This window comes from Desulfofarcimen acetoxidans DSM 771, assembly GCF_000024205.1.
Classification (GTDB): domain Bacteria; phylum Bacillota; class Desulfotomaculia; order Desulfotomaculales; family Desulfofarciminaceae; genus Desulfofarcimen; species Desulfofarcimen acetoxidans.
In genome coordinates this window covers 576714-692056 of record NC_013216.1, presented here as the reverse complement: position 1 = coordinate 692056, position 115343 = coordinate 576714, and the positions used below count along the sequence as shown (strand labels likewise).

General features: G+C 44.2%; 106 protein-coding genes, 3 tRNA genes, 2 pseudogenes and 1 riboswitch (2 of these 112 cut by a window edge). Of the genes and pseudogenes, 21 read left to right on the top strand and 90 right to left on the bottom strand.

All coding sequences use genetic code 11. From position 1 onward, the window contains the following. The 5 genes in view from flgK to DTOX_RS21260 are tightly spaced (at most 19 nt apart) and all read left to right on the top strand, a layout consistent with a single transcriptional unit that may run on beyond the window. A protein-coding gene (gene flgK / locus DTOX_RS03285) for a flagellar hook-associated protein FlgK (RefSeq protein ID WP_015756305.1) crosses the window boundary here: on the top strand, positions 1-443 show its 3' end. The gene continues 850 nt to the left of window position 1, outside the view; only the last 443 of its 1293 coding nucleotides appear in the window; its start codon lies off the left edge, out of view; its stop codon occupies positions 441-443. Between the two features lie 12 nt (positions 444-455). After that, on the top strand, positions 456-1373 hold the full coding sequence (locus DTOX_RS03280) for a flagellin N-terminal helical domain-containing protein (protein ID WP_015756304.1): 918 nt from the start codon (positions 456-458) through the stop codon (positions 1371-1373). Between the two features lie 12 nt (positions 1374-1385). Beyond that, positions 1386-1865 carry a flagellar assembly protein FliW gene (gene fliW, locus DTOX_RS03275; RefSeq protein ID WP_015756303.1) on the top strand — a complete coding sequence of 160 codons (480 nt, stop codon included), beginning with the start codon at positions 1386-1388 and terminating at the stop codon, positions 1863-1865. Beyond that, the gene (gene csrA / locus DTOX_RS03270; RefSeq protein ID WP_015756302.1) at positions 1859-2098 is read left to right on the top strand and encodes a carbon storage regulator CsrA; all 240 of its coding nucleotides are present in this window, start codon (positions 1859-1861) and stop codon (positions 2096-2098) included. The genes fliW and csrA overlap by 7 nt, the downstream gene beginning before the upstream one ends. Positions 2099-2117: 19 nt before the next feature. After that, on the top strand, positions 2118-2471 hold the full coding sequence (locus DTOX_RS21260) for a flagellar protein FlaG (protein WP_015756301.1): 354 nt from the start codon (positions 2118-2120) through the stop codon (positions 2469-2471). Positions 2472-2507: 36 nt separating this feature from the next. Here DTOX_RS21260 and fliS read toward each other — a convergent pair whose 3' ends face one another. Further along, positions 2508-2879 carry a flagellar export chaperone FliS gene (gene fliS, locus DTOX_RS03260; RefSeq protein WP_015756300.1) on the bottom strand — a complete coding sequence of 124 codons (372 nt, stop codon included), beginning with the start codon at positions 2877-2879 and terminating at the stop codon, positions 2508-2510. A 203-nt stretch (positions 2880-3082) separates the two neighbouring features. Here fliS and DTOX_RS03255 point away from each other — a divergent pair, with 203 nt between their 5' ends. Then, complete coding sequence (locus DTOX_RS03255; RefSeq protein ID WP_015756299.1) at positions 3083-4597, top strand: flagellar hook-associated protein 2; 1515 nt, start codon at positions 3083-3085, stop codon at positions 4595-4597. Positions 4598-4609: 12 nt separating this feature from the next. Next, complete coding sequence (fliT, locus tag DTOX_RS03250) at positions 4610-4981, top strand: flagellar protein FliT (RefSeq protein WP_015756298.1); 372 nt, start codon at positions 4610-4612, stop codon at positions 4979-4981. Between the two features lie 63 nt (positions 4982-5044). On the opposite strand, the gene DTOX_RS03245 is transcribed toward fliT, so the two are convergent. The 6 genes from DTOX_RS03245 to DTOX_RS22810 all read right to left on the bottom strand — a co-directional run bounded on the left by DTOX_RS03245 (position 5045) and on the right by DTOX_RS22810 (position 10264). Next, the gene (locus DTOX_RS03245) at positions 5045-5335 is read right to left on the bottom strand and encodes a hypothetical protein (RefSeq protein ID WP_015756297.1); all 291 of its coding nucleotides are present in this window, start codon (positions 5333-5335) and stop codon (positions 5045-5047) included. A gap of 2 nt (positions 5336-5337) precedes the next feature. Continuing rightward, entirely contained in the window at positions 5338-6618 is a 1281-nt protein-coding gene (gene fliB, locus DTOX_RS03240) for a flagellin lysine-N-methylase (protein WP_015756296.1), read from the bottom strand. 74 nt (positions 6619-6692) lie between these two features. Next, entirely contained in the window at positions 6693-9182 is a 2490-nt protein-coding gene (locus tag DTOX_RS25225) for a flagellin N-terminal helical domain-containing protein (protein ID WP_015756295.1), read from the bottom strand. A gap of 178 nt (positions 9183-9360) precedes the next feature. After that, the gene (locus DTOX_RS03230; protein ID WP_015756294.1) at positions 9361-9843 is read right to left on the bottom strand and encodes a CheB methylesterase domain-containing protein; all 483 of its coding nucleotides are present in this window, start codon (positions 9841-9843) and stop codon (positions 9361-9363) included. Next, on the bottom strand, positions 9816-10049 hold the full coding sequence (locus tag DTOX_RS25080) for a response regulator (protein WP_015756293.1): 234 nt from the start codon (positions 10047-10049) through the stop codon (positions 9816-9818). The genes DTOX_RS03230 and DTOX_RS25080 overlap by 28 nt, the downstream gene beginning before the upstream one ends. Continuing rightward, a complete protein-coding gene (locus DTOX_RS22810) occupies positions 10049-10264 on the bottom strand; it encodes a hypothetical protein (protein WP_157862837.1) in 216 nt (71 codons plus the stop codon). Before DTOX_RS22810 ends, DTOX_RS25080 begins: the two co-directional genes overlap by 1 nt. Here DTOX_RS22810 and DTOX_RS03220 point away from each other — a divergent pair. Both DTOX_RS03220 and DTOX_RS03215 read left to right on the top strand, forming a co-directional pair. Further along, the gene (locus tag DTOX_RS03220; protein ID WP_015756292.1) at positions 10232-11230 is read left to right on the top strand and encodes an Rpn family recombination-promoting nuclease/putative transposase; all 999 of its coding nucleotides are present in this window, start codon (positions 10232-10234) and stop codon (positions 11228-11230) included. The two genes, DTOX_RS22810 and DTOX_RS03220, sit on opposite strands and share 33 nt — an antisense overlap. Positions 11231-11425: 195 nt before the next feature. Continuing rightward, positions 11426-11644, top strand: a complete 219-nt coding sequence (locus DTOX_RS03215) for a hypothetical protein (protein WP_015756291.1) — start codon at positions 11426-11428, stop codon at positions 11642-11644. A gap of 114 nt (positions 11645-11758) precedes the next feature. Here DTOX_RS03215 and DTOX_RS03210 read toward each other — a convergent pair whose 3' ends face one another. From DTOX_RS03210 to DTOX_RS03185, 6 genes are all read right to left on the bottom strand, one after another. After that, positions 11759-12799, bottom strand: coding sequence for a protein-glutamate methylesterase/protein-glutamine glutaminase (locus DTOX_RS03210; protein ID WP_015756290.1), 1041 nt, complete (start codon positions 12797-12799; stop codon positions 11759-11761). Then, on the bottom strand, positions 12799-14886 hold the full coding sequence (locus tag DTOX_RS03205; RefSeq protein WP_015756289.1) for a chemotaxis protein CheA: 2088 nt from the start codon (positions 14884-14886) through the stop codon (positions 12799-12801). Before DTOX_RS03205 ends, DTOX_RS03210 begins: the two co-directional genes overlap by 1 nt. A gap of 32 nt (positions 14887-14918) precedes the next feature. Next, positions 14919-15746, bottom strand: coding sequence for an OmpA/MotB family protein (locus DTOX_RS03200; protein WP_015756288.1), 828 nt, complete (start codon positions 15744-15746; stop codon positions 14919-14921). Then, entirely contained in the window at positions 15746-16528 is a 783-nt protein-coding gene (locus DTOX_RS03195; RefSeq protein WP_015756287.1) for a flagellar motor protein, read from the bottom strand. Before DTOX_RS03195 ends, DTOX_RS03200 begins: the two co-directional genes overlap by 1 nt. 288 nt (positions 16529-16816) lie before the next feature. After that, entirely contained in the window at positions 16817-18379 is a 1563-nt protein-coding gene (locus DTOX_RS21250) for a methyl-accepting chemotaxis protein (RefSeq protein ID WP_015756286.1), read from the bottom strand. Positions 18380-18654: 275 nt separating this feature from the next. Beyond that, on the bottom strand, positions 18655-19017 hold the full coding sequence (locus DTOX_RS03185) for an HIT family protein (RefSeq protein ID WP_015756285.1): 363 nt from the start codon (positions 19015-19017) through the stop codon (positions 18655-18657). A 103-nt stretch (positions 19018-19120) separates the two neighbouring features. Between DTOX_RS03185 and DTOX_RS03180 the strand changes: the two genes are divergently transcribed. Continuing rightward, complete coding sequence (locus tag DTOX_RS03180; protein WP_015756284.1) at positions 19121-19702, top strand: Uma2 family endonuclease; 582 nt, start codon at positions 19121-19123, stop codon at positions 19700-19702. A gap of 191 nt (positions 19703-19893) precedes the next feature. Here DTOX_RS03180 and DTOX_RS03175 read toward each other — a convergent pair whose 3' ends face one another. The 25 genes from DTOX_RS03175 to DTOX_RS03050 form a co-directional block, all read right to left on the bottom strand. Continuing rightward, a complete protein-coding gene (locus DTOX_RS03175) occupies positions 19894-20202 on the bottom strand; it encodes a type II toxin-antitoxin system RelE/ParE family toxin (RefSeq protein ID WP_015756283.1) in 309 nt (102 codons plus the stop codon). Continuing rightward, positions 20195-20455, bottom strand: a complete 261-nt coding sequence (locus DTOX_RS03170; protein ID WP_015756267.1) for a type II toxin-antitoxin system prevent-host-death family antitoxin — start codon at positions 20453-20455, stop codon at positions 20195-20197. Before DTOX_RS03170 ends, DTOX_RS03175 begins: the two co-directional genes overlap by 8 nt. A 297-nt stretch (positions 20456-20752) precedes the next feature. Next, positions 20753-21193: a zinc ribbon domain-containing protein gene (locus tag DTOX_RS03165; RefSeq protein ID WP_278184587.1), complete on the bottom strand. Its 441-nt coding sequence runs from the start codon at positions 21191-21193 to the stop codon at positions 20753-20755. 486 nt (positions 21194-21679) lie between these two features. Next, positions 21680-21826: a hypothetical protein gene (locus DTOX_RS22805; protein WP_015756281.1), complete on the bottom strand. Its 147-nt coding sequence runs from the start codon at positions 21824-21826 to the stop codon at positions 21680-21682. Beyond that, a complete protein-coding gene (locus DTOX_RS03160) occupies positions 21823-22617 on the bottom strand; it encodes a P-loop NTPase family protein (protein WP_015756280.1) in 795 nt (264 codons plus the stop codon). The genes DTOX_RS22805 and DTOX_RS03160 overlap by 4 nt, the downstream gene beginning before the upstream one ends. Before the next feature lie 77 nt (positions 22618-22694). Further along, entirely contained in the window at positions 22695-23738 is a 1044-nt protein-coding gene (locus DTOX_RS25075; protein WP_015756279.1) for a bifunctional GNAT family N-acetyltransferase/GrpB family protein, read from the bottom strand. Then, positions 23735-23980 (bottom strand): hypothetical protein, encoded by a 246-nt coding sequence (locus tag DTOX_RS25070; protein ID WP_015756278.1) that lies wholly within the window; start codon positions 23978-23980, stop codon positions 23735-23737. The genes DTOX_RS25075 and DTOX_RS25070 overlap by 4 nt, the downstream gene beginning before the upstream one ends. Before the next feature lie 827 nt (positions 23981-24807). Beyond that, positions 24808-25371, bottom strand: a complete 564-nt coding sequence (locus DTOX_RS03135; protein ID WP_015756274.1) for a methyltransferase family protein — start codon at positions 25369-25371, stop codon at positions 24808-24810. 159 nt (positions 25372-25530) lie between these two features. Further along, complete coding sequence (locus tag DTOX_RS03130; RefSeq protein WP_015756273.1) at positions 25531-26175, bottom strand: GNAT family N-acetyltransferase; 645 nt, start codon at positions 26173-26175, stop codon at positions 25531-25533. Positions 26176-26274: 99 nt separating this feature from the next. Next, complete coding sequence (locus DTOX_RS03125; RefSeq protein WP_015756272.1) at positions 26275-27141, bottom strand: hypothetical protein; 867 nt, start codon at positions 27139-27141, stop codon at positions 26275-26277. A gap of 116 nt (positions 27142-27257) precedes the next feature. Continuing rightward, on the bottom strand, positions 27258-27716 hold the full coding sequence (locus tag DTOX_RS03120; RefSeq protein WP_015756271.1) for a hypothetical protein: 459 nt from the start codon (positions 27714-27716) through the stop codon (positions 27258-27260). Then, a complete protein-coding gene (locus DTOX_RS03115; protein ID WP_015756270.1) occupies positions 27703-27918 on the bottom strand; it encodes a helix-turn-helix transcriptional regulator in 216 nt (71 codons plus the stop codon). The genes DTOX_RS03120 and DTOX_RS03115 overlap by 14 nt, the downstream gene beginning before the upstream one ends. 1098 nt (positions 27919-29016) lie before the next feature. Beyond that, a complete protein-coding gene (locus tag DTOX_RS03105; RefSeq protein WP_015756268.1) occupies positions 29017-29325 on the bottom strand; it encodes a type II toxin-antitoxin system RelE/ParE family toxin in 309 nt (102 codons plus the stop codon). Beyond that, positions 29318-29578 carry a type II toxin-antitoxin system prevent-host-death family antitoxin gene (locus tag DTOX_RS03100; protein ID WP_015756267.1) on the bottom strand — a complete coding sequence of 87 codons (261 nt, stop codon included), beginning with the start codon at positions 29576-29578 and terminating at the stop codon, positions 29318-29320. Before DTOX_RS03100 ends, DTOX_RS03105 begins: the two co-directional genes overlap by 8 nt. Positions 29579-29719: 141 nt before the next feature. Next, positions 29720-30199 (bottom strand): S24/S26 family peptidase, encoded by a 480-nt coding sequence (locus tag DTOX_RS03095; protein WP_015756266.1) that lies wholly within the window; start codon positions 30197-30199, stop codon positions 29720-29722. Continuing rightward, a complete protein-coding gene (locus DTOX_RS03090) occupies positions 30192-30455 on the bottom strand; it encodes a PqqD family protein (protein WP_015756265.1) in 264 nt (87 codons plus the stop codon). Before DTOX_RS03090 ends, DTOX_RS03095 begins: the two co-directional genes overlap by 8 nt. Continuing rightward, positions 30452-31171 carry a hypothetical protein gene (locus tag DTOX_RS03085; protein ID WP_015756264.1) on the bottom strand — a complete coding sequence of 240 codons (720 nt, stop codon included), beginning with the start codon at positions 31169-31171 and terminating at the stop codon, positions 30452-30454. The genes DTOX_RS03090 and DTOX_RS03085 overlap by 4 nt, the downstream gene beginning before the upstream one ends. Before the next feature lie 86 nt (positions 31172-31257). Next, the gene (locus DTOX_RS24675; protein WP_015756263.1) at positions 31258-31380 is read right to left on the bottom strand and encodes a hypothetical protein; all 123 of its coding nucleotides are present in this window, start codon (positions 31378-31380) and stop codon (positions 31258-31260) included. Between the two features lie 5 nt (positions 31381-31385). Then, positions 31386-38003, bottom strand: coding sequence for a X2-like carbohydrate binding domain-containing protein (locus DTOX_RS03080; protein WP_015756262.1), 6618 nt, complete (start codon positions 38001-38003; stop codon positions 31386-31388). A gap of 48 nt (positions 38004-38051) precedes the next feature. Beyond that, entirely contained in the window at positions 38052-38309 is a 258-nt protein-coding gene (locus tag DTOX_RS03075; protein ID WP_015756261.1) for a DUF2442 domain-containing protein, read from the bottom strand. A 116-nt stretch (positions 38310-38425) separates the two neighbouring features. After that, the gene (locus DTOX_RS03070; protein ID WP_015756260.1) at positions 38426-40900 is read right to left on the bottom strand and encodes a winged helix-turn-helix domain-containing protein; all 2475 of its coding nucleotides are present in this window, start codon (positions 40898-40900) and stop codon (positions 38426-38428) included. A gap of 270 nt (positions 40901-41170) precedes the next feature. Then, a tRNA-Leu gene (locus tag DTOX_RS03065) sits at positions 41171-41255 on the bottom strand. Between the two features lie 44 nt (positions 41256-41299). Next, positions 41300-41374 (bottom strand) — tRNA-Gln (locus DTOX_RS03060). Positions 41375-41393: 19 nt separating this feature from the next. Beyond that, a tRNA-His gene (locus DTOX_RS03055) sits at positions 41394-41470 on the bottom strand. Between the two features lie 160 nt (positions 41471-41630). Next, positions 41631-42122, bottom strand: coding sequence for an HIT family protein (locus DTOX_RS03050; RefSeq protein WP_015756259.1), 492 nt, complete (start codon positions 42120-42122; stop codon positions 41631-41633). A 217-nt stretch (positions 42123-42339) separates the two neighbouring features. Between DTOX_RS03050 and DTOX_RS03045 the strand changes: the two genes are divergently transcribed. Beyond that, a complete protein-coding gene (locus tag DTOX_RS03045; protein WP_015756258.1) occupies positions 42340-43461 on the top strand; it encodes an outer membrane protein assembly factor BamB family protein in 1122 nt (373 codons plus the stop codon). Between the two features lie 15 nt (positions 43462-43476). Continuing rightward, the gene (locus DTOX_RS03040; protein ID WP_015756257.1) at positions 43477-44868 is read left to right on the top strand and encodes an S-layer homology domain-containing protein; all 1392 of its coding nucleotides are present in this window, start codon (positions 43477-43479) and stop codon (positions 44866-44868) included. Positions 44869-44900: 32 nt separating this feature from the next. On the opposite strand, the gene DTOX_RS03035 is transcribed toward DTOX_RS03040, so the two are convergent. The 11 genes and pseudogenes from DTOX_RS03035 to DTOX_RS02990 all read right to left on the bottom strand — a co-directional run. Then, positions 44901-45296: a response regulator transcription factor gene (locus tag DTOX_RS03035; RefSeq protein ID WP_015756256.1), complete on the bottom strand. Its 396-nt coding sequence runs from the start codon at positions 45294-45296 to the stop codon at positions 44901-44903. A gap of 52 nt (positions 45297-45348) precedes the next feature. Then, positions 45349-47649, bottom strand: coding sequence for a PAS domain-containing hybrid sensor histidine kinase/response regulator (locus DTOX_RS03030; protein ID WP_015756255.1), 2301 nt, complete (start codon positions 47647-47649; stop codon positions 45349-45351). Positions 47650-47724: 75 nt separating this feature from the next. After that, positions 47725-48768, bottom strand: coding sequence for a protein-glutamate methylesterase/protein-glutamine glutaminase (locus tag DTOX_RS03025; RefSeq protein WP_015756254.1), 1044 nt, complete (start codon positions 48766-48768; stop codon positions 47725-47727). 50 nt (positions 48769-48818) lie between these two features. Continuing rightward, a complete protein-coding gene (locus DTOX_RS03020; protein WP_015756253.1) occupies positions 48819-49646 on the bottom strand; it encodes a CheR family methyltransferase in 828 nt (275 codons plus the stop codon). A gap of 98 nt (positions 49647-49744) precedes the next feature. Next, complete coding sequence (locus DTOX_RS03015) at positions 49745-52024, bottom strand: methyl-accepting chemotaxis protein (RefSeq protein WP_015756252.1); 2280 nt, start codon at positions 52022-52024, stop codon at positions 49745-49747. Positions 52025-52065: 41 nt separating this feature from the next. Further along, positions 52066-52566, bottom strand: coding sequence for a chemotaxis protein CheW (locus DTOX_RS03010; RefSeq protein WP_015756251.1), 501 nt, complete (start codon positions 52564-52566; stop codon positions 52066-52068). 4 nt (positions 52567-52570) lie between these two features. After that, positions 52571-54622 (bottom strand): chemotaxis protein CheA, encoded by a 2052-nt coding sequence (locus DTOX_RS03005; protein WP_015756250.1) that lies wholly within the window; start codon positions 54620-54622, stop codon positions 52571-52573. A gap of 308 nt (positions 54623-54930) precedes the next feature. Then, positions 54931-56076 carry a DUF362 domain-containing protein gene (locus DTOX_RS03000; RefSeq protein ID WP_042315330.1) on the bottom strand — a complete coding sequence of 382 codons (1146 nt, stop codon included), beginning with the start codon at positions 56074-56076 and terminating at the stop codon, positions 54931-54933. A 288-nt stretch (positions 56077-56364) separates the two neighbouring features. Beyond that, positions 56365-56553 (bottom strand): 2-hydroxymuconate tautomerase, encoded by a 189-nt coding sequence (locus tag DTOX_RS02995; RefSeq protein ID WP_015756248.1) that lies wholly within the window; start codon positions 56551-56553, stop codon positions 56365-56367. A 123-nt stretch (positions 56554-56676) separates the two neighbouring features. After that, complete coding sequence (locus DTOX_RS25065; protein WP_340140016.1) at positions 56677-57093, bottom strand: secondary thiamine-phosphate synthase enzyme YjbQ; 417 nt, start codon at positions 57091-57093, stop codon at positions 56677-56679. Between the two features lie 72 nt (positions 57094-57165). After that, positions 57166-58431, bottom strand: a pseudogene (locus DTOX_RS02990) (CCA tRNA nucleotidyltransferase); the annotation flags it as partial. Between the two features lie 122 nt (positions 58432-58553). Between DTOX_RS02990 and DTOX_RS02985 the strand changes: the two are divergent. Beyond that, a complete protein-coding gene (locus DTOX_RS02985; RefSeq protein WP_015756246.1) occupies positions 58554-59015 on the top strand; it encodes a CBO0543 family protein in 462 nt (153 codons plus the stop codon). A gap of 120 nt (positions 59016-59135) precedes the next feature. On the opposite strand, the gene glmS is transcribed toward DTOX_RS02985, so the two are convergent. The 3 genes from glmS to cdaA all read right to left on the bottom strand — a co-directional run bounded on the left by glmS (position 59136) and on the right by cdaA (position 63571). Continuing rightward, on the bottom strand, positions 59136-60962 hold the full coding sequence (gene glmS / locus DTOX_RS02980) for a glutamine--fructose-6-phosphate transaminase (isomerizing) (RefSeq protein WP_015756245.1): 1827 nt from the start codon (positions 60960-60962) through the stop codon (positions 59136-59138). A gap of 296 nt (positions 60963-61258) precedes the next feature. Beyond that, complete coding sequence (gene glmM / locus DTOX_RS02975) at positions 61259-62614, bottom strand: phosphoglucosamine mutase (RefSeq protein WP_015756244.1); 1356 nt, start codon at positions 62612-62614, stop codon at positions 61259-61261. A gap of 129 nt (positions 62615-62743) precedes the next feature. Beyond that, positions 62744-63571 (bottom strand): diadenylate cyclase CdaA, encoded by an 828-nt coding sequence (gene cdaA, locus DTOX_RS02970; RefSeq protein WP_015756243.1) that lies wholly within the window; start codon positions 63569-63571, stop codon positions 62744-62746. A gap of 381 nt (positions 63572-63952) precedes the next feature. On the opposite strand from cdaA, the gene DTOX_RS02965 reads away from it, so the two are divergent. Together DTOX_RS02965 and DTOX_RS02960 are read left to right on the top strand one after the other, a co-directional pair. Further along, positions 63953-64288 (top strand): YtrH family sporulation protein, encoded by a 336-nt coding sequence (locus DTOX_RS02965; RefSeq protein WP_422698390.1) that lies wholly within the window; start codon positions 63953-63955, stop codon positions 64286-64288. After that, entirely contained in the window at positions 64275-64790 is a 516-nt protein-coding gene (locus DTOX_RS02960; RefSeq protein WP_015756241.1) for a hypothetical protein, read from the top strand. Before DTOX_RS02965 ends, DTOX_RS02960 begins: the two co-directional genes overlap by 14 nt. A 79-nt stretch (positions 64791-64869) precedes the next feature. On the opposite strand, the gene ablB is transcribed toward DTOX_RS02960, so the two are convergent. From ablB to ilvE, 15 genes and pseudogenes are all read right to left on the bottom strand, one after another. After that, the gene (ablB, locus tag DTOX_RS02955) at positions 64870-65760 is read right to left on the bottom strand and encodes a putative beta-lysine N-acetyltransferase (RefSeq protein WP_015756240.1); all 891 of its coding nucleotides are present in this window, start codon (positions 65758-65760) and stop codon (positions 64870-64872) included. Beyond that, positions 65750-67033 (bottom strand): lysine 2,3-aminomutase, encoded by a 1284-nt coding sequence (gene kamA / locus DTOX_RS02950; RefSeq protein WP_015756239.1) that lies wholly within the window; start codon positions 67031-67033, stop codon positions 65750-65752. Before kamA ends, ablB begins: the two co-directional genes overlap by 11 nt. 75 nt (positions 67034-67108) lie before the next feature. Further along, positions 67109-68407 carry a glutamate 2,3-aminomutase gene (eam, locus tag DTOX_RS02945; RefSeq protein WP_015756238.1) on the bottom strand — a complete coding sequence of 433 codons (1299 nt, stop codon included), beginning with the start codon at positions 68405-68407 and terminating at the stop codon, positions 67109-67111. 158 nt (positions 68408-68565) lie between these two features. Then, positions 68566-68709: riboswitch (cyclic di-AMP (ydaO/yuaA leader) on the bottom strand. 192 nt (positions 68710-68901) lie between these two features. After that, entirely contained in the window at positions 68902-70467 is a 1566-nt protein-coding gene (cimA, locus tag DTOX_RS02940) for a citramalate synthase (RefSeq protein WP_015756237.1), read from the bottom strand. Positions 70468-70524: 57 nt separating this feature from the next. Then, positions 70525-70686 carry a hypothetical protein gene (locus DTOX_RS22795; protein WP_157862833.1) on the bottom strand — a complete coding sequence of 54 codons (162 nt, stop codon included), beginning with the start codon at positions 70684-70686 and terminating at the stop codon, positions 70525-70527. 69 nt (positions 70687-70755) lie between these two features. Further along, the gene (leuB, locus tag DTOX_RS02935; protein WP_042316559.1) at positions 70756-71829 is read right to left on the bottom strand and encodes a 3-isopropylmalate dehydrogenase; all 1074 of its coding nucleotides are present in this window, start codon (positions 71827-71829) and stop codon (positions 70756-70758) included. 33 nt (positions 71830-71862) lie between these two features. Further along, positions 71863-72327 (bottom strand): annotated as a pseudogene (locus DTOX_RS24045) (3-isopropylmalate dehydratase small subunit); the annotation flags it as partial. Next, the gene (gene leuC / locus DTOX_RS02930; protein ID WP_015756235.1) at positions 72328-73590 is read right to left on the bottom strand and encodes a 3-isopropylmalate dehydratase large subunit; all 1263 of its coding nucleotides are present in this window, start codon (positions 73588-73590) and stop codon (positions 72328-72330) included. 7 nt (positions 73591-73597) lie between these two features. Beyond that, positions 73598-75196, bottom strand: a complete 1599-nt coding sequence (locus DTOX_RS02925) for a 2-isopropylmalate synthase (protein WP_015756234.1) — start codon at positions 75194-75196, stop codon at positions 73598-73600. 11 nt (positions 75197-75207) lie between these two features. After that, positions 75208-76881, bottom strand: coding sequence for a biosynthetic-type acetolactate synthase large subunit (gene ilvB / locus DTOX_RS02920; protein WP_015756233.1), 1674 nt, complete (start codon positions 76879-76881; stop codon positions 75208-75210). 100 nt (positions 76882-76981) lie between these two features. Next, positions 76982-77977, bottom strand: coding sequence for a ketol-acid reductoisomerase (gene ilvC / locus DTOX_RS02915; RefSeq protein WP_015756232.1), 996 nt, complete (start codon positions 77975-77977; stop codon positions 76982-76984). Between the two features lie 143 nt (positions 77978-78120). Further along, entirely contained in the window at positions 78121-78621 is a 501-nt protein-coding gene (ilvN, locus tag DTOX_RS02910) for an acetolactate synthase small subunit (protein ID WP_015756230.1), read from the bottom strand. A gap of 33 nt (positions 78622-78654) precedes the next feature. Next, entirely contained in the window at positions 78655-80316 is a 1662-nt protein-coding gene (gene ilvB, locus DTOX_RS02905) for a biosynthetic-type acetolactate synthase large subunit (protein WP_015756229.1), read from the bottom strand. Positions 80317-80356: 40 nt separating this feature from the next. Then, on the bottom strand, positions 80357-82021 hold the full coding sequence (ilvD, locus tag DTOX_RS02900; protein WP_015756228.1) for a dihydroxy-acid dehydratase: 1665 nt from the start codon (positions 82019-82021) through the stop codon (positions 80357-80359). A 90-nt stretch (positions 82022-82111) separates the two neighbouring features. Beyond that, positions 82112-82993, bottom strand: coding sequence for a branched-chain-amino-acid transaminase (gene ilvE / locus DTOX_RS02895; RefSeq protein ID WP_015756227.1), 882 nt, complete (start codon positions 82991-82993; stop codon positions 82112-82114). Positions 82994-84125: 1132 nt separating this feature from the next. On the opposite strand from ilvE, the gene DTOX_RS21245 reads away from it, so the two are divergent. From DTOX_RS21245 to DTOX_RS02870, 5 genes are all read left to right on the top strand, one after another. Then, positions 84126-84917: a copper amine oxidase N-terminal domain-containing protein gene (locus DTOX_RS21245; protein WP_015756226.1), complete on the top strand. Its 792-nt coding sequence runs from the start codon at positions 84126-84128 to the stop codon at positions 84915-84917. A gap of 247 nt (positions 84918-85164) precedes the next feature. Then, positions 85165-85482 (top strand): DUF6922 domain-containing protein, encoded by a 318-nt coding sequence (locus DTOX_RS25220; RefSeq protein ID WP_015756225.1) that lies wholly within the window; start codon positions 85165-85167, stop codon positions 85480-85482. A gap of 116 nt (positions 85483-85598) precedes the next feature. Continuing rightward, positions 85599-87257 carry a spore germination protein gene (locus tag DTOX_RS02880; RefSeq protein WP_015756224.1) on the top strand — a complete coding sequence of 553 codons (1659 nt, stop codon included), beginning with the start codon at positions 85599-85601 and terminating at the stop codon, positions 87255-87257. A 23-nt stretch (positions 87258-87280) separates the two neighbouring features. Next, positions 87281-88504, top strand: coding sequence for a Ger(x)C family spore germination protein (locus tag DTOX_RS02875; protein WP_015756223.1), 1224 nt, complete (start codon positions 87281-87283; stop codon positions 88502-88504). A 36-nt stretch (positions 88505-88540) separates the two neighbouring features. Beyond that, positions 88541-88768 carry a hypothetical protein gene (locus tag DTOX_RS02870; protein ID WP_015756222.1) on the top strand — a complete coding sequence of 76 codons (228 nt, stop codon included), beginning with the start codon at positions 88541-88543 and terminating at the stop codon, positions 88766-88768. Positions 88769-88826: 58 nt separating this feature from the next. On the opposite strand, the gene DTOX_RS02865 is transcribed toward DTOX_RS02870, so the two are convergent. The 8 genes from DTOX_RS02865 to DTOX_RS02830 all read right to left on the bottom strand — a co-directional run bounded on the left by DTOX_RS02865 (position 88827) and on the right by DTOX_RS02830 (position 95994). Beyond that, a complete protein-coding gene (locus tag DTOX_RS02865; protein ID WP_015756221.1) occupies positions 88827-89663 on the bottom strand; it encodes an HAD family hydrolase in 837 nt (278 codons plus the stop codon). Further along, on the bottom strand, positions 89660-90817 hold the full coding sequence (locus DTOX_RS02860; RefSeq protein ID WP_157862831.1) for a cysteine protease StiP family protein: 1158 nt from the start codon (positions 90815-90817) through the stop codon (positions 89660-89662). Before DTOX_RS02860 ends, DTOX_RS02865 begins: the two co-directional genes overlap by 4 nt. A 32-nt stretch (positions 90818-90849) precedes the next feature. Continuing rightward, complete coding sequence (locus DTOX_RS02855; RefSeq protein WP_042315325.1) at positions 90850-92229, bottom strand: phosphoribosyltransferase family protein; 1380 nt, start codon at positions 92227-92229, stop codon at positions 90850-90852. After that, positions 92168-93346 (bottom strand): HpcH/HpaI aldolase/citrate lyase family protein, encoded by a 1179-nt coding sequence (locus tag DTOX_RS02850; protein ID WP_015756218.1) that lies wholly within the window; start codon positions 93344-93346, stop codon positions 92168-92170. The genes DTOX_RS02855 and DTOX_RS02850 overlap by 62 nt, the downstream gene beginning before the upstream one ends. Next, complete coding sequence (locus DTOX_RS02845) at positions 93343-94086, bottom strand: TerC family protein (RefSeq protein WP_015756217.1); 744 nt, start codon at positions 94084-94086, stop codon at positions 93343-93345. The genes DTOX_RS02850 and DTOX_RS02845 overlap by 4 nt, the downstream gene beginning before the upstream one ends. Positions 94087-94180: 94 nt before the next feature. After that, positions 94181-94759: a TerD family protein gene (locus DTOX_RS02840; protein WP_015756216.1), complete on the bottom strand. Its 579-nt coding sequence runs from the start codon at positions 94757-94759 to the stop codon at positions 94181-94183. A 29-nt stretch (positions 94760-94788) separates the two neighbouring features. Continuing rightward, positions 94789-95391 carry a TerD family protein gene (locus DTOX_RS02835; protein WP_015756215.1) on the bottom strand — a complete coding sequence of 201 codons (603 nt, stop codon included), beginning with the start codon at positions 95389-95391 and terminating at the stop codon, positions 94789-94791. A 27-nt stretch (positions 95392-95418) separates the two neighbouring features. Further along, positions 95419-95994, bottom strand: coding sequence for a TerD family protein (locus tag DTOX_RS02830; protein ID WP_015756214.1), 576 nt, complete (start codon positions 95992-95994; stop codon positions 95419-95421). Positions 95995-96502: 508 nt separating this feature from the next. Here DTOX_RS02830 and DTOX_RS02825 point away from each other — a divergent pair. Continuing rightward, positions 96503-97093: a DUF1836 domain-containing protein gene (locus tag DTOX_RS02825; RefSeq protein WP_015756213.1), complete on the top strand. Its 591-nt coding sequence runs from the start codon at positions 96503-96505 to the stop codon at positions 97091-97093. A 462-nt stretch (positions 97094-97555) separates the two neighbouring features. On the opposite strand, the gene DTOX_RS02820 is transcribed toward DTOX_RS02825, so the two are convergent. From DTOX_RS02820 to DTOX_RS02750, 15 genes are all read right to left on the bottom strand, one after another. Beyond that, entirely contained in the window at positions 97556-98392 is an 837-nt protein-coding gene (locus tag DTOX_RS02820) for a hypothetical protein (RefSeq protein ID WP_042316546.1), read from the bottom strand. A 187-nt stretch (positions 98393-98579) separates the two neighbouring features. Beyond that, positions 98580-99950 carry an argininosuccinate lyase gene (gene argH / locus DTOX_RS02815; RefSeq protein WP_015756211.1) on the bottom strand — a complete coding sequence of 457 codons (1371 nt, stop codon included), beginning with the start codon at positions 99948-99950 and terminating at the stop codon, positions 98580-98582. 48 nt (positions 99951-99998) lie between these two features. Further along, positions 99999-101204, bottom strand: coding sequence for an argininosuccinate synthase (locus tag DTOX_RS02810; protein ID WP_015756210.1), 1206 nt, complete (start codon positions 101202-101204; stop codon positions 99999-100001). Positions 101205-101262: 58 nt separating this feature from the next. Then, the gene (argF, locus tag DTOX_RS02805) at positions 101263-102225 is read right to left on the bottom strand and encodes an ornithine carbamoyltransferase (protein WP_015756209.1); all 963 of its coding nucleotides are present in this window, start codon (positions 102223-102225) and stop codon (positions 101263-101265) included. A gap of 27 nt (positions 102226-102252) precedes the next feature. Further along, a complete protein-coding gene (locus tag DTOX_RS02800; protein WP_015756208.1) occupies positions 102253-103455 on the bottom strand; it encodes an acetylornithine transaminase in 1203 nt (400 codons plus the stop codon). 160 nt (positions 103456-103615) lie between these two features. Then, positions 103616-104503, bottom strand: a complete 888-nt coding sequence (gene argB, locus DTOX_RS02795) for an acetylglutamate kinase (RefSeq protein ID WP_015756207.1) — start codon at positions 104501-104503, stop codon at positions 103616-103618. Positions 104504-104531: 28 nt separating this feature from the next. Next, positions 104532-105749, bottom strand: a complete 1218-nt coding sequence (gene argJ / locus DTOX_RS02790; protein WP_015756206.1) for a bifunctional glutamate N-acetyltransferase/amino-acid acetyltransferase ArgJ — start codon at positions 105747-105749, stop codon at positions 104532-104534. 147 nt (positions 105750-105896) lie between these two features. Next, entirely contained in the window at positions 105897-106937 is a 1041-nt protein-coding gene (gene argC, locus DTOX_RS02785; RefSeq protein WP_015756205.1) for an N-acetyl-gamma-glutamyl-phosphate reductase, read from the bottom strand. 418 nt (positions 106938-107355) lie between these two features. Beyond that, complete coding sequence (locus DTOX_RS02780; RefSeq protein WP_015756204.1) at positions 107356-107793, bottom strand: YkvA family protein; 438 nt, start codon at positions 107791-107793, stop codon at positions 107356-107358. Between the two features lie 193 nt (positions 107794-107986). Further along, positions 107987-108727 (bottom strand): ECF transporter S component, encoded by a 741-nt coding sequence (locus DTOX_RS02775; protein WP_052292904.1) that lies wholly within the window; start codon positions 108725-108727, stop codon positions 107987-107989. Continuing rightward, a complete protein-coding gene (locus tag DTOX_RS02770) occupies positions 108699-110453 on the bottom strand; it encodes an ABC transporter ATP-binding protein (protein WP_422698389.1) in 1755 nt (584 codons plus the stop codon). Before DTOX_RS02770 ends, DTOX_RS02775 begins: the two co-directional genes overlap by 29 nt. Next, positions 110417-111346: an energy-coupling factor transporter transmembrane component T family protein gene (locus tag DTOX_RS02765; protein ID WP_015756201.1), complete on the bottom strand. Its 930-nt coding sequence runs from the start codon at positions 111344-111346 to the stop codon at positions 110417-110419. The genes DTOX_RS02770 and DTOX_RS02765 overlap by 37 nt, the downstream gene beginning before the upstream one ends. A gap of 25 nt (positions 111347-111371) precedes the next feature. Beyond that, a complete protein-coding gene (locus DTOX_RS02760) occupies positions 111372-112748 on the bottom strand; it encodes a stalk domain-containing protein (protein WP_015756200.1) in 1377 nt (458 codons plus the stop codon). 39 nt (positions 112749-112787) lie between these two features. After that, positions 112788-113519, bottom strand: coding sequence for a DUF4430 domain-containing protein (locus DTOX_RS02755; protein ID WP_015756199.1), 732 nt, complete (start codon positions 113517-113519; stop codon positions 112788-112790). Between the two features lie 96 nt (positions 113520-113615). Continuing rightward, positions 113616-115343 carry the final stretch of an S-layer homology domain-containing protein gene (locus DTOX_RS02750; protein ID WP_015756198.1) on the bottom strand. The gene runs 1779 nt beyond the window's last position, so only the last 1728 of its 3507 coding nucleotides appear in the window; the start codon falls outside the window, past its right edge; the stop codon is at positions 113616-113618.

Sequence of the window (115343 nt, the reverse complement as noted above, 5' to 3'; positions counted from 1 at the left end):
AAGAAATAAACGGACTATACACTGGGGAAGGTAAATTTTTTAAAGACCTGTCGAATGCTTCAGATAGTAAAACTCTAAACAACAATAAAATTATTGAACTGGATGACAATGCTTCCGTTGATCCCCAGATTGCTTTAGAAGCTGCGCAATTGCGCAACAAGAAGATTGACAGCCTGGGTGAAGATGAAGGCATTACTTTCGAATCATATTACCAGGATTTAATGGTTACCATTGGTGAGGAAAGCAATTCAGCCGGTCAACTGCTGGAAACCTACGAGGCTATCGGGGACCAGTTATTTGCCCAGCGTGAATCTGTATCCGGTGTGTCCATAGAAGAGGAAATGACCAATTTACTGCAGTACCAGTATGGCTACCAGGCCGCTTCTAAAATCATTACCACTATCGATCAAATGCTGGAAACTTTACTTGGCATTATCAGGTAAGGAGGGAATACAATGCGTGTCACCAGTCAGATAGTAAGCCATAACCTGAAAAAAAATATAGAAAGACAAATGAGAGATATTGCTCAAAACCAATTAGATATCTCCTCCGGCAAGAAGCTAAGTACCTTAAGTGAAAACCCCAGTGATTTAGGAAAAGCCATGGCTTTGAAAACCTCCTTAGATAAACAGGAACAATATAAAAGCAATATTGATAATGCAATAGGCTGGATGAATCAAACCGAAACAGCCTTGGCAGATTCGGCGGAACTCGTATTAAGTGCACGGGATTTGGTGTTAGAGGTGGGAAACCTAGGAGTTGGAGAAACAGATATGAAAGCTATGTCTGCTGAGGTAGGTGTTATTATCGAGCAGTTAACGGCAAATACTAATACTGTTTTGGGGCGAAGCTATATTTTTGCCGGTATTCAAACTGACAACAAGTTTGTTGACAACAATCCGGAGAATGGCTATTTAATCGAAGGAACCGACCCGCAGTTGTACTATCATGGTGAAGCAACCGGGAAGATTAGAAAAGAAATAGCAACCGGTATCACCATGCAAGTAAATGTATCGGGAGAAGTGTTTGTTAAGGGTGAGAACAATATATTTAAAAATTTGACAGATTTAAAGAGTGCGCTTGAAAGCGGAGATAAAGATAAGGTTTCAGAATTGCTGGATAAACTGGATCAAAACCATGACAGCCTTGTCCAAGAAAGAACAGCTGTTGGCGGTAAAATTAAACATTTAGAAAACATGCAGGAACAGATGGATAACCAATCATTAAATATGCAAACCCTGTTAGAAAATTTACAGGGTGTTGATACAGCTGAGACTACTATACAACTTGCCGAAAATAAAATGGCCTATGAGGCTTCCCTGGCTATAAGTGCAAAAATATTGCAAACCAATATTCTGGATTATCTGAGGTAGGAGATGAATTAGGTGCAGGTTAAAACTACTAATAGCAGCAACTTAATAGTTGAGCAGGAAAATATCATAGCTTTTCCTACCGGAATTCCCGGTTTTGAAGAACTAAAGCGTTTTATGCTGTTGCCGGAAGAAGATATGGATGCTTTTTACTGGCTGCAATCAGTTGATGAGCCTGCAGTAGCATTTCTGGCAACAAATCCCTTCATTTTCTTTCCCGGTTACAGCTTTGATTTGCCCGATGAAGAAATTAAGAATTTAGATATACAAAACCCCGAGGAAATTTTGGTTGTTAATATTATTTCCATTCCCAGGAACCGGGTAACTGAAACAACCGCTAATCTGGTGGGACCTATAGTAATTAACACCAGGCTTAAGCAGGCTAAACAGGTTATTCTGACAGGCACTTCCTACTCAACCAAACACCTGCTTTTTACCGGGGCAGCAAAAAAAGAAACCAGCGTTGCTCAGGGCAAGGGGGAAACAAAATGTTAATCCTTACCCGTAAAAAAAATGAGAGCATTATGCTAGGTGAAGAAATTAAAATTACAGTATTGGATATTCGCGGTGACAGCATAAAAATCGGTATTGAGGCTCCTAAGGAGTTGACTGTGTTACGCAGTGAACTCTACCAGGCAGTAAGAGAGGAAAATACCAGGGCCGCCCTGGTAAAACAGTCAGTACTTGAGCAACTGAGGAAGCTGCAAGAAATGAACAAAGGCCAATAAAGAAAGAGGGGGTAAGCTTATGAAAGTTGGTGGCGGTGGTTTAGAAGCTTTGGCAACACAGGATCTTACGACTTCTCTCCGAAAAACAGAAAAAAGTGAACCGATCCCGAATGCGGATGATGCTGTTGACAGCAGTCAGGCTCAAGTAAATCCCGATCAGTTGATTAAGGCTGTAGAAAACTTAAATAAAACTTCAGATCTATATAACCAGGGTCTGCAATTTAAGGTACATGAAGAAACTAAACAGCTAGTAGTCCAGATTGTTAACCAGGAATCAGGTGAAGTGATCAAACAAATACCTCCTGAAGAAGTACTGGACATGGAAGCCCGGATCGGTAAAATGGTTGGTTTAATCATTGATAAAAAAGCATAGTAAAGAAGCCTGCACTCCCGCAGGCTCTTTAAATACTTAGCTTGTTTTTTTAAGAACACTCATCCAGGTATCTCTGAGTTCTTCAACCATGGAGACTACTTCCTCCAAAACAGCGGCATTTTTATTTATATTTGCCTCCACCAAACGGCGGTAGATGTAATCGTATAAGCTGCTTAAGTTTTGCGATATTTCATATTGAGGATCTAATGTATGATCAAGGTAACGGATTATCTCCTGTGCCCTGATAACGGCACCATTGGCAGTCCCAATATCCTTTTTTTCCATACCAAGGATAGCTGTTTTAATAAACTTAATAGCCCCGTTATATAACATCAGGGTTAATTGCCCCGGTTTGGCGCTGGTGATAGAGTTTTGCTGGTATTGCTGATAGGGATTAAATACTGCCATATATATTCACTCCTTTTAAAGAATCTCTCTTTGCTAAATTAGCACCTGCTTAATATTATTTATCGTCAATAACTCCGGCAAACTTGAGTTAAAAATATTTTTTATTGCGTTTTTCAGAAATAATTTTCACTGCGGTTTATTATAAAGTTTAACCATTAAATGCCGAGAACATTAATAATCTTAAAATTATAGGAGGTGGTTGAATGTCATCAAGCCTTCGCATAAGCGGTTTAGCCAGCGGAATGGATATCGACAGCATGGTTAAACAACTCATGAAAGCAGAACGCATGCGATTGGATACACTAACTCAGAAGAAGCAAACACTAGAGTGGCAGCAAGAAGACTACCGTACTGTTAATAGCTTACTGCGTTCTCTTCGTGATGCAACCTTTAATATGAAACTGCAAGGTACGTTTTTATCCCGCCAGGCTACCTCAAATAACGAGTCAGTGGTTAAGGTTACCACCGGCACAAGTGCGGTTGACGGTACTTACGAAGTATCAGTCAGTCAACTGGCTAAAGGGGCTTATTTAACCGGCGATAAAATTAACTCCGGCAACACCGCAAACCTTAAATCTCAGCTTAATTTGACTGAGGGCGGAGAAAAGACGCTAGTAATTAACGGGCCTAACGGAACCAAGAAAACTATTACCGTTGATACTGATACAGCCAAAATGGCCGACCTGGTTGCCGAAATTAATTCCGGCCTGGATGACAGCGGTAATACATGGGGTGTGCGTGCCAGCTACGATGCAGTTAATGACCGGCTGTTTCTCATGACCAAAGACACCGGCGCCGATCAGACCATAGCTGTGGAAGAAGGAGAACTGGCCCAGGCTCTAAAGCTTACCAGCGGGAATTTTGCTTACTCTTCCGGGCAAAACGCAAATTATAAGCTTAACGGCGTTGATCTGGAAGCTGCCACTAATACCGTAACTATTAATGGATTAACTTTAGACATAAAGGGTGTCAGTGCAAAAGACAGCGGCGGAGATCCCACCCCAACCACGGTTACTGTCTCCCGTAATACCGATGCAGTTTATAATGCTATTAAAGAGTTTGTGGATAAGTATAATGAGACGATAGAGAAAGTTAATAAAGAGTACTACGAAGATCGATACACTGATTATCGACCTCTTACCGACACAATGAGAGAAAGTCTTTCTGATGATCAGGAAGAGAAATGGGAAGAGAAAGCACGCAGCGGAATGCTGCGATTTGATTCTTTGCTGGGCAGTTCTCTCAGTAAATTTAGAAGCACACTAAATAGTGCCGTTGATAATGTTAGCAGCACAGAGAACTATAACAACTTGACTAAAATCGGCATCACTACCGGTTCATATCAAGATAACGGTAAATTAATTATTAGTGAAAAAAAGCTAAAAGAAGCTATTCAAAAGGATCCCGACGGGGTAATGGATCTTTTCACTAAATCGGGTGATACCTATAAAGAAAAAGGATTGGCCGGTCGTCTCTATGATGATATAACCAATGCCATGGATTCCGTCATCGCTAAGGCGGGCAGTTCTGACAGCCTGGTGGATGACAGTGTGGTAGGCAAGCAAATAAAAGATGTAAGCAATAGGATAACTACTATGGAAGACCACCTGGAAGATATAGAGGACCGTTATTATAAAAAGTTTTCTGTCATGGAAGAGGCCCTTAGTAAATTAAGCCAGCAAAGCGCCTGGATTACCCAGATGCTCGGCGGAAAGTAAAAGGATATTGCAATGATAGAAAAAAAAGCAATCGATCGGCAGGAACCGCTGGCTGAAATAGAAAAGCTGACCGTAAAAATGCTGGAAATAATAGAATCCCCGGAGGAAAACTATGAGGATCTATTAAACCTCTTGGAACAGCGTCAACAGGCAATGAGCCGGTTTGAACAACTGCCTGCCGGTGAGATTAACGAAACCGGTTATGATATTAGCCTGGTTAAAAAGATTTCGGATTTAGACAGTCAGCTAAAAGAAAAAGTAAAAGCAAAGCATCAAAAGCTGCGGGATGCTGTGGCAGAAATACAGCGGCACAAGGCCTCATTGCATTTGTACAGAAAAAAAGCCCCCCTTGCGGAGGGCTTATTTTTAGACAATAAGAAGTAGATGCATCGGTCTATAGCCCGGCTAAATAGATTAAAGAAGATGGCTGAGGTACCCGACCCTTAACTAATTGTATATCTTATGATTAAAATCCCAGTCATCCAGCAGATTGATAAAAGTTGACTGGATGGTTTCCATTAAACCCCGGTAATTCTTATCTTCCATAAAACCAAGCATTTCTTTCATACAGATATTAAGGCTTACCACTTCATGCTCGAATAAATAATGTTTATTCCGGCACAAAAATTGGTCAAATAATACCGTAAAATGCAAAACAGCCCGCATGGCGGCGGAGTGCTCGCCTACCTCTATACAGGTAGTTATCTGGCCGAGCACTCCTTTTATTTTGGTTACCATCGTTATCCGTTTTCCGCCTTATCCAGGGCGATTGGCTGATAATTCAAATTAATCAACGAAATTACATAGGGCAGCCGATGGTAATCGCCCTTTTTAACCAACTGCAGTATACTCTCGTAAAATGATTGGCTGTGGCCTATCGAGCGTTCTATAGCGCTGATTACCTTAACAACCATACCTTCATCCAAATTGCGCTCTTCAGATAAACAAGCACATACACCGAAAAACCGGATGAGTATATAAAAGAATATCATCAAAAAATAGGCATCAATGTACTTATGCGTGTAATACTTCTTGGAGAAGATAAAATTTACGAAATAGTTTTCATAAATATGACGGATGCCGTTTTCATAAGGCAGGTAATGCTTATTGTAGCCATCCAGCAACTTCTGCACCTTATCACCGGTAATAACAGACTTATCCAAAAACCTTAGCTCATTATAGGCTATATTTAACAGGCCGGCCATGTTTTTTTCGGTGATCCGGCTGAGCAATCTCCTGTCCACAGCTTCCTTAATCAGCTTCAACATGTATACGGGCTGGCCGGGCAATGATTGCAGCTGTCTGATAAGGCTTCCGTCCAGATTTACCAAATACCTTCTGATACCGGAAAGATCACCGTCCTTAAGCTTATTTACTATCATACCGCTGAGGGTGAGTCTGGTATCTATATCCATCTCCCGGTATTGCATTATATCTATAAGCAATTCTTCCGCCTCATAATAATTGCCTTTACCTGCCTTTTTCCTTTCCAGCAAGCTCCCTATTTTACCGTACTGCCCGTGCAAATCGGGGAAGTCAAACCCCTCCGGATCCTGGTAAAACTCCACTATATTTTTATTCTTTAGCGTTTTGGCAGCAGCCGGGCAGGCATAGGTAAGAGATATTTCATACCCACGCTCGGTCAGGAAAATATTGCGAGGAAATATTTTGCAGGTGTCGGATAAGGCTTCGATTCCATGTTTCCTCTGTATAGCGCATAACCCTTGTCCGTCCAAAAAGGGGCAGACCGCAGCATCAATTTCTTCCCTTTCCGCACCCTTCTTTTCTACATGCAGGCTCTTGATCCTGTTTTTCAGCCGGACAGACGCTTTGCCGCTCTTGTCTATCTTCAAGCTTTCGGGCAGCATGGCGGACAGTTCCTTATCCCGAGCAGCCAACTGCTCGTATTTCTTTACTGTGTGCTTATCTATAATGATGCTCCAGCGTTTGCAGCACTCGGTACAACACTCGCATTGAAAGTTAAGGACATAATCCGGAACAAGAAAATGTTTGCCCGGCATATTAATCCCTCCTTCCCATATCATATTGAGAAAGAAAGCCAACCGTAAGCGGTTGGCTTTCCAGTTAAGTCAAATTACCTGAGGAGTTGAAGTACTTGCTGGGGCTGCTGGTTGGCTTGAGCCAGCATGGCCTGACCGGCCTGACTCAAAATATTATTCTTAGTGAATTCCATCATCTCTTTAGCCATATTTACGTCACGAATGTTGGATTCAGCTGTAGTCAAGTTCTGAGAAGAAGCATTCAGGTTATTAATAGTGTGATCCAAACGGTTTTGATAAGCACCTATCTGTGAGCGCTGTTTAGATACTGCCGCAATAGCATTATCTATTACCGTTAATGCCGCGGTTGCCGTATCGTGAGTGGATATATCCAGTGCATATTCAATACCGGTATTGTCAGTACCATTAGTAACTTCTTGCATTGATCTATATTTAGCTCCCTTTACATCGGCAGCATTTCCGCCGGCAGTTGATCCGGAGACACCCAGGGCCCGAGCACGCATATCTGTAATATCAATTTGGAAGCCCTGACCAGTACTGGCTCCGATTTGCAGCTTAGTTGTGAATGTACCGCCGACTACTTCGGAACTGGTTTCTGTTTGAGATTTTGTTTCAAAGGACCAGGTAATTGTATCGTTTAAGGTATCAAACTTACTTGGGTCAAATGTTCCAATATTAACTACAACTTCACCTACACCATCATGCGCATTTAATTTGACAGAACTTTGCCCGTTAGCTACATTAACTTCTAAACCTGCAACAGGGTTACCGTTTTTGTCAACACTCCCTGCCTCATATAGTTTTGCTTCATATTTTGTACTGACACTAAATTCTACATAGTCTGCTCCTGCAGTGGTATTAAAATCGGTAAGAGCATAATCAGCAAGGTGTATTGTTACGTCGGCACCATTTACTGTAAATGTAGCACCACCATTTACTACTACAGCAGCATTTGCTGCATCATCAAGTGTTGTCCATGATCCATCTGCATTTAGTTTTTCAAGAGCAGGTGTATTAACTGTTCCAGTACTTATTAATCTATACTTTCCATTCTCAAGGGCTGCATCACCATCTATTGTCAAGGAATCATTATCATCAATACCACCGTCCGTCTTGCTGACAGTTGCGGTTTTACCCTTATTTTCTATTACTATCTTATGTTCCCCATCAGCCAAGCCCCTGGCAGAAACAACACCTTCATCAGATACCTTATCGTTTTGGTAAGTATTGGTAACAGTCACCGCTGCATTATTGCCAATCTGATAGTCATTGCCGCTAACGCCAGCAGTTTTAGCAGTTATCAATAGTTTGTCTGTTCCGGATTTAGTAATAAACACATTATCTATAGCACTGTTATCTACATTGTAATTTAAGGTACCTGTAGCAGCCTTAACAGGAGTAGCGCTTTTTCCTGACAAAGCATCAACAATTCTATCCACAATTTGCTCTGGGTTCCTTGCAACATTTAAGTCAATAGCAAAATCCGCACTTCCCGTATACTTACCGTCCGCACTATCATAGAAGTCTACTTTCTTACCGTTAATTACGATACCGGAACCAACCAAATCTTTGGTAGTTGCATTCGAAAAATCTATTACCGAAGTAGCATTTTTACCGATTGCACCAGTATTACTAATAGCTGAAAATTCCGTTACTACTAGTGTTCCTTTGTCAAGTGAAACCTTACCTGAAGTACCAATACCCTGTAGTTTTCCGTTTTCATCCATAGTAAGTGCTGTAGTCGAGATCGTAAGTTTACCCGTAACATCTGCTGCAGCAGTATAATTACCTTTTAAATTGCTATCTGCAGAGATTATTCTACTAATTTCATCTTTTAAAGCAGCTGCAACATCTTTACCAGTTGTATAGTTAGTACCATCATTAGAGGTCGCAAGTGTAATTGTATCACCAGATGACGAAGCGGTTACTCCCACAGCACCGGTATTCTTAGCAGTAGTATTAACAGTAAGTGTTCTTGTGCCTATTGTGATAGTAAAGGATTTGTCCTTATAGTCACCGGCAGTAGTTGGGGTGACAAACGTAATATCAGCACTCGCTAATTGTTCTGCCGCACCCTCACCGCCACTCATACCAGGTACCGTCAAACCATTCCCTGAAACCTTTACAGCTGCCGTCGGATCAGTTCCGCCACCATTAAGCACCTTTGTGTCGTTAAACTCAGTAGTATTACCAATACGGTTAATTTCAGAGGTCAGCTGGTTCATTTCATTCTGAAGCGCAACACGGTCTTTATCTGTGTTAGTATCGTTAGCTGACTGAGTAGCCAATTCCTTCATACGGTCTAAAATGCTATGAACCTCGGTTAATCCACCCTCAGCTGTTTGTAAGAGGGAAATACCGTCCTGGGCATTCTTACTGGCCTGGTCTAAACCTCTGATTTGAGCGCGCATTTTCTCTGAAATCGACAGACCGGCAGCATCGTCAGATGCACTGTTGATACGCAAACCGGATGACAACCTGGACATATTCTTCTGAGATAAACTACTTGCTGCAGACATCTGGCGATAAGTGTTAAGCGCCGCAATATTGTGGTTAATAATCATACTATGCATTCCTCCCTGAAAAATAATTTTGGCATCCATGCCATTTAAGAAAGCTACCAACTTAGCTTCTTAATCATATTATCGACAGGTTTTTATTTAACTTTAGTGACAGTATAGAATTTTTATCTTTTAGCCAAAATAAAAAGCCTGAACCGTACGGTTCAGGCTTGAGTTATCTTTACAGCATATTCAAAATATCCGCCGGAATTTCCGGCAAGGGACTTACTTTATCCGCCGCACCTAACTTAATAGCTTCCTTGGGCATTCCGAAAACAACACAGGTGCTTTCATCCTGAGCAATAGTTCTGCCTCTAACCTTTTTAATCTCCAGCATACCCTGGGCCCCGTCTCTCCCCATACCGGTCAATAAAACTCCCATTACCCTGTCCCCGTACGTCCTGGCTGCCGATGTCATAACCACATCCACGGAAGGGCGAAAACTGCCCAGCGACACAGGAGCTTTGCCGTGGCTTAGATTTACTGTGACAGATCCCGGCCTGCCCTGAAAAGTAAATTCCATACCGGCAGGGGCCACCAAAACATGACCCGGCCGCACAGCTTCCCCGTGAACGGCATGACTCACTGTAAGCCGGCATTTCCGGCCCAGGCTTTCGGCCAGAGCCTGGCTGAAACCTACCGGAAAACGCTGCACCAGAACCACGGCAGCCGGACTAACCCATCCATTTCAGGCATTTCTACATCCATAGTCACAACATCAGGCTTTAACTGGGGAATACGCTCCAAAGCCTCTTTACCGTTGCGTGCCGTCCCGATAACCTGAAATTCACCCTGCTCTTCCAACAGGCGGCTGATTAAATTACGGATCAGCGCGGAATCATCAACTACCAGAACCTTTATTTTTGTCATTAGACTAAATCCTCACTGCTTAATTCTTTGACCAGTCCACGAACGTCAACAATCAAGGCAAGCTGCCCGTCTCCAAGAATAGCCGCACCGAACAGGATAAATAACAGGAAGATCAATGTTTTTATGATCCAATGACCATCCAGGGCAGTCTGTGATATAATAATTACGAAGGGAGTGATCCCATGACGGAAAATGGTCAAACTGACACAAAACATCCACACCACCCTCATGACAAAGGCTATAAACAGCTACTCACCAACAAAAAGACATTCCTGGAGTTGATCAGAACCTTTGTGCAGGAGGAGTGGGTGAATGAAATAGATGAAGACAGATTGATCCTGGTTGATAAGTCATACGTGTTGGAAGATTTCAGTGAAAAAGAGGCAGACGTGGTATATAGGCTGCGGATGAAGGAAAGGGATGTCATATTCTACATACTTCTGGAACTACAATCCACTGTGGATTTTCTGATGCCCTTCCGCCTGCTGCAATATATGGTGCAGATATGGCGGGAAACTTACAATAACACTCCGAAAGAAGAAAGGGAGCGCAAAGGTTTCCGTTTACCCGCAATAGTACCGGCTGTACTTTACAACGGTAAGAACAGTTGGTCTGCTAAGATGAATTTCCGGGAAATGTTGGCTGACCACGAAAAGTTCGGGAGGCGAGTGCTGGATTTCAGCTATATACTTTTTGACGTTAACGGGTACAGCGATCAAGAACTGTACGAAATGGCGAACTTGATTTCCAGTGTGTTTCTCCTGGATCAGACAATGACCCATAAGGAACTGATCAGTCGTCTGCGGAAATCAATCAGGGTGTTGAGGAAACTGACCCCGGATGAATTCCGGCAATTCATTGTCTGGCTCAAAAATGTCATCAAACCGAAAATGTCGGGCCAACTGCAAAAGGAAATCGACCGAATAATGGAGGAAACCAACCAATCGGAGGTGGAGTTTATGATTATGAACCTTGAGGTAACCCTGGATGAGATGCAGCAGCAGGCGGAGGCCAGAGGAGTAGAAAAAGGCAAAGCGGAAGGCTTAAAGGAAGGTGAACTGCGAAAGGCGATAGATACGGCTAGAGTGGCCTTGAAGAAGGGATTTTCTATTGATGATATTGTAGAAATAACAGGCTTGGACAAGAACATTGTCCAAAAGCTAAAAAATGAGTTAAATTAAAAGTGAGGCCCGGTTAATGGATTCGCTCAGTTCAACAGGTACCCAATGCTCATGTGGATGTCTTAATGTTTGTGTAAATGGCTAGACTTACCAATAAAGCAGTTAGCCACTTATGCAAGACATAAGAAGTAAAACAATTGGGGAATCAACAAAAACCTGTTTAAAGACACATTACAGAAAATATTTGAAGCTGAAATGGAAACACACCTGGGTTATTCTACTGAAGAAGTTTTTGGTCTTTTAAAGGAATGCCTGATTAACCGTCTTGCCATTCAACAGACAAATCGTTCCTGGTTGAGTATTACGCAACCTTCATCTCAATTGGTGGAGATTCTCAATGCATTGAAATGTGAGGTTGTTATTGATAAAAAACGTTTCGAGCCAGTCCTAAAAGCAGCAGAGCGTTGGATGTAGGGACAAAACTCTAAACCCATAAATACCTACATTTAGTAAAATATATCGCCAAACTTGGTTTTTATTGTAAAGATAACTCAAGCCTGAACCGTACGGTTCAGGCTTGAGTTATCTTTACAGCATATTCAGAATATCCGCCGGAATTTCCGGCAAGGGACTTACTTTATCCGCCGCACCTAACTTAATAGCTTCCTTGGGCATTCCGAAAACAACACAGGTGCTTTCATCCTGAGCAATAGTTCTGCCTCTAACCTTTTTAATCTCCAGCATACCCTGGGCCCCGTCTCTCCCCATACCGGTCAATAAAACTCCCATTACCCTGTCCCCGTACGTCCTGGCTGCCGATGTCATAACCACATCCACGGAAGGGCGAAAACTGCCCAGCGACACAGGAGCTTTGCCGTGGCTTAGATTTACTGTGACAGATCCCGGCCTGCCCTGAAAAGTAAATTCCATACCGGCAGGCGCCACCAAAACATGACCCGGCCGCACAGCTTCCCCGTGAACGGCATGACTCACTGTAAGCCGGCATCTCCGGCCCAGGCTTTCAGCCAGGGCCTGGCTGAAACCAACCGGAAAATGCTGTACCAGAACCACGGCAGACGGAAAATCCTTGGGCAGTGCCGGCACCAGGGTCTGCAGCGCGGCCGGCCCGCCGGTAGAAGAACCTATAACCAACAGATCTGTTTTGCCCGAGCGTGATGCCGTCGCCGGCCTGGTCACCCTGGAAACCACCGGCCGCCCGGTCATTCTCTTCATGGCAACCTTAGCCGCTATCTTCAGCTTTACCGCCAAATCAGAAACCATCTTGCCGAGTTCAGAAGATTTGGAAGGCTTTGCGACAAAATCCACCGCACCGTAGGCCAGAGCGTCAATAGTCGCCTTGGCCCCGGCAAAGGTATGGGCGCTCAACATAACTACCGGAACCGGGTTCTGGCGCATCAGACGCCTGAGTGCCGCTAACCCGTCCATTTCAGGCATTTCCACATCCATAGTCACAACATCAGGCTTCAGCTGAGGAATACGCTCCAAAGCCTCTTTGCCGTTGCGTGCCGTCCCGATAACCTGAAATTCACCCTGCTCTTCCAACAGGCGGCTGATTAAATTTCGGATCAGCGCGGAATCATCAACTATCAGAACCTTTATTTTTGCCATTAGACTAAATCCTCACTGCTTAATTCTTTAACCAGTCCACGAACGTCAATAATCAGGGCAAGCTGCCCGTCTCCAAGAATAGCCGCACCGGATAAGCCGCGCACCTGTCCCAGATAACTGCCCAGAGATTTAATAACAATCTCCTGCTCACCCAGCAGCCGGTCAACAGCCACACCTATCCTTCTTGACCCGACACCCAGCACAACCACATAAATCTTATTTTCAGGCGTGTTGCTCGCTTGAAAAAAGACATCAAGACGAAGCAAAGGCAAAATATCTCCCCTGACAATTATAACTTCTGTGTTTCTAATCAACTTAATTTCTTCCTGGCCTAAGCTCAAAGTCTCTACTACATTAGTAAGCGGGAAAGCATAAACCTGACGATCCAGTGCCACCATTAATGTCCTGATAATAGCCAGCGTCAAAGGAAGCTTAATAGTGAATTTGGTTCCTTTACCTGGTGTACTGCTGAGCTCCACCATGCCGTTAATATTCTCGATTTGAGTACGAACCACATCCAAACCTACACCGCGCCCGGATAAATCACTGACAGCATCGGCAGTGGAAAATCCGGCCATAAATGACAGGTTAAGTATATCGCGTTCGCTCATGCGATTTGCGGTATCATAATCTAAAATGTCTTTTTCTATGGATTTCTGACGAATTACATTGGGGTCCATTCCCCGGCCGTCATCTTCCACAGTAATCAGAATCTGGCTTTCTTGATAAGACGCCTTCAGGATCAACTTGCCCTGCACCGGCTTGCCAAGCCTGATACGCTCCTCAGAAGTTTCCAAACCGTGATCCACGGCATTCCTGATCAGGTGGATGAGAGGATCGCCGATTATCTCAATAACATTCCTGTCCAATTCAGTTTCGTGGCCTTCCACGATAAAGTCAACTTCTTTGCCGAGTTTATGGGCAACATCCCGCACCATCCTGGGAAAACGATTGAAAACATGAGCGACCGGAAGCATCCTGGCCTTCATGATCTCTTCCTGCAAATCACCTGTTACCTGCCCCAGGTGATTGGATATCTCGCTAATCACTTCTACCAGGGCGTCCGACCCGTATTTTGTTTCAAAAATCTCAGCAAATTTATCCAATCTGGTGCGATCAATAACCAACTCTCCTACCAGATTCATTAAGTTATCCAGTTTCTGCACATCCACCCGAACAGTTTGAATACCCTTCTTTTCTTTCTCCGCGGAATCTGTCTTACTATTTTCTTCAAGTCTGGCTTTATGTTCTTCCACAACTAATTCCACTTCTTCTTCAGCAGGCAGCACTAATGGCTTAACCTTTACTTCCCTGACCTCCGCAATACTCAAAAGCACATTTCTCAGACTGTCAACATCTTCTCTGGTAATCAAGATAATCTGGAAGTCATTTTCAAATTCGCCTTCCTGGATCTTTTCCACTTCAGGATCGCATTTAATAATATCCCCGATTTTCTGCAACGTTTCAAATATCAGATAAGCCCGTACTGATTTCATTTGAGTGTCGTAATCCAGTTGAACAAACAGCTGATAAGTACGAAAACCCTTTAATTCAGCTTCACGAACCGTGATTTCATCCACATCTTCCAGATGTATTTTATTATAATATTCGTCTTCTTCAAGTTGAAGCGAGTTCGCGTCGCCGTGTTCCTCATTTATTCGCGGCTCGTTTAATTTCTCTGTTTCCTCCATATTAGCTGCATTGCCTGTTCTGATGTCCCTCAATTTAGTTATTATTCCTTCTGTTTCCGCAACCTCAGATACCTCTCCGACCACTTCATCACGCAAAAGCCTTAAGGTATCCAGGGTCTCAAAAAGCAAATCTATTAAGAAATCGGAAACACCCATACGCCCCTGCCGCAATTCATCAAACAGGTTTTCCATCTCGTGAGTGAGATTTGCCATTTTCTCAAATCCCATGACACCTGAGGAACCCTTAATTGTATGAGCCGCACGAAAAATCTCCTGCATTACGACAGGGTTTTCCCCTTCCCGTTCCAGTAGCAAAATGTTTTCGTCAAGTATTTGTATTTTTTCATCCAATTCATCCAAAAAAACAGCTATTTCTTCGTTTGAGAATGAAAACACTATTATCCACCTCCTTTAACTATGATTAAACTTCAGAGAGATTTATTATCCTGCCTCTGCATTTGCGGAATCAGGGTATCAGTTGTATTTCCTTCTGATTTCTGATCTTCAGTTTGCAAAATCATAGGCTCAGACTGTTCATATTTGCTCCGCACCACCACTATATCCACCCGCCTGTTCATTTGTTTGTGATCCATAGAATCATTGGGCACACGAGGGCGATATTCACCATAACCTGTGGCGGCAAGGCGCTCGGGGGGAAAGGACATGGTTTTGATTAATTCCTGCACTACACTGGTAGCCCTGGCAGCGGACAACTCCCAATTGGATGGGTAGATAGCCGTATTTATCGGTATATCGTCCGTATGACCTTCGATTCTTATATAGTTGTCTGATTTTAAAAGGATCTGTCCCACTTCCTGTACAATATTCTTGGCCTTGGGAGTAAGCTGCGCCGATCCTAAAGGAAACAGCACCGGGTCGAGAAAGCTTACCACAAGTCCCCGTTCCTCAATAGAAACCAGTATATGACCGGTCAAATTTTTTTTCTCAATAAGATCATGCAATTCTTTCTGCAGTTCCTTTAACTGCTCCGCTTCTTTTTGTATCTGCTGCACTTGTATCGGAGGCGACGGATTGCTTTCAATAGCGGAAGGACCGGCACCCGGCAGAATATGTTCCGACCCCCCCAGAGCAATACTCAGGCTGCTGGCCATGGCGACAAATTTCTGGTTGCTTATTTCGCTCATGGCAAACATTATTATAAAAAATATCATTAAGAGGGTTATTAAATCAGAATAAGTTATCAGCCAGCGCTCACCGTTTTCTTTCTCAGCTTTACCTTTTCTTTTCCTGCTCATTAATCCTCCTCATAGGGTTTATTGCCGGGCGGTCTCTTATTAGGGTTCAAATAGGCGTTTAACCTCTCTCTAATCAGCAGCGGGTTATTACCTCCCTGCAGCGCTATGACACCTTCCATTACCAGTTCTTTAATTATAACTTCTTTTTTGCTTACATTTTTTATCTTTGCCCCCAACGGCAAATAAAGAACATTGGCACTGGCAACACCGTAAAGAGTTGCAATAAAAGCCACGGCAATCTTGGGACCTAAAGTCGTCGGATCATCCATGTTTCCTAAAACATGCACCAGACCCATTACAGTTCCAATAATTCCCATAGTGGGAGCAAAGCCACCGGCAGCTTCAAAAAAGCTTGCCCCCACCTCATTGCGCTCCTCTAAAGAAATAATTTCTGTTTCCATGATATTGCGTACCAACTCTGCTTCAGTACCGTCAATAACCAGTTGAATACCTTTTTTTAAAAACTCATTATCCATCGAACTAATTTGATCCTCTAAGTACAATAAACCTTCCCGCCTGGCCTGATCAGCCAAATCAACTATCTGGTCAATAATTTCACTTTCCTCCGGAAGTTTCACGGTTAAGGCGTTTTTCAATATCTGTGGGATTACCTTTAAATCTTGAACGGAGAAACAGGCCACAGTAGCCCCAAAAGTGCCGCCGAAAACAATCAAAGCCGCAGTTTTTTGAATTAACGAGCCTACGTGCCCGCCTTCCCACATAAAACCCAAAACGAGGGAAAGCAATCCTCCCACAACGCCTATCAATACCGCTAAATCCATCCTAAAATCATTCCCCTCGCAAAACCTGCTGTAATTGGGATTACTAAATTAATTTCGCCTCCAGTCATAAACTTCCTGCAATAATAAGAAGAAAAATAGGTCCTTTTATTAATTTACATAGTAAATACTGTTATAATTTTAAATTATACTGAAATTTTAGTCAAAGAATTATTAGTACAGGAGAGCAAACTTACGTCATTTATTATAGATGTTATTTTTGTGCAGTTAAGGACATATCCATAGGAAGAGAAAAAATGCATGCCGGTAAACCAGGCATGCATTTTTTCTCTATAGCTTAAATCCACTGAGCATATCCCGCAGTTCATCTGCCATTCCGGCCAACTCCTGTGCGGCTGCCGCCTGCTGCTGTACTGTAGATGAAACCTGTTGAGTTGCCGATGATAGCTGCTGCGTCCCTTCACTGGACTGCTTGGACCCTTCAGCAATCTGTTTAATCGATTCCACACTTTGCTCAATCAATTCTATAATTCTATTCAGAGCGACCCCGGCCCGGTTGGCTATTTTAACACCTTCTTCGACTTCTATTGCCCCCAAATCCATCTTGTGATTGGCCTTTTGCATATCATTTTGAATCATTTCGATTATTCCCGCTATCTGTTTGGCAGATTCCGCTGATTGCTCCGCCAGCTTGCGCACTTCCTCGGCTACCACGGCAAAGCCACGTCCCTGCTCACCGGCGCGGGCTGCTTCAATAGCCGCATTTAAGGCCAAAAGATTAGTCTGGCCGGCTATGCCGGAAATGACTTCGATCACCTGGCCAATCTGCTGTGAACGATTTCCCAGCTCTTTAACGGTTATAAGCAAATCGCGGGTATCTTCTTGAATCTTACCCATTTTGACTACGGCATCCTGCACAGATCTGTTACCCTCATAGGCTGCCTGTTTAACATACTCGGCACCCTCAGCAGCAGTTTCCGCACCCGCGGTGCTTTCCTCTGATAACGCCGCCATGCCTTGAGCAGTACCGGATATCTCTTCAATTGTGGCACTGGCTTCCTCACCGACTGCCATGAGCTCCTCGCTGTGGCCAGCCAGCCTGGCAGCATTGTTCTTTATTTTCAGCATAAACTGCCGCATGGCTTCCGATATTTCGTTCACTGCCGCAGCCAATTCGGCTATCTCATCCCCGCCTTTAATATTTTGCACACGTGCTGTGAGGTCACCCTTTGAAGTTATTATCGCGCTGTTTGTAAGCAGTTTTATAGGTTTAGTAATCATCCTGGTTACAAAACAGCTGACTGCAATCCCACATAAAAAGACGAGAATAGATATGATAAAGACTGTGTTTTTCGCTTCGCCGCTAATATCCGCAACCGTTTGAGAAGATTTCGATATTTCTTCCTCTCTCCTTACAGTATATTCAGTAACCTTTTCTGTTAATGCCTTTGATATTGGCACACCTTTATCAACAGCTTGAGCCGTACCCTCGGCTATTTTACCCTGGTCAAACAACCTGGCGGTATCTTTAATAATATTATTATATTCAGTGCTCAGCCGCAGCATCTCTTCGCCGGCGCGGCGGTTTTCCTCATACCTGGCTTCTCTAATAAGCTGCTGCTCAATTCTGACGTTTTCCTCACCATATTGGTTGCATTGATCCATAAACTTTATATCATGATAAGCAAAGTATGCTCTAATAGTGGCTGACTGCATGGCTACATTATATTTGATTTGTTCAGCAGCCAGAACCCTCTTCAAAACAATCGGCACTTCGCTGTAGCTATTATTGATTTTCTCAAATTCAATAGCTGATATGACAGAAACTATAACTGTTAAAACTAATACTACTGCAAAACCGGCTCCGATTTTTGCTCCCAATCTTAGTCTCATTTAACAATCTCCCTCGCATGTTATTAGAATTATATAATGTACCTGATTGCCTCCTCTCGGAATTATTTTCTAAGAATTGCTATGTACAGTTATTTATTTCAACATCATTTTTGCAATACCTTTTTCAGAATAGTTCAATTTTTTTAGAAAAAACAGTATAAATAATTCCTTAATACAGATTTTTTTAAATAAAAACAGCCGGATGCACTGCCAAAAAGACAAGTAACATCAGGCTGTTTAAAAACTATTTGTTATTCATTTACCATTCATATTCTTCAATAGATCCTCTTATCAGGAATAACTCCTCTTACCCCACCTGCCGGATTTTCAATATCGCCAAAGTAGCGCGGGATTAAATGCATATGCATGTGCCAGATAGTTTGGCCGGCTGCCGCACCACAATTAACACCAATGTTATACCCGTCAGGCCGGTATTTTGCATCCAAGAATTCTTTGCATACCGACAACAAGCCGTGCAATGCCTCTCTTTCTTCTAATGTGGCTTCAAAATAACCGGAGAAATGACGAAAGGGGATCAACAACATATGTCCACTGGTTACAGGATATTTATCATAAATAGCAAAGGCCAACTCGTTTTGCAATATATTTTCTTTAACATTACAAAAAGCACAGTCCATATTATCCCGCCTTCAATTTAAAAATTTGTGAGAGACTTAATTACATTGCTCAATGTTCCCTATAATGGTAATATTATATTATGTTCAAGAGGAGGAGTATGAAATGTCTTACCCTTTAGGGCAAAGAGACAAGCATTATACATACGAGGATTATATGCAACTGCCGCAGGATACCAGGTGCGAAGTAATAGAAGGAATACTATATATGACACCTTCACCTTCAATACAGCATCAAAGGACAGCCGGTAAATTATATAATCTGATTGCAAATTATATAAAAGCAACAAACAATACTTGTGAAGTTTTTATTTCACCGTTAGATGTGTTATTGCCGGAAAACAATCAAGATGTAAATCATGCAAATACAATAGTACAGCCGGATATTTTTGTTGTTTGCGATAGTTCAATAATAACTGAAAAATTTTGTACAGGATCACCTGATTTAATTATTGAAATCGTTTCTCCCTCTTCACCTTCAAGAGACTATGTTAAAAAACTGCATTTGTATGAGAAGCATATGGTCAAGGAATACTGGATAGTAAACTATATCCGCAAAGAAATTTTAGTTTACAGACTGATGGAAAATGATGAATATGGGGAAGCCATAGTATTTAAGGATAATGAGCAAGCCAAGGTGGAAACCTTGGGAGAGTTATATATCAGCTTAAACAGCATATTTGATTGAAAAAGCTAAAGACAGAAGATTTCCGGTCTGTTGACAATAACTTGTGTCTTTATTAATCATATATGATTTTGGAATGCTTGATCAAAAAAACGCCATAATCAATCTTTTATTTAATTGCATGTTAAGAATGGATTTTATGAACAACAACAATATAATGGCAGCTAACCATACATATCACTTCGATTTATTCTCTATATTAGTTTTACATAGTCCTGAGCACCATAAAAAAAGCGATAAATGATAACCACTCTATTTGGTTCATCAACCTTATAAACCAGCACATAGTTTTTAATGGTTGCCTTTCGGTAGGTTTCCTTTTCCAGGTGAGCATTATGACACCGTTCATACATAAACGGATTATTTTTCAAATAGCCATAGTATTTTTCAACCTCATCAAGGAAATTTGCAGCAACTATGGGGTTTGCAAGCTCGACAGCAATATACGCTACGATATTGTCCAAATCCTCATGGGCAAGTTCCGAAACAACTAACTTATACATTGTATTTTTCTCTTATACTTTTCAAAGAAGAATCCCCTTCAAGCACCTTTCCTTCAGCTATTTGCGTTTCGGCGGCAGCCAGTTTATTATATATATCCAACATATACAATTTTTCTTCGTACATTTTTACGCTCATGATGACCATATCGCCATAACCATTTTTGGTAATATATATTGGTTCAGATGCCTCCTGACACATTTGAGAGATTTCACTTGTATTTTTCAAGTCTCGAATAGGGATTATTTTTGGCATAAAACCAACTCCTCTCAGTGGTATTATTATACCATAATTATACCACGCAATCAAGGATATTATCCAATAATCAACTTAATGTTAACGTTATTAATGATACAATGATATATATTAGGCGAGGGGATTAATTGTGAACATCCTCCGGGACGAGCCCGGAGGCTTCTACCCGTAAGGTTTCTCATTTCATTGAGAACTGCCCTGGCAAAGCAAGGTCTTACACTCTCTCATGAGCTACAGCACTGTGTTACCACAGCCTTGGCCCGGTCCATGGGCATCTACTACTCATCGTAGATACGTTTAAGCAGTTTTTTTCAGTGCCAACACCTTCAACCGTGCATATTCGACCTTCTCAGGTAACTTACGGCCTTTGGTGAATTTACCGTTAACCGATTTATCCAGAATTCCGGAAGCACCGACCATATCCCGGTGCGGGCCGGCGAAACCGCACTTGCCGCATTTATAGGTGCGACCTGTTTGCTTGGTATACTCTGCACAAGCTGGACAAGTACCCGAAGTACCGCGTTCATTCACTGATATCAGCTTAATGCCATGACGCTTTAACTCATACTCCAGCATCCTGCGTAATTCACCGAAAGTCCATTGACTCATCCGCTGGTTGTGCTTTTTAGTTTTATTTGTGCGTTCTTTATAGAGTTTCCTACCTTCCGGTGTATATGATGTTTCATTTGGATTTTTGAGATTTACTTTTTCCCATTTGACAAATCCAAGGCTAGTGATACCAATTGTTATGTTTTATAGCGGAAACCAAGAAAGTGTATTGGCTTTTTTCTAACATCAGTAACATATGTTTTGGTTGGACTCAAGGTGAGTTTAAGTTTAGTATTAAGATATTTTTCAATTCGCTTCTTCCATTTCTCAGCGTTTGATCTGGAGTTTGTTATCAGTATCCGGTGAGTAGCCCCAGGGAATCTCACCCCGAGGCCCTCTCAGGTAGGGTCGGGGACAGGCGCGGTGAGAGTCCTAGACCTTGTGAGGCCAAACTGTTTCTCCCCTTTCGAGCGAGTGTCCCCCCCAAGCGGATCATCTGTCCCGTTTCCAGCCCCCGCCTCGTCAAACGCAGCGTGAGGATTTCCCGCACTGCGCTTTCCTGCTAACTTCATATCAAGGGTTATGCGTGTCCCTTCTTTTTATCAGATTTTTAATTTGCGATTATTAATTTTTATGGCTGCTTCACTGAATACTTACCGAAAACGAATCTGTCTATTAGATTGAATTGATGGAATTGTCATCGGGAAGAGCGGCGTGAGTTTCCTTTGCGCCAATGATTTTAAGCTCAAACCCGGCAAGCACCTTTCGCATGGAGGCAAGCTTAGCGGGATTTCCTGTGCCGTAAATGATTGTCTGTTTCATATGCCCATCACCTCTTTGTCGAGCATCTCCAGTATCCGGTTCAAAGATGCCGACCAATTCTCATCCGAAACATCAATGATGTGCGCCTGAATGGGTAGAATCCCTAATATCTGCATTTGACGGTTTTTTCGCTCCTCCTCAAATGCAATTCGTTCTGCTGTTGCCAAGGTCTGTCCTCGGCTTTCCCTTGCTTTTGCAAGCCGTTCGCCTACATCCTCTGATGAGAGATAATACAGAAGGGGCCCATACGGTGACATTACCGCAAGCAATGATGTCAAGTGGCTGGCAATCATCCCATTCGTGGCGTTATAATTTTGTATCAAGTCGTTTGCGCGGTGATACAAAAAGCTGCCGTCAAAAATCATGTAATCTGATTTTACTTGGTTTTGGGAAATAAACCGCCGCCAGCAATCTGTATATACCTGTGTGTACTGTTCCGGCGTGATGGGATTCTGTGGACGATAGAATCCTTCCCGTACTTTCAGCGCGTCCAAAAGCGGCGGCGCAAAAAAAGGAGCATTTGTGTCGGCGTAGCGAACCAGAACATAATCGGATTCTTGGATACTGTTTTTTAGCAAGTGTTCTGCTTCATTTGGGTAGTTCTGCAAGAGCGCGGTAAACTCGGGTTTTGACAAGCAGGCACAACAAAATAAATCCACAGGATTGTCCACATTGCCCTCCAAATAGCAGTCCGCCGAATCACCGCGCACATTTAATGCTTCGCACAGCTTCTTCGCCGTGGTAGACTTTCCAACACCCGATACGCCTTCAATAAAAATCAGACAGGTCATTGCGCCTCCCTCCGAATCATGATGCCTTTCACATAGTCCGACTCATTGTGAAATCGCATAGCGACAGCCTTTTCCTGCTACTCCTTCGCCCTCTCAGTAACTTCTCGAATAAACGCGCTTTTGGCCTCGGTATATCCATCCCGGTCAAGTTCAAATCGCTTAAATAATTCACGCTTGAGCGCCGCGTATTCTGCCGCTGCTCCGGGGTGAGCGATAAGGTAATCACGGAAAATCAGCTCGTCCCATCTCCCGGCGTATCGCACATGAATATGGAACACCTTTTCGGCAAAACCGCAGGGCGTGTAGCCTTTGAGAATCATCAAGTGAGGCGGCTGCTCGTCTATTGTCAGTGCGGGTGGCTGCAGACATACATATTCACCTTCTGGCAGCGCCGCTTTCAATCTATCTATATCCGTATCGGGCTTAATTTCAAGCAGAATATCCACCGTAGGCTTGGCGAGTAAGCCGGGAACGGCGGTGCTGCCGTAATGACTGATGCGTTCGATGTTTTCAGCGCCAACCAGCCGTGTCAAATTCGCCTTTTCCTCTGCGAACCACCTGGGATAGGCGGGGTTGTACTCCCGCAGGACAATTGGAAACAGCGCTGCGCGGTGGTCCATATTCTGTTTGATATCGTGGAAAGCGGGGATGCGTTTTTCATAGAGCGCAAGTGTGATTTTTCCCTCGCTTTGCTCCCGTGTTTCGCCGGTATCCCAATATCCCGCTTTTTCATAACAGCGCCGATTGGCGGGTTGGTCGGCAGGAAAATCCAAAGACCAATGGGATGCGTTCGGAAACTTCGACTCGCAGAGTAAAACTGCCCTGCTTGCAATACCTTTACCCTGCATCTCCGGCAAGACATACAACCTCGCAAGATAGCACTCGCCGGGCCGCCCATTCCGCTCGCAGGCGGCGATACTGCCAACCAATATGCCGTCTGCAAAAATTTTAAATACCTTCCAGTTCGGGCGTTCAAGCCAGTGCATGATTTCGTCTACGCCGCGCAAGAATGGGTTACCCTCGTCGTGGTAGATGTCGTATAGCCGCTTGAAGGCCTTTTTCTGAATGGCAGCCATAGCCTCGGCATCTACAGTGGCGGCGGGTTGTAATGCGATGTTCATAGCCAGTCCCTCTCTTTCAACCACTGCACTGACTGCCGCAAGCCTGCAATGGTCTTAGTTTCCAGCACACAGCGGCATTCCTGCTTCTGCAAAGGACCCAACAGCAAGGTTATATCAAAACTGTCATCTGCAAACGCCGACAAGTCCAATTCATTACCCTGAGTAATGTTGATTTTCTGTTCTGGCCTCAAGCTCTCATTAGAAAACAACAATCCACTTGCCCATGTTTTGCCGTTAATCATCTGATTTTACCAAGATAAGTTTGCTCATACCTTCCTCGCTTTCATCACGATGCTCAGCGGAAACCGCTTCGCTTTGCGGGACGCATAATATTTGCTTGAAAACTCGCAATCCCCCGCCAATGTGTCTTGATCCGTTTCTTCCACCACACGCGCATTGGCAAACCCCGTGCACGCCAGCGCATTGATATAGTCAGACAAGCGGCGGTTATACAGCGTAGGCGGGTTGCCTGCTTTCTCAAAGGAAACAGGACCCCGTCTTGCCCATTGCGAGTGTCGTAATTATCTGCCAATACCTCCCAAAGTTCTTTGTTCTGGTTCATTTTCGCCTCTTCCTATTCCTTCAAGCTCTGCTTTACGGTCGCCTTGCCTTCGGTAAACTTCACTTCGCCCATGGGAAAATCCAAGTTTTCCATAGAGGTTTTGAATAGTATGGAAGAAAGCAGTAGTAAGAAATTCTCAGCTTTAAAAGCGGAGCAGACCAAAGCCGAGGCGGAATTAGCGGATTCAGATGCTCTCCATCGTAAAATTCAATACTGATGCGGCAAATACCAGAATATCCAAAACGAGTACCGCACGGCCACGCTGGAGGCAAAGAAAATGCTGCTGTTTACAGTATCGAGCTCAAAGCTAATTACGAAATGTCAATTGAACTGAATCCTCGTTTTGAGGACTTAATGGAGGGGCTTATCGATCTTCCAGCCGGATTTTCACATAAAGAATATTCTGTTCATCCTTAATGTCAAAATTCCTGATCTAAGATTGCTATCATATCTGCCTCTGATCACATTAAACTTCAGTACACAATCCTTCCATGGTTAATCCCCGAATTATAGGAAACGTCTGACTCTGTTGCAGTATTCCACATATTTTTCGCCGTATATTTTTCTTAGCGATTCTTCCTCCAGCAGGATTTGCCGGTTAAAAAGCCATATTCCTGCAATCACATAAACCAGTATTATCCAATTTGAAATAATCAAAAATACGCCTGTCAGAATCAATCCGAATGCCGCATATATGGGATTGCGGCTGATTGAAAATGCGCCGGTGGTAATAAGCTCCCCTGGGTGATCTTCATCTAAACCGACACGAAAGCTTTTTCCAAATGAAATCAGTGCGTATACAAAGAATAAAATCCCCATGATACATATACCCACGCCTGCCCAGGAGACCAATTCATTATGAAACAATTCAGCTCCGATTTCAGTCGGACCAGACGCGCTTGAGAACACAATGTAGAATAACAGCAAGGCAAATGGGGGGATGAAGAAATCCTTCTTATCCATCTCGCCAAAACGAACCGCTTTTATCCCCAGCTTTTTTAATTGGAAAGCCCGGAATAAAACAAGAATTATTAGCAAAATCAATGTTACTGCTGCGATATATCTCGCCATACCGTTTCCTCCGTTCCTGTCTGTCCGCATGATGTAATAGATTTTGCATCCGGAACACCACATTTTTTTATATAAAAAAGATTTTGCGGGCTAGGCAGGCATACTGATCTGCTCTGCAAATTGGAAGTTGTAGTTTATTCTTATACCACTAAAGGAAACTCACTGAATAATAGAATGGCTGTGAATATAAAATTCTTCCTGACTTGGCTGGTGTTTTTTCTCTAGGCTTTCCAAACCCTCGTCAAAGCGCCCAGCTTCTTGTTCGTCTATCTCAAATACAGGACTTTGATAGTAAACCCATTTTCTTCCGTCCAAGACATCTGGTTTGAGTTCTTTTACCATCATTGCCGCCGGATATGTCCCATTCTCAAGACAGACATTGTACTTTTTGCAACTCTTAAAACCACAGCTTACATAATTATTCGGGTTTCCAAATATTACAATAACATCATAACCAAGTGCGCCCGCCTGTTCAAATGAATACTCCATTAGTTTTTTTCCATACCCCTTTCTCTGATATTCTGGCAAAATGCAAACCGGACCGAAAGTAAGGGTGTCTTTTTCTTCCCCAGACTCATCAATTAGTTTTGTTTTCGTATACATGATATTCCCGATGATTTGATTATCAACTTCAATCACCAGATCCAACTCCCGCAGAAAATCTTTGTGGGGTCGCATAACATGAACTAAATAGTGTTCAATGCACCCCGGAATATATAAATTCCAAAAAGCTTTCCTTGTAATTTCTTCTACTTTCTCATAATCTGTTTCTTCTTCATTCCTAATCTTAATCATTTTGTTCATTTATATCCTCCTTAAATACAAAATTACCTACTCAGCAAACTGGAATTTGTCAGCTTCCGGTTACGCTTGTTAGCGGATAAATAATAATAATGCGAATGTTCATTTTAGCGGTATGGTTGCTATCAATTCGCGGTATAGTTGCTCCGTACTTTCGCTGTTACGGAAACTTATATATACATCTTTCTTGTTAGTTCGTTCAATCTTTATTGTAGGAGATGACTTCGATTGAACAAAGAGTAAAGTTTCACCGAGGGTATCTGATTTGAAATTTCCTTTTAGGGCTTCTCCGATACCGCCATAACCATTAGTCCTTGCGCCAATACCAATATCGCTCATACTTTTCTCTATAAGAGATATATCAGCAATTTCAGAGAAGTCAATGTTTAATCCATACATAGCTTTTATTTGTATGCGGTCATCAAGTATGCTTGCGTCAGGGTCTTTTTCACCATAAAAAAACAACGCACCCACCGCAATAAGAATTATTGCAGAAATTGAAGTTATAGCGATAATGACCGCTTTTGGCGTCTTTGATGTTGAATCATCAGTTTTATAAGTAACCGATGTGCCTCTGTATTTGTTATAAATCCGATTATATGCAACGATTAAGACAACAATGCCGGGAACGCATATAATTCCTAATAAAATAGCGCCTATTATAATGCTGAAAAGTGACAATATACCTATCACAACCATACAAACGGTGTAAATTGCCCACATCAAACCGTTCGCACGGTTGTATGCGGAAATATCCGCTATTTCTTCAGGCCTTACGGTACTTCCTGACCAAAAGTGCATCGGGTCTTTACGTTTGAACGCCCAAAGAGCAATTACCCCAAAAATCAATGAGCACAGCCAACATATAGTGGCAAATATGATATTCGCAAACGACATTCCTGTTTCCTCCTTGCCATCTTCCGAAAAATACAAATAATCTGCATTTATGATATCAGAAAAATTATCCAAACAAAAGAACTCAAACCACGAGGGCTCGAGTCCTTTTGCTTCAATATCTGATTGGTAAGTTAGGTAATGAAAGATGACACATTAATTTGCTTTATACTTATATTCCTCGCTATACCTTACTCCTCGCTATCACTCTTATCTTTTACCTTCTTTATTATGGCTACAAGCAGCGAAATGAATAAACCTACAGCCGATACAATAAAGAGAATTAGCGCAGAATTATCATTCGCATCTTCAACAGAAAATTGGGCAGATAGATTCCCGAAAAGGTTAAAAGCAGCTATTACAAGAACAACAGAAAAGGCTATCGCTATGATCAGGGATATTGCTGTTTTCCTGTTTTGAGCTTTTGGAGGCAGATATGCGTTTGCCGCTATCGTTCTAATAAGATAAATACCCATGCAAACCATGATGATTACCATAATGTTTGCAGGATATTTAAGCCAGCGAATCCCCGCTCCATAGAGTCCGCAATCAAGTAAAAGAGCATAAAACATTAGTAAGAACATTTGATTACCAATGCTATTACGTTTTTCTTTTTGCATTTCATCCAAACCATTTTTATTTATTTTCATACTCATCATCCTCCCAAAAAAGTTGATCAAGGGTTTTACCAAGAATCTTACAAATCGAAATACACAAGTTTATCGAGGGATTATAGTCGCCTTTTTCAATAGCGTTCATTGTTTGGCGAGCAACTCCGACAGCATCCGCCAGGTCTTTTTGTGTCATGTCTTTTGCTGCACGTGCAGCCTTTATTCGCAAATTTTTCCCCATCGCTATCACCCCCAATAAAAGAGTATCATATTAAAGTCATTTTGTCAAATATATAAGACATAAATTATTATATATTTGTCTTTTCCAACAATGAAGCTTATTATAAAAGACTGCCATTAAAAATGCAGCCTTTTATAAAGTAAAAGTAATTGCGAGAAAGCACAGGCGACAATCAAGCTGATGGGTGAACTTGCCAAGGGCCGGAAATCAGGCGAGGAAAAGGGATGGGTTTCACATGAAGCTGTGAGAGCACATTTCAAAGAGAAAACCAATGAATAAGCTTCATTATTCTCCTGAGGCTCTAAGTGACCTTGACGAAATATGGGCATACATTTTTGAAGACTTACAAAATCCCACCGCTGCCCAAAACACAGTGGACGGCATATTGGATAACATACACTCATCGACTGGTTTCACTGGTTGCAAGCCTTATATGCATTAAAAACATTTATTAGTCGATAACCACCATCGTAAGTATTTGGCTCCATCAATTAATAAGATATATGAATTCAAAAAATTACGAAAAACGGAGAAAAACTACTTAATCTGGTGTCTAATTGTTCAGGAAAAGATCATTGCACAAAATCTAGTGCATCCCCATTCCTAAACTACTCGCATATTTTTTTCAAAAATTGTATATTATATTTAGAATAGCGGTGGACGTCTTCGGACTACACTTAAGGGAATTGGATGCGTCCAATTCCCTTTCAATTTTTTTATAACTAATCCTTGTTTATTACACAATTTTACGACATTATACTGTAAACTATGTCCGCAAAGAAATTTTAGTTTACAGACTGATGGAAAATGATGAATATGGGGAAGCCATAGTATTTAAGGATAATGAGCAGGCCAAGGTGGAAACCTTGGGGGAGTTATATATCAGCTTAAACAGCATATTTGATTGAAAAAGCTAAAGGCAGGAGATTTCCGTCTGTTGAAAATAACTTGTGCCTTTATTAATCATACATGATTTTGGAATGCTTGATCAAAAAAACGCCATAATCAATCTTTTATTTAATTGTATGTTAAGAATGGATTTTATGAACAACAACAATATAATGGCAGCTAACCATACATATCACTTCGATTTATTCTCTATATTAGTTTTACATAGTCCTGAGCACCATAAAAAAAGCGATAAATGATAACCACTCTATTTGGTTCATCAACCTTATAAACCAGCACATAGTTTTTAATGGTTGCCTTTCGGTAGGTTTCCTTTTCCAGGTGAGCATCATGACACCGTTCATACATAAACGGATTATTTTTCAAATAGCCGTAGTATTTTTCAACCTCATCAAGGAAATTTGCAGCAACTATGGGGTTTGCAAGCTCGACAACAATATACGCTACGATATTGTCCAAATCCTCATGGGCAAGTTCCGAAACAACTAACTTATACATTGTATTTTTCTCTTATACTTTTCAAAGAAGAATCCCCTTCAAGCACCTTTCCTTCAGCTATTTGCGTTTCGGCGGCAGCCAGTTTATTATATATATCCAACATATACAATTTTTCTTCGTACATTTTTACGCTCATGATGACCATATCGCCATAACCATTTTTGGTAATATATATTGGTTCAGATGCCTCCTGACACATTTGAGAGATTTCACTTGTATTTTTCAAGTCTCGAATAGGGATTATTTTTGGCATAAACACCAACTCCTCTCAGTGGTATTATTATACCATAATTATACCCCGCAATCAAAAATATTATCCAATATTCATACATATTCAAGCTGCGATTTTGAATTTTCATAAAGCCAAAGAAGCGTTTGTTTATCCTTCATTTTTCTAATCCCCATTGCGGTATTTTAAATACCTGATTGTCCGGTGCAAAAACTGTTTTCCTCTTAAATACAGCCGCCGAAGGGGATATGCGGATACCCAAAGTATGCTGTAGGCCCGGTATAAAAAACCGCCGCAGGAGATGTATCTGCTACCGCGCCATATTCCCTGAACAACGCCTATCACCTGGGCATGCCGTACCGGATATTCTGTGACACATTGGTTATCGCCGGCAATTACATATCCCGACCGCGCTACATTTATAATCCTGTGCAATATGTATTTGCCATCCTCACGTACAAACAGGGGAAGGTCATGTTTTTTTAAGGGCCGCTCCTGCAGCTTAATCAAGAATACCCGGTCTTTTTTGTGGCGCAGCAGAGGCAGCATACTGGTTCCCGTTATGGTAAGAATTACTTTTCCGTCGTTTTGCAGAGTTTCCACTATCAGAGGGTGAAGCTCCGACATCGCCGCTATTTTAATCAATCAAATCAGCCGCCTTAAGTTTAGTAAGGAATAAATCAATATCTGCTTTTGCCTTTGCCTCAGTGGTATCGTATTCTTCCAGCAGGGCCCCGAGCAGTTCCTGACCGGTTTTACCATCGGCAAGCAGCTTCCACAGAAACGCGCCTGTTTCGTTCAGGGTGATCACACCGGTAAAGTCAAGGGTTGCTTTACCGGTAGGCACGACTACATGGCTTCCCGCAACTTCCCGCAAAAGATATCCCTCTTTAATTCTCATATTATACATCTCATCCTTTTGTTTATGGTGTCATAAGCGAGCTTTACAGCGTCCATGCTGATGTTGCAATCCAAATGGTATACAGGTGTTTTTTGCAGCAGGGTGTCCAGCAGGGTCAAAAGTGCGTCCATTTTACCTTTGTCGTGGTTGGGGCGTATGCTGTGGCGGATCAGGCGCTTTATGGCCTCTTTATTGGTAAGCCTTTCAATATGGTTTTCTCCTGCCTGTTTTAGAAAGACAACCGCCTGCAAGAGTACTTTAATATTGGCGTTCAGATTGGTTTTTCCGCTCCACGGCGTCCCATATACATAGATTTCATCTCCGAGCAGGCGCAATGCGGGCCTGTCGTCGTTGATGATAACCGCCTTATCCTTGCCGAAATACTGCTGCCATAATCCCGCGTGGGTTGATTTTCCCGTCCCGCAGGGAGCGGAAAACAGCACGGCCTTATTGCCCATCGCCACCGCCGAAGCGTGAAGACAGAAGCCGGAGTGCTCCAGCAGCTTGTAGGAAAAGGCAAAGCCCTTATGGATATACTCCCATTCGTCAAAGCAAAACTGGGGATAACTCTCTTTTATCTTTACCAGCGCTTCATCGCTGATATCTATTATCATGTCCGGCTGACCAGCGGCAGCGGTCCGGTAGGGTTCTCCCTGCGTAAGCAGTGTCTCTCCCGAGCATTCCATCTTTACATTCAGGCCGGCTATTTTGTACATCAAAGTGATCACTCCTTTCCGCTACCGCTAAATTTTTACGCTTTAGTAAAACAGGCAGGCAGATAACTTCCGCCTGCCTGTTTTGGTTATTCATACCATCCCATAGGTGCCCCGAGTTGCTCATCACTACTGGCGGTGATGGTGGTGATGTTCTCGCTGATCTCAAATTCGGTGATTTCGATTTCCGGGCTTTCGTAGGGCTTTTTCATCGTCGTCACCTCGTTCCCTGCGCAATATTAGCGCTGTATACCGTTGCCGTATTGCCTTCGCTGTCCTTGTAAATCAAATAGGCTCTCCCGTACCAGGTGTCGCCGTCTTCGACATTCCCCTTGATGATATAGAACTGGTTGGCGGAGGTATCCAGTATTTTGCCGAGAATTACGTTTGGCGTATCCACAGTCACCGGTGCCGCTGATTTCAGCAGCAACACGCCGCTCTCCACCAAAGTGAAGCCAGCCGGAAGATCCTTGATTGCCGTGAACATGATGGTCCCGTTTGTCGAATTTACCATTACATCATCAGACAATGTGATAAACGGTTTATTTTCAATCTCCTCACCGATGTCAACAAACACGGCGACAAGCGTGGTGTTCTCCATAGGGGTAAAGAATGTAAACGTGGATTTCGTGCTCACCTTTGCGCCGTCCTGCTCCCAATGACTGAACTTCTGCCCCTCCGGCGCGCCGTCCGCCACCACCGTTACCGGCATGTCGAACTTGTAGCTGCCTGCAGTTCCGCCCGTGGACAGGGTTCCGCCCGTCACGGTTACCGTATGGGTGCCCGTAACTGTATCTCTTAGATAGACAGCGGTGATCACCCGATCGGAGGTTATATTGTTTGAGGGCTGGCTCCAGTGGGAAAAGGTATATCCGAACAACGGTGGGGCGGCGGGTGGAGTTACCGATCCGTTCTTCGCCACACTCGTCATTTGCAGAATTCTTCCGGCCTTGTCTTTAAACGTCACTGTGTACCAGGTATCCCCCGCGGCGGGAGCTTTGCTGAACACCGCTATCAGGTTAATCCCTGATCCCATAATGATTTCATAATCCGGGCTGGTGGAAATGACACTTGAGCTTTCCACGTTCAGCCAATAAGCAAAGATATATCCCGGATTTGCCTCGGCTTCCAGGCGAATGGAGTCACCCATTTCACACGGCTTGCTATATACCGTCAAAAGGGGCTCCGAATCGCCGTTCAGCTTCACTGCCCCTCCGGCCAGGGTCTTGACTTCCAGGTAACCTCTTTTGACAGCTGTGCTTACATCTTCCCAAACGGCGTAGAGGATAAGGTCGTGGGCCGGCATGGTCACCGTCGCGTCCGGCGTGTCCTTGGCGTAAGCGGTGCCTCCCGTGCCAAGGGGATTGGTATACCAGTACTTGAACTTCTTGCCGCCCGGCGGGGTAAATGTATTGTTTGCCGCCGCGAAGGTTGCGCCGGCGGTTTTGACACTCTCTGTCGGGGCGGTGCCGGTACCGCCGTTGGCGTCGTAGGTGACGCTGTAGGTCACCGCAGGCTCTGCTCCCGTCGCCGGGAACTCCGCCGTGATTATGCCGGAATTGGCAGCGTTGGTCGCGGTTGCTCCGGTCACAGTGAAGAAGTCCCCGGTAACACCGTTAAAGGTATAACCGGCTTTAGGAGTAAGAGTGATGGTCGCTGTATACACCGTGCTTGCCGCAAAAGGGTTATGGACAGGATTCCAGGCCACAGTCCCGGTGTATTGTGCCGTTTCGATGATCCCTGCCGCAGGCGCCGCGCCGCATACCGGAGCTGTCACACCTGTGATGGCCGCGATGCTGACTGGGGTATCCGGTACCGCATCGTTAATCGCTATGGTCAGCGTCGCCGGTGCGCCTTTGGCGAATACGACAGTCAATACGAGGCTGCCCGGGGCCTTTACCGCCAGATATTCCTTATTGATGGCCAGGGTGGCTGTGGCGCCGTCGATGTCGGTCACGCTGTAGCTTTCCGTCCCGATGGAAGTTGTACCCGCCCTGATGTCGGATATGGAAACCGCGTCGTTCAAGGTGACGGTCGCGGTCACATTCGCCGGCGCAGCTTTGTCAAAGGTCCCGCTGGCCGGGCTGATGACGGCACCCTCGATCGGGCTTGCGTAACACGCGAGATAATCCAGATTCAATATCGCGTCACCCGTGTCATATTGAACTTTCAGGCTGTCTCCGCTGGCAATTTCCAAAGGAAGCCATAGGCTGCCAAAGCACCCTTCGCCGTACCAACCACCCGTAGAGGCGAATGTAACGTCTTGAATATGCGCGCCATTTTTGTAAATGCTGATCGTTCCGCTGTTTGGGCTGGCGTAGCGGATTTCAACCATAGGCGACGCGGGCAGGTTGTTCCATTGGACGTATCTGCCCACTTTATTGATATCCCCAACCTGTTTTCCTCCCGAAGCGCCCACAGCCTGAGCATCGCCGAAAATCCTCGCGTTAGTAGCCGCATCCTCCGCTTCAAACTTTCCCGTAGTTGCGGGAACCGTCAGGTTAAAGGTCTTTGTCTTTTCCGTCCCGCCCGCATAGGAAACCGTCGCCGTCAAAGTAACCGCTTTGTTACCGTCGAGCTGCCTTGCTACCCCGCCCGTATCGATGTTAATAATCCCCGTGGGGGAGGCGCTCCATGCTATGGCCGTGCCGTTCGCCCCTGTCTTTGGTAAGTTAAGAGCCGTTTTCACATCATTCTCCGCGCTGTTGCCGCCTTTTATGGTGTTCCAGTCAAGGAGGGCAATGGCGGCTTCGATTCGCACGTCGGGCGTGAGGGCGGAAAGCGGAAACTCAAACGTCGCGGGCGTGGCTGTCGTGGTTGCGTTTCCGGAAAATATATTTCCGCTGGGAACGCCTACCTTCGTGGTTACCGTTTCCTGGGGCAGATACAGGTACAGCTTGCCAAGGCTGTCGCTGGATACATTTTTCACACCATAGGTATAGGCCAAATTGGTGGTCAGCCACGATACCGCCGCGTTATCCGCGCCGCTGCCCGAAAGCTGTATGGTGGTGAGGTGCACATCAGCGCCGGCGGCGTTCTTTACCGTGCTGCCGATGGAGCCCTTGCCGCCGCCTATGCTCGCGGCACCGCCGGTGCTGGCTGCGTTTACCGAGCCGCCGGTGATGGTAACGACGCCCGCTCCTCCGCTATAAAAAGAAGACCCCAAATTGTTGCCGCCGCCGATACCCGCGCCGCCGCCGCTTGCCGTTATCGTACCGCCGGTGATGGTCACGACGCCTTCTCCTCCGGCGGAAGTCCCGTTAGCTCCGCCGCCGCCAATGCCCGCGCCGCTTCCGCCGCCTTTTGCCTCTATCGTGCCGCCGGAGATGGTGACGGTACCTGTTCCGGGCACATTACCCATAACATTAGAGCCGCCGCCGCCGATACCCGCGCCCAGGCTGCCGGCGCTTGCCTTTACCGTACCGCCGTTTATGGTAACAGTGCTGCCGCCGATGGCATTGTAACCGCCGCCGATACCCGCGCTGCCGACGCCGCCGGTAGCCGTTACCGTACCGCCGTTTATAATGGTATTGCCTCCGCCGCCGGTATTGCCGCCGCCGATGCCCGCGCCGTACTGGCCGCCGCTGGCCGTTACCGTGCCGCCGTTTATGGTCGTGGTGCCGCCGCCGCAGTTATGTCCTCCGCCGATGCCTGAGGCGCTGCTGCCGCCGATGGCCGTTACCGTTCCGCCGTCGATGGTGAGGATGCCGCCGGCGCAGTTGATGGCTCCGCCGATGCCCGCGCTGAATTCGCCTCCGGTTGACGTAAGCGAACCGCTGCCCCGGATGGTGAGCTGTGTGGTGCCTTCCACCTTTAAGCCGGGCTCTCTTGCACCGCCCTTGAGCGTATTCGTTCCGGCGAGCGTCAGCGTGCTGCCTTCACCGGTGAAAGAGAGGGCGTAGACTTGATGACAGGCGCTGTTGTCGATGTTCACGTTGTTAATCGTAAGCTTGACGCCCGCTTCGCAGTAGAATGTGACATTGGTGTAAGTCGCGGCGGCGCCCTCCAATGTGACGGTCAGTCCGGTATTGATCTTAGTGGCGCTATTGCTGCCGTAATCGGACAGGTTATATGTGCCGTCCGCCGCAATGGTCGTACCCCACGATTTTGTGATGTTGACGGTCAGCGTCGCCGAGGCCCCGCGCTGAAACTCGACGGTCAAAACCTTTTCGCCCATGGGCAGGGTCGCAAGATAGCCCTTATTGACGGTCAGCGTGTTTCCGCTCACGTTGTAATTCGCGGCGCCGATGGAGGCTGTGCCCGCCTTTACATCCTTCACGGCGGCTGCGTCGTTCCACTGGATGGTCGTGGTCACATCCGCCGGATGGGTTTTGTCAAACGTCCCGCTTGCCGGGCTGATGGAGGCGTTTTCGAATGAGCTTATGTAGCACTCGATATAATCCAGATTCAAAACCGCGTCGCCGTCGTCATACCGTACTGTTATGCTATCACCGGCGGCGATTTCCAAAGAGAGCCATAAGCTGGCGAAGCGCCCCTCGCCGTACCATCCTCCGCTGGCGGTGAACGAGGCGTCCATGACGTGCGTGCCGTTTTTATAGATGCTGATCGTTCCGTTGTTTTGGCTTGCGTAGCGGATTTCGACCGAGGACGACGCGGGCAGGCTGCTCCATTCGACGCTGCTGATTCCCTTTACGCTAAGATTTCCGACCTGCTTCCCTTCCGAAGCTCCCGCAGCCTCCGCGCCGCTGAAAATACTCCCGCTGACGATGACCGCGTCCTCCGCCTCAAATCTTCCCGTATGTTTGGGAACCGTCAGGTTAAAGGTCTTTGTTTTTGCCGTCCCGCCCGCATAGGAAACCGTTGCCGACAAACTAACCGCTTTGGCACTGTCAAGCGGCCTGGTTATCGTGCCCGTATCGGTGTTAATAATTCCCGTGGGGGATGCGCTCCATGCTATGGTCGTCCCGTTTTCCCCTGTCTTGGGCAGGTTTAAGGCGACCTTCACATCAGCCTGCTCGCTGTTACTGCCTTTTATGGCGTCCCAGACAAGGTGGTTAAGGTCGGTTGTAATCCGCTCGTCAGGCGGGAGGTCGCACTCGAAAGTATGCTCCGTGGGCGGGCTCCCCGTGACCGCATTACCCGCAAATATTATGCCGGCGGCGTTCACCCCCGTGATCTTCGTTCCCTGCGGCAGATAAAGGTACAGCTTGCCGGAGCTGTCGCTGAAAACATCGTTCAGGTCATAACCGTCCAAATCGGTGGCCAGCGACGATATCGCCACGTTTCCCGTGTCGCCGCCCACAAGCCGTATGGCGGTGAGGTACACCTCAACGCCGTCCCCGTTTTCCAACGCGTCGGAGGGGGTAGCCCCTGCGCCTCCGCCGCCGCCGATCTTATCGATATCGCTGCCGGCGATCGCGTTTACCGAACCGCCGCTGATCTTTATGATGTTGCCGTCACCGGCGACAGCGGTGGCGCCGCCTCCGCCCCCGCCGATACCCGAGCCTTGGGCGATGCTGGTTGCTTTTACCGTACCGCCGCTGATGGTGATGGTGCCGCCGCCTCTGCCCCGGCCGCCGCCGATCCCCGCGCCACCGTATCCGCCGCCGGTGGCCGTTACCTTGCCGCCGCTGATGGTGATGGTGCCGCCGTTGCCTCCGACTGAGCCGCCTCCGCCGCCGATCCCCGCGCCGCCGCTGTTGCTGCCGCTGGTTGCCGTCACCTCACCGCCCGTGATGGTGATGGTCCCGCCGCCGCCGCTGCCGCCGCCGCCAATGCCCGCGGCAAAGGAGCCGTCATTCGCCGTTACCTTGCCTTTTTTAATGGTGATTTTGCCGCCGCTGCCACGGTAGCCGCCGCCGATGCCCGCGCCGTTTTCGCCGCCGGTGGCCGTTACCGTGCCGCCGTCGATGGTGATTACTCCGCCGCTGCCAAGGGAACCGCCGCCGATACCCGCGCCGTATTCGCCGCCAGTGGCCGTTACCGTGCCGCCGTCGATGGTGATTACTCCGCCGCTGCCAGGGCTGCCGCTGCCAGGGCTGCCGATGCCCGCGCCGAATTTACCGCCGTATGCCGAGAGCGAACCGTTGCCCCGGATGGTTAGTTCCGTGGCACCTTCCACCTTAACCCCGGGCTGCTCATATCCGCTTCGCAGGCTGCTTGCGCCCACAAGCGTCAGCGTATTGCCCGCGCCAGTGAAGGCGAGGGCGCAGCTACTATGATTTATGGTCACGTTGTTCAGCGTCAGGTTAACGCCCGTTCCGCAGTTGATTCCGGACTTGGTGAAGGTCGTGCCGCCGCCCGTCAAGGTGACGGTACGACCCGCCGTAATCGTAATGGCCTTGTCGCCGCTGTAAGCGGACAGGTTATATGTGCCGTCCGCCGTGATGGCGCCGTCCGCCGGTATAGGCGTGAAGGGCGAATAGTCAAGGTAATCCACATTCAAGGCCACATCGCCCGAATCACGTTGAATTTTCAGGTTGTCGCCACTTTTTATGTCGATATCAAGAACAATCGTTTTAAAGTGCTCCGCACCCGTCCAGCCGCCGGTAGAAGTAAACGCTGCGTCCCGGACATGCGTATTATTTAAGTAGATACTGATCGTCCCCGTATAGACGCTCGAATAACCAATCACAACGCCCGCAGCTTCCTGTAAGCCGGCGAAGGTAACGGAATCGGCTGTGGAGTTGAAGTATCCTACCACTTTGCCGCCCGACGCGCCCGCCTGTCCGTCGGCAACTCCGGCACCGCCGGACGTGATCGCGTTCTCCGCCTCAAGCCTTGTCACCCCCGCCGCCGTTGCCATCGGCGGCAGCATGGCAAATATCATGAAAGCGGTCAGTAAAAGCGTCAATAGTCTTTTTGCTTTTTTCATGTTCATTCCCCTTTACTTCTCAAAATTGATTCGTACAGCTTCTCCGCTTTACTCCCTTATGGCGAACAGAATGTTGTCCACTGTCAGCCGAATGGGGTATAGCGCCGCTTCCCCGGGTACGGGGTCGGGCCAGCGGATGGCCTTTTCCTCCAATGTGATATCCTTGAAACGGCTCAAATCCTTCAAGCTGCTATATGGCATGGTTTCAATTAAATCTTTCATGTGAAAGAGGATGCTGTTGCCGTGTTCAAATTCCACGAGCAGGGTATAATCGTCTCCCGGCGTTACCTTGAGCATTTTGCTCATTGAAGGCGCCTCCTTTCTTTGGGGCGGTAGAAATTTTAAAACCCCCCATACGATTAAAGTATAAGGGGTTTTTTTAAAATTGGTATCGTCCAAACGGAGTATATTGCTCCGCAAAATCAAATAATTTTCAGCTTCCCGGCTTTTTTTACGGCCGCAGTCCTGCCGCCAACCTCCAGCTTCCGGTAGATATTCGCCAGATGCGTCTTAACTGTGGTCCCGGACACATATAGTCGTGCGGCAATTTCGTTCCGCCTGAGCCCTTCGGCGGCGAGGGTCAGAACCTCCAGTTCCCGCTCCGTGAGCGTCACGGTACTCTCTGGGGCGCGGCTCAGACTTTCTATGTAGTGTTCACAGGCTTCGAGCAGTTCTATGATGTAGCCGTCACCGGAATTGTTTTGTGCGATATGCCGCAGCATGTCAATCATTTCGGGCGCATACTCCGCAAAGGGCAAAATCAGGTGATCCGCCCGCCCCATGCCGATTGCTTCCGCAAGTGCCGCGCAGCCCTTCTCCATCCCGTACAGGCGGTATTTGGCTGCGGCGGCAAGGATATGATTGTGCAGGAAGCCGAGCTGATTATGGAAAATACCAAAGTATTGCGGAAAGGTTTCGGTCAGTATCTCCAGACGGATGTAGTCCTTTGCCAGCAGCACGGCCTTGCCATAGACGATAAAGTTAAACGCCATGCCTCGATACATGAAGTTGGCCATGGATAGTTCGCCTGTCCGCAGCCACTCGGGGATGCTGTCCGGCCGGGTCATGCAGCCGTAGGCATAGCCTTCGATCAAATCCAGCGTGGTGTTGTAAACGGCGTTATCTTCCTTGGACACATCAGCCCGGAGCTGCCGCAGATGCTCCAGCGCCTCGATTATCTTTTCCTGATAGATATAAAACCGAACAAGCGTCAGTCCGGCGCAGAGGATGATGCCGGTCTGCTCCATTGTCTGAGCCTTGTATATGGCTTTGAAGGCGTTCAGCTCCGCCGCCTGCCAGTCCCCTGTTTCCAGCGCGTGTTCGGCCAGCGTCACATAGTCGCAGCCCGTGCCGCAACCGGAGGAGATTCTTGGAAATACGGGGAATTCGGCAGCCATAAATTCCGCCGTTTCCTTTAAGCTTCCCGGCTCTCTGTAATAGGTGTACAGGAAATGGGGTGAGCCAAAGGTGAATTCGGCATCCCGCCTGACCAGGCATGAAACACCTCCCTCCAAAAGCCGGAGCGCCTTGTTGGTGCAGTCCACCATTTGACGCGCGTCATTGAACACAGCGAAAATGCGCACGACGCTGATTTCCGCAAGGACGCGGCTGCGGCGGTTTGGGTGGATATCCGCAATCCGCCGGTAATGTTCCTCCAGCTCGTCAAGGCGGGATACGGCGTCCCGCGCCGCAGCGGGGTCGCCGCTGAAAAGGAGCAGCGAGGCGATATATTGCAGATAGGCAAACGGATACTGAAAAAGCAGCTTCCGGGGTGCGGCGGCATACATTTCCGGGGCACCCTCAAATTCGGAGGAGTCCTTGGTAATGGCATCCTCCTCGTCCAAAAGGGATAGGACACGCTCTGTTTCCCCGGCGCGGCAAAGATAGGCATAGGCCGGCTTGAACGCCTTTTTCTCAAGGAACCATTCACCCACCTGCCGGTAGAGCAAAGAAACCTCCGCGTGATCCGTCTGTCTGGCCCGCAGGAAATCCGACAGCACATGATGGATTCGGTAAACGCCTATTGCCTCGTCGTAGAAAACGAAGGCATTTTCCTGACGCAGCTTTTTCAGAATTTCGCCGGCACGTTTTTCCTCCGTCACATACCGGGCCTGTTCCTCCGTAAAGGTATCCATAACGGAAAGGCGCAGAAGAAATGTTTGAATCGTTTCGTCGTAAGCGTTGTAGAGAATTTTCTCCACCAGCTCATTGATCACGCTGCTTTGGCCTATGGGAATTCCCTGTTCCAGCCCCAGCAGGATTAAATATGCCAGGGATATCCAGCCTCCCGTGTATTTGCTGACCTTTTCCAGCGCGTCCTCGCCCTGGCGGAAATCCATCAGGATACAGTAGGCGCGGAGCTCCTCGCCGGTGAAACGCAAGGTTTGCTGGGACACGATATTGCACAGCCCCTTGGCGAAAAGCTCCGCAAGGTCGAGGAAGGAAATATCCCGGGTGATGAGGACAATATGAAAATCATCGGGCAGCTCCGTGATAAACCATCCGAAAAGCTCGGGGCGCAGGATGTCTCTTGCGTAGTGGATATCGTCTATGACAAGGGTCGTATCCGGCGGATAATCCAAGTCATTCATAAGGGAAAGGAACGATCTGACATGCAATGCGTCGGAGGGAACACCAAAGCCTTTCAGCCGCTTGCCTGCCATCTCATCGAAGCTGCCGGCCGCCATCACCACCCTGTCCCAAAATGCCTCCCCCGTATCGCTATCTGAATAAAAGGAGGTCCACAAGACCCGCACGTCTCTCGCTGCAAGAAATTCCCGCACAGCCGTGGTCTTGCCATAGCCCATAGGCGCCTCCACGATGGTCAGCGGATATTCAAATATGTTCATGAGTGCGCGGTTGACGCGCTCTCTTTTGAGCGTTTTGCTCTTTTTCATGGGATGACCCTCCATACGCTTAAATTTGCCGGTAAGATATTATATATTGCCATGCTTTTGCGCAGCCACATATTCTTTGCTCTTTATGGATTTTCCGGTGTCAGTACCTGCCGGAGGATTTATTTTCTCTGCGCCGTTTGTCAGGAGGCTTCGGAGCATCTTTCGGGATCAGCTATACTCATAAAATATACAATGTTAGCAAAATGTTAGCAAATTAAATCAAGATAAATAACAAGGGTTTCAGCAAAGTGCTGAAACCCTTGTTATTATTGGTGCGGGTGAGAGGACTTGAACCTCCACGCCATAAAGACACTAGATCCTAAGTCTAGCGCGTCTGCCATTCCGCCACACCCGCTTGCTTTCGGACACAAATGAGAGGTTGACAGACCTCTCATTTTTTGGCTGGGGAGGCTGGATTCGAACCAACGAATGGCGATTCCAAAGACCGCTGCCTTACCACTTGGCTACACCCCAAGGACTATGAAAATATGTATGGGGTGAATGATGGGATTCGAACCCACGGCCTCCAGAGCCACAATCTGGCGCTCTAACCGACTGAGCTACATCCACCGTAAAAATATCTGCAATTATAAACTGCAGTATAAATAATAACAAATCGATTGCTTATTGTCAAGAATAAATTGCAATCAATATATCCAGCTTTTCGCTGCTCAATAATGATAACATATTTACCTGACCATGTAAAGGGCTGCGGCTAAAAGAAATAATCCTATTTCTTGCCTTCCTTAGCCAGAGCCTCCATTATCTTTTGATAAGTCATGTCCATTCCCTCAGATATAACCCTTATATCCCCGAGAACCGGCATAAAATTATTATCTCCACCCCAGCGCGGTACTATATGAGTGTGAAAATGTCCGGGCACCCCGGCACCGGCTATCTTCCCAAGATTAACTCCTATATTAAAACCTTCCGGGTTTAAAGCCAAACGCAACACTCTCACCATGCGCTGAGTCATCTGGCCCAGTTCTAAAAGTTCATCTGCTTCCAAATCATTAAAATCTCCCACATGGCGCTTGGGTGCTATGAGCAAGTGCCCGTTATTATACGGATACAGGTTCATTATAACAAAGGTTTTATCGCCACGCAGCACTGTATAGTTGGCAGCATCCTCATTTGAATGCAGCTTATCGCAAAAAATACATGTGTCACCGTGATCCTTGCCGATATATACTGTACGCCAGGGGGCCCACAATCTTTCCATTTATCAATTCCTCCTTTTTGCTTAATAGTTGTTCTTTCACTAACTGCGAACAAAGATAAATTCTACATAAAAACTCTGAATCCTTCCTTTTGCAAAACGTATATTCTGCAATTTTCTATTGTTGGTACTTTTGCCTGAGTCTTAGTTATGTTAGTATATTTAATATAATTGTGCATATACATCAGTTTGTTCCTTATTTTTAGCAGGGAGGATTAATATGGCTTTTAGACAAATAATAAAGAAAAATGTTCTATTAATCATATCAATTATATTTGTCTTAACAGGTTTGACCGCACCTGTGCACGCCGGAGAGCTTTTCTCGCCTTATGCAAAAACCGACTGGATGATAAAATGCCCCAGTAAACTTACTGCCGGTCCGTTGATAGCACCTAATAATCTCCTTTATTGCCCGGCCGGCAATGCCATCCTGTGCTACAATATAGAAACCGGAAAAAGGGAATGGGAGCGCAAGCTCGATTTATCAGGTCAAATCACTCATTCCCCGGTATTTAACGGCCCTAATATCTATGCCGGTGCCGCCAACGGAATACAACAAATAAAACTCAACGGGAGTTTGAACTGGACTTTTAAAATATCCCCTCTAAATAAAGGTTCCAACAGCGGGGCCATAGTTTGTCCCGGCCCGTCAAATCTGCTTTATGTAGGAACAGGTGACAGCGTCTACGGACTGGAAGCGGGGAAAAATTTTATCTGGCGTTATTCCAGCGAGAAAAATATATTTGATTGCCTGAGTGACGACCAGCGACTTTATGTATGCGAAGGGGATAAACAAAGCGGCACCCTTCTTGCTTTAAATTCTAAAGGTGAGCGAATTTGGTCAATGACACTTGGTGCTATAAAAAATATGCGCATGAGCACAGGTCCTAATGAAAATTTATATGTTGCGGCCAATCCCGCGAAACTGGATGAATATCACCGTGGCAAGGTTTACTGTATTGATCCCGTTAAGGGCAAAGCTATATGGGATTATTCAGTTAAAGCAGACAACCTGTCACAAATCAGTTTTTCCTCCGAAAATAAGATCGTTTTTTCCGCTGCCCAAAAACTATACTGTCTGGATGCTGCCACGGGTGCCCAAGAATGGTCTTTACCTTTAATAAATCTGGCCTCGGGAATTGCTGTAGACAGCACCAACAAACGTTTTTATGCCGGCGGCAGTGACGGGAGAATTTTCAGTATCAGCTTTTCCGGAAAATCCTTATGGCAAAAACAATTCGACGAAAAGGACGCCGTTTCCCGGACTCCAATAATACTGCAAGACGGCAGTATTATTGTTTATACCAACAAGGGTGTATTGATGAAAATATCTGATTTATAAGAGGAGATATAGTTAATGTTTAATTTATTTAACAGACTAAACAAGTGTTTCACTGTGTTAATTTCTGTGTTAATTTCTGTGTTAATTCTCCCGCAAGCCTGTACTGCCGCAGCAAAACAAAAGCCGGCAACCCTGTTGGATATAGAAACACACTGGGCCAGACAACAGGTTGAGAAGATTTATGCTCTGGGCTTAGTCAGCGGTTATCCCGATTACACGTTCCGGCCTGACCAGCAAGTTAACTGCCTGGAAGCTATAACCATGATTTTAAACAGCTGCGGCTATAAAGAACAAATCGCCAAAGTTAAACAGGTAAAAAACGCGCCGCCCAGTGAGTATCCTGTCCCCTGGGGACAAAACTATCTGGATTTTGCTCTGGAAAAAAGATTCATCCCTCAGGGTATAATGGAAATCTTTCAATATGACCGGCCAATTAACCGGGCTGAGACGGCGGCTATTTTAACAAGAGTATTTGGTTTAACAACTCAGGGCAACCCTCACCAGTTTATTGACACTAACAGCATTCCTGAGACATATCTTGCCGCTGTCCAGACAGTTTATCGGGAAAAAATTATGCTATGTTATCCAGACGGCTCTTTTCAGCCGCTAAAACCAATTCTCAGAAGTGAACTGGCTGCTACTTTATCGCAGGCATACGATCAGGGCTGGATAAATATTGAACCTAAATACAAAATTAACGGCTGGATTTCCAGAGTATCAGAGGATAAGAAGGATTTAAAGATAGAAATTAGTTCTCTTAAAGAATCAATAACTGCAGCAGCCAATACTGATTGCCCATGCTACTTTCAAGGAGAAAGGTTCTCTATCAAAAAGGCCGTTAATTACCGAATAAATGGTATTTTAGATACCAATAAAAAAATTGCCTATCTGGAATTACTGGAAAAAAGGAACTTTGACCAGATTAAAAACAGCACCTATGCCAGCTTCATAAATCTGGCCGAAGGAGAACCGGTTATTATGTCCGTTAAAGACATGTTAAATAATGGAGCGACCTTTCCTGTAGCCTGGGACGCAACCATCATTGATGAAAAATCTAAAAATAAAAATCCTGCCGCAATAAATATATTTAAGCAATTAAAACCTGATCAGTTTATAAAAATCGGCTTAACAGAAAACAAAACAATTAAATCCATTACAATATTGGATATAAAAACAACCTCGGGTAAAGTTGAGTCCATCGGCAGATCTCTTAGTCTGGAGCATAAAACCAGTTCCGGCAGCACCGGCATAAAATACAAACCCTTCAGTTTCTTGTACTGGGATAATGCCAGGGTGGTAGATAAGGACGGTAATAATACATCTGTTAAAAAAGGCGATTCAGTAAACATTTACTATATTGGGGAACCTCTTTACGAAAATATCCTAGAAATAAAAGTAACTAAATAGATATACCCGGAATACCCCAAGTGAGTATCATGCTAAGTTATCAAACCCAGTCTCTGCATAACCTCTACCATTTTAACACTGTCGATAGGCTTGGCCGCATATGCATCACAACCATTATCAAAGGCGCCAAATACAGTACTGGTTTCATTCAATGCTGTGGTCATTATAATTTTAACCCTTTGGGAATCATTGATTCCCTTTTCTTTTTCAAGATGCCGGATAGCCTTTAATGTTTTAACCCCATCAAGTCTGGGCATCATTATATCCAGGCAAATGAGGTTATAAGGCTCGCCGTCGTTTAGTGCCAGCATAAAAGCGTCCAATGCTTCAAAACCGTCAACCGTAATATCGCAGTCGCCATATTTAGAAAGCAATTTAAATAAATATTTCCGGCTGGCCATGTCATCCTCGGCAATTAATATCTTCATGCTGCAACCCCCCTACCAGATATTTTCTCTTTAATATCACTCACCGCTGCATTTACAATAGCTTAAGTCTGTCTAATTCCATTTCAATTTTACTGCACAGATCACTGGCCTGCTCAATTTTTCCCTTGCGTACCGCAAGCTCAATTTTAAATGCCAGACTTTTCAGAAAATCTGCCTGCAATATTTCCGAATCGTTTTTTATTAAATGTGCCATTTTTTCTGCAAGAAGATCATTACTCTCAGCAACAGCCTTTCTAATATTAGCTGTCTTAACAGCTATGTCTTTGAAAAATCGGTCATTGACTTTATTAACATAACTGCCGGAACATCCAGGCCTGTTTATCGTTATCTTTTTGTTCAGTCGCTCTATGGTGTTAAATAAGTCTACCATGGTTACCGGTTTTGACACATAATCATCCATGTCATGGGATAAGAACTTTTCCTTATCGCCCTTGACGGCATAAGCAGTTAAAGCAATTATTGGTGTTCGTTTTCCTTTAACACATTCATTCTGCCTAATAATACTAGTTGTTGCCAATCCATCCATTACAGGCATTTGAATATCCATTAGAATTAAATCATAATCATGCTTAGCCAGTATTTCCAGAGCTTCTTTACCGTTATTAACAATAGTTATTGAGTGACCAAACTCTTCCAGCATCCTAAAGATAACCATCTGACTTACCTTATCATCTTCAGCCAGTAAAATATCCAACTCTCTTGAAGCCACATATACGCATGTATTACTTTTCTTTTCGGGAGAAAACGCGCCGGTTTTTAGTCTTGTCGTAAAAATAAATTTACTTCCCCCATGATTATTACTTTCAACCCATATTTGTCCGTCCATTTTTTCAATAAGCTGCTTGGATATAGCCAGTCCCAGTCCTGTACCACCGTATTTCCTGGTGTAGGAACCGTCTACCTGACTAAAGCCCTGAAAAAGCTTTTCTCTATCACTTGCAGATATTCCTATGCCAGTATCAGTGACTATAAATTTGAGCGTTACATACTCCCTGGTCTTCTCTAATAGTTCTACCTCAATACCAACAGATCCAATCTGTGTAAACTTGATCGCATTACCCAGTAGATTATTTAATACCTGCCTTAGCCTGTTTGGATCACCACTAAGAGTTTCCGGCACATCACTGCACACACTGTATTTTATCCCGATATCCTTTTCACTTGCTTTAGCGGAATAAGATTTCACTGTCTTCTCAACCAGTTCCGGCAAATTAAACCCCACGTTTTCAATTAGCAGCTTTCCTGCTTCTATTTTTGAAAAATCAAGTATATCATTTAATACATTCATTAGCGAATCAACACATGTCCTGGCAATACTGAGGTTTTCCTTTTGATCAACTGTTAAATCAGATAATAATGTTAGATCCAACATGCCGATTAAACCGTTAAGAGGAGTTCTTATTTCATGGCTCATATTGGCCAAAAACTCACTTTTAGCCCTGCTAGCTGCTTCCGCAGCCTCTTTTGCTTTTTTTAGTTCTTTAATCAGTCGCTTGTGTTCATTAATATCATCAATTACCATCAAAACATGTTTTTCTTTTTCTATCTCTATAGGTACGGCATTCAGTTTGAACCATACCTTCCGGATATTATCTCCTTTTTTCATTTCAAATAAAATCTCGATGCCCTTGCATTCTGTCTGTTCTTCAATTACCTTCTGTATTGTGTATCTCAAAGGACACTTTATTTCTCCGTTTTCACAACTTTTTTTATTTTCCAGTCTGTGTTTACACCCTAACCCCTCACCAACTTTTTTGAGCAAGATTTGATCAGGACGTCTTCCCAGTATTTTACCAAGCGCATCATTAAGCTCAATTATGATGTGACAAGAGTTTACTATCATTATGCCTACCGGTGCCGCATCAAAAACTGCCTTCAATTTTGCTTGCTTACTATTAATCGCGTCTTCTATACTCCTTCGCCTGGTAATATCCCTGAATACAATGACAATAGCTTCCACAAAATTATTCATATCTTTCACGGGAGATATACTGGCTGATACGTACCTGAGCATACCATCCCTGGAAAGCAGTACCGTATCCTTCCTCAAGCCTCTTGGTGATTGTGTTGCAATAATTTGGTCATAATGCGTATACAATATCTCGTTAGTTTCCAGATTAATCATTCTAAATACTTCATCTATGTTTTTCCCTTTTGCCTCTGCCAGATCCCAGCATAAAAATTTCTCCGCAACCTTGTTCATAAACTGGACTTTGCCGTCTGTAGCCGCTGTAATCAAACCGTCTCCAATACACTCCAAAATATTAGAAAGACGCCTACACTCCATTACTGTATCGTTGCCTTTAATAGTTAAGTCACGGTTATCCCACATATGCATCAGCCCTTATTCAAGTTTAATGTTTTTATGTACAATTCCAATGCAAAAACCAAGCAATTAAGAAAAATGTTATCTATATTTTTGAATGTTATCCAACATGGAATATATAAGCTGTGGTATGGACAAAAGTGACGACTGTTTTTGCACCGCTCCTATCTCATAAGCTACCTTGGGCATGCCGTAAACCACACATGTTTCCTCATTTTGCCCAATCGTGAGGGCTCCTTTTTTCCGCATGGAAAGCAACCCCCTGGCACCGTCATGCCCCATGCCGGTTAAAATTACTCCTATGGCAGCAGAACCCGCCTTTTCAGCTACAGATTCAAAAAGCACATCCACTGAAGGACAGTGACCGTTAACCTTTTCACCTTTTAAACATTCAACTGAATAATTATCTCCGGCCTTCTTGATTCTCATATGGTAATCCCCGGGTGCAATTAAAACAGTTCCGGGAAGCACCCTGTCACCTTTCTGAGCTTCTTTGACTTCCAGGAGGCAGCTATTATTAAGTCTTTGAGCATACATTTTTGTAAAAACCGGAGGCATGTGCTGCACAATTACTATGCCGGGCATATTTCCGGGAAACTGTTTTAATATACTTAAGATAGCTTCCGTGCCGCCTGTAGAAGCTCCAATGGCAATGATAGAATTGCCGGCATGGCCGTTATCTTTTCCCACTATGCCGCTGCAGGTTGATTTATTCTTCCAATGACTTAATCGAGCTGTGGAAGCTATCTTAATCTTAACTATTAATTCATTGATCAAAGCATCAATGCCTTTTTCTATTCCGAAATTTGGCTTGGCAACAAAATCCACTGCGCCCGCATTGAGCGCATCAAAAACATTTTCACCCACAGAACTTACCATTATGACAGGAATGGGATACTGAGGCATAAGCCTTTTTAAGAATTCAATCCCGCTCATCTTCGGCATTTCGACATCAAGAGTTAACACATCAGGTTCCAATTCCAGTATCTTATCTCTGGCCATAAAAGGATCCGAAGCCGTACCGACAACCTCAATCCCCGGATCTTTCGAAATGCTTTTAGCCAGTGTCTCCCTGAACACAAGGGAATCATCCACCACAAGAACCTTAATTTTTTTCTTTATCATACTTCGCTACCTCCACCGGTTCATAAAAACCGGCTGCACTTGATTTCCTTCTATGCCTTACGATATATGGCAGGCCTAATATACCTAAAACCTGTTTCTATTTGATTGAGTGATTCTGAATGACCGATGAACAAATAACCTCCCGGTTCTGTAAAATCATAAAACTTATTCACCAGCTCCTGCTTGGTCTTTCGATCAAAGTAGATCATAACATTTCTACAGAAAATAACCTGAAACTTTTTTTTAAAAGGGAAAACCTCATCCATAAGATTAAACCTTCTGTAAATGACTTCTTTCTTTATTTCATTAACTATACAATACCTCTGATTATCATTTTTTATAAAATAGCTAAATCTCCTGTGCCTGGGTATCATGCAAATTTCCTCATCCGAGTATTCACCTTTTTTCGCCTTTTCCAGAACAATAGTAGATATGTCTGTGGCCAGAACTTTTGTGTTCCATAATTTTTTTTCCGCCCCAAAGTACTCGTCTATAATCATGGAAAGAGTATAAGATTCCTGACCGGTAGAACACCCGGCACTCCAGATTCTTAAATCCTTGTCCTTAACCTTTTGTGAAAGGTAAGGCAAAACCTTGTTTCTGAAAAAATCAAAGTGATCTGCTTCACGCATAAAAAAAGTATGATTTGTAGTCAGTTTATTGAGCAGAGTGACTACTGCATTACCTGTTCTGTCCGCAACAACATAATCAAAGTATTCGGAAAAACTTTTAAAGTTGTTCCGTATCAAAAAGTTTTGCAACCGGCTTACCACCAACAGTTTTTTCTCTTGCACCAGATTTATTCCAAAATGCTGTTTAATAAAACAGGCCAGCCGGCTGAATTCCTTTTCGGATATATTAACCCCTTCTTGAGCCATGAGTCACCCTTTCCTTCACTCATTTTGCCTGTAGAAGCCGGTTGCATTGTTGCAAAACTACCAAGAAAGTTGCCTTAAGTGACTTTGTGTTTTTGAGTTTAATATTTGTCAAACTCCCTGTCACTGAGAGAAATTTTGGGTTTTACAGTCTGTCCGGCGGAGGCAACCTGAGCTAATGCATAATCCATCTCCTGTTCGGCCCTGTTGGCTGCTTTAGAAGATTTTCTGCTTTCAGATATTTCTTCCAGCATTCTCAAAAAGTTCTCATTAAGCTCACCCCCATTATTAAAAGATGAACCGGTTTTTTTCAACCTGAATTTAGAAACCATTTCTTTAAGAATTTCTGCCTGGCCTGATAATTCCTCACTGGCAGCCGCACTCTCTTCGGCAGTAGCTGAATTAGTTTGCACCACCATTGACACCTGCTCAATACCCTGATTTACCTGAGCAATTCCAGTAGCCTGTTCACTGGAGGCATTAGCGATTTCACCAACAAGATTAGCCGCCCTGGTTACGCCTTCCACAATACTGTTTAAGGCTTGTGCTGTCTCTTTAGCAATCTTTGTCCCGCTCTCAACCTTGCTGATCGAACCTTCAATCATAGAAGTTGTTTCCTTGGCCGCATTAGCACTTCTTGCAGCCAGGTTTCTCACTTCCTCAGCTACAACGGCAAACCCTTTCCCGTGCTGGCCGGCCCTGGCAGCTTCCACCGCGGCGTTTAAAGCAAGAATATTGGTCTGAAAGGCAATTTCATCAATAACTTTAATTATTTTGGAAATATTCCCTGAAGATATATTTATTTCATCCATTGCCTGCAGCATTTCCCTCATCCGCTCATTACCTTTTATTGCATTATTCTTAACTTCCAGAGCAAGCTCACTGGCTTGGCTGGCATTAACCGCATTTTGTTTGGTCTGTGCAGCAATCTCTGTCATTGAGACAGTCAGCTCTTCAATGGCACTGGCCTGTTCTGTAGAACCCTGAGATAATGCCTGACTGGAATCAGATACCTGCATTGAACCGGTAGCCACCTGCTCTGAAGCTGTATTCATATCTCCCAGTATTTCATTAAAAGACTTGACAATGCTGTTCAATGAATTCTTAATTTCTATAAAGTCACCCAGATATTCACCGCTGATGCCTACTGCCAGGTTCCCATCGGCCATATTGGTAAGAACAGAAGATATTTCGTTGATATAACCGGAAACAGTGGAAAGAGTGAAATTCAGAGCATCCTTAATCTCCGCGTGATCTCCCCTGTAATTACCGTTCACACTGACCTTCAGATTTCCTTTAGCCATCTCCTGGAGTACTGAGGAAGCCTCCTTCACCGGCTCTATTACCGCGTTGAGAATATTGTTCACACCTTCAACTATTTCCTTATAGCCACCGCTGAATTTATCCGCATCGGCCCTGGTTTGCAGCTTGCCTTGAACAGCCGCCTGCGTAAGCATTACTGTATCATCCACCAGATGTCTCAGTTCTTCTACAACAAGTTTCATACTCTTGGCCAGCACATCACTGTCTGATTTTGCCTTTATTTCTACAGAAAGATCGCCCTGAGCAACTTTTTCCGCATTGTTTGCCTGCTCCCGGATATTCTCAACCATTTTGCCAAATGCCAGGGCTAAATTACCAATCTCATCTTTTGATACAGCTTCAACAGTGACATTAATATCTCCAATTGCCAGTTTGCCGGCAGCTTCAGAAAGCTTTCTCACAGGCCTGCTGATTATATTTGAAATAAATAAACCGAGGCTTAAAGAGATCAGTATGCTTAATATGATAAATATAATCATCATTTTTTCAGCATTAACTGCAAGCTCGGAATTATTATATGAAGTTTCTCTTGCCGCTTTTTCTTTCAAATTAACCAGTTTTGCAATAGCATCCTCTTCAACCTGGGAGGCTTTTTGCGCCTGGCTGCCATACATATAAGCAGTAGCCTCGGCATCTTTATTAGCTTTGGCCAGTTCTACTATTACTTCAAGTTCCGCATGATATGCTTTGGTTGAGTTCTTAAATTGGCTAAAAGCATCCTTTATTTCCTGTGATATCATTGTTTTCTCAAAGTCTGCCGAATACTTATCAATCTCAGCCAATCTATCCATAATTTTATTATTATTCACTGCAATATCATCAGGAGTTTGGGCAAGAATAATATCACGGAGGCTTACTCTCATTCTTTGAAAAGAATTTGTAATTTGACTTAATTCAGCAATTGGCACAATCATGTTCTTATAAAGTTGGGTATCCTTTTCATTAATCTCTCTTATATTTACTATACCAATCATACCTACTATTCCGGTTATGATCGCTACAAGAATAAATGCCACAAACAGCTTAGCGCTGACTTTCATGTTGTAAAACCATTTCATTATTCAATCAACTCCTTCTCTTATTTAAAACCTCCGTTTTTTTATACCGGAAGGCTCAGATCTTCAGTTTCTTCATCATTCAGGAGTTTATCACAGTCCAATAAAAGTTTGACGCCGTTATCGATTTTACCAATTCCCTTAACATACCTGTTGTGGAAACCGGTCTTAGAATCCGGAGGAGGAACAATATCCTGTTCTGCTATGGACATTACTTCAGATACAGCATCTACAATTAAGCCTATTGAAATATCCTTTATATCTATAACGATTATACAGGTTCTATCATTGTATTCCTTGAACTCTTTTTTAAAACGAAGCCTAACATCCATTACAGGAATAATTTTGCCTCTTAGATTTATGATTCCCTTGATGTAATCCGGAAGCTCAGGAACCTCAGTTATAGCCTGCATACCTATAATTTCCGTAACATATCTTATCTCGATACCGTATTCCTCCTTTCCCATGGAGAATGTCAGATATTTATCCTTTTGAGTGTCCTCAAAATATTCCTTGTCAAGAATATTTTCCTTTAATTGTGCCATGTCGCTACCTCTCCTCCCCCTGGTTTATTATGTTCGCAACATCTAAAATAAGGCTTATACTCCCATCACCTAACAGAGTACACCCGGCAATACCTTTTACTTTTTTTATGTAGCGGGGCAGAGACTTGACAACCACCTGCTGTTCCCCCAGGAGCTCATCGGCAAACAGGCATGCTCCTCTGAACTCATTTTCAACCATTACGATAATTCCCTCCTGCATATTAGTAACAGCTTCCTTTTTCTTGTAATATTTATGCAGTCTAATTATTGGATAGCAATCACCACGTATCAATATCATTTCGTTATTATCAGGGTCTCTAATTACATCCTCTTCCCTTGCTCTAAAAGATTCTCTGATCATAGTAGTTGGAATAACATAGCTGGATTTACCCACTTTCACAGCCATCCCGTTTATAATGGCCAGGGTAAGAGGAATCTTTATAGAAATTACTGAACCTGTACCAGGTGAACTGTCAATTAAAATCTGCCCTCCAACTTTTTCTATGTTCCTAACCACTACGTCCATACCTACACCGCGCCCGGAAAACTCCGTTACACGTTCTTTTGTGGAAAAGCCGGGCATCAGGATTAAGGAATAAACCTCCCTCTCGGAAAGCTCATTTTCATTCTTTTTCAATAGACTGCTTTCCCTGGCCTTTTCGATTATTGTTTTGCGATTAAGACCTCTGCCGTCATCCCTGACAATAATCCAGACATCCCCGCCCTCATTATTTGCTTCAAGTGTAACAGTTCCGGTTTCCGGTTTGCCTGCAGCCAGCCTCTCCTCAGTTGTTTCCAGACCATGATCCACAGCGTTGCGTATCAAGTGCATCAGGGGATCAGATATATGCTCAATTATATTCTTATCAACCTCTGTTTCCTCTCCGATTATGGCTAACTGTACATTTTTCCCCAACTTCTTGCTCATATCCCGAACAATTCTGTTCATTTTATGAAAAGTAGTGGATAGAGGCACCATACGAATAGACATGACTGTATCCTGCAGTTCGGAAGTGATTTTCTCCAACTGTCTGGCAGCTTTTTGAAAACTCTCTATTTGCAGTACTGTTATTTCAGGGTTGCGTAATACCATAGCTTCCGATATAACCAACTCCCCTACCAAGTCTAAAAGCCTGTCCAGCTTTAAGATATTAACACTGATAAAACTCTGCTTGCTCCCTGGCTGAGCATCCTCGGATTCAACACTTCCGGCAACAGCCAAATCCTCCGGCAAATCATCTTCAAGCACTATTTCTTTTCTCTTTTTAACCGGTTCAGCTGGAGTTTCTACAACATTTATTTCAAGCTCTCTTAAAAATAATGTTTCATTAATAAGCAAGGTACGTGCTTCTTCAATTGTCATGTTTGTCCGGAATACAATACGAAAACCTTCCTGCCTGATTATACCGGCACTGTTTTCGTTATCAATAATGTCTGGCGGCTCAAACTCTAAAACTACATTTTTTTCTTTTAAGCTATGTACCACCGAAAAGGCCCTTATATTTTCCATTTCACACCCTTCGTCAAAAGTTATCACGGCCTCATAGGTGTTATTCGCTGTTGTTATCGGCAATGCTTGGGGACTAATATAAAATTTCTGCTGTTCCTCCGCAGCAGTGTTAACCGGTGTTTCCGCAATATCATTGCAAGACTTTATTTTTGTTACAAAAGCTTCAATTACTTCAACCAATGCTAAAGCATCACCGGTTGACGGTTTACCGTTTTCCAGCTTTGCAATTTCATTTTTTATAAAGTCAACACCCTCCAGAACTATATCGCTTATCCCGGAATAATTTACATTTCGGGGCTTCTCTTCTCGCAAAACATAGAATAGGTCTTCCATTGAATGGGCTAAACCGGAAATATTATTATATAGCATCATAGCCGCAGAACCCTTGATGGTATGCATAATTCTAAATATCTCATTGATTGAAGCTGTATCAAACCCACAGGATTTTTCGCTGTCTAAAATTATTTGCTCCAACTGCTCAGTAAACTGGTTAGTTTCAAAAATAAACATCTCAAGCATGGGATCGCTGCTAAAATTGTCAGACATGTTTTCCACCTCTTCTAAAAAAGCGTTGGATTGGAAAAATCCCTTGATTAATAATTCGTAATGTTTATATTAAATGTTTATATTATTTCTAGAATTTCCATATGCAAAATATTGCTCATAAAATATAATGTGAATGTGATTATGGCAATATAACTATAATATTATGTGAGACTATAAAAATACCTTTGTTAAATGTTGTAATTTGTTATATTTTAAAATAATTTTTCAGAATGTTTTAGTAAATAATCATATAATAATGACGTCTTAATATTGATTTAATGTTATAAATTATAAATAATACTTAATTTTTATCTCATTAATTTTTTACCAAGCCAGTGCTGTTGAATATGCACTGCTTTATGAGGACAAAGCTCCTGGCAGCAATAACAGCGTATGCATTCACTCAATGTTAATAATGGTTTATTGTTTAGCATAGTTATAGCCTGAGCCGGACAGCATTTCTGACACTCGCCGCAACCTCTACAGGCCTGTAAATTGAATACCGGTTTGGGCTGAAGTCTGCCAACTATTTTTTTGAGCGGCCCGGGCAGGTTAAAATCAATCTGTTTGTGGCCGGGTATTTTAAAGGCCACAATAGATTCAGGCAGCTTATCCCCACATATTTTAATAGATGACGCAGGGGGATAAAGACCCTGCTCGGCGGCTAATTTCAGAAAAACCAGGATTGCCGGGTCAAGCCCAATTAAACCGGCACAAATATGATCAAGAGCAAATGGACTTTGACTGGCTAAGAGAAATCCCAGCTCACGGGGAGAACCTGCGGTAGGACCGTCACCTTCCATACCAATTATGCCATCCATAATATTTAATGAGGCGGGCAGCAAAGTATTTATATCAATTAATAACTGCGAAAACTCCTCCAGCTTTTGCATGTTAAAATGATACTGAGCTTTTTTTAATCCTGGAATTGCACCGTACATTAGCTTAACGGCACCTGTATATTTAGTCATGCCATGAGTTTTCAACTTGGGCAGGCTTATAATCACATCTGCTTCCGCCAGGGCTTTTAGAAGCGTAAGCTTTTTCACCACCCTGCCCCGTGGATGATTTAATTCAATCTCTCCCATATCCCAATTCAGCCGGCAGCCTGTACGTTTGGCTACTGCCTCCATCCCTGTTGCACGGTAAACCGCACTGAGCAGCCCTTTATTGGAAGGCCCGCCAGGCGAGTCTACTATAAAAGGATTGCCCCCTGCTTCCTGAACCAGCCTGACTACCGCTTCCACCACCAGCGGGTGAGTAGTGGCTGCTTCCTCCGGACTCTTTTTAGCAATCAAGTTTGGTTTTACGGCTACCTTCTGCTCCGGCAAAACATAATTCTCTATACCTCCCAAAAAATCAATTAAATTTTTTACAGAGGTATTTACATAATCCCTCTCATAGGCGGGACACTTAGCTACAGCTACATATACATGATGGTTATTCAATGACATCTCTCCAATTTTTAGAGTATAAAGCCGGTAAATTCAAGCGTTTAAATAACATTTAAGGTTAAGCATGAGTTTATAGTTATTATTAATTATTACTGTCACCGTCATACAAAATAATAACACAGCATGGGAATCTCATCGGAAATTATATAGTACTAAGCTTAACTTATCCACAAATCCATTATAAGCATAATTTCCGAGAGTATAAAAAATAAAGTGATGCACTGTTAACAGAGTAAAACCCTGTGCATCACTTTATTTTTTAGATTTTGCTGAAAATAATTTAATCTCTTATTGCTTGTCCGCAATTAATTGCCCGGCTTTAGCCAGCTCAGTTTTAGCCAAATCTTTAAAAATCACATAAACGGAATCAGGATTTACACCACCAGCCTTAACTATTACATCAGTAATACCTTTAGCCATCTCTCTTTTTTGTTCAAGTGTCTTACCTTCAAGAAGTTCTACATGGACAAACGGCATAGATAACAACCACCTTTAAATTTATTTTTTATTACATGCTTCTTACTTCTAATAGCTGCCTCAAACTTTCCATAGCATTTGCGGGCCAAAGCTTTTTAAACGAGCATTAATCTTCTTTTATAACTACTCTCCGATTATTTTAACCAGAACACGTTTTCTTCTTTTTCCGTCAAACTCACCGTAGAAAATTTGCTCCCAGGGTCCCAAGTCTAATTTCCCTGCCGTAATCGCTACTGTCACTTCTCTGCCCATAATGGTGCGTTTTAAATGAGCATCGGCATTATCTTCATATGTATTATGTCTGTACTGTGAATACGGTTTTTCAGGGGCCAGCCCCTCCAACCAGTTCTCAAAATCCTGGTGCAGGCCGGACTCATCATCGTTTATAAAAACACTTGCAGTAATATGCATGGCATTGCATAATAACAAACCTTCCTTGATCCCACTCTCCTGCAGGCACTCTCTCACCAGAGGGGTAATATTAATTAATTCTCGCCTCTTTTTAACCTCAAACCACAGCTCTTTTCTATAATGTTTCATTTTTGCCTCCTTATCACATTCAGAATTGCCCCTCTCACGATCCATTAGATACTCTTCGGCTATTTTTAGCAAGGCAACACGGTCATTCTTAACCGAATCATCCAGCACTGCATCTAACAGCAATTCTAACATCCGGCCCATTTCGGGGCCGGACCGGAATCCAATGGCAATAAGATCGCGGCCGTTAACCGCCAAATCTTTTATTCTCAGAGGAGACTTTTCATTGAGAATTCTCTCTATGCCCTGCCGCATAGCATCCAAATCAGAGAAATCAAATGGTGTGGCCGACACTAGAATATTTGCCCTCTGTAAATCGAACAAGTCGTCCAGGTTATGCTCCCCCACCCTTTTAACCAGTCTCTTCAGGCTGACATCCCTTAACTTGGGAAAACAGCTCATATGCTCACCTACGAGTACCGATACATTCTCAATGGTCTTATTGTCATACCTTAGCCGCTTCAATATACTCTCAATTACCCTGCACCCCTTAAGGCTGTACCCATAGAAATGTCCGGTTACTCGTTCGTCCGCACTAAAAGTTAGGGTTTTCCCTATATCATGCAGCAAGGCTGCCAAACGAACATTAAGGCGCGGAGGTGTCGCTTCCAATACAGCCATGGTATGTTCAAAAACATCCTTACTATGCGGTTTATCCCGCTGATCAAAATTGACCAAAGATATAGCCTCAGGCATAACATGCCGCAGCAATCCCGTCTCCGCCAGAAGCCGGATTCCCAGGGACGGTAGGTCTGATATCAAAATGCGATTAAGTTCTTCCCTTACCCGTTCCGGCGCAGATCTTTGAATCAGAGCATGATTTTTTGCTATGGCCTTATTCGTGTCCGGGTGCAATGAGAACCCAAACGAACAGCAAAACCGGATGGCCCGCATCATTCTCAAAGGATCCTCTATAAACCGCTGCTCAGGTTCATTGCCCGGGGATCTGATAATCTTCTGCTCAAGATCTTTCTGACCGCCAAACGGATCATAAAAGCCTCCTTCTCCATCAATAGCCATTGCATTTATTGTAAAATCCCTTAGTGAGAGGTCTTTCTCCAAACCACCCGGGCCTTCCTCACGAACATATCCCTTGAAAGTTGAAACTTCTACGGTAAAACCATCTAACAGAACCGAGATAGTGCCGTGCCTTTCGCCAATAGGTACGGTTTTACCAAAGAGAGACAAAATTTCTTGAGCAGCTGCGGAGGTGGCTATATCATAATCAGCGGGCTCACTTCCCATCAGCAGGTCTCTCACGCAGCCCCCCACTAAAAAGGCCTGCTTGCCATTTTCTTTCAGCTTATTAATAACTTTCAACACGTAATTCGGAATCTGCATAGGCTCTCCCTACAAATACATCTTCTCGTTTATTTTTCTTTCTACCCAAGTATAATACTATTTTACAATAGATCATACTAAAGACAATACATTAATTAAGACCCCAATAAAGAGGAAAAGTCATGTCATTTGAAAGCCTAATCCAGTATATCGGAGCAGCCATCTTTTTTACTATTCTGATTTTGCTGCTGATAAAGCGAAAAGACATCAAAAAGTTTATTCCAGTTGGCTTATTCGCTATTTTGTATGCCGATATATGGTGTTACATTGCAGAGTATTTAAAAATATGGAGCTACCCAACGCGATTGTTTGCCCAATATACAATTGTCTCAATTCCTTTTAATTACTTTGCACTGCCTGTAATTGTTATGGTCTGGATTATGTTTTGTCCAAGCAGCTTAAAAGGTAAAGCTATTTGGGCTTTATCCTGGTCTCTATTTTTCATAAGCGCAGAATTTGGATTAACACGATACACTAAAATATTGGCTTATACAAACGGATTTGATATTCATATCTCATTCTTTTTGTGGCTTATTAGCTGGTTCATTTTCTATGAGTTTCATGTATGGATTAATAGTAAATAAATGTATTGCTGCAAAAACACCTCTTGAAAATTTATATCAAGAGGTGTTTTTGAGCATTCCTTATTTTGATTGTTCATATTTTATTTTAATACTACAAACATTTTATATCCGTTTCATTCCTTACTCCACCGTAACCGCCTTGGCCAAATTACGCGGTTTATCAACATCGCAGCCGCGGGCCACTGCCATATAGTAAGCCAGCAGCTGCAGGGGCACTACTGTCAGCACCGAAGTCAATACCGGGTGAGTCCTTGGTATATAAATAACCTTCTCCGAAACTTCTTCCATCTCAGCTATGCCTTCCAGTGCCACACCTATAATTGATGCTCCGCGGGCGTGAACCTCTTTAATATTGCTGATCATCTTCTCCAGCAGCGCCGGCTGGGTAGCCAGAGCAACTACCGGCATATTCTCCACAATCAGTGCCAGTGTACCGTGTTTTAGTTCTCCGGCAGCGTAAGCCTCAGCGTGAATGTAGGAAATTTCCTTTAGCTTCAATGCGCCTTCCGTAGCTACCGTGTAATCAAGTCCACGGCCAATGAAGAAGGCATTTTCATGCCTGGCATATTGTCCGGCAAAATCCTGTATCTGTGCAGTATCATTCAGCATTTCTTGAACCTGCCCGGGTACCTGCCTCAGACTGGTGAGTATCTCATTTATTTCTGACCCTTGCAATGTACCTCGAATCTCCGCAAAGTACAGAGCCAGCAGATACATTGCTATGAGCTGGGTAGTATAAGCCTTGGTAGAGGCTACAGCTATCTCCGGTCCGGCCCAGGTATAAATCACGTCATCCGCCTCACGCGCTATGGAACTGTCCACAACATTAGTTACCGCTATTACCCTAGCACCCTTTCTATGTGCTTCCCTCAGTGCCGCCAGCGTATCGGCGGTTTCACCCGATTGGCTGATCACTATTACCAAGCTGTCAGGATCAATAATCGGGTCGCGGTAGCGATACTCGGAAGCTATATCCACCTCCACCGGGAGTCGAACCAGTTTTTCTATGACGTATTTGCCGACTACACCGGCATGGTATGCAGTGCCGCAGGCCGTAATGAACAATTTTTTAATTTTCTTGATTTCTTCCCTGCCCAGTGATATGTCTTTTAACAGCACCGAGCTATTATCATCACTGATTCTTCCCCTTACAGTATCACGCAGAACTTTGGGCTGCTCAAAAATTTCTTTCAGCATGAAGTGTTCATAGCCCTGCTTCTCCGCCTGTTCAGCTTTCCATGGTACTTCAAAGACCTTTTTATCAACTTCATGATTGCTTCTATTAAAAACCGTTACTTTATCAGCTGTGAGAACAACTATTTCCCCATCCTCCAGGATTAGGGCACGCTTGGTATATTTCAAAATAGCCGGAATATCCGAAGCCAGAAAGTTCTCGTTTTCTCCCAGGCCCACCACAAGAGGACTGTCCTGCCTGGCTGCCACAATTTTATCAGGCTCTTCCATGCAAAGCACTACCATAGCATAAGAACCGCGCAATTGCTGTATAACCAGGCGCACGGCTTCCACCAGATCCCCCCGGTAATATTTCTCCAGCAGGTGCGGCAAAACCTCGGTATCTGTTTCTGAAATAAATTCATGTCCCTCTTCTTTTAACCTGTCTCTTAAATGCAGGTAGTTTTCAATAATACCGTTATGAACTACGGCAAATTTTCCCGTACAATCAGTATGCGGGTGCGCGTTTTCATCGGAAGGCTTGCCGTGTGTAGCCCAACGGGTGTGTCCGATGCCTGTTTGGGCGGTAAAGGTTATACCCTCCAGGGATTCTTCCAGAGCCGCCAGCTTACCCACTTTCTTTTCCACCCTTATGCCATTTTCTAAAACTGCAATGCCCGCCGAATCATAACCACGGTATTCCAGTTTCTTTAAACCATCTATTAAAATAGGCACAGCTTCTTGTGTGCCAATATATCCTACTATTCCACACATATTTATTTTCCTCCGTATCAGGAATTTAAACTTCATTTGCAAATTGATATATTTCGTAAATATTGCAAGCAAAAAAGCCGGGACACAGCAAAGCCCGCGGCAAATACTCTATTACAGACTAATAACACTACTCCATCTATGTCGACCAGTATTTTTGTGACGCCGGTTACCCGGCGCTTTTGTCATACCTTTCTCGGTCACGACCAACCGGGGGGCATCCGCCGAATCTCGATAAACCCCCTCCTCGTCAACCCTTTTACATACAAGGGTTCAGGCGCTTCTTTAATTTTTCATCCTTACCTATCACCTCCCTGGCTTAATTCATGGATCAGCTTAATCATTGCCGCGCTGATTTGCTCCAGTTCTTTTTTGTCCCTGCCTTCCACCATCACTCTGACCAGCGGTTCTGTACCTGACGGCCTTACCAGTATTCTGCCCTGCCCGGCTAATTGCTCTTCGTATTTTTCTATAGCCGCGCTGAGTTCCGGGCTGTTCATAATTGCTGCTTTATCGGCTACACGCACATTTTCCAGCAGCTGCGGCAATCGTTCCATCTGCTCTCCCAGAGCTTTCAGGCTTCTGCCGGTTTTCTTCATTACTCTCATCAGCTGCAAGGCCGTTAAAACACCGTCACCGGTGGTATTATGCTTTAAGAATATAATATGCCCCGACTGCTCTCCTCCGAATCTGGCTCCTAATTTAAGCATCTTCTCCATCACATAGCGATCACCAACTTTCGTTTGCACAACTTTTATGCCCGCTTTCTGCAGTGCCAGGTGCAGTCCCAGGTTACTCATTACAGTTACCACTACAGTATTTCTGGTTAATTTATCATTTTCCTTCATATATTTAGCAATGGTTAACATTATTCTGTCGCCGTCTACTATATTGCCTTCATGATCCACGGCTATAAGTCTGTCGGCGTCACCGTCATGTGCCAGGCCAATGTCCGCTCCTGTCGCAACCACCGATTCCTGCAGGGCCACCGGGTAAGTTGAACCGCACCAGGCATTAATATTTACGCCATCAGGCCTATTAAAAATAGGTATTACCTCAGCCCCAAGTTCTTTCAATACCCTGGGCGCTACCTTGTAGGCCGCGCCGTTGGCACAGTCAACCACTACTTTTAAACCCGTTAAATCAACATCCATAGTATCCTGCAGGAACATGATGTACCTGTCCAGGGCATCCTTTAACTCATAAGTACGGCCCAAAGCACTTCCGGTCGGCGAAGGAATACCTGCAAAATCGCCTAAAACGGCTGTCTCTATGCTATCCTCTGTTTCATCCGGCAGTTTATAACCGGTGGGGCCAAAAAACTTGATCCCGTTATCTTCCACCGGGTTATGGGAAGCGGAAATAACCACACCTGCCGCCGCTCCCAGGGAACGGGTTAAATACGCAATCGCCGGAGTTGGCAAAATTCCGACCTTCAGGACATTTACACCTACAGAGCAGATCCCGGCTGCCAAGGCTGCTTCCAGCATATCTCCTGAGATACGGGTATCCTTGCCTATGATTATTCTCCGATCATTGCAGTTATCTTTACACAATATATAAGCGCCGGCCCGGCCCAGTTTAAAAGCCAGTTCCGGTGTTAATTCCCTGTTAGCCACTCCCCGCACACCGTCGGTGCCAAACATTACCCCCACTTTGCGTATCCCCCTTAGAAAAAATATACATTGCTAATTATAAACTGCAGTCAAGTTTCTTGTCAATTTAAATGATATAACTACAGCATATGACACAATTCCATTTTAGGTACAACAATTCATGGGGTTCTATTTAAATTTCCACAAGGTAGAAAACTTTAACTTGGTGCTGCCTCCCAGTCCTTTATTTAAATTTTCTGCCAGGCTGATATCATCCAGATAGCGAATTAACCCGCCTTCCACGGCCAGAGAGATTACCCCTGTTTCCTCGGAGACAATCACAGCCATGGCGTCAGACTGCTCACTGATACCCAAAGCGGCCCGGTGTCTCGTACCCAAGGCTTTGTTTACGTTAGGACTCTCATCCAGGGGCAGCACGCAGGCAGCGGCAAGTATGCGATCTCCCCTAACTACCACAGCACCGTCATGCAGTGGCGTTTTCGGTATAAATATGTTTACCAGCAATTCCGCGGATATCTCGCCGTCTATTTTTGTACCTGTGTCAACGTACTCCTCCAGGCCTGTACCACGCTCCAAAACAATCAAGGCTCCGATACTGTTTTTAGCCAGCATCTGAACCGCGCGCACAACCTCTCTAATCATTGTGTTTTTCTCTTCCTCTGCCAGCATGAATACATTCCTGGCTAAAAACCTGCCGCCACCCAGTTTTTCCAAACCTCTGCGCAGCTCGGGCTGAAACACTACCGGAAGAGCAACAATCAGCCCCGTTACAGCCTGGCGCAAAAGCCAGTTAACTGTGTTGAGGTGAATCCAATCACTTACAACCATGGCCACTACCAGCACGATCAATCCTTTAATCAATTGAACCGCACGTGTTCCCTTGATCAGCAAGTATATCCGGTACACTACAAAAGCAACAATCATTAAGTCAATTAACGTAGTGACAGAAAAACTAATCCGGGGTAAACCTAGTTTAATTAATTGCGAAAAGTCCAAGAGGCCTCACCCCTAATCTAATAATTATATTTATCGTAACTTCCAGCCAACCCGAAGTCAACAAGTTTCAAATAATTGATTTGTGTATAAGTGTACCGGTGTTTAACGTATTTAATTCTTTCTACGTTAAATAACTACAATAATATGCTATATTAGATCACTCATTTTAGTTGCTTGAACAGGTTGTTTATCATTATTGCAATTTCTATTCTCTTCATTTAAAGAAATTCCCCCAATCCTATTATACACTCATAGTCCGTTAAAGTGGTTGATTTTCGAAGCGCGGCTAACGCCGCAATGTACAAAATCCTATACACACATTATTGACATAGAAACACCTTACTTTAAATATATAAGTAGAGTAGTTTTCATATAAAAGGTGTGATAATTTTGCATGTATTCTTTCCCAAATTAGTTCTGATATTTTTTACTGCCTTTGGTATTATGATAGGCGCCACTCTAATGGGATCACTGGCAGCTTTGCTTATGAAGGAACCTCCGGTAGCAACCATGCTGTCTTTGGCCAAGGAAATTAAAATCTGGGCAATCGTTGCAGCTATTGGCGGATCTTTTTCAACTTTTGAAATCTTAGAATCAGGGATCTTTCAAGGTGACTTAAAAGCTATGGTAAAACAGTTTTTCTTTATTCTCAGCAGTTTTTCCGGCACACATTTAGGATATTTTGTGGTGGTGAACTTAACCGGTGGTAAAAATTAAGACAAAAATTTTTTACTTACTCGCCCCTTTTTTACTGGGTTTATCTCTTGGCGCGTCAGGACTGAACGCTTATACCGGACATTATATAGATGAATTGCTCTTTCGGTTAAAAAATCTTGAGGAACAGCTTGCCGGCAATCAAAGCGAAATAGAACAACTCAAATTAAATCTCATTGATAAAACACACCCGGTTCTGTCTGCTATCAACGTTTATGCGACTGTTATTGATGATAACCTCACAAAATTGGAACAGGAGCAAGTTAAAATAGAAACGATAAAAGACGTTAAGCAAAGGTTAGTAACCATGCTTGGTCAGGAACTGTCTAAGATAAACTTCTTACAGCTGGCTCTCATCCTTGACGGTCGTGAAATTACTGCGGATAAAATTATTTTTACACAAAAGGTAAATTTACTAATAGTAAAGGAAAATGTTCTGAATATATACATAACCTGCCAACCCCAAAAAAAGAAGTCCAACACATTAGGTTATCTTGCTAAATAACACCTTTATTTTCAATAAAGGCAGCCTGCCGGCACAGAACACCAGCAGGCTTATTATTCTTATTGTGTTATTAAAAATCTTAATGAACTTTCGACCAAACATTCATATCTTCAAAACCGCCGCCAATATTGCAATTATTGATCAAAACTCCGCCAAATCCATAACCAAAATTAGCAAAAACTTTGTTCATACCGACAGAACTGCTGCGGGCAATAGTGTACAAACACTTTATCTCAGTATTCTTTAATACATCTTCCATATGCAGCAAAAGGCAACTGGCCAATCGCCTGCCTCTCCATTCCGGGAGAACAGCAAAATCAGTAACTTCAGCATTTTTATCTAATGTGTTTATCTCAGCAGACGCAGCGGCTACGATCTCGTTATTATATAAGGCTAAAACATAATAGACATTCTGATCCATCGTATGTGCCAGGTAATCAGAATTGAATATCGGAAAAGGGTAAGTAGCAAAAACCTTGCTATACAATGAGGCTAAATCTCGGCAATTGGCTGCCTCTCCTTGCTTAATAATTACCCCATGAGGAACCGCCGAATCACTATGTGTCCCCCTCAAAGCATTATACACTGGTTTTATAGCATGGTTCTTGTTGCTTAATCCCGAGGGTGTCTCCCTCCGGACTGTAAGATATTTGGCAAAAACCATGGCAGTTTCGACACCGCCGTAATAGCCGGGGATAGATGCCTCAAGCTTCATTTTGCTGCGCAAAAATTTTTCTTTCCACCTGGCTCTGGCTTTAAGCCATATTTTATCAAGTTGATATTCCGATGCCTTTTCCGTAAGAATCTGAATCATTTCTTCTATTCCATTGTCTAATCGCAGAGAAAATTCATAAACAGTAATTCTCTTATTGTAGGGGGAAATGAGAATGCTGCATTGAAAAGCCTGTCCAGTTAGATGTTCCCACCGGTCTTGTGAATTCTCTATCATATTTCTTAAATTAATTGTCATGTAAAATATCCTTATAAATTTTTAAACGCTTTTTGCGCCTGTTCCCTTCCGGTATTAAGCTGACCATCTTAGCATTTGGATTTATAAGTTTTTGCAATCCGATAGGATCATGTAAAGCACTGGACCCCTTACACACATTACAGGTGGATGAACAACTTGAATTGTAGTTTGCCGGTTCTTCATATATGCAGATAACTCCTTCGTAATTGCGCAATACTGTTTTGGTACTTGTGCTGGACAGTTGATAATTAGGCAGAACCGGTATTTTCCCCCCGCCCCCCGGCGCATCTACCACAAAAGTCGGCACTGCAAACCCTGAGGTATGCCCAATCAGCGCCTCCATAATTTCCACCCCTTTACTTACAGGAGTACGAAAATGCTCAATGCCGCGGGATAAATCACACTGGTAAAGGTAATAGGGGCGAACACGGTTACTAACCAACAGGTGCGCTAATTTTTTAATAATGAAGGCGCAATCATTTATTCCCTTCAGCAACACCGTTTGATTACCCAGAGGAATACCGGCGTCAGCCAGCTTGGCAAGAGCGCGGGCAGACTCCTCTGTAAATTCACGAGGGTGATTAAAGTGGGTGTTTATCCAGATAGGATGATATTTCTTAAGCATTTTGACCAAATGATCAGTGATCCTTTGCGGCATTACTACCGGCGTACGGGTTCCAATACGAATTACCTGAACATGCGGAATTTCTCTTACCCTTCGTATAATTTGCTCCAATCTGTTGGTTGACAAAACAAAGGGGTCTCCGCCGGATAACAATACATCACGTATATCAGGATGAGCTTTAATGTATTCAATAGCCTTTATAATATCACTGTCTTTCGAAACCTTTTCATTATCGCCAACTTTACGCTTGCGAGTACAGTGCCGGCAATACATCGAACATTCGTTGGTAACCAAAAGCAGTACCCTATCAGGGTATCGGTGTGTCAGCCCCGGGCAAGGTGAATCACCATCCTCATGCAGAGGATCATCCATGTCCCCGGAACCTTTAATTAACTCTTTGGGATTTGGTATGCACTGCATGCGAATAGGGCATGTTGAATCATCCTTATTTATAAGTGACGCATAATAAGGAGTGATAGCCATTGGGAACACATCAATAGCTTTTTGAATGCTGGCTTTCTCATAAACAGACAAATTAGCATACTGATCTAACTCGTCTGATGACATGATGCGATTTCGTAATTGCCACCGCCAGTCAGACCAATTGGATTCCTCCGTGATATTTGCAAATAAAAGTTTTTGTTTCATTCTTACCTCCTTAAAAATCATTTGTTATGAATAAAACCCACTTAACGCATAAAATTAATGCAATTCAAAACATTCCTAATATACCGGTTTTATAAAATTCCGACTATCTCTTTTTTCCGGAAAAACTGTGTAATCAATTTGCCTGTTTTCCCAATTGCGCAAGCGTACGGAACTGTTATCAATGCCTAAAAGATACTTTGGTAAGATGGGAATTTTACCGTAACCATTTGGCGCGTTGATTATATAGGTTGGAACCGCCAGACCTGAGGTATAGCCGCGCAGCTTTTCCATTATCTCAATTCCTTCATTCACCGAAGTAATAAAGTGCCGTGTGCCTATAACCTGTTTAGCATGAAAAATATAATAAGGACGGACTCTTATTTTTAGCAATTCCTGGTTGAGTTTTTTCATCACATGCGGATTGTTATTTATTCCTTTTAACAAAACAGCCTGGTTGCCTAAAACCACGCCCGCGCTAACCAGCATGTCGCAGGCCAGCTTGCTCTCCGGTGTAATCTCCTGCGGGTGATTGAATTGTGTATTGATATATACCGGCGGGTGCTGCTTTAATACCTCACACAGTTCCGGCGTAATCCTCTGAGGAAGTGTAACTATTGTCCTGGTGCCCAGGCGCTTAATTTCCACATGCTTGATACTGTCAAGCTCACTGAGCAGCCAGTCTATTTTTTTGTCACTAAGGAGAAGCGCATCGCCCCCCGTAATCAATACATCTCTAATTTCCTTGTTCTTGCGTATATAATCCAGTGCCGCCAACAGGTCCTGGTGTGTTTGATGCCTGTCAACATCGCCTATGCCCCTGCGGCGCTGGCAGTGGCGGCAATACATGGCACATTTATTGGTTACATTAATTATCAGCCTGTCCGGATAACGCCTGGTTATGCAGGGAGCGGGAGAAGTTAATTCTTCCGCCATGGGATCAGCATAGCCGCTAACGTCCAATTCTTTTATACTGGGAACTGACTGCAGCATAACCGGATCGTTCAGGCTGTCAGGCACTATAAGTGAGGCATAATAAGGAGATACAGACCAGCGAAACTTCAGGCCCACCTTTCTGATTTGAGCGCACCGCTCTTCGCTAAGCTGTATTAAACTCGATAACAACTCGACATCATTAATCCGGTGCGATATCTGCCAGTGCCAATCCCGCCACTTTTCCTCATTAGCATTAAAGTGCCTAAACAACTTCTCCCTGTTAGAAAGAATACACTGCTGCAAATCAAAACCTGTTGGAATTTTATCCTTCTTCTCCAGGTAATCACTTATGCTTTTCTTTAAACCTGTCGCCCTTCTAAGACCAATAGCCCTTTTGTCTTCGCAGTTAAAAGTATCATTTTCATTTAAATAAACTGACACATCATCTCCTCCATTCAAAATTAAAATAAAAACACACAATAACCCGAAATTAGCGAGGGTTATTGTGTGTTAATTGCGTTTTAGCAAAATGCAAAGAAAAGCTATGAAGTGCCAATAATAAACACACAGCAAAGGCACAGCAAAGCAAGTCTGCCTGCTCTCTTTTCCTTCAACGCTTACGAAGTTAGCTGACGGATTCGGGCCGAAGAATAACCCTACCTTAATTGAATTTTTAAACTCAATAAGGACTCACCCCAGGAAGTGGTTCCCCCGCTTCTAAATGAATTCAGCGATAGAAAATTTTATTAAGTTTTGTTAATTAAAATAAAAGTGGAAAACCAAACATGGCTTCCCACCCAGAAGTCGTAAATCACTTGTGAAAGCGAATAAATACAAATTAACTCGCCCAGCCTGAACAATCATATTTATCTTAACTATATAAATAGTTTATCATATTAATTAGAATAGATCAAGTGTTCTGAAATAATTTTCTATCAATCATTTTGCTTCAACAAACCGTAGGCCAGGCTGTCTACCAGCGCCTGCCAGCTTGCTTCCATTATGTTCGTTGATACACCGATTGTACCCCAGGAATTTTTACCGTCACCTGTTTCAATCGAAACCCGCACCACCGCGTCAGTGCCCTCTTTTTCATTGAGCACGCGCACCTTGTAATCGTTTAATTGCATCTCTTTAATAGCCGGGTAAAAACCTTCCAAGGATTTACGCAGGGCATTATCCAGTGCATTGACCGGCCCGTTGCCTTCCGCAGCCGTGTGTTTGACCTGATCGCCCACCCAGATTTTAATGGTTGCCTCGGTGCTGGTCGGCCCGTTTTCCTTCATATCCATGATGACCCGCAAGCTTTCCAGTTTGAAAGGATTTTCATACTGACCCGATATGCGTCTCATTAACAGTTCAAAAGAACCATCCGCTCCCTCAAACTGGTATCCCTGGTTCTCCAGTTCCTTTATATGCATGAGCAGTTGCTTATTCTCTTCTGTCTGCTGGGTTAAATCCACATTCAGCTCTTTGAATTTATAAAGCAAATTGGATAATCCAGACTGGTCAGAGACCAGAACCCGCCGCTGGTTGCCCACCAATTCCGGAGTAATATGCTCATACGTTTTGGAATTTTTCATAATGGCGCTGACATGAATGCCGCCTTTATGGGCAAAAGCACTGGTACCCACAAAAGGTTGGCCGTTATGCAGGTGCATGTTGGCAACCTCACTGACAAAGCGGGAAACCTCCGTAAGCTGCGCCAGGTTACCTTCAGGCAAACATTTAAGCCCGCACTTTATTTCCAGATTAGGAATTACCGAGCAGAGATTGGCGTTGCCGCAGCGCTCTCCATAACCGTTCATAGTACCCTGAACCTGTATAACCCCGGACTGAACCGCTATAACAGAATTGGCTGCAGCCATTTCACTGTCGTTATGGCAGTGAATACCCAGAGGAACTGTGACAACACTCTTTACTTTACTAACTATTTCCTGAATATCCCAGGGCATGGTTCCGCCATTGGTATCACAGAGCACAATACGGTCCGCTCCACCCGCCTGGGCCGCTTTAACAGTTTCCAATGCATACTCTGTATTGGCCTTACAGCCGTCAAAAAAATGTTCCGCATCATAAAATACCTGCATGCCGTTTGACTTCAGGTAGGCAACTGATTCTTTAATCATTTGTAAATTCTCTTCCAGAGTAGTATTGAGCGCATACACAACCTGGAAATCCCATGTCTTGCCAAATATACAGGCTACCTGCACACCGGCATCGACAATAGCTTTCAGGTTCACATCCTCTTTCACATCGCTATTCGGCTTTCTGGTACTGCCAAAGGCTGAAACTACGGCCTTCTCCAGGGGAAAGTCTTTAATCCGCTTAAAAAAATCGGAATCCTTGGGGTTGGAGCCAGGCCAACCTCCTTCGATGTAATGAACACCCAATTTATCCAAGCGCAGCGCAATTTTTACTTTATCCTCTACAGAAAAGGATATGCCTTCCCCCTGGGCGCCATCACGCAAAGTAGTATCATATATTTCTATAGTTGACATGCCCTCTCTCCCCCTTATTAAAAAATTTTGCATAACCAAACTGCTTTTTACCGCACATTAAACTCTGATATAGTATTTAAAAACCGCCAGGCTGTACTGTTGGTGTACTGCCAAAAGCGGCTGAACTTGCCCGCGGCTTTTCCCGAAAAAGCAGGGGCTTCCCGGTATATGTTCGCCTGCCGCTATAAGCGGCAGGTCTGAACAGTTTATACCAGGCATTTCGGACGGTTCCCGCCCTACATGAGTATATATTATCTGCTGGCTTGAATCTGCATATCCTTCTGCAATTTAGCCGGCTAAAATCTGTTCGGCTATACGGTCGCCCATCTCGTCAGTGTTGACTAACTGTAGGCCCTCCTCCATAATATCCCTGGTGCGATATTTTTTCAATACCTCGGTAACCGCGTCTTCTATGGCCTTAGCTTCTTTCTCCATGTCGAAGGAATAGCGCAGCAGCATGGCTCCTGACATTACCGTAGCGATTGGGTTAGCTCTTTTCAAACCGGCATATTTAGGCGCTGAACCATGGCTGGGTTCATACAAGCCGATTTTACCGCCGATACTGGCGGAAGCCAGCATGCCCAGAGAACCGGTAAGCTGGGAAGCCTGATCGCTTAAAATATCACCGAACATATTATCAGTAACAATTACGTCAAACTGTTTAGGCATTTTTACCAACTGCATAGCCGCATTATCCACATACATGGTATTAAACTCAATATCGGGATACTCAGCAGCCATATTGGCAACTACTTCACGCCAGTAGCGTGAAGATTCCAGCACATTGGCCTTATCCACCAGGGTGACTTTCTTACGCCTCTTAGCAGCCAGCTCAAAAGCCAGGCGGGCTATGCGCACGATTTCCTCAGTGGTGTAAACCAGCGTATCGGTTACACGAACAGTGCCGTCCGGCAAATCTTCTCTCTTCTTCTCGCCGAAGTAGAGACCTCCGGTCAGTTCACGCACTACCATAATATCCAAACCTTCCACTACCTCCGGCTTTAAGGTGGAGGCATTGGCAAGTGCCGGGAATACCACTGCCGGGCGCAGGTTAGCATAGAGGCCCAATAATTTGCGCAAGGGCAGGAGTGCTCCTCTTTCCGGAGTTAATTCAGGAGGCAGATCAGCCCACTTGTCACCACCTACAGCACCCAGCAAAATGGCATCGCTGCTGTAGCACAGGTCCAAAGTTTCTTTCGGCAGCGGGTGTCCCACCGCGTCATAGGCAGCTCCGCCGACTAAGGCTTCGGTAAACTGAAATTCATGGCCAAAATGTTCCGCTACGGCTTTTAAGGCCTTTAACGCCTGTTCAGTAATCTCCGGTCCGATTCCATCTCCGGGAAGTACGGCAATCTTATACATTTTCTTAACCTTCATCCTTTCTGCGACATAGTTAATAAGTCCACCTGCGGCAATTATTTGCTGCATAAACGGAGGCACCACCGTAGCTTGATAGGTCTCTCCCTTGGTCACATTGGTAATAGTACCTGTTTCCGCATTAACGGAAACCTCATTTCCTTCATCTATACCTTCCACTGCTTCTGTTGATTCCAGAATAGGCAGCCCGATATTGAAAGCATTCCGGTAAAATATACGGGCAAAAGACTTGGCAATCACGCAGGAGACTCCGGCATATTTGATGGATATCGGGGCATGCTCACGCGAACTGCCGCAACCGAAGTTCTTATCAGCTACAATCACATCCCCGGGCTGAACTTTTTGCGCAAAAGAGGTATCGGCATCTTCCATACAATGTTTGGCCAGTTCAACCGGGTCAGAAGTATTTAAGTAACGGGCCGGAATAATGGCATCTGTGTCAATATCGGCTCCGAACTTCCAGGCTTTACCCTTTAATCCCATTTACTCCACCTCCCAGGGTCCGGCAATTCGGCCCAAAATAGCAGAAGCTGCTGCTACTGCCGGGTTGCAGAGATAAACTTCGCTTTCCGGTGAGCCCATACGTCCGACAAAATTGCGGTTGGTAGTAGCCAGAGAACGTTCTCCTTTGGCCAGTATCCCCATGTAACCGCCCAGACAAGGGCCGCAGGTAGGTGTGCTGACCGCCCCGCCGGCATCGATAAAGATCTCAATCAAGCCCTCGCGCATAGCCTGCTTGTAAATTTGCTGTGTGCCGGGGATTACGATTAAACGAATTCTGTCGCTGACCTTTTTCCCCTTCAACACACCGGCTGCCAGGCGCAAATCCTCCATCCGACCATTGGTGCAGGATCCGATAACCACTTGATCCAGCTCAACCAACCCGGCTTGACTGACCGGTCTGGTGTTTTCCGGCAGGTGAGGGAAAGCTACCAGCGGCTCGATTTTCGAGGCATCGTAGCGGCGTATATCGCTGTAGACAGCATCAGCATCGCTCTTATAGAAAGTATAGGGCTTCTTCACCCTGCCTTCCACATAAGCCCGGGTGATTTCATCCGGCGCCACAATACCGTTCTTACCGCCTGCCTCAATAGCCATGTTGGCCATAGTCAAACGCCCGTCCATGGACAGCTTTTCAATGGCCGGCCCGGCAAATTCCATAGCTTTGTATAATGCACCGTCAACTCCGATGTCCCCGATGATGTGCAGAATTAAATCCTTGCCGCCCACCCAGGGCCGGAGCTCGCCTTCAAAAACAAAGAGCATGCTTTCCGGCACTTTCAGCCAGGTTTCTCCCAGTGCCATGGCAGCAGCCAGATCCGTGCTGCCCACACCGGTGGAGAAAGCGCCTAAGCCGCCGTAAGTGCAGGTATGAGAGTCCGCCCCGATGACTAAATCCCCGGGGCCGACCAAACCCTGCTCGGGCAAAAGACAGTGTTCTATACCCATTTTGCCCACATCAAAGAAATTTACTATACCGTGTTTCTGAGCAAAGTTTTTAACCGCTTTGCCCTGTTCGGCCGAGGCAATATCTTTGGCCGGGATAAAGTGATCCAGCACCAGGGCAATTTTTTCACGGTCAAAAACAGAATCCACACCTATTTTACTAAATTCTTTAATCGCTACCGGCGCGGTGATATCGTTTCCTAAAGCCAGGTCAACCTTGACATTCACCAGTTCGCCGGGCACTACTTTATCTTTGCCCGCGTGTGCGGCCAGTATTTTTTCAGTTACCGTCATTCCCATTTTCTCTTTATTCCTCCCGCCGGTCTGCTTCATATACCAATTTATTCACTGCATCAACGTAAGCCTTGGCGCTGGCCTCCAGTATATCAGTACTGACACCGCGGCCAATAAAAGATTTGCCCTTTTCATTGCTGATTTTAACCGTTACATCCCCCTGGGCATCCCTGCCCCCGGTAATGGCATCAAGGGAGTAATGCAGTAAGGTACAATTAATTCCGGCAATTTTATCTATTGCTTTATATATGGCATCCACCGGACCATCCCCGAAAGCAGTATCCTGCAATAATAAATCATTGCTCAAGAGCCCCACCATGGCCATTGGTTTGATCGTGCTGCCGCTGGTGATATTAAAATATTCCATAATATATTTAACAGGCACATGGCTGCGGGTTTCTTCTTCTACTATAGCTTCCAGATCACGATCCGTGATGTTCTTTTTCTTATCCGCTAAGTCTTTAAAACGTACAAATGCTTTGTTTAACTCAGCCTCTGACAATTCATAGCCCAGATCACCCAAACGCTTTCTGAACGCATGACGACCGGAGTGTTTTCCCAATACTAAATTGTCCTGATTGATCCCGATCATGGCCGGGTTCATTATCTCATAGGTACTTCGTTCCTTTAAAACACCGTCCTGGTGAATCCCGGACTCGTGAGCAAAAGCATTCTTGCCCACAATAGCTTTGTTAGCCTGCACTATCATACCGGTAAGTTTACTGACCAGTTTGCTGGTGCGGTAAATCTCTTCGGTGTTGATATTCGTATTCAAGCCAATAAAATCTTTTCTGGTTCTTAAAGCCATGACTATCTCTTCTATAGCGGCATTACCCGCCCTTTCACCTATACCGTTAATGGCCCCCTCAACCTGTCTGACACCGTTTTGCACAGCTGCCAGAGAGTTGGCTACGGCCAAACCCAGATCATTATGACAGTGGACACTGACAACGGCCTGATCAATGTTAGGTACTCTCTCCATAAGGCTCCTGATGAAATTCCCATACTCCTGAGGCATAGCATAACCTACGGTATCAGGGATATTTACTGTAGTGGCTCCTGCCTTGATTACCGCCTCCACCACCCGGCTTAAAAAATCCAGGTCGCTGCGCGAACCGTCCTCCGCCGAAAACTCTACATCAGAAGTGAATTTTTTAGCGTACTTGACGGCTTCAACAGCCATTTCCAGAACTTTATCCGGTTCCATCTGCAATTTATAGCGCATGTGAATAGGTGAAGTAGCCAGAAAAGTATGAATACGCGGCTGCTCGGCTTCCTTGAGTGCCTCCCAGGCCCGGTCTATGTCCTTGAAATTGGCCCGGGCCAGGCCGGCTACAGCAACACCTCGCACCTCGCGGGCAATACCCCGCACTGCCTCGAAATCACCGGTAGAAGCAATAGGAAAGCCAGCTTCTATTATATCTACACCCAGTAAGGCAAGCTGCCTGGCTATCTGTATTTTTTCACTGAGATTAAGACTTACTCCCGGAGACTGTTCGCCGTCCCGTAAAGTAGTGTCAAAAATATATACACGCCGGCTGTTAGTGCTGCTTACACGGGCGGAACCGTCACTTTCTTGAACGTCGTCTATAATAGTTGGCTGCTGGCTCATGATTATACCTCCTACCCCTCAATGGCTTCATCTATACATTTACCGGCCATAACCATCGGGTAAACGTTTTCATCCTCCTGCACAAAGCAGTTGATAATAGCCGGACCCTGTGAACTCAATACCTCCGGCAATATGGCATTTAATTCTTCCGAAGTTTTAATGTCAAAACCCTTCATTCCGTAAACCCTGGCAATACCGGCAAAGTCCGGGTGATAGCTGAAATCCACGGCCATATAGCGTTTGTCGCAATAAAATTCCTGCAGCTGGCGCACCATGCCCAGGCGTCCGTTGTTTAAAACTATAACTTTAACCGATAGGCCCTGTTCCATAACTGTCGCCATTTCCTGTAAATTCATTTGAAAACTGCCGTCACCCGAAATCAGTATAACCTGCTTACCGGGACAGCCGAATTCAGCTCCGATAGCCGCCGGGTAGCCGTAGCCCATAGTGCCCAAACCTCCGGAAGAGATGAAGGAACGGGGCTGGATATGCCGGTAATAATGAGCTGCCCACATCTGGTGCTGGCCTACATCTGTACAAATGATAGCATTTCCCTGTGCCACCTCATTTAGTTTCTCAATTACCTGCTGAGGTTTTAAACCTTCTCCTGCCGCCGGCTCATAACGCAGAGCGTATTGTTTTTTTAATTCAGCAAAGCGTTCCAGCCACTGCCGGTTGTTTTTCTGCTCCAGTAGGGGAATAATCTGCTGGATAACCGTCTTTACGTCACCGGCCACGGGCAAGTGCACGCGTACATTCTTGCCGATTTCCGCCGGATCAATATCCACGTGTATAACACTGGCGTCGGGCGCAAAACCGGCGATTTTACCTGTAACCCGGTCATCAAAACGAGCGCCCAGAGTTATCAACAGGTCACATTCGGTAACAATCTTATTGGCATACATTGCCCCGTGCAGTCCCAGCATACCGGCAAAAAGCGGGTGATCACCGGGAAAACCGCCCAGCCCCAGCAGGGTATGGGTCACCGGAGCGCCGATAGTCTCAGCCAGCACTTTCAGCTCATCATGAGCACCCGCACTGACCACACCGCCTCCGGCATAAATAACCGGGCATTGAGACTTTTTGATCATCTCTGCGGCTTTTTCCACCTGTTCATCGTCAGCCCTGTAATTCGGTTTATATCCGCGCAGGTTGATTTCTTCCACTTCTTCATAATCAATTATAGCCGAAGTAACATCTTTGGGCAAATCTATCAATACCGGGCCCGGCCTGCCGGTACGGGCAATATAGAAGGCCTCGCGAACAATTTTAGGTACCTGTTTGGGATCTTTAACAAAATAGTTATGCTTAACTACAGGCATAGTAATACCTGTAATATCCACTTCCTGGAAGGCATCCGTACCCACCATGCCGGTCGGCACCTGCCCGGTAAAAGCCACAATGGGCACTGAATCCATATAGGCATTAGCAATACCTGTCACCAGGTTTGTGGCTCCGGGACCGGAAGTAGCCATGCAAACACCTACCTTGCCGGTAGCACGGGCATAACCGTCAGCCGCGTGCGCGGCCCCCTGTTCATGGCGCACCAGTACGTGTTTAATTTTATTGGATTTATAAAGTGCATCATATACAGGGAGGATTGCACCACCAGGATAACCGAAGATAACTTCCACGTTTTCCCGCTCCAAACACAGTACCAGGGCTTCCGCGACAGTAATTCCCATTTTTATTCCTCCCTTGTTAATTATTTAATTAATTATTTTCAAATTTTAAGATTGAGTCGGAAGTTCGACACGGATAAGTATCGAACTTCTCCGGCCGGTCTTATTTCTTCTTCAACCAGGGCATCATTTTTCTCAAACCGGCACCGACAACTTCAATTTGACTTTCGGACTGAGCTTTCTTAATGGCATTAAATACCGGGCGGTTAACCTGGTTTTCCAGCATCCAGTTGCGGGCAAACACGCCGTTCTGAATCTCCGCCAGCACCTGTTTCATTTCTTTACGGGTTTCCTCGGTGATGATGCGCTTGCCTGTCATATAATCACCGTACTCGGCAGTGTTGCTGATGGAATAGCGCATGAAGTTTAAGCCACCCTCATTGATCAAGTCTACGATCAATTTAACTTCGTGCAGGCACTCGAAATAAGCCATTTCTGGTGCGTATCCCGCCTCCACTAGGGTGTCAAAACCTGCCTGGATTAATTCGCACAGACCGCCGCAGAGAACTGCCTGCTCTCCAAACAGATCAGTTTCAGTCTCTTCTTTAAAACTGGTTTCAAAAACACCGGCTTTGGTGCCGCCCAAACCCTTGGCATAGGCCAAACCGATATCCTTGGCCTTGCCGGAATAGTCTTGATGCACGGCCACCAGGCAGGGAACACCGGCACCGTCAACGTACATTCTGCGCACCATATGACCGGGGCTCTTCGGCGCTACCATAATTACATCAACATTAGCAGGCGGCACAATTTGCCCGAAGTGAATATTAAAGCCGTGAGAAAACATCAATACATTGCCCTCGGATAAATTGGGAGCAATCTCTTCATTATATACTTTAGCCTGGGTTTCATCCGGCAGGAGTATCTGAATAATATCAGCCTGATTGGCAGCCTCAGCTACGGTGGCCACGGCCAAACCATCAGCTTCTGCCTGTGCCCAGCGCTTGCTGTCACGTCTCAAACCTACTACTACATCCACACCACTGTCTTTTAAATTCTGTGCCTGAGCATGGCCCTGGCTGCCATAACCCATAACTGCAATCTTTTTACCTGCCAGCAAACTTAAATCCGCATCCTGATCATAATACACTTGAACCACTGGTGAAGACCTCCATTTCAATAATTAGGATTTCCGTTGATACAGTATTTAGTATACATGCAAACAGCAACACTTTAAACCATATAATAAAATCTTAACTATCATTCCATTAACCGCAATTGCGGGATTAATCACCTCCATGATTAATCCTCATTTAAGGATGTGGCTTTAGCACCTCTTAACATAGCGATCTTACCTGTACGGGCCACTTCTTTGATACCGAAAGGTTTTAAGGCTTCTTCCAAACCGTTAACCTTACCGGAATCCCCGCTGGCTTCAACTATTAATGTTTCCTGACCGATATCCACAATATGCGCCCTGAAAATATCCACTATCTGCATGATTTCCGATCTGGTCTGGGTATCTGCATTAACCTTGATGATTATTAATTCTCTGTCAACATGTCTCTCAGAAGATATGTCGTCAATTTTAATTACATCCACCAGCTTGTTCAGCTGCTTGCGCACCTGTTCGAGAACCTGATCGTCACCTTCAACAACAATGGTCATACGGGAAATCGTTGGATCATCTGTTCTGCCTACAGCCAGACTGTCAATATTAAAACCTCGGCGACTGAACAAACCTGATACCCGGGCCAGTACCCCCGGGTTATTTTCTACCAGCACAGCAAGCGTATGCAGCATTGGCGAAACCTCCTTTCGTTACCTCTTATTTTCCTAACCGAGCATATTCTTTAGTTCACAGCCGGGAGGAACCATCGGATACACGTTTTCCTCCCTCTCCGTCACAAAGTCCAAAACCACCGGTTTATTGATAGCAAAAGCTTCTTCCAGAGCAGGAGCCACTTCATCACGTGTAGTTACTCTTATACCCACAGCACCGTATGCCTCAGCTATTTTAACAAAATCAGGATTTTTAAGTTCGGTGTAGGAATAGCGCTTATCATAGAAAAGTTCCTGCCACTGTCTAACCATGCCCAGATAACCGTTATTGAGTATAGCCACCTTAACCGGCAGTTCATAATTAACTGCTGTGGCCAGCTCCTGTATGTTCATCTGAAAGCTGCCGTCACCCGATATATCAATAACCAGCTCATCAGGACAAGCCGCCTGCACACCCAGAGCGGCAGGGAAACCGTAACCCATAGTGCCCAGGCCGCCAGAAGAGATGAAAGTCCTGGGATAGTTGTAGTTATAGTAATGGGCGGCCCACATCTGGTGCTGACCTACCTCCGTGGTAATACGCACCTTTTTATCCAGTGTCAGACGATTAATCTCACTGATGATTGATTGGGGCTTCAAGCCGCCTTCGTTAAAGAAGGCCAGGGGATATTCCCTTTTCCAGGTCATGCACTTGGCCAGCCATTCCGTAAGAGACTTTTCTTCAATGCGTTCCAGCAGCCTTTGCAAAGCAATTTTCACATCACCTATAACAGGAAAATGAGTGCCGACATTTTTACCTATTTCCGCCGGGTCAATATCTATATGAATGATCTTTGCGTCTTTGGCAAAATCATCCAACTTACCGGTAACCCGGTCATCAAATCTCGCCCCCACAGCAATAACCAGATCGGTTTCACACATGGCAAAATTAGCGGCTTTGGTACCGTGCATACCCAGCATGCCTAAAAACTGCGGGTGCTCACCGGGAAAACCGCCAAGCCCCATCAAAGTATTGGTTACCGGAGCCTTTATCTTTTCCGCCAGTGCCAGCAATTCTTCATGGGCACCGGAAGAAACCACACCGCCGCCGGCATATATTATCGGGCGGACAGATTCATTAACAGCATTGGCCGCCAGCACCACTTGCTCCTCAAACGGCTCGATAATTGGGTTATAACCGGGTAAATTAATGGGTCCGGGTGCTTGATACTCTATTATGCCGGCAGAAACATCCCTGGGCAAATCCACCAGCACCGGTCCCGGCCTACCGGTATTGGCTATATAAAAAGCCTCTTTTATGGTGCGAGCCAATTCGCTGACATCCTTCACCAAATAATTGTGTTTAGTTATTGGCATGGTAATACCTGTTATGTCTGCTTCCTGAAAAGAGTCTCTGCCTAAAAGAGCAGTCGCTACCTGCCCGGTAAAAGCTACCATTGGAATGGAATCCATATAGGCATTGGTCAAACCGGTTACCAGGTTGGTCGCACCGGGCCCGGAGGTAGCCAAACAAACCCCGGCCTTTCCGGTAGCTCTGGCATAGCCGTCAGCAGCATGCACTGCCCCCTGCTCATGCCTGGTCAAAATGTGCCTGATATCCGCATCGTAGAGTGCGTCATATATAGGCAATACCACACCGCCAGGATACCCGAAAATTGTATCCACTCCGTGTTCCTTTAAACACTTGACTAAAATTTCCGCCCCGGAAAGCTTCATTGCTTTAACCCACCTCTCTTAAATCCTCTTTGATACTAAATCAATCTTTTGCCAATACTGCTCCTGTACTTGCAGAAGTAACCATTTTTGCGTAACGGGCCAGATATCCTCTTGTAATCTTTGGCTCCGGTATTACCAGCTTTTTCATTCTTTCGTCTATTTCAGCTTCTGTCAAATCTACGTTTAGGCGGCAGTTGGGAATATCAATATCTATCATATCTCCATCTTGAATTACAGCTATAACACCGCCCAGAGCTGCTTCCGGCGAAACGTGGCCAATAGCGGCTCCCCTGGTTGCTCCGGAGAAGCGGCCGTCAGTTAACAAAGCTACTTCTTTATCCAAACCCAGACCGGCCAAGGTAGCCGTCGGGGTAAGCATCTCTCTCATACCGGGCCCGCCCCTGGGGCCTTCATAACGGATAACCACTACATCACCTTTTTGTATAGTCTGGTTCATAATGGCATCCATTGATTCCTCTTCCGAGTTGAACACGCGGGCCGGACCCCGGTGCACCAGCATCTCAGGTGCTACTGCGGATTTCTTCACCACAGCGCCGTCCGGAGCGAGATTGCCTCTCATAACAGTGATACCGCCGCTGGGACTATAAGGATCTTCAATATTGCGGATAATATCCCGGCGCAATACTCTACTGCCGTTGATGTTTTCCCCTACAGTAACTCCGGATACTGTTCTGCTGTTCAAATTCAACAAATCGTGCTTTGAGAGTTCTGCCATTACAGCCGGTATGCCGCCTGCCTCATCCAGTTCTTCAATAAAATGCGGCCCGGCCGGGCTTAACTTGCACAGATTCGGTGTGCGCTCGCTGGTTTTATTAACCAGCTCCAGATCAATGATCACTCCCGCCTCACTGGCAATGGCAGGCAGGTGTAAAATCGTATTGGTTGAACAACCAAGCGCCATATCCACGGTCAAGCCGTTATTGAAAGCATCCATGGTTAGAATATCCGAGGGACAAATGTTTTCTTTCACCAGATACATTATCTGCATGCCTGTCTGTTTAGCCAAACGCCTGCGTGCTGCCGAAACAGCGGGAATGGTTCCGTTGCCCGGCAGGGCCATACCCAGCACTTCAGTTAAGCAATTCATTGAATTAGCCGTAAACATACCCGAACAGGAACCGCAACCGGGACAAGCGGCCTCTTCCAAATCGGCCAACTCTTCTTCCGACATCTTGCCGGCTCTTACAGAACCCACAGCCTCAAAAACATTTGTCAGGGATTTATGCTGGCCCTTAATTTTACCTGCCAGCATCGGACCGCCACTGACAACTATAGCCGGAATATTCAAGCGGGCCGCCGCCATCAACATGCCCGGAACTATCTTGTCACAGCTGGGAATTAAAACTAAGCCGTCAAAAGGATGCGCGATAGACATAACTTCAATGGAATCAGCAATCAACTCACGGCTGGCCAATGAGTACTTCATGCCTGTGTGATTCATGGCGATACCGTCACAAACTGCAATAGCGGGAAATTCTATCGGAGTACCGCCGGCCATCCTGATTCCGGCCTTAACTGCCTCAGCAATATCGTCCAGATGGAGATGACCGGGAACTATTTCATTTTGTGCATTCACTACACCTATTAAAGGTCTGGCCAATTCCTGGTCAGTATAACCCAATGCTTTAAACAGGGATCTGTGAGGAGCTTTTTCCAGACCTAATTTCATAGCATCACTACGCAAAACATACCATCTCCTTAAAACAACAGCGTCTGTTACTGCTTTATATTCTAAATCAATCAAGGGTTTTTGTTCCCTGCTCTAACAAAAGGCTTATTCAGGAAAAATCTGCGGTCCGTCTGTCTCAGTCAACTCATGGAAGGCTTTCATCAAGCTATGAGTCATGGGACCTGGTTTACCATTGCCAATTGACCTGCCGTCCACCTGAACTACCGGAATACATTCGGCGGCAGTGCCTGTTAAGAAACATTCATCGGCTATAAATATATCGTGTCTGGTGAAAAGAGTCTCCACTACCGGAATACCTTTAGTCCTGGCTATCTCTATAACACAATTTCTAGTAATGCCTTCCAGCAAACCGGCATACACGGGCGGTGTGATTAAAACACCGTCTTTAATAATGAAAATATTATCGCCGGTAGCTTCGGCCACATAACCTTCATTGTTCAGCATCACGGCTTCAGGCACACCTGCCAGGTTAGCTTCAATCTTAGCGAAAATATTATTCAAATAGTTAAGAGATTTTACCCTGGGATTAACAGCCTCACCCGCATTTCTGCGAGTCGGTACAGTGACAGTAATTAAACCGTTGTTGTACAATTCTTCCGGATAAAGTTGAATGCTGGCGGTAATGCAAAATACTGTAGCTTTCGTGCATTTGCGGGGATCTAAACCCAGGTCACCTTTGCCTCGGGTAACTACCAGGCGTATATAAGCATCCCTCTGGTTGTTGCGGCGCAGTGTTTCCAAAACAACCTCACTCATTTTCTCCATGCTCAAGGGGATATCCAGCATAATGGTTTTGGCCGACTCATAAAGTCTCTTGATGTGTTCTTCCAGTTTAAACACCCGGTTGTGGTAAGCCCGGATACCTTCAAATACCCCGTCCCCATACAGCAGGCCGTGATCGAATACTGATACAACTGCTTGTTCCTCCGGCACGTAATTACCGTTTAGATAGATGATTAAACCCATTTTCCAATCGCTCCCATATTTAAATTTGATTAGTTCTGCAAATGTTTAAATTTCAAGAAAGCCGCCTTAAGCGACTTTCAAGCAGCCACAGGCACTCGTGCTCGTTGGAAATTATACAATGCTAGCTTTACCTATCCACGGATCCATCATAAGCATAATTTCCTAGAGTGCAAGAATAAAACGCAAAAAAAGACCCGCAGATATAGTCCAGGAGTGGAACCTATCCGCTTGGGTCTTTTATCCCCACGGTGTAACCCTTCGGATTCCCATCCGATCGGCCTGTACCGCTCGGTCCAGCCCCCTGCCGCAATGCAGAGCGGAACCCTAGGTACACTTCCCCTCTAAAGCTGACTTACAGCCGCATTAATATGCAGCCTTTTGTTTCATTAACCAGCGCCGTATACAATACGCCTTTAACAGGAGAAACTTATAAGTTGAATGCTCAATAAAAGTATAAAAACCCCTCGGTCCGGCATAGTGAAATACAATACCAGGGACGAGGGGTTAAAACCCTGCGCGGTACCACCCTGCTTGCTGCCACTGAGAAAAAGTGTCAGCCCCTCAAGTGTCCGAATAATGAACACGTTTTTGATAACGGGTGCTAGAAGACCCGGCCTAAGCTTACTGGGATAGTCCTTTCAGCCGGCAGCTCCGGGGTGATGGTATTCCTGCTTTCTGCACCGGTTTCCAGCTCGCCCGGTTCTCTGTGGCATTATTTCAGGATACGGTCCCCTTCATGACTATTGCTCATTATAACTTGTTATCCAGTATACAGAAAGTGGCTTTTTCTGTCAAGGAGTTTTGTGTTATATCAAGATTAAAATTGATCAGCATCGCTTACACACATAAATTTGTACTTCATTTAAATAATGATTTATCCACAGATCCATCATAAGCATAATTTTCTGGAATACAATAAACCAATTAGAAAATTTACTCTAAAGAGAAGGATTAATTAAACAGCGGCTAGAATTAACAATAATTTAAAATCTATGAGGAGGGATTAATTCTGTTTAACAATCTCAGAAAATCGATTATTATTGCCGCGATTCTATGTGCTAATCTGTTCTCAGGGCTGCCCTCATGGGCTGAATCTGTAAAAAGTGATTTCAGCAGTACAGCCGGGTCTTATATGTACCAGGAATCAGGAGTATTAATAGAACTGCCCCCAGGTGCACTTAAGTATCGCGCCACTATTATGCTGGAAAACACCCCGTACAACAAAATAACTCCCGTTAACGACTTGTACGTTTACAAATCCGTTGATATTAACACTATCAAAAACGGCGGCAGCACAATAACCTCTCTGGAAAAGCTGGCTCGTATCAGTTTCTTTTTTGATTATATTGATTTTAAACGGGCTTCCCAATTGAACACTAACTTATCAATGGGACATTTTAGAATTGCTTATTGGGACGACACTATACAAAATTGGAAGCAATTACCCTCACAGGTATTCTGGAATGAAGATAAAAACCAGGGAATGGTTGAAGCTGAAATAGACCGGAGCAAGGCGCGTTATGCTCTTCTTTGGTCAAATAGACAAGGGGAGCAATTAAGCCCGGTTTCTACAGGTGGAATCCGTATTATGGTTAACTACATACCGGTTAAAGCTCAGGTTGCACCTTATATAAAGAACGGTAGAACCATGGTTCCTTTGCGGGCCATTGCTGAAAGCTTAGGAGCACAAGTATACTGGATTAGCTCTGAACAGCGCATTGAATTGCTGCAAAATATGAACAAACTGCAGCTGTGGATAGGAAAATCCACAGCTTTGAAAGACGGCCAATCCTTATTGCTTGATGTAGAACCCGAAATAGCCGGTGGCTACACTTTTGTACCCCTGCGTTTTGTCTCCGAGGCTTTTGGCGCAAAGGTTAGCTGGGACGAGATTACTAAGACGGCCAAGGTTGTCAGCAATTAATTTTTAGTACCTAATTTCCTTTTGGTGTAGGTCTATCTTGTCTTAGAACTTTCATACAGATCACTACAAATAGTCCTAGCTTGGCTAAAAGGCGGGGCTATTTGTAGTCTAAGCTAAAACTTATCAAATACTTCCTCATGTTCTCTATTAAACATTTGTTTAACAAATCCCATATTTTTCTAACAATACTGCAACTTGCTGTTACCGGAGATAATATGGTATAATAAGGAAAGAGGTGATAGTATCTATGTGCTTTACTAAAAATACACTTCCCGACTTTACCTGTAAGTTCTTTTGGGATGTAGATACGAGAAAAATTGACATCTGTGAGAATTATCGTTTTGTACTTGAACGATTACTGGAATACGGTGATGACCAAACATTAAAATGGCTGATGTCTTTTTACAGTGATAAGCAAAGGCTGGAAGTTATAAAAAACAGCAGAATTAAGTTTTTTTTACAAAACTCCGAAAAGATTTTATTAAACTTGAAACTAGTTTTAAAGAGGAACAAAGACCTTAAATGTCTTAATTCCTCTTTTTTGTTTGTTCTTTCGCTTATTTAAACTAATGTTATACAGAGGCCAAGCAATAAAATAATTATTGTAAATTCTAGAATTAAAATCATAAGAATGTTAAATAATATTTTAAGGTATTTTTTTTGAAATGGAGGCTTTTAACTGTGGTATTTGGTTTATTTAGAAAATTCATTAGGAAGCCGCCGCAGAGAAAACCCGCCAGTTGCAACAGATCTGCCAAAAAGCAGCCGGAAACAGATCGAAGGATCTACAATACCGGTGAACTAAAAGAAAAACAGGTCTCAAGCAGCCTGAACATTAATTTGGAAATGCTGCAAAGCATTCTGGGGCAGAACTCAGATATTATTTTCAGACGTTTCAACTTAGGTATGACAGAAGAGACAGAATTGGCTGTGATCTACGCAGAAGGTATAACTGACAAAACCAATTTAAATAACAACATTCTCAATCCTTTAATGTTGGAATCACACAGAAGAGGTTTTAACCCTTCTAAAGAAAACATTCTCTATATGATTAAAAATTTTGCTGTTACTGTATCTAACGTATCCGAGGCCAGTAATATTAACGAGCTGGTCACAGCTACTTTGGAAGGCAATGTAATTCTGTTTATAAATAACCAGCCCACAGCTTTGATCTTGCATAATACCGGCGTCAAATCACGGGCCATCAGCGAACCTCAAACAGAAATTTTGGTGCGCGGACCCAAAGAGGGGTTCATTGAAAACCTGACTACCAATATCTCACTAATCCGAAGACGATTAAAGAGTCCCAATCTTATTTTTGAAGATTTACATATTGGCAGAATCACTTATACCAGAGTAACCATAACATATATAAAGGGTATAGCTTCTCCTGACCTGGTGGCAGAAATAAAACGCCGGCTGGGTCGCATAGATATTGACGGAATTCTGGAAAGCGGTTATTTGGAGGAACTGATTGAAGACAATACTTTCTCTCCTTTCCCTCAAATTCTTCATACCGAACGGCCAGACAGAGTAGCTGCCTCATTGCTGGAGGGACGTGTAAGCATTTTAACCGACGGAACTCCCTTCGCCTTAATCGCACCCGCAGAGTTTGTTAGTTTTATGACTTCACCTGAGGATTATTATGAACGTTACTGGTTAGGTACTGCCATACGCTGGCTAAGGTACATAGCTATGACTATGTCCTTACTGCTGCCTTCACTGTATATTGCGGTTACTACCTTTCACCAGGAGATGATCCCCACCAGGCTTCTCATCAGCATAGCAGCATCCCGGCAAGGAGTTCCCTTCCCCGCACTGGTTGAAGCACTGGCTATGGAATTCACATTTGAGGCCATACGCGAGGCAGGTATCAGATTGCCCCGGGCCATTGGACAGGCGGTCAGCATTGTGGGTGCGCTGGTTATAGGACAGGCTGCCGTGCAAGCCGGCATAGTATCTCCGCTGATGATTATCGTAGTGGCTGTCACCGGCATGGCCTCTTTTGTAAATCCTTCTTATAATATGGGGATTTCCCTGCGGCTTTTAAGATTTCCCATGATGCTGCTGGGTGGTACACTGGGACTGTTCGGAATAATGGCTGGGATACTCTGTATTTTTATCCACCTGGCCGGTCTGAGAAGCTTTGGTGTCCCCTACCTGGCCTCCCTGGCCCCCTTGCATTTAGGCGATTTAAAAGATGTATTAATACGCGCGCCCTGGTGGGCTATGGATAAGCGACCGGATGAGACAGGCAAACTAAACAGTCGCAGACAGAGCCGGGGGTTGAAGCCTTCCGTAAGCAACCGGACGGATAAACGGGAGGATGATCAGAACTGATAAAAAAAACTATATTTCTGGCAATGCTATTACTTACCGTTATATTTACACAAACCGGCTGCTGGGACAGGAAAGAGGTAGAAGATCTGGCTATTGTGCTGGCCATTGCCATAGAACCGGGATCAGGCAATAATATTAAAATAACCGTACAGAATGTAAATCCTGCTTCAGCCGGAAAAGGTTCCGTGGTTGGGAGTGGAAGCGGCATGCAAACGGGAACAAAATCTTACCGCAATCGCAGCATTGAAGGAAAAACCATGTTTGACGCTATACGTGAGCTCTCCCGGCAATCACCGCAGCAGCTTTTCTTCGCCCATAATCAGCTGATAATTTTTTCAGAGGATTTAGCTCAAAAACGAGGTGTAAGCGATATCATAGACTTTCTGGAACGCAACCCTCAAATCAGACGCAACACCTGGGTATTAGTGGGCAGGGGAGAAATGGCCACTCTGCTGGACGAGCCCGGCCGCCTGCAAACCACCCCATCCCAGCGTATTTTTGATATTATCAATCAGCGCGACTTCAGTTCCAAATACGCCATAAAAAGATTGGGTGACTTTCTGGAAATGCTGGAGAGCAAAGATAAACAAGCCTATACAGCAGTGGTTGAATACACTCCAAACCTGGCAGTTCCCAGAGAACATGAGGAGCACGGCATGGAGCACGGCATGGAGCAAGGACAACCACCGGAACCGCATGATAATATAGAACTCAGGGGTACAGCAGTTTTCCGTGAAGATAAAATGGTGGGATGGCTGAATCCGGAAGAAAGCAGGGGACTGCTCTGGGTAAGAGGAGAAGTGAAAGGCGGTATTATAGATATCCCCAGTCCGGATGAAAAAAATAAACCCATCTCTTTAGAAATTTTAAGCTCAAAAACAAAGCTTGAGCCACAAATTAACGAAGGACAACTCCAGATAAATATTAATGTAAAAACAGAAACAAATATAGCTGAAACAACTTCCACCATGAATATTGCCAGACCTGAAAAAATAAAAGAACTTGAGAAACTGGTGGGCAAGGCAGTTCAAGCTGAAATACAGGCGGCTTTGGATAAGACCATGCAGGAATATACTACAGATGTACTGGGCTTTGCTGAGGCAATTCACCGCAAGTTTCCATCTGAATGGAAGAGTTTGGGAAAAAATTGGTCCAGTACATTTCCGACGGTTGAAGTAACTATCACGGTTGACGCAAAAATCCGCCGTATAGGATTAGTGTCGGATCCTCTAAAACCTCGACTTTAAGCTTACTCAATTACTATTTATGTGGAGGCATAAAAATTGATTTGGTTGCTTAGCCTGGTATTTATAATTATAATCGCACTTGAGGTACCCGCTTTAATAAGGAAAAAGCTGTGGCGGGAACTAACTGCCTACAGTATAATTATGCTTATCGGCATGATCTACAGTTACGGACAGCTGTTGGACATACCTCTGCCCAATCCAACCAAGGGCATAGAGGCTGTCTTTAAACCTGTCAGCCAAATGCTGCAAAAACTATTGTCCTAATTTTTAGGAGCAAAATATAATTTTTTTATGATAAGGTGAATCGTTTCAGATCTCACCTTTAATTATTATTTATTGCTTTCTTATCATTCCATCCATACTCCTTAAACCTTGCTGCCTCCAACAATATTTGCTCTGCGGCAGCCAGGCCGGCAACTGCTGTTGCAGCTACGGACTGACCGCGGCTATTCAGCAGGGATTTACCAAACCTTTCATATAACTCACCATGGGCAGGGTAAATCGCCTGGTTAGCATTCTCAATCATGGATAAGTCTAATAGTGAATCACCGGCAGCAAAAACTACCTGCTCTCCGGTTAGCTCTTTTATCTTTTCTACAGCAGACCACTTGTTAACTAATCTGGGAACCAGGTAAAGCTTTCTCCCCTGCAAGGAGACTTCCCAGTTCTGATCTAAGGCCCAATCAGCAAATGCATCTATTTGTTCAAGAGGGGCCTTTGCCCGGTCAATTATACAGTAGTAGAATAAACCGTCCGCACTAACCAACCGGCCAGACCATTCACCGGAAGCAAGCTCCTCAAACTCCTTTAAAAGTTGTGAACCGGCCAAACAATTATCAGATAGCTTTTGTGCAATATTATTTCTATAGCCTTCATGCACAACCCCGTCGACAATTATATTGCCTCCATTGCTAACCACAGCAAATTTGGGGATGTATTGACGGTTAAAAAAACGGATTCTCCGATACTGCTCTATTGTCCTGGTGGTACAGGGAACAAAAATTAGTTGAGTAAATAAACCGGTTATTAATTCTACTGACTTTTCAGTCATGAAAGAAATATATTTGCCTTGCTCCACGGCTTCGACCTTTCCAATATAACCGGGCAGAAACCTCTCTGAATAAATGAGAGTCCGGTCAAGATCACTGGCAAAAATCATTTCTTATCCACCACCGTTTTAACCAATCCGCAGCAGGAATAGCTCATATCCGGGCAGCATTCCACTGAAACACCCCTTTCTTCAGCCAATAAAAATATATGTTTGAGATCAGGGTTGGCAGCATCCTTAACCAGCACTTTCCAGGGAACACGGCGCAGCAGCACTCTGGTCGTCTCACCCACACCCGGTTTGATATAGTTTATATTGCCAATACCATATTCCTCTTTTATTCTTTCGATATCTCTTAAACCACGGAAAGAAGGAAAGTTATCCAAAACAGCGCTTTGATTATATTCAAGAGTTTTACTTACTGCCTCTCTCACCAGAGCAAAGGAGCCGCTGACCGCATCTATAAAATAATTTGACAAATCTTCGTCCGCCATCTCAGCATAAAACTTGGCGCCGTGAAAATCTGTATCGCCAATGAGATCTTTTCTGAAAACGGTTCTGGAAACCAAACCACTCACTGTGGCATTAAGGCAAGCACTGGGAATTAAAAAATCTTCCCTGGTACCAAAAATAGCGGCACAATAACCAGGATCGGCAAGCACAGCTAAACTGCTGTTGATTTCTATAGCGTATTTTTCTCTGAATGCTTTTAATGATGCCCTAAGCTCTCCGGCTATTACCCCCTTGCCCGTCCAACCGTCAATGAACTGGAGTTTACACTCCGGGTGCTTTCGCAAAATATATAGCAAAGCGTTTTCATCAATGCCTTTATCACGGATAATGGAAATACTGTAATGAGGAAGATTGATCCCGGAGACAAGTTTAATATACCTTTTTATTAAAATTCCTGCCGGGGTACCGGCTCTGGCAAGGGATACCAAAACAATTTTTTTATACGGATCCTTGAGCAGGGTCATGGCTACAAGCCCTACGGCATGAGCTATTCTAACAGATGTTTCTTTCAGAGATTGATAGAATAATTCAATATACTCTGTGTTTGGCCGGTACTCAATGGGAAGCATTTCTGAATAGTGGCATCCATTTTGAACTAATCTTTCTCTTTCTTCGTTATCTTGTTCTTCTATTAGTCCGCCAATATCTTTAAGCAGAAAAATAACATCGTCAGGACTGTAACTGCCTATAGGCTTAGGTTCAGGAATAAAGAGGCCTTTTTGCAGAAACTCCTTTGTCTGACCGGATGGCATAACTATATTTAACACCTCCACTAAAAAATTCATTACCGGCAGTGGGATACAAAAACTATACGCTCAATACCAAGCCCATTCAATGACTGCACCAGAACAGCAACTGCCTCCGGTTTAACTTCTCTCTCCCAAAAAACAAATACTTCGTCATAATAAAAAGGTTTTATATTATAAACAAAGTTTTTTATATTAGGTCTAAACGGGTCTGTGAAAGTTACAGCATATTGAACAGCGTAACCCTGTCTTAGATGGGCTTGAACAGGACTTCTGGTAGTAGACTGAACCGCTATTCCCGGCCCCATACCGGCAGCTATAAGAAAAGGTATATACATGAATTCACCAGTTCCCAGACAGAGAGTTTTTTCACCCCTTCTCAACTGTGACAATTTTCTTCCCAAACGTAAGGCCTCTTTCCGCAAACCATCGGAATCCATGATATTAATTCCAAATCTGCCGGTATATTGGAGGTAAGAGGAACTATAATGGCCAGGCAGATTTATTTGCCTGCCGATGGGCTCATTATGGCTTATCACCCTGGAAAGCTCACTTTTCTCCCCGGTTAAGATTACCTGCTTGCCGTTAACAGCAATATTTACAGGAGATAACTGTTCTTTTTCAGCTGAGCCTGAAAGACTGCAGCCAAAACTGCCTGTATAAAGGGATATCACCTCCAGCTTTATCCCCAACTCCTGCTCAAACAAAGCATACTTTTCTTTGGCCTCTTTTGATCGCCAATCAAGAATGGTCAGTATTATGTAATGTTTCTGCGGGTATTTCTCCTGTATAGTTTTTATGAAATTAAGGCATGTATTGCCGGTAGTTATTTCATCATCAATCAGAACAAGCAGGTCATTATTTGTAAAAAGACTCGCATCACATACAAGACATCTTTGCTCCGGAGCATGGCAGTGGGCTTCTGTAAAAAAAATAGTATCCACAGTACCACGCAAATCTTCTCTGGTGGTGTGCAGATAACAGGCGTTTCCCTTAAAACAGTCATATACGGCATGACCCAAAGCCGTAGCAGTTTCGGCAAAACCAATAAACAGGGACTTACCGGACAATTCATAGGAAACCGGTTGAAAATCTCCGGCCTGCTCACAGGATAATAAACTAACAGCTTCTTTGATTTTTTTGCGGTTGACTGTCAGCCCCATATATTCGGCAAGCCGGGAGGCCAAAAGATAACCTGCTGTAAACGGGACTATCGGCCGCACCGGAATATGTTTGCCAATGAGTTTGCTTACAAATAAATAGCTTCTTTTAGGGTTATTTCGAGCTGCCATGGAAAAAACACTGGAAACCGGTATGTCATAAGGATTTTCATTAATCTTGATATTAACCGAAAGATTATCCAATACTTTGCAATTTATCTCCTTCATAGATAATGCTTGTGTAGTCATGTTTGTCATTTAACACCCCGTATATCTTTGCCAGAGTGAGCACTTTCTCCGCCCAATATGTATGAGGTTTTGCTTCATTCATTTTGTTATTGTAAACACTTTTTGATACCCCTCCATTATTGTTGGACAGAATATCTTTGGCATCACAGTATTCTTCGTGAGTAACCGCATGAAGCGCCTGAACCGGCAACAAATGACTTGGGTGAATAATCGTTTTACCGATTAACCCATTGGCCTTATCCAGCATCACTTCTCTAATCAAACCGTCAATGTAACGACACAGCAATTTCTCCCTTATGCTCCGGTATTCTCTGTCAAACTGGTTATAACCTTGTCTGAGCTGCGATTTCAGTATTCTCTGCCCCGAAGAAAAATACTCCCATACCGGACCTGAAATCACATAGCCTTCTTTGGGTCTGCCAAAAATATTTACCAGAGCGCCTATAAAATCACGGATAACTGCAATGTCGTATATTGTCAGCTCGCAACTTCTCCGCAAACCATATAAACCTGACAGATCCGTCACACCTATGCGAAGATTAAGCACTAATTCTTTATATTTATCCAGAATACTTTTAATTTCTATTAAGGTTTCATATCTTTTTTCCAGGTGAATTACACCGGGTGTTTCTAATATTGGCATCCCGTATAATGTTTTGCCGGCTTTCCGGTTAATCTTTTCCAGTTGTTCAAAGTAGAGATGCCCGTTACTGTGATCAAACTTGGGAAATACAAAACCACTCAATATGGGAAGTATGGCTTCGTAATCCTCTGTCAGTCTTACAAACTGCTCCAAACTGCGCACCCTGATAAAAATGAAGGGGAGAAAACTCCCCTTTTTTTCCATAATAAGCAGGGTTTTAAGTTGGCTGTTCAGATTCTTTTCCACATGGGCAACATATCTGTCGTCGACCGCGTCTTCCAGACATAATACGGTTGATACCAGACCCGGAATTTTATTCTCAATTAACTTATTAACAGCTTGAATAGAACTGCCCGGCATATAAAGGGTTGCTCCGAGCGAATAAGACAGTGTTTTTTTATCGTTATCTAAAGACCTCTCTGTAGGAGGTATAAAAAACAACTTTTTCTTCTGTTCTTTACTGAAACAACTGAAATAACTCATGCAACAATTTTCTCCTCGGCTTTAGACTTATCTTTACGGAAATGGCTATACACCAATGTTCCTATAAATACTGAAGCCATTACCGGGAAAAATACAAATTCAGGCAAGTGCAAACCAAAAGCTGACCCCATTAATTTTGCACCTATCAAGGCTATCAGTATATATGCTGTAGCCTCCAGTTCGGGAAACTTCTCCAGCAGCAATAAAAATAACTGAGCTACACCACGCATCATCAGTATACCTAAAATACCGCCCAGATAGAGTACCCATACCTTGTCACTTACACCGAAAGCAGCCAATATACTATCCACGCTGAAAGTAATATCCATTAACTCCACAGTAATAACGGTTCCCCAAAAGCCTGTGGCCTTAACATTTACGCTTTCTTCAGATTCGTTATTTTTCTTGATGAAAAACTTCAAGGCGATCCAGAGCAGATAAGAAGCTCCGAGTATCTTTACCCAGGTAAACTTGACTATATAGACACCCAGGCCAATAGCTATAAATCTGAACACATAGGCTCCCATTATGCCATAAAACAACGCTTTCTTCCTCTGCTCCTCCGGCAGGTGTTTTACAACTACCGCCAGCACCAGAGCATTATCCGCCGATAACAGCCCCTCAAGTATAACCAGTGAAAAAATAACCGCCCAGCTGGCAGGCGAACTAACGACGTCCATAATAACCTGCATGGAAAAGAACTGTGAGTAAGTGCTAAGTACTCCTGATAATAATTCCACTTTTAAAACCCCCCTTCAAGAATCCTATAGGTTTAACCGGTTAACCTGTTAAACCTATAGGATTTACAACAACTATACTCTCTAAAATTTAGATTTAGCCGGCATCCAAGCCGTAGTTGGCGCACAATGCGGCAAGTCCTCCCTGAAAACCGCTGCCAATGGCATTAAATTTCCACTCTCCGGAATGACGGTAGATCTCGCAGGTTACAATACCCGTTTCAATGGAGTAATCCTCACCCAAGTCAAATTTCAAAAGTTCCTCGCCATTATCTTCATTTATCACGCGCACATAAGCATTGGATACCTGGCCAAAATTCTGGCTTCTTTCGGCCGCCTCGTGAATATTAATGCAAACAGCTATTTTTTCGATAGCAGAAGGGATTTTGCTCAAATCAATAGCAAGAGTCTCATCATCGCCCTCACCGTCACCGGTTCTGTTATCACCGCTGTGCATAACAGAACCGGCAGCATCCTGTTTATTGCCATAGAAGATAAAATCCTTTTCACCTGTAGCTTTTCCCTCACTGTTTAAAAGAAAAGCAACTGAATCCAGGTCGAATTGATGACCACCGTCATACTTGTTTACATCCCAACCAAGGCCCACAATAATCTTGCTAAGACCGGGATTAGTTTTTGTTAAATCAACTTTTTGTCCTTTCGCTAAAGAAATCACTTTTAATTCCTCCTCTTAATATTTTTTATTTAAGCATACCTCTGGGCCAGTGACTTAAGGCCGGTATCAGTGGTAGCCTCACCCATAGCAGAGAATTTCCACTCACCGTTATGCTTGTACACCTCGCCCGCAATAAGTGTTGTCTTGCCCGCATAATTTTCGGAGAGGTTAAACCTGATTAATTCCTGGTTATCAGCCTGATTTACCAGACGAATATAGGCATTTTTAATCATACCGAAATCCTGCTTGCGCTTTTCACAATCATAAATATTAACAACAAACACTAAGCGGTGAATCTCCGCCGGTACCTTGCTTAGGTCGATAAAAATCTGTTCATCATCGCCTTCGCCCTGACCGGTCAGATTGTCTCCCATGTGCTGAACACTGCCGCACGGGCTTTTCAAATTACCGAAATAAACCAGGTTTTTATACTTAACTTTCTCGTCCAGCATAAATACCGAGGCATCGCAGTCAAAGTTGGCTTTGCTGCCGCCACCCAACAGCGATCCCAATAAACCACCCTTTTTAGGGCTCTCCACCGGATCCCAGGCAAGCCCAACCATTATTTTTGCCAAACCGGGATTGCCCTTAGTCAAATCAATTTTCTGTCCTTTTTGCAAATTAATAGCCAAATTAATAACCCCTCTCTTTATCAAAATCTAAACATCTAAACCATACATACGACACAGGCCCGCTAATCCATCATTAAAACCGGAACCGACAGCCGCAAACTTCCATTCGGCACCATGGCGATACAATTCACAGAAAACCAGAGCGGTTTCAATACTGTAATCCTCGCTCAAGTCATAACGGATAATCTCTTGTCCCGTATTTTCATCCACTATGCGAACAAAAGCATTAGATACAAGACCGAAATTCTGCTTGCGTTCTTTTGCTTCATGAATTGTAACCGTAATACCTATCTTACTGATAGCGGACGGAACAGCACTCAAATCAATTTTAATTTGTTCATCATCACCCTCACCAACACCCGTAAGATTGTCCCCCTGGTGAACAACGGAGCCACTTACATGAGATAACTGGTTGTAGTAAACAAAATCCTGAGGGCTGGTGCACTTACCTTCCTGGTTTAACAAAAATGCAGAGGCATCCAGGTCAAAATCCGGACCGTCAAATTTATTGGTATCCCAACCAAGACCTACAATAACTTTGGATAAACCTGCTCTGCCCTTTGTTAAATCTACTTTCTGTCCCTTCTGTAAATTTACTGCCATAATCAATTACCTCCCTTAGTTTTTACATAAGTTGCATATGTATTTTCAAAAAATATTACTCACATAAAACCCCTTTAATATTTGCATTTTTTAATAATAAATTCATAGAATTTGAGCAACATATATTTTTGCATATTATAAAAGTAGGGTTGTAGAATCTACTATTCAAACTACATGCAACTATCTATCATAATTATTAAATATATATGCTGCGATTATTATAATAATATAATACGTTTATCAATTTCACCATACATGATATTAAATACTATGTCCAATATTTCAATTATATTACCATATTATTATTATTACCACAAATCTATAAAAATATAAAATATCGCCGAATAGCCAATTTATATTAGTTTTACTCCTACTTTATAATTATTGCTTACTATATCTAATCATAACCGCTTATTATAGAAAATGATTCGACAAGAAATATTTCATTGCATTGACTTTGTGTTATCAAATACCATACAATGTAGATATAAGAACAGAGGTGATACTAGTGAAGCAATTAAGCAAAGACAGCTTGCAAAAACTCATTGACGACCTTTCTCTGACAGACCGTATAAGTCTTTCAGATATACCTGAAATGGCCCTATATATGGATCAATTACTTACTTTTTTAGACGGCAAACTAAGTTCTTTTAAAAGGGTCGGAGATGACAAGCTTCTGACAAAAACCATGATTAATAATTACACTAAGATAGGATTAATCCCAAAGCCTTTTAATAAAAAGTACGATACATACCACATAATCTTATTGATTCTTATTTTTAACTTAAAAAATGTATTATCTATCAGTGATATTCAGAGTTTGTTTACACCGATCCTTAAAAATATTGATACTCCTGATGACGATGTAATCCCACTGCGGGAAATTTACTCAACCTTTCTGGAGTTAAAGCAAAACGAGTATATGGAATTCACCAGTACCTTCAATGAAAAACATCAGGAAATCAAAGAGAAAACATTAACTGCTACAGATAAACAACTGGCTGAATTATTTCTAACTGTAATTATGCTGGTGGCACAGGCCAACGCCAGCAAAAGACTGGCTGAAAAGATAATTGATCAATTTTTTAAAAATCTTTAATAAGAAAACAGTTCGTTCCGGCCAATATCTTTCTATTTCCGTTCTGTGGGTTAAGATTTTAAAATCATGTGAGTTCTCATAATAAGTGAGGGTGACTCAAAAGATAGCCAAGGTTTTCTATTGCCTTGACTAAGCTTATAGGTAATTTACCAAATTTAAAAAATAAAAAAGAGAACGATCAGGGTAATGAACCCGAGTTTCGTTCTCTCCTTTCTTCCGGTTTATAGCTGAACTTCTATTCTATTTCTTCCCATTGCTCTTCGCTAATCCCAACTTGTTTTAATATCAACTTTGGTAATTGTACGTCAATATCTGAATCATGTGGATTAGGAAAAGGCTGAAGAACTTTTGACTGTCCAGTTAAGTACTTATTCTATTTCCAATGATAGTCCGGTATGACGGAACTATAATTAATGGTTTCTACAACATATTAGACTACAATAATTGCTATCTTTAATAGTATTAATTCATCTCGTTTTTTAGCTTTCGAACTACTTCTTTAGTCAACCCGGTAATTTCAATAACATCTTCAATACTGAAGCCTTTTGCCAGGGCTGCTTTGGCCGTTTCCATTTTACCCTCCTTTTTACCTTCTTCTCTACCTTCTTCTCTACCTTCTTCTCTAATCCACCGCTCGATTTGGGTCATTCTCAACACCTCCAGTAATTTCTTTTTGTAGTCTTCAGACATAAACCTATCGGTAACGGCTATAATTGCACCAATTATAAAGGTCTTGATTTCACCCTCTACTTCTTTAGCCAGTTCTGCCGCGCGAATAGCCATTTCCTCTTCGGTATGCTTGCTCTTCATCAAGGGCAAAAAGATCAGCTTCAATATATCTTCCTCATCCAAAACCTCGTGCTTGAGTATTTTATCATGCAATCTATTATATTCCGCGTCTCCGTCATAATCTTTCATATAAACATTGATTACCTGGTAAACTATGGAACCCAGCTTTAGTTGCTCAGGAGCTATTTCTATCCGCCCGGAGTAAACAACAGCGGTATTAACATTCCGATTGTCTTTATTGATTAGTCTGGCATCATAGAGTAAAAATCGTTTCAGATTTTCTAAATTAACGGTAGTTTGAAATTCCAAATGCAGTAGAGTGTTATCTTCTAACAGAAAGATATAGTCTGTTCTATTCTCTTTAACTTCCAATACGGGTAGAACGGTAGGTATCACGCCTATAATTTTTTCTGTATTCAAGCCAAAGAGACGAAGAGTTTTATCTTTAAAGGTTTCTGCCATTGCTTTCATGATCACATCATTGTTGTGCCGGGTGATTTCTGTTTCCAGATCATTCACCTTCCTTCTTTATGAAATTATATCCTATCTGATTGTCGTTGAAAATGTGTTTTTAATTATTTCCAAAACAGAAAATACTCACTTGAAACAAATAAAAAAAACCAATATCCCGAGAGGAATAAATAAATAGGGGTGACTCAATCCTAAATTGGCCTGAGTCACCCTCTTTTGCTTTATTTTAAAACTTTCCCCTTGCTCTGTTTATAGCCTCCTGCACAACAGCCCTGGCCGGCCCGCCATAAACCTTTCTGGCTTCCACACAATGATTTATATCAATAGCCTGGTAAATATCCTCGGCTATCAAATCGGAAAATTCCCTGTATTCCCCGAGGCTAACTTCCTCCAGTGTCTTTTTCTTGGCCAAACAGTACAAAACAAGTCTTCCGGCTATTTCATGAGCCTGGCGGAAAGGTACCCCCTTATAGACCAAATAGTCGGCTAAATCAGTGGCGTTGGTAAAGCCACCACGGGCGGCTCTTGCCATATTTTCTTTCTTCACCTTTACAGTGGCCAGCATGGGCCGGAACAACATTAAGCATTTCTTTACTGTATCAACGGCATCAAACAGCGCTTCCTTATCCTCCTGCATATCTTTGTTATAGGCCAGCGGCAAGCCCTTCAGCATAGTCAAAAGAGCCTGCAAATCGCCGTAAACTCTACCTGTTTTGCCACGAATTAATTCCGCCACATCCGGGTTTTTCTTTTGAGGCATCATGCTGCTGCCGGTACTGTAAGCATCATCCAATTCAATGAACGCAAATTCCGCTGTAGACCAGAGAATTATTTCTTCACAAAACCGGCTCAGGTGCATCATAATCAAAGAGGCGGCCGAAGCAAACTCTACGGCAAAATCACGATCCGCCACGGCATCCAGGCTGTTTTCACTGATACGGGCAAACCCAAGCTGTTCGGCCACATACTGCCGGTCCAGGGCAAACGTGGTGCCGGCCAGAGCCCCGGAACCCAAAGGCATTACATCAGTGCGGCGGTAACAGTCGCCAAGCCTGTCCAGATCACGGCTAAACATCTGATAATAAGCCATCAGGTGATGTGCCAGGGTTACCGGTTGTGCCCTCTGTAAATGAGTATAGCCGGGCAGTACCGTATCCAGATGTTCTTCGGCCAGCTCCGCCAGTGTATCCTGCAGATATTTTATAAGATTCATGACCTCTGTTATCTCTTCTTTTAAATACATGCGTACGTCCAGCGCCACCTGGTCATTGCGGCTGCGAGCGGTATGCAGTTTTTTGCCAACTTCTCCGGTTCTTTGAGTTAACAGTTCTTCGATATTCATATGAATATCTTCCGCGGCAACGGAAAACTCTATTTTACCCGCTTCGATATCCGCCAGTATTTCCTGTAAACCTGCTACTATCCGCTCCGCTTCTGCTTTAGAGATAATGCCTGCTTTGCCCAGCATCCTGGCGTGGGCCATACTGCCGGCAATATCCTGTTTATACAATCTCTGATCAAAAGAAATGGAGGAATGAAAATCCTCCATTAAGTGATCCGATTCTTTTTCAAAACGACCACCCCAAAGCTTGGCCATCGCAAGTCCTCCTGCCAAAAGTTTTAAAGTTCGCATCTGATAAGATGTCTACCTTAGACCGGTTTTTTGCTCCATCATTGCCCTGACTTTTAGGGGCAGGCCAAAGAGGTTAATAAAGCCTGCTGCATCTTTCTGGCTGTAAACCTCGTCCCGACCAAAGGTAGCCAGCTCTTCGCTATATAGTGAATAAGGTGATTTTGCCCCGGCAGGTGTACAGTTGCCCTTGTAAAGCTTCATTCTCACTGTACCGGTGACTGTTCGCTGTGTTGCGTCCACAAATGCATCCAGAGCCTCTCTTAAAGGCGCGAACCAAACACCCTCATAAACCAATTCAGCATAGCGGGCTGCAACCAGTTCTTTATAGTGCAAGGTCATCCTGTCCAAGGTCAAAAGCTCCATTTCTCTGTGTGCATTATATAGTATTGTACCACCAGGTGTTTCATAAACACCGCGTGATTTCATGCCTACCAGGCGGTTTTCCACCATATCAGTTATACCAATGCCGTTTTGACCGCCTAATTCATTTAGCTTTTCAATTAAGGTTACCGGGTCACAGGCGGTACCGTTTAATTTTACCGGCCGCCCCTGTTCAAATTCCAGTTCTACATAAGCAGGCTGATCAGGAGCCTTCTCAGGAGCCACGGTCAAGAGATAAAGATCCTGGGGCGGCTCATTCCATGGACTTTCTAAATCGCCCCCCTCATGGCTTAAATGCCACAGATTGCGATCCATGCTGTACGGGCGTTCTTTGGTTACGGGTACCGGAATACCACGGGCCTGAGCGTAATCTATGGCATCATCTCTGGAACGGATATCCCACTCACGCCAGGGAGCAATTATTTTTAACTCCGGTTTCAGAGCTTTAACCCCAAGTTCAAAACGCACCTGGTCGTTACCCTTGCCGGTTGCGCCGTGGGCTACCGCTTCCGCACCCTCTTTAACAGCTATTTCCACCAGTTTTTTAGCAATCAAAGGTCTGGCCATGGAAGTTCCCAAAAGGTATTTGCCTTCATATATCGCCCCTGCCCTGAGTGTAGGAAAGATATATTCTTCGACAAATTCTTTTCTCACGTCTTCAATGTAGAGCTTGGAGGCCCCGCTCTTAACAGCCTTTTCGTGTAAAGGCTCCAGTTCCTCACCCTGTCCCAAATCGGCGGCCATGGCAATAACCTCATAGCCGTAGTTTTCTTTTAGCCAGGGAATAATAATGGAAGTATCCAGTCCCCCCGAATAAGCAAGTACAACTTTTGCCATATATTGAAACGCTCCCTTTTTCTTGATATATTACCGATAAAATTCTGTTATGAATAAGTTATTTTTGCATTAGGAGAGCCAGAATAGCCTTATGTGCGTGCAAACGATTTTCTGCTTCATCAAAGGCTGCTGAATGATTGCTATCCAGTATTTCTGATGTTACTTCTTGCTCTCTTTTAGCCGGCAGGCAATGCAGGAAAATATAATCCGGCTTGGCATGACGCACCAGTTCAGCGTTCACCTGGTAAGGAGCCATCATTTTCGCTCTTTCCTCCTGCTCTTTTTCCTGGCCCATACTGGCCCAAACATCAGTGTATATTACATCGGCGTCCTTTACGGCGGCCACCGGGTCCTCAATTATCTCAATGATACTGCCTGTTGTTTCAGCAACCTGCTTGGCTTTTTCCACCATCTCGGGCAAAGGCTTATAGCCGGCAGGATTGGCCAGTGTAATGTTCATACCGACTTTGGCACAACCGGCCATTAGTGAATGGGCTACATTATTACCGTCACCCAGGAAAGCCATTTTCAAGCCGGCCAGTTTGCCCTTGTGCTCCAGAACGGTTTGCAAATCCGCTATTACCTGGGTGGGATGCACGAGATCGGTCAGTCCGTTGATTACCGGTATGTCTGCGTATTCAGCCAGTTCCTCCACATCCGACTGGGCATAGGTACGAATCATGATGCCGTCTACATAACGGGAAAGAGTTCTGGCTGTATCGGCAATAGTTTCCCCACGTCCCATCTGCAGGTCGTTGCTGCTTAAAAATAAGGGATAGCCACCTAATTGATACATAGCCACCTCAAAAGAAACCCTGGTACGGGTAGAAGATTTTTGGAATATCATGGCCAGTGTTTTACCCTGCAGGTAAGGATGAGGCTCACCTTTTTTTTGTATAGCCTTCAATTCTACCGCAACGTTAATTAAGTGCTTAATTTCTTCCGCACTGAAATCAAGCAGCAATAAGAAATCTCTTCCTTTAAAATCCTTGCTGATGGGTAATTGTAAAAGTGAGGACATTGAAAACACCTCCTGTATAAATTAGTTTTAGACCCTTTTCTCTATTTTTCCCAACGCCTCATCCAGTAAATTAACAACCTTATCCACATCTGATTCTGTAATAATTAGAGGCGGAATAAATCTTAAAACATTACCGTTGGCACAGTTTATTAAGAGGCCCTTCTGCTGACAATAACTTACAATATCAGCGCCCGGCACGGTCAACTGCGCTCCCAGCATCAGTCCTAAACCCCTGACTTCACTGATCACTGGATATTTAGCCGCCAGTTCAGTCAACTTATGCTTAAAATAATTACCTACTTTTTCTGCGTTTAAAATAATACCTTCATTTAACATTGTGTTCATTGCAGCCAGAGCCGCCGCACTGGCTAAGGGGTTTCCCCCAAAAGTCGCGGCATGATCTCCCGGTTGGAAGGCAGAGGCTACTTTCTCGACAGCCATCATTGCTCCGATAGGAAATCCACCGCCCAAAGCTTTGGCCAGTGTGACTATGTCAGGTTTTAGCCCGTAATGCATATAGGCTAAAAACTTTCCTGTACGCCCCAACCCACACTGCACTTCATCCAGAATCAACAGCAGACCTTCTTCGCTGCACAATTCCTGCACCTGATTCCAGTATTCCTGTGCAGCCAGGTTAACCCCGCCTTCACCCTGTACGGGTTCAAGCATAACGGCGCAGGTGTGTGGTCCAACCGCCTCCTTTAAAGCTTCAATATTTCCAAAAGGAACATATTTAAAACCTGCCGGCAGGGGTTCCAAACCTTGTTGGTATTTGGCCTGACCTGTGGCAGTAATGGCCGCCAGCGTCCTGCCGTGAAAAGAATTTAAGGCTGTGATAATCTCATATTTGCCTGAACCCAGGTGCTGCTTGGCATATTTACGGGCCAGCTTGATCGCGCCCTCATTGGCTTCCGCTCCGCTGTTGCAAAAGAACACCTTGTCCAAATCGCTGTTTTCTGCCAAAAGCCGGGCCAGCTTTACCTGAGGCTCAATCCAATAGATATTGGAACAATGCATCAAAGCACAGGCCTGCCTGGCAATAGCCTCAGTCACAGCAGGATGGCAATGGCCCAGCGAATTTACCGCCAAACCCGCTATAAAATCCAGATACTCATTTCCGTCCGCATCCCAGACCTTTACCCCTTCACCTTTTACCAGAGCCATAGGCAAACGGCCATAGGTGTTCATCACATATTTGCCGCCAACTTCAATTATTTCTTGGTTATTCAAAAAATACACCCCCGACTGTTGCATAAAAAATAACTTTGATTAATATTTATACTTACGATTAATAATTATGCATATCTTACATATTAACGCTATTTGCCAAATATAATTTTTAGACTTGATTAATAATTGCATGCAGTGAACTTTTCATCGAAATAAGCTGTCAACTCACCACCATCGTACCGACGCCTTGATCGGTAAACACTTCAAGCAGTATAGAGTGTTGAACCCTGCCGTCTAGAATATGTGCCTGAGGCACGCCTCCTTTGATGGCTTCTATGCAGCATTCTACTTTTGGAATCATCCCACCGTCAATAATACCCTGTCTAATTAATTCCGGCACTTCATCCACGTGCAAGGTTGATATTAATGAAGAAAGATCATTTCTGTCCCGCAATATACCCTCTACATCAGTAAGGTTAATAAATTTATCAGCTTTCAAGGCCTCAGCTAATTTACCGGCAGCATAATCGGCATTTACGTTATAGCTTTCCCCTCCGTCCCCGACAGCAACGGGAGCGATAACCGGAATATACCCCTCACCGATTAGATTGACAACTATCTGAGGATTTACCCGGCTAATATCACCGACAAAACCAATATCGACTTCCTGAGTCGAGCCGTCCGGCAAACGCAATGTCCCAGGTTTTTTGACCGCTTTAAACAAGCCGGCATCCTTGCCGCAAAGTCCCACAGCCCGACCGCCAAAACGGTTGATTAGTGCCACAATATCCTTATTTATCTTACCGACCAACACCATTTCAACTATTTCCATAGTCTCCCGATCCGTTACCCGCAGGCCGCCGACAAACTCGGAAACCTTTCCCACCCGCTTCAACATGCCGGTAATTTCCGGGCCACCCCCGTGTACAATAACCGGGTGCATGCCCACAAACTTCATCAGCACGGCATCGGTTAAAACGGCCTGTTTAAGCTGCTCATTAATCATGGCATGACCGCCGTATTTGATTATCACTGTTTTTCCATAAAACTTTTTGATATAAGGCAGCGCTTCAACTAAAATGCCCGCCTTTTCCAGAGCAGTCAACAAAGTGATTCTCCCCTTCTGCTTTTGTGGCTTAAGACCTGTAACTGCCGTTTATTTTTATATAGTCATAGGTAAGATCGCAGCCCCAGGCGGTTGCTGTCTCCGTACCGGTTTTAAAATCTATTAAAATCTTAACTTCTTTTTGAGAGAGTATCTCAGAAGCATTCTCTTCGCTAAAATCAAGTGCCTTTCCGTCCTTTGCCACCTGCTCATTGCCTAAAAAAATATCTACTTTTCCCGGATCAAAATCAGCCCCTGAATAGCCTGCCGCACATATGATCCTGCCCCAATTAGCATCTGCTCCGAAAATAGCGGTTTTAACTAAATTGGAGGCCGCCACAGTCTTGGCCGCCAGCCTGGCATCATTTACGGTTGCAGCATTGATTACTTTGACTTCCACCAGCTTGGTGGCACCCTCACCGTCACCGGCAATTTCTTTGGACAGGCTTATACATACCTCGCAAAGAGCACAGCAAAACAGCTCAAAATCAGAACCCTCACTGTCCAGTTGCTGATTCCCGGCCGCCCCGTTAGCCAGAAGAAGCACCATGTCATTGGTGCTGGTATCCCCATCTACAGTGATCATATTAAAAGTTTTTTCTACAACTGATTTTAATGCTTTATTTAACAAATGAACATCTACCGCAGCATCAGTAGTAATAAAGCCCAGCATGGTAGCCATATTGGGATGAATCATTCCGGAACCCTTGGCCATACCGCCGATCACAACCGGCACACCGGACAATTCAAATTTTACAGCAATTTGCTTGGATACTGTGTCTGTAGTCATTATCGCTTCGGCCGCGTCCGGCCCCCCCTCAGGGCTGAGCTGAGATACAGCCAGGGCAATGCCGTTAAGTATTTTATCCATAGGCAAATTCTGACCTATTACACCTGTGGAAGCCACCAGCACCTGGTTTTCTTGAATGTTAAGAGATTCGGCCAAAACTGAAGAGGTTTTTAATGCATCACGCAAACCCTGCGGCCCATTGCAGGCATTGGCATAACCGCTGTTAATAATTACTGCCTGAGCATGGCCGTCAGACAGTCTTTGCCTAGTTAACTGAACCGGAGCCGCCTGAACTTTATTGGTTGTATAAACACCAGTCGCCGAACAAGGTAGTTTCGAATAAATTATTGCTAAATCTTTTTTATCGTTTTTTATACCCGCCCTCACACCACAAGCAGTAAAACCGGAGGCTGCAGTAACACCGCCAGGTACTAATTCCAGCTTAAATTCTTTTGACAACTTTAACACTCCTTGAAATATTCCTTTTTCAAATCTTAAGAAAGTCGCTTAAGCGACTTTCTTGAAAGCCATAGGCAACTTATGCTAGGAAATTATGCAATACCAACCTTGCTTATGCAACATAAATTTTTACTTTATTAAAACAGTCTAGGGATACAGGCTGGGATCGTCAATTCCTGTTGCTTCGGCAAAACCAAACATTATGTTCATATTTTGAACTGCCTGGCCCGACGCACCCTTAAGCAGGTTATCTATAGCTGATACTACAACTGCCCTGCCGGTTCTCTTATCCTTTACCACAGCAACATCACAGAAGTTAGAACCCGATACATCCTTTGTCCTCGGCAAGCAACCTTCCGGGAGCACCCGCACAAAAGGCTCCTCCTGATAAAAATCACGGTAAAGCTGCCCTAAATCCATATCCAGTGCCTCTATTTTTAATTTGGCATATATCGTACTAAGAATACCCCTGATCATCGGTGTTAGATGAGGTGTAAAACTAAGCGTTATTTTTTGACCGGCGATTTTACTTATCTCCTGTTCAATCTCCGGAGTATGCCTGTGCTGTCCAATATTATAGGCCTTGATACTTTCGTTTACTTCCGAGTAATGAGTGTTCAAGGACAAACTTCGCCCAGCACCGGAAACACCTGATTTGGAGTCAATGATTATACTCTCCGGTTCAATCAAACCTCTGGCTAATAAAGGGGCCAAGCCAAGAATCGCACTGGTAGGATAACAACCGGGATTAGCCAGAATTCTGGCTTCTTTAATCCTATTGCGATTTATCTCCGGCAAACCGTATACAGCTTCTGCCAATAAATCCACCGCGGTATGTGTAACTTTATACCAGCTTTCATAAACAACGGGATCATCTATACGAAAATCCGCTCCCAAGTCGATAATTTTCTTATTTTGCTTAACCGCTTCCAGTACTATCGGCATAGCATGACCATGGGGCAGTGCAGCAAAGATAACATCCGACTGATTTATAATATTAATTAAATCCATTTCTTCACAAGTCAAGTCAATATATTTATATAAATGTGGATAAACCTGCCAAAAGGCCTGACCGGCGTAACTTTGCGAAGTAATTGCTGTTAACCGAACCTGCGGGTGCCGTGATAAAATTCTCACCAGTTCCGCCCCAGCATAGCCGGTAGCTCCTATAATTGCCGCTTTAATCACTAAAGTCACCTCCAAGATGCATACTGCATAACACTAATAATTATACGGTTATAAGAATAAAAATACAATATAATTTTTTCCTTTTAGATTAAATATATTTGTCTTCCTACCCAGGTTAATTATATCACATAATGGTTTTAGCGTAATAAATTATCCGCATTTAGTTTAAGTATTACAGTAAGTACAAAACCGTTCCGCCATGGGGAAGTCACTGAAAAAGTAAATTTATTTTAAAAAACACACGGAACCACTATAATATCTAGTGGTTCCGTGTGTTTTCTTTAAACTAATTGTTCCGGCGTTTTACAAAAAATAAGTGTTTTTCAGTGGTCTCGCCATGTGGAAAGGGTTTAATATTTATATATCTAGTTCCCTCCGGTAATCGCAGCAAGTTTTTAAAATAATCCACAGCTTTTATTCAAGCTTTCTTCTTTAGTTTTTTCCACAACCCGCTGCCTACCATTTCATCGGCTACACCAAGTATGGATTGAATAACACCCAGTACTTCCCCGTTGCCAGCCCAGTGCTTCCTGACAACTTCAGCATCTGTGTTCTTGATAATAGAGTTTATTACATAAGCAGCCAGGGCTATGTCATCAACAAAACCGGCCGGTCCAAGCAAAGCTTCCGGCACTAAGTCAACCGGAGATATAAAATAGGCAATGGCAGCAAGCAAACGTGTTTTATCGGAGACATATACGCTCTTGTCCAACACAAGTTTACAGAGCAAGTGAAATAAATCTGGTGCAAACATCAAGTATTCAGCCCATTTGTTAGTGGAACCGTCAGAGGATGTCAACCACTCTCTCATTTTCATCCTTAGATTCTGATAGAAATCCTGTTCTTTACTGTTCACTTTATCTCCTCCTAACGGAAAGCAACCGCCATTATACATTATAAATGTTGCTTAATTATATTCGACAACTAAAGGGGATTTCCCCCTGTTAATCAAAAATTATTCAATCCAACAAAATCATAATTTTCTGCGTAAAAACAACACTTTTGAACTAAAATAAATCTACACCAGTGCCCTTGACAAATAAAAAACTTCACTCATCAATAATCTCTATTTTCAGCTTTCTGCGAAAGCGCTCTAATATTTCAATAAAACCAGTGCCTAAAAGAAGATAAAAAATAACATTTCCTACGGCGTGAAAAGTTTCATACCAAAAGCTTGCGGCATAGGTGAGAACAAAAGACTTCCAGCTTAAGGGCTGAACAAAAGCTGTCCAAAACCACAGATTCATAATCCAACCGTAAAGATAACCCCAGCAGAAGCAGAAAATTATCAAACTCCTGGTCCCGATTTTGGGAATAATCTTTTTAATTAAACCGGCTGACGCACCGGCCAAACCCCAGACAAACATTTGCCAGGGTGTCCAGGGTCCTTGGCCCAAAAAAAGGTTAGAAACAAGGGCCGCTGTGGAGCCGACCATAAACCCGGCCCGTGACCCAAACACATAACCGGATATGATAACTATAAACGTAACAGGCTGCACCCCCGGCAAAGCGGCAAAGGGAACACGACTCACGGCTGCAATTGTGCCCAACACAGCAATAAAAGATATCTCGCGGGCTGATATTCTGCTCTTCTCAAATCCCCAGTAGCAAAAAGCCAGCGCTATAACAATAATTTCCGCTGAAAGCAATCCCCAACCCTGTTTAAGTAAAAAACTATCCTGCCTGATGCTGGCAAATAACAAACCCAGAATTACCAGCAAGGAAAAAGGGAATAAAATTTTCATTAAAGGGTTTGCCTGATTATTGTATGTGTCTGAGTTCAAAACCATCACTCCCTTTATCTTGATCAAGGCAATTTGCCCGGCAGGATAACAAAGGCCCGATTTTTTGCAAAGCTTCCTGAAATGTCACTATATTGTCAAAATAGCCGGTGCAAAGTTTGCAGATTTGCGGGGAGTAGAATACTGACGTGCCTAAAACCTCATGTTTTGTGCCCTCACAAATTATTTGACCGTCAAACATCATAATTACCCGTGAAGCATATTCGGCGGCAAATTCCACATCATGGGTAACTAAAAGCACTCCTACCCCGGCTTTGGCCTGGCCGGACAAATAATTGCCCAAATCGGCTTTAATTTGATAATCTACTCCTCTGGTCGGTTCATCCAGCACCAAAAGTTCCGGCCTGGTTACCAGCACCGAAGCCAGGGCCACCCGCTGTCTCTCTCCACAGCTTAAATCGCGCGGGTTCACCTTCCTGTAAGAATCTATATATAAATCCGCCAGTAGTTTATCAACAATACCGTCGTCCTCCATCTGGCAATTCTTCAAGGTAAACATAAGTTCATCTTCCACAGTGCGTTGAAAAAGATAGTCGTTAGGGTTTTGAGAAAGATAGGCTACCTTTCGGCCCATATACTGCTCTTTATTTCTGTTAAAGTCAGCCCCACGGTATAAGACCTTGCCGCGCCCCGGTTGTAAAAGACCCGTCATTGTTTTTAACAAAGTTGATTTGCCGGCTCCATTCTCCCCCAGGACAACTACAAAATCACCGGCCCGGATTTGTAAATTGATGTTTTGCAATGCTTCCTTGCCATTGGAATAGGTAAACCATAAATTTTTCACTTCAGCCAGCGGAGGCATACTATTTTCCGCTTTGGCCGGAACATTTTTCTTCAGAGTATTCATCAAACACTTATCCGCCTGACCTGAATAATGCTTTCCTTTCAATGATATTCGCAATTTCTTTCTACCGTCTTTGATGGTTACCGGAACACTGGAAAAACCCATTAGAGAAAAGAACCTGGCTACCGGGGGAAGAAAAAATTTATCTCTTTGAACCGACCAGGAAACCACCTGATCCGGCCTGCCCGCGCATACAATTTTTCCGCCATCCATAAGCAATACCCGGTCAGCCAAATGATAGCACCTTTCCAGCCTTTGCTCAATTAAGACAACAGTAAAACCCATCTCTTCATTTAATCTTCTAACTAGATTAAAAAAATCTTCCGCTGCCACAGGATCCAGCTGAGAAGTAGGCTCATCTAAAATTAAGACCTGCGGCTGCATAGCCAAAACAGAAGCCAGGGCCAGTTTCTGTTTCTGCCCGCCGGACAGATCAGCGGTAAACTCCCGCTTTATTGCCGCTAAATCCAGAAAACCAATCACCTCAGCCACACGGCGCATCATTTCTTTTTTTGGTAAACCAAGATTCTCCAGACCAAAAGCAATTTCAGCCTCGACACCTGTCATTATTAATTGTTTCTCCGGATCCTGAAAGACCATGCCTACATTTCGCGCCAGCTTACGCCGGTCCATACTGCGCAAATCAGTTCCCTTAAACAACACCTTGCCACCAAAACGCCCGCCATAAAAGTCCGGCAGCAGCCCGGACAAGACCCTGGCCAGGGAAGACTTACCCGAACCGGACCCACCGGCCACCAAAACAAACTCACCCTCTTCAATATCAAGACTAATCCTGTCCAGGGCAGGTTTTTCAGCCTCAGGATAATAATAAATCAGATCTTTGATTTCATAAACCGGCAATACTGCCACCCCCAACTCAACAATACCGGAACGGATAAACTTAACATAACAGCAGCCAACACAACTACAGTTACCGGATCATTGATTAAAAAATCCAGCTGCGGGTAAAAATTATACATACCAAAACCGCGCAGCAATCCCCAGATACTTATTCCCAGTGCCAGAGAACTGCCGCTCAGGCACAGTATATCTCTCGGTCTCAGCATATGTGCGGAGTAAACGGAGCGAGGCCCGCTGCCAAAGGCGCGAGCCTGCATAGATTCTGCTATGCCCAGTGAGTTTTCCAGAGAAGACAAAAGCAATATATTAATCAAAGAAAAATGTTTCTTAATTCTCTCCTTGATTGTCCCTTGTCTGAAGTCAACACCTCGCAGCCGCTGGACATCTTTAACATTCTCCAGTTCCCTGAACATGCTCGGAAACAGCCTGGTAGACAAGGATATTACCAGCGTGGATTTACCTGCAAATCTGGAAAACAGGTTCAAGACTTTATCCGGGTGAACGATTATATTATACAGGCAAAACAAACTGATAATATCCAAAAGCCTGACGCTCATAGCAGCTCCGTAGCATATAGCTTCCAAAGAAATATTAAGGCGGCCCCAAAACGGAATATGAGGACCATACCATAAAACAGTTTTTCCGGCGCTGTTAATTAAGGGGTTTATGACAATAATCAACAATATCATGGGCAAACTTATTATCATATATGTTTCCCAGGTCTTCCAACCATCCGCCGCCCATATCGCTAAAACAATCATTATTAATATTCCGAGTAAATAAAGCGGGTTGTTAAAGGCTAAGGACAGGAATAGCAGCGTACCCAGATAAACTACAGATGTAAACGGGTGCAGGCTTTGTATGAAGAGGCCTTTTTCCTGATAAAACAATTTTTCCCGCACACCCAACACTCCTTAGCAAAAAAATCTACTGTGTAATAATAACCGTTTGTGTTGCTTCCTGCCAGGCTACTTGACAGCCAAAGGACTCAGCTACATAACGGGCCGGTAGAAAAACACGATCGTTTTTGATTACCGGCACAATATCCATTGGCGATAAAGCAACATTATTAACATATATGAGATTGCTGCCGACAGCCAGCTTGACAGTAATGCCATTATGGTTAAGTGTTATCGTTTGCTCTTCAGGCGACCACAAAATACCTGCCTCCGGTATAACTAAAGCCTGTGCCAGATAACGCAGCGGCACATAGGTTCGCCCATTCAGCAAAAAAGGCGCGACATCGGCTTCTTCCAAGCTGGTTTGCCCGTTCGCTTGAACTTCGTAATCATTTTCATCTACCCGAAATTTAATTTTTCGCACAGCAGGAACCTGATTTCCCAAACTTTTGTCCGCCAGCCGCTGGTAAATACATTTACCATAATATTCATCCGATAAAGCCATTAAAGCCTGATAAGTCGCTATCTCATTGGCTCCGCTGCCTTTTATATGAGCAAAGCTGCCGTTAGTTAACTGGTAATTAAGCATAGCCGCAACCGGATTGCCACCTGCATTATTCATTTCTTCAGCTGCCGGTTTAATCCCAACCGCTGTTAAGCCTTCTATAACCATACCGCAGGATTCGGCATTAGACGCTCCCCAGGAAGCAAAGCCACCGTCACTTTCCTGCACGCTTTTTAGGTATGCATATGCTTTTTTCACTGTTATGCTGTCTTCTCTCTCTCCCAAAGCACCCAGAGCCATTAAGGCCATACCGGTAGAATCGACATCCGATTTCTTGTCGCTGACACACCAGTTAAAACCGCCATCTTCATGCTGCTGGGAAATCAGCCACTCTTTTTGACGGGCGGCATCCTGACTGTCCGCCCCGGCGGCATGCAGGGCCAGCACTGCCCAGATGTGTGCATTGGCTAATACTTGTTCCCCACCGTCCCCCTGTCCGCTGCCGTCGATATTATCCGCAAACTTTCCGTCAGGAAGACAGGCAGACTGAATTTTCCCAATAAAATTCTGCCCCCGGTAATCATATGGATTCTCCCCGGCAGCCACTAAGGCAATAACCAGGAGGCCGTATTCAGCAGTAGCTTCCGATACGTTAAGCTGCTGCAGCAAAGCCTGCTCAACTTTAGTATTATCCAGGTTTTGCCCGGCCGCGGCCATAGCTGTGTAGCTCCACAAAGACAGAGGCCTATTTTGCTCTTTTTCATAATCCAACAGGTATTTCACCGCTTTGTCCATCGAAGGCTTTATATCAGCAGACTGCTGTGCCTGCGCCAGAGCGGGAAACACCAATAAAACAAACAAAATGACAGCAACGCAGCCGGAGTAACTTCTGAGCAACATAATTTTCCCCCCAACAAATTCAATAATATACTAACATCATTATTTTTTTAACAAAGCATCCCAATCGGGCATTGGAGCATCCATACTCTTACTGTACCACCAGATAACTTTATCTCCCGTTTTCACCTGTTTTTGGCTGGCGGAAACTCCCGGAACTTCACCGTTAACCATATACATCCAGCCTGACTGTCCTTTATTACGGCAACCGGCAATTTCCTCAACAAAACCTGAGAACCCGCTGGACACTTTATAAGGCAGGGAGGTAGCGTCCAAAGCACCCAACGCCGTGGTGTCCCATATATTTTTGGAGGTTACGGTAACGCTGCCAGGCGCATAGAGCAATTCCCCCTCCTTGCCAACTACAGCCATGCCAACAGTGCGGGAAATCTCCTGTGAACTGTCCGGCGCCGCAGCATTTTTATTTAACTGTCCGGCGCTATCTTTATTTTCGCTAAGCCCTGAATTGTTATTTTTATCAACAGGCTTTGTTTTAATATCTTTGTCCGTTGCTTCGCTTTCTTGAAACGGCATAGCATCACCTGTTTTTAGCTCCGCTTCTTGTTTTGCCTCTGTTTTTTGCTCTCCGGCTTTTGACGCATCGCTAGCCGGCAGCGACTTGCTTTCACCCGTCTGGGTGGTTGTGTTATTTTTGAATTGTGCAGCAATCTGGTTTCTGCTGAATTTATTTGCATAAATAGACGGGCCCAGAATAGCTGCTAAAATCACCAGTGTTAGTGTAATATAGATTATTTTCTTTTTCAGAATCCCCACTCCTCATCACAAACCAACTAAGCCGGTTATAAAGAAGTCTAAACACAAATAATTTTTATTTAATCCGTTGCGGCATGAAACATGCCGCAACACATATTAATATTCATTCAACATCCTAAAGATTATAACCGCACACTCATCCCGGCCGGCAGCAACATCAGGACGAAAAGTTCCATCAGGAAAACCTTTTATGAGACCTTTTGATGAAGCTGTGAACACACTGTCTCTGGCCCAGGAGTTAATCTTATCTATGTCGGCAAACCACATTTTTTCCTGGTCAGACTCAAGTTTCATTGCGCGCACCAGAATTACCGCCAGTTCTTCACGGCTAACAGTGTTGCCCGGCCGGAAAGTGCCGTCTTCATAGCCGGTAATCAAACCGGCTGCCTGAGCTGCCCCAACCGCCCCCGCGTACCAATCATCGGCTTGAACATCCTTCAGAGAGATAGCAGAGCTTTGATCTGTGGATATGCCTAAGGCTTTAACCAATAAACTGGTCAATTCTGCCCTGGTCACCTTTCTTGACGGTTCAAAGTGTGTAGCATCTATACCGTCAACAATTCCGGCCCCGGCCAGATTTTCTATATAATCTTTAGCCCAACTAGAAGAAGTTTCGTTTACATCAGCAAAGGTCTTCAAAGACTCGCGGGCAAAAACCGCATATTGTCCTAAATGCCGCAGCTTGGTCAGGACTAAACCTTTATCCAAATCCACAACAGCAGGGACAGATACCCACTTGCCGGCAACTTTATCGTAATAGGCCAAAACCAGTCTATCCGGCTTAACCAAAGGAGGCATAACCAGCTTAAAGGTTAATGTCGCCGGCATAGTAAAAACAGTATCTTTGGGACCAAAATCGTAAATTGCTGACACCTGACGAAAACCTGACGGTGCGGCAGTTTCCTGCTGATTGCCGGCAGCTGCTTCCTTAACGTTTATTTCCATATCCTTATTAAGTGACTTAGCCGGAATAACCAGAGCCAGTTCCTCTTTGGCATCCAACAGGACAGCTCCACTGTCCGCTTCAACTTTTTGTGTTAACTGTACCTCATTCTGATCCAGTTCCTTTTTTAATGTTTTGAGCAAAGCCAGATTTAAAGGCTGCCTGCTGCCTACTACAATTACATTATTAATCTCGTCGTCCTGAACCGATGCATCCAATGTATTTTCTTTTTCAATGTCTTGAGGATTAAGCAGCAGGGCTATCTGCTCCAGCGCTGCCAGAGCCTTTTCCGAAACCTGCAATGCATCTGGAAGTTCTTTATTTTGCTCAATGAGGCTAGTTGATGAAGCAGCTGCCGACTGATTGCCCCCGGCACCTGCAGATCCTTTTAAGAGACTGTCCCAACTAGGTCCTGATGAATTCATATCCGTACTATACCACCAGATTACCCTATCCCCCTCTTTAACCACTTTATCAGAAGCAGTAGTCATAGGCACAACCCCGTTAACACTGTACATCCACCCGTTCATGCCGCTGTTAGCCAGCCCATCAATGCTCTTAACAAAACTGCTGTCGCCTACATAGCTCAAACCTGTGGCATGGAGTGCGCCCATAGCAGTAATACCCCATTTTGAAGTTTTATCCAGGATAACACTGCCCGGTCTGTAAATAATTTCGTCGTCCTTTCCCACTATCGCGATATTAACACTGCACCGGTTCTCAGACGAGCCGCCTCCTGGACCGTCTCCGCCAGGGTTACCGGTACCGTCCTGAATTAAATATGCATAAAGTGCTTCAGTGGCTCCAAAAACATTTTTAGATGCGCCAAAGCTGCCATCGGCATTCATTGTGTTATTCATCAGATAAGATACCGGAGTAAA

Excerpts from the sequence above, each read along its gene's own strand:
- DTOX_RS03280 (WP_015756304.1), top strand. The coding sequence starts at position 456 with ATGCGTGTCACCAGTCAGATAGTAAGCCATAACCTGAAAAAAAATATA.
- csrA (WP_015756302.1), top strand. The coding sequence starts at position 1,859 with ATGTTAATCCTTACCCGTAAAAAAAATGAGAGCATTATGCTAGGTGAA.
- DTOX_RS21260 (WP_015756301.1), top strand. The coding sequence starts at position 2,118 with ATGAAAGTTGGTGGCGGTGGTTTAGAAGCTTTGGCAACACAGGATCTT.
- fliS (WP_015756300.1), bottom strand. The coding sequence starts at position 2,879 with ATGGCAGTATTTAATCCCTATCAGCAATACCAGCAAAACTCTATCACC.
- DTOX_RS03255 (WP_015756299.1), top strand. The coding sequence starts at position 3,083 with ATGTCATCAAGCCTTCGCATAAGCGGTTTAGCCAGCGGAATGGATATC.
- fliT (WP_015756298.1), top strand. The coding sequence starts at position 4,610 with ATGATAGAAAAAAAAGCAATCGATCGGCAGGAACCGCTGGCTGAAATA.
- DTOX_RS03245 (WP_015756297.1), bottom strand. The coding sequence starts at position 5,335 with ATGGTAACCAAAATAAAAGGAGTGCTCGGCCAGATAACTACCTGTATA.
- fliB (WP_015756296.1), bottom strand. The coding sequence starts at position 6,618 with ATGCCGGGCAAACATTTTCTTGTTCCGGATTATGTCCTTAACTTTCAA.
- DTOX_RS25225 (WP_015756295.1), bottom strand. The coding sequence starts at position 9,182 with ATGATTATTAACCACAATATTGCGGCGCTTAACACTTATCGCCAGATG.
- DTOX_RS25080 (WP_015756293.1), bottom strand. The coding sequence starts at position 10,049 with ATGACAAAAATAAAGGTTCTGGTAGTTGATGATTCCGCGCTGATCCGT.
- DTOX_RS03220 (WP_015756292.1), top strand. The coding sequence starts at position 10,232 with ATGACGGAAAATGGTCAAACTGACACAAAACATCCACACCACCCTCAT.
- DTOX_RS22810 (WP_157862837.1), bottom strand. The coding sequence starts at position 10,264 with ATGTTTTGTGTCAGTTTGACCATTTTCCGTCATGGGATCACTCCCTTC.
- DTOX_RS03215 (WP_015756291.1), top strand. The coding sequence starts at position 11,426 with ATGGAAACACACCTGGGTTATTCTACTGAAGAAGTTTTTGGTCTTTTA.
- DTOX_RS03210 (WP_015756290.1), bottom strand. The coding sequence starts at position 12,799 with ATGGCAAAAATAAAGGTTCTGATAGTTGATGATTCCGCGCTGATCCGA.
- DTOX_RS03200 (WP_015756288.1), bottom strand. The coding sequence starts at position 15,746 with ATGAGCAGGAAAAGAAAAGGTAAAGCTGAGAAAGAAAACGGTGAGCGC.
- DTOX_RS03195 (WP_015756287.1), bottom strand. The coding sequence starts at position 16,528 with ATGGATTTAGCGGTATTGATAGGCGTTGTGGGAGGATTGCTTTCCCTC.
- DTOX_RS21250 (WP_015756286.1), bottom strand. The coding sequence starts at position 18,379 with ATGAGACTAAGATTGGGAGCAAAAATCGGAGCCGGTTTTGCAGTAGTA.
- DTOX_RS03185 (WP_015756285.1), bottom strand. The coding sequence starts at position 19,017 with ATGGACTGTGCTTTTTGTAATGTTAAAGAAAATATATTGCAAAACGAG.
- DTOX_RS03180 (WP_015756284.1), top strand. The coding sequence starts at position 19,121 with ATGTCTTACCCTTTAGGGCAAAGAGACAAGCATTATACATACGAGGAT.
- DTOX_RS03175 (WP_015756283.1), bottom strand. The coding sequence starts at position 20,202 with ATGTATAAGTTAGTTGTTTCGGAACTTGCCCATGAGGATTTGGACAAT.
- DTOX_RS03170 (WP_015756267.1), bottom strand. The coding sequence starts at position 20,455 with ATGCCAAAAATAATCCCTATTCGAGACTTGAAAAATACAAGTGAAATC.
- DTOX_RS22805 (WP_015756281.1), bottom strand. The coding sequence starts at position 21,826 with ATGAAACAGACAATCATTTACGGCACAGGAAATCCCGCTAAGCTTGCC.
- DTOX_RS03160 (WP_015756280.1), bottom strand. The coding sequence starts at position 22,617 with ATGACCTGTCTGATTTTTATTGAAGGCGTATCGGGTGTTGGAAAGTCT.
- DTOX_RS25075 (WP_015756279.1), bottom strand. The coding sequence starts at position 23,738 with ATGAACATCGCATTACAACCCGCCGCCACTGTAGATGCCGAGGCTATG.
- DTOX_RS25070 (WP_015756278.1), bottom strand. The coding sequence starts at position 23,980 with ATGATTAACGGCAAAACATGGGCAAGTGGATTGTTGTTTTCTAATGAG.
- DTOX_RS03135 (WP_015756274.1), bottom strand. The coding sequence starts at position 25,371 with ATGGCGAGATATATCGCAGCAGTAACATTGATTTTGCTAATAATTCTT.
- DTOX_RS03130 (WP_015756273.1), bottom strand. The coding sequence starts at position 26,175 with ATGAACAAAATGATTAAGATTAGGAATGAAGAAGAAACAGATTATGAG.
- DTOX_RS03120 (WP_015756271.1), bottom strand. The coding sequence starts at position 27,716 with ATGAAAATAAATAAAAATGGTTTGGATGAAATGCAAAAAGAAAAACGT.
- DTOX_RS03115 (WP_015756270.1), bottom strand. The coding sequence starts at position 27,918 with ATGGGGAAAAATTTGCGAATAAAGGCTGCACGTGCAGCAAAAGACATG.
- DTOX_RS03105 (WP_015756268.1), bottom strand. The coding sequence starts at position 29,325 with ATGTATAAGTTAGTTGTTTCGGAACTTGCCCATGAGGATTTGGACAAT.
- DTOX_RS03100 (WP_015756267.1), bottom strand. The coding sequence starts at position 29,578 with ATGCCAAAAATAATCCCTATTCGAGACTTGAAAAATACAAGTGAAATC.
- DTOX_RS03090 (WP_015756265.1), bottom strand. The coding sequence starts at position 30,455 with ATGAGAATTAAAGAGGGATATCTTTTGCGGGAAGTTGCGGGAAGCCAT.
- DTOX_RS03085 (WP_015756264.1), bottom strand. The coding sequence starts at position 31,171 with ATGTACAAAATAGCCGGCCTGAATGTAAAGATGGAATGCTCGGGAGAG.
- DTOX_RS24675 (WP_015756263.1), bottom strand. The coding sequence starts at position 31,380 with ATGAAAAAGCCCTACGAAAGCCCGGAAATCGAAATCACCGAATTTGAG.
- DTOX_RS03080 (WP_015756262.1), bottom strand. The coding sequence starts at position 38,003 with ATGAAAAAAGCAAAAAGACTATTGACGCTTTTACTGACCGCTTTCATG.
- DTOX_RS03075 (WP_015756261.1), bottom strand. The coding sequence starts at position 38,309 with ATGAGCAAAATGCTCAAGGTAACGCCGGGAGACGATTATACCCTGCTC.
- DTOX_RS03070 (WP_015756260.1), bottom strand. The coding sequence starts at position 40,900 with ATGAAAAAGAGCAAAACGCTCAAAAGAGAGCGCGTCAACCGCGCACTC.
- DTOX_RS03050 (WP_015756259.1), bottom strand. The coding sequence starts at position 42,122 with ATGGAAAGATTGTGGGCCCCCTGGCGTACAGTATATATCGGCAAGGAT.
- DTOX_RS03045 (WP_015756258.1), top strand. The coding sequence starts at position 42,340 with ATGGCTTTTAGACAAATAATAAAGAAAAATGTTCTATTAATCATATCA.
- DTOX_RS03040 (WP_015756257.1), top strand. The coding sequence starts at position 43,477 with ATGTTTAATTTATTTAACAGACTAAACAAGTGTTTCACTGTGTTAATT.
- DTOX_RS03035 (WP_015756256.1), bottom strand. The coding sequence starts at position 45,296 with ATGAAGATATTAATTGCCGAGGATGACATGGCCAGCCGGAAATATTTA.
- DTOX_RS03030 (WP_015756255.1), bottom strand. The coding sequence starts at position 47,649 with ATGTGGGATAACCGTGACTTAACTATTAAAGGCAACGATACAGTAATG.
- DTOX_RS03025 (WP_015756254.1), bottom strand. The coding sequence starts at position 48,768 with ATGATAAAGAAAAAAATTAAGGTTCTTGTGGTGGATGATTCCCTTGTG.
- DTOX_RS03020 (WP_015756253.1), bottom strand. The coding sequence starts at position 49,646 with ATGGCTCAAGAAGGGGTTAATATATCCGAAAAGGAATTCAGCCGGCTG.
- DTOX_RS03015 (WP_015756252.1), bottom strand. The coding sequence starts at position 52,024 with ATGAAATGGTTTTACAACATGAAAGTCAGCGCTAAGCTGTTTGTGGCA.
- DTOX_RS03010 (WP_015756251.1), bottom strand. The coding sequence starts at position 52,566 with ATGGCACAATTAAAGGAAAATATTCTTGACAAGGAATATTTTGAGGAC.
- DTOX_RS03005 (WP_015756250.1), bottom strand. The coding sequence starts at position 54,622 with ATGTCTGACAATTTTAGCAGCGATCCCATGCTTGAGATGTTTATTTTT.
- DTOX_RS03000 (WP_042315330.1), bottom strand. The coding sequence starts at position 56,076 with ATGTCATTGAATAACCATCATGTATATGTAGCTGTAGCTAAGTGTCCC.
- DTOX_RS02995 (WP_015756248.1), bottom strand. The coding sequence starts at position 56,553 with ATGCCGTTTGTCCATGTAGAACTTCTTGAAGGTAAGACACTTGAACAA.
- DTOX_RS25065 (WP_340140016.1), bottom strand. The coding sequence starts at position 57,093 with ATGAAACATTATAGAAAAGAGCTGTGGTTTGAGGTTAAAAAGAGGCGA.
- DTOX_RS02985 (WP_015756246.1), top strand. The coding sequence starts at position 58,554 with ATGTCATTTGAAAGCCTAATCCAGTATATCGGAGCAGCCATCTTTTTT.
- glmS (WP_015756245.1), bottom strand. The coding sequence starts at position 60,962 with ATGTGTGGAATAGTAGGATATATTGGCACACAAGAAGCTGTGCCTATT.
- ablB (WP_015756240.1), bottom strand. The coding sequence starts at position 65,760 with ATGACAATTAATTTAAGAAATATGATAGAGAATTCACAAGACCGGTGG.
- kamA (WP_015756239.1), bottom strand. The coding sequence starts at position 67,033 with ATGAAACAAAAACTTTTATTTGCAAATATCACGGAGGAATCCAATTGG.
- cimA (WP_015756237.1), bottom strand. The coding sequence starts at position 70,467 with ATGTCAACTATAGAAATATATGATACTACTTTGCGTGATGGCGCCCAG.
- DTOX_RS22795 (WP_157862833.1), bottom strand. The coding sequence starts at position 70,686 with ATGCCTGGTATAAACTGTTCAGACCTGCCGCTTATAGCGGCAGGCGAA.
- leuB (WP_042316559.1), bottom strand. The coding sequence starts at position 71,829 with ATGTATAAGATTGCCGTACTTCCCGGAGATGGAATCGGACCGGAGATT.
- leuC (WP_015756235.1), bottom strand. The coding sequence starts at position 73,590 with ATGGGAATGACGGTAACTGAAAAAATACTGGCCGCACACGCGGGCAAA.
- DTOX_RS02925 (WP_015756234.1), bottom strand. The coding sequence starts at position 75,196 with ATGAGCCAGCAGCCAACTATTATAGACGACGTTCAAGAAAGTGACGGT.
- ilvB (WP_015756233.1), bottom strand. The coding sequence starts at position 76,881 with ATGGGAATTACTGTCGCGGAAGCCCTGGTACTGTGTTTGGAGCGGGAA.
- ilvN (WP_015756230.1), bottom strand. The coding sequence starts at position 78,621 with ATGCTGCATACGCTTGCTGTGCTGGTAGAAAATAACCCGGGGGTACTG.
- ilvB (WP_015756229.1), bottom strand. The coding sequence starts at position 80,316 with ATGAAGCTTTCCGGGGCGGAAATTTTAGTCAAGTGTTTAAAGGAACAC.
- ilvE (WP_015756227.1), bottom strand. The coding sequence starts at position 82,993 with ATGGGTTTAATCATCTATCTAAACGGTAATTACGTGCCGGAGGAACAA.
- DTOX_RS21245 (WP_015756226.1), top strand. The coding sequence starts at position 84,126 with ATGTACCAGGAATCAGGAGTATTAATAGAACTGCCCCCAGGTGCACTT.
- DTOX_RS25220 (WP_015756225.1), top strand. The coding sequence starts at position 85,165 with ATGTGCTTTACTAAAAATACACTTCCCGACTTTACCTGTAAGTTCTTT.
- DTOX_RS02875 (WP_015756223.1), top strand. The coding sequence starts at position 87,281 with ATGCTATTACTTACCGTTATATTTACACAAACCGGCTGCTGGGACAGG.
- DTOX_RS02865 (WP_015756221.1), bottom strand. The coding sequence starts at position 89,663 with ATGATTTTTGCCAGTGATCTTGACCGGACTCTCATTTATTCAGAGAGG.
- DTOX_RS02860 (WP_157862831.1), bottom strand. The coding sequence starts at position 90,817 with ATGCCATCCGGTCAGACAAAGGAGTTTCTGCAAAAAGGCCTCTTTATT.
- DTOX_RS02855 (WP_042315325.1), bottom strand. The coding sequence starts at position 92,229 with ATGACAAACATGACTACACAAGCATTATCTATGAAGGAGATAAATTGC.
- DTOX_RS02850 (WP_015756218.1), bottom strand. The coding sequence starts at position 93,346 with ATGAGTTATTTCAGTTGTTTCAGTAAAGAACAGAAGAAAAAGTTGTTT.
- DTOX_RS02830 (WP_015756214.1), bottom strand. The coding sequence starts at position 95,994 with ATGGCAGTAAATTTACAGAAGGGACAGAAAGTAGATTTAACAAAGGGC.
- argH (WP_015756211.1), bottom strand. The coding sequence starts at position 99,950 with ATGGCCAAGCTTTGGGGTGGTCGTTTTGAAAAAGAATCGGATCACTTA.
- DTOX_RS02810 (WP_015756210.1), bottom strand. The coding sequence starts at position 101,204 with ATGGCAAAAGTTGTACTTGCTTATTCGGGGGGACTGGATACTTCCATT.
- argF (WP_015756209.1), bottom strand. The coding sequence starts at position 102,225 with ATGTCCTCACTTTTACAATTACCCATCAGCAAGGATTTTAAAGGAAGA.
- DTOX_RS02775 (WP_052292904.1), bottom strand. The coding sequence starts at position 108,727 with ATGGTTTTGAACTCAGACACATACAATAATCAGGCAAACCCTTTAATG.
- DTOX_RS02760 (WP_015756200.1), bottom strand. The coding sequence starts at position 112,748 with ATGTTGCTCAGAAGTTACTCCGGCTGCGTTGCTGTCATTTTGTTTGTT.